The organism is Pseudomonas sp. TWR1-1-3 (assembly GCF_049896805.1).
GTDB lineage: Bacteria > Pseudomonadota > Gammaproteobacteria > Pseudomonadales > Pseudomonadaceae > Aquipseudomonas > Aquipseudomonas bubulae.
On the sequence record NZ_JAFCUZ010000007.1, the window covers coordinates 57672 to 173014 of the forward strand.

General features: G+C 58.5%; 103 protein-coding genes, 4 tRNA genes and 2 pseudogenes (2 of these 109 cut by a window edge). 46 read left to right on the forward strand and 63 right to left on the reverse strand.

From position 1 onward, the window contains the following. Together ACP7BE_RS22065 and ACP7BE_RS22070 are read left to right on the forward strand one after the other, a co-directional pair. Nucleotides 1-670: the 3' portion of a gamma-carboxygeranoyl-CoA hydratase gene (locus ACP7BE_RS22065; RefSeq protein ID WP_095001679.1), read on the forward strand. The gene continues 149 nt to the left of window position 1, outside the view; only the last 670 of its 819 coding nucleotides appear in the window; the start codon falls outside the window, past its left edge; its stop codon occupies nt 668-670. Next, nucleotides 667-2607: an acetyl/propionyl/methylcrotonyl-CoA carboxylase subunit alpha gene (locus tag ACP7BE_RS22070; RefSeq protein WP_153327880.1), complete on the forward strand. Its 1941-nt coding sequence runs from the start codon at nt 667-669 to the stop codon at nt 2605-2607. Before ACP7BE_RS22065 ends, ACP7BE_RS22070 begins: the two co-directional genes overlap by 4 nt. Nucleotides 2608-2667: 60 nt before the next feature. Here ACP7BE_RS22070 and ACP7BE_RS22075 read toward each other — a convergent pair whose 3' ends face one another. Next, a complete protein-coding gene (locus tag ACP7BE_RS22075; protein ID WP_095001681.1) occupies nt 2668-3327 on the reverse strand; it encodes a LexA family protein in 660 nt (219 codons plus the stop codon). Nucleotides 3328-3456: 129 nt separating this feature from the next. On the opposite strand from ACP7BE_RS22075, the gene ACP7BE_RS22080 reads away from it, so the two are divergent. Then, nucleotides 3457-3804, forward strand: coding sequence for a DUF6124 family protein (locus ACP7BE_RS22080; RefSeq protein WP_095001682.1), 348 nt, complete (start codon nt 3457-3459; stop codon nt 3802-3804). A 47-nt stretch (nt 3805-3851) separates the two neighbouring features. Here the strand turns inward: ACP7BE_RS22080 and ACP7BE_RS22085 are convergent, their stop codons facing one another. Further along, on the reverse strand, nt 3852-4904 hold the full coding sequence (locus tag ACP7BE_RS22085; protein WP_095020896.1) for a Glu/Leu/Phe/Val dehydrogenase dimerization domain-containing protein: 1053 nt from the start codon (nt 4902-4904) through the stop codon (nt 3852-3854). Between the two features lie 170 nt (nt 4905-5074). Here ACP7BE_RS22085 and ACP7BE_RS22090 point away from each other — a divergent pair, with 170 nt between their 5' ends. The 3 genes from ACP7BE_RS22090 to ACP7BE_RS22100 all read left to right on the forward strand — a co-directional run bounded on the left by ACP7BE_RS22090 (nt 5075) and on the right by ACP7BE_RS22100 (nt 8713). Then, complete coding sequence (locus ACP7BE_RS22090; RefSeq protein WP_095001684.1) at nt 5075-5542, forward strand: Lrp/AsnC family transcriptional regulator; 468 nt, start codon at nt 5075-5077, stop codon at nt 5540-5542. 535 nt (nt 5543-6077) lie between these two features. Next, complete coding sequence (locus tag ACP7BE_RS22095; protein ID WP_095001685.1) at nt 6078-7229, forward strand: M14 family metallopeptidase; 1152 nt, start codon at nt 6078-6080, stop codon at nt 7227-7229. 173 nt (nt 7230-7402) lie between these two features. Further along, nucleotides 7403-8713, forward strand: a complete 1311-nt coding sequence (locus ACP7BE_RS22100) for a protein kinase (protein ID WP_426107283.1) — start codon at nt 7403-7405, stop codon at nt 8711-8713. Nucleotides 8714-8769: 56 nt separating this feature from the next. Here ACP7BE_RS22100 and ACP7BE_RS22105 read toward each other — a convergent pair whose 3' ends face one another. From ACP7BE_RS22105 to ACP7BE_RS22115, 3 genes are all read right to left on the reverse strand, one after another. Next, nucleotides 8770-9474, reverse strand: coding sequence for a YebC/PmpR family DNA-binding transcriptional regulator (locus tag ACP7BE_RS22105; RefSeq protein WP_016782338.1), 705 nt, complete (start codon nt 9472-9474; stop codon nt 8770-8772). Nucleotides 9475-9581: 107 nt separating this feature from the next. Continuing rightward, nucleotides 9582-10973, reverse strand: coding sequence for an FAD-dependent oxidoreductase (locus tag ACP7BE_RS22110; protein WP_095001687.1), 1392 nt, complete (start codon nt 10971-10973; stop codon nt 9582-9584). A gap of 15 nt (nt 10974-10988) precedes the next feature. Further along, nucleotides 10989-12314 (reverse strand): MFS transporter, encoded by a 1326-nt coding sequence (locus ACP7BE_RS22115; protein WP_307988144.1) that lies wholly within the window; start codon nt 12312-12314, stop codon nt 10989-10991. A gap of 291 nt (nt 12315-12605) precedes the next feature. On the opposite strand from ACP7BE_RS22115, the gene ACP7BE_RS22120 reads away from it, so the two are divergent. Continuing rightward, on the forward strand, nt 12606-13475 hold the full coding sequence (locus ACP7BE_RS22120) for a LysR substrate-binding domain-containing protein (protein WP_095001689.1): 870 nt from the start codon (nt 12606-12608) through the stop codon (nt 13473-13475). A gap of 44 nt (nt 13476-13519) precedes the next feature. On the opposite strand, the gene ACP7BE_RS22125 is transcribed toward ACP7BE_RS22120, so the two are convergent. Then, nucleotides 13520-14377 carry a LysR substrate-binding domain-containing protein gene (locus tag ACP7BE_RS22125; RefSeq protein ID WP_095001690.1) on the reverse strand — a complete coding sequence of 286 codons (858 nt, stop codon included), beginning with the start codon at nt 14375-14377 and terminating at the stop codon, nt 13520-13522. Between the two features lie 113 nt (nt 14378-14490). Between ACP7BE_RS22125 and ACP7BE_RS22130 the strand changes: the two genes are divergently transcribed. Together ACP7BE_RS22130 and phnX are read left to right on the forward strand one after the other, a co-directional pair. Further along, nucleotides 14491-15600 (forward strand): 2-aminoethylphosphonate--pyruvate transaminase, encoded by a 1110-nt coding sequence (locus ACP7BE_RS22130; protein WP_095001691.1) that lies wholly within the window; start codon nt 14491-14493, stop codon nt 15598-15600. A gap of 72 nt (nt 15601-15672) precedes the next feature. After that, nucleotides 15673-16500 (forward strand): phosphonoacetaldehyde hydrolase, encoded by an 828-nt coding sequence (gene phnX / locus ACP7BE_RS22135; protein WP_426107287.1) that lies wholly within the window; start codon nt 15673-15675, stop codon nt 16498-16500. 63 nt (nt 16501-16563) lie between these two features. On the opposite strand, the gene ACP7BE_RS22140 is transcribed toward phnX, so the two are convergent. Then, the gene (locus tag ACP7BE_RS22140) at nt 16564-17112 is read right to left on the reverse strand and encodes an NADPH-dependent FMN reductase (protein WP_095001693.1); all 549 of its coding nucleotides are present in this window, start codon (nt 17110-17112) and stop codon (nt 16564-16566) included. Between the two features lie 196 nt (nt 17113-17308). On the opposite strand from ACP7BE_RS22140, the gene ACP7BE_RS22145 reads away from it, so the two are divergent. Both ACP7BE_RS22145 and ACP7BE_RS22150 read left to right on the forward strand, forming a co-directional pair. Next, nucleotides 17309-17530, forward strand: coding sequence for a hypothetical protein (locus ACP7BE_RS22145; RefSeq protein ID WP_095001694.1), 222 nt, complete (start codon nt 17309-17311; stop codon nt 17528-17530). A 171-nt stretch (nt 17531-17701) separates the two neighbouring features. Beyond that, complete coding sequence (locus ACP7BE_RS22150; protein ID WP_095001695.1) at nt 17702-18613, forward strand: LysR substrate-binding domain-containing protein; 912 nt, start codon at nt 17702-17704, stop codon at nt 18611-18613. 53 nt (nt 18614-18666) lie between these two features. On the opposite strand, the gene ACP7BE_RS22155 is transcribed toward ACP7BE_RS22150, so the two are convergent. From ACP7BE_RS22155 to ACP7BE_RS22170, 4 genes are all read right to left on the reverse strand, one after another. Continuing rightward, nucleotides 18667-19242, reverse strand: a complete 576-nt coding sequence (locus tag ACP7BE_RS22155; protein ID WP_095019315.1) for a GNAT family N-acetyltransferase — start codon at nt 19240-19242, stop codon at nt 18667-18669. A 67-nt stretch (nt 19243-19309) separates the two neighbouring features. After that, nucleotides 19310-20068, reverse strand: coding sequence for a DNA polymerase III subunit epsilon (gene dnaQ / locus ACP7BE_RS22160; protein ID WP_095001697.1), 759 nt, complete (start codon nt 20066-20068; stop codon nt 19310-19312). Then, a complete protein-coding gene (gene rnhA, locus ACP7BE_RS22165; protein WP_095001698.1) occupies nt 20061-20513 on the reverse strand; it encodes a ribonuclease HI in 453 nt (150 codons plus the stop codon). Before rnhA ends, dnaQ begins: the two co-directional genes overlap by 8 nt. 86 nt (nt 20514-20599) lie before the next feature. Then, entirely contained in the window at nt 20600-21358 is a 759-nt protein-coding gene (locus ACP7BE_RS22170) for a methyltransferase domain-containing protein (RefSeq protein WP_426107291.1), read from the reverse strand. 109 nt (nt 21359-21467) lie between these two features. On the opposite strand from ACP7BE_RS22170, the gene gloB reads away from it, so the two are divergent. The 8 genes from gloB to fabI all read left to right on the forward strand — a co-directional run bounded on the left by gloB (nt 21468) and on the right by fabI (nt 32090). Beyond that, complete coding sequence (gloB, locus tag ACP7BE_RS22175; protein ID WP_426107293.1) at nt 21468-22247, forward strand: hydroxyacylglutathione hydrolase; 780 nt, start codon at nt 21468-21470, stop codon at nt 22245-22247. Nucleotides 22248-22344: 97 nt separating this feature from the next. Beyond that, nucleotides 22345-23745 carry a transglycosylase SLT domain-containing protein gene (locus ACP7BE_RS22180; protein ID WP_426107295.1) on the forward strand — a complete coding sequence of 467 codons (1401 nt, stop codon included), beginning with the start codon at nt 22345-22347 and terminating at the stop codon, nt 23743-23745. Nucleotides 23746-23925: 180 nt separating this feature from the next. Further along, the gene (locus ACP7BE_RS22185; RefSeq protein WP_426107373.1) at nt 23926-25731 is read left to right on the forward strand and encodes an extracellular solute-binding protein; all 1806 of its coding nucleotides are present in this window, start codon (nt 23926-23928) and stop codon (nt 25729-25731) included. Beyond that, nucleotides 25728-27569: an extracellular solute-binding protein gene (locus ACP7BE_RS22190; RefSeq protein WP_095001703.1), complete on the forward strand. Its 1842-nt coding sequence runs from the start codon at nt 25728-25730 to the stop codon at nt 27567-27569. The genes ACP7BE_RS22185 and ACP7BE_RS22190 overlap by 4 nt, the downstream gene beginning before the upstream one ends. Next, nucleotides 27570-28643 (forward strand): microcin C ABC transporter permease YejB, encoded by a 1074-nt coding sequence (locus ACP7BE_RS22195; RefSeq protein ID WP_095019319.1) that lies wholly within the window; start codon nt 27570-27572, stop codon nt 28641-28643. Nucleotide 28644: 1 nt separating this feature from the next. Then, a complete protein-coding gene (locus ACP7BE_RS22200) occupies nt 28645-29664 on the forward strand; it encodes an ABC transporter permease (protein WP_095019320.1) in 1020 nt (339 codons plus the stop codon). Between the two features lies 1 nt (nt 29665). Further along, nucleotides 29666-31276, forward strand: coding sequence for an ABC transporter ATP-binding protein (locus ACP7BE_RS22205; protein WP_426107298.1), 1611 nt, complete (start codon nt 29666-29668; stop codon nt 31274-31276). Nucleotides 31277-31295: 19 nt separating this feature from the next. Then, entirely contained in the window at nt 31296-32090 is a 795-nt protein-coding gene (fabI, locus tag ACP7BE_RS22210; RefSeq protein ID WP_016782317.1) for an enoyl-ACP reductase FabI, read from the forward strand. Nucleotides 32091-32330: 240 nt separating this feature from the next. On the opposite strand, the gene ACP7BE_RS22215 is transcribed toward fabI, so the two are convergent. The 10 genes from ACP7BE_RS22215 to ACP7BE_RS22260 all read right to left on the reverse strand — a co-directional run bounded on the left by ACP7BE_RS22215 (nt 32331) and on the right by ACP7BE_RS22260 (nt 41700). After that, nucleotides 32331-34202, reverse strand: a complete 1872-nt coding sequence (locus ACP7BE_RS22215; protein ID WP_095020905.1) for a SurA N-terminal domain-containing protein — start codon at nt 34200-34202, stop codon at nt 32331-32333. Nucleotides 34203-34431: 229 nt separating this feature from the next. After that, nucleotides 34432-34704, reverse strand: coding sequence for an HU family DNA-binding protein (locus ACP7BE_RS22220; protein ID WP_016782315.1), 273 nt, complete (start codon nt 34702-34704; stop codon nt 34432-34434). Nucleotides 34705-34852: 148 nt separating this feature from the next. Continuing rightward, nucleotides 34853-37249, reverse strand: a complete 2397-nt coding sequence (gene lon / locus ACP7BE_RS22225) for an endopeptidase La (RefSeq protein ID WP_095001708.1) — start codon at nt 37247-37249, stop codon at nt 34853-34855. A gap of 162 nt (nt 37250-37411) precedes the next feature. Beyond that, entirely contained in the window at nt 37412-38695 is a 1284-nt protein-coding gene (gene clpX / locus ACP7BE_RS22230) for an ATP-dependent Clp protease ATP-binding subunit ClpX (RefSeq protein ID WP_016782313.1), read from the reverse strand. 106 nt (nt 38696-38801) lie between these two features. Next, complete coding sequence (gene clpP / locus ACP7BE_RS22235) at nt 38802-39443, reverse strand: ATP-dependent Clp endopeptidase proteolytic subunit ClpP (protein ID WP_095001709.1); 642 nt, start codon at nt 39441-39443, stop codon at nt 38802-38804. A 90-nt stretch (nt 39444-39533) separates the two neighbouring features. Continuing rightward, nucleotides 39534-40844 (reverse strand): trigger factor, encoded by a 1311-nt coding sequence (gene tig / locus ACP7BE_RS22240; protein ID WP_029611584.1) that lies wholly within the window; start codon nt 40842-40844, stop codon nt 39534-39536. 359 nt (nt 40845-41203) lie between these two features. Further along, nucleotides 41204-41279 (reverse strand) — tRNA-His (locus ACP7BE_RS22245). Nucleotides 41280-41365: 86 nt separating this feature from the next. Beyond that, nucleotides 41366-41450: transfer RNA gene (locus ACP7BE_RS22250), tRNA-Leu, on the reverse strand. Nucleotides 41451-41506: 56 nt separating this feature from the next. Beyond that, nucleotides 41507-41582 (reverse strand) — tRNA-His (locus tag ACP7BE_RS22255). A gap of 41 nt (nt 41583-41623) precedes the next feature. Continuing rightward, a tRNA-Arg gene (locus tag ACP7BE_RS22260) sits at nt 41624-41700 on the reverse strand. A gap of 280 nt (nt 41701-41980) precedes the next feature. Here ACP7BE_RS22260 and folD point away from each other — a divergent pair. Beyond that, nucleotides 41981-42838, forward strand: coding sequence for a bifunctional methylenetetrahydrofolate dehydrogenase/methenyltetrahydrofolate cyclohydrolase FolD (gene folD / locus ACP7BE_RS22265; RefSeq protein ID WP_088377854.1), 858 nt, complete (start codon nt 41981-41983; stop codon nt 42836-42838). 220 nt (nt 42839-43058) lie between these two features. Here folD and cysS read toward each other — a convergent pair whose 3' ends face one another. Then, nucleotides 43059-44441: a cysteine--tRNA ligase gene (gene cysS / locus ACP7BE_RS22270; protein ID WP_095001710.1), complete on the reverse strand. Its 1383-nt coding sequence runs from the start codon at nt 44439-44441 to the stop codon at nt 43059-43061. Nucleotides 44442-44463: 22 nt separating this feature from the next. Continuing rightward, nucleotides 44464-46161: a glutamine--tRNA ligase/YqeY domain fusion protein gene (locus ACP7BE_RS22275; protein ID WP_095019323.1), complete on the reverse strand. Its 1698-nt coding sequence runs from the start codon at nt 46159-46161 to the stop codon at nt 44464-44466. 277 nt (nt 46162-46438) lie between these two features. Between ACP7BE_RS22275 and ACP7BE_RS22280 the strand changes: the two genes are divergently transcribed. Together ACP7BE_RS22280 and lpxH are read left to right on the forward strand one after the other, a co-directional pair. After that, the gene (locus ACP7BE_RS22280; protein ID WP_095001712.1) at nt 46439-46942 is read left to right on the forward strand and encodes a peptidylprolyl isomerase; all 504 of its coding nucleotides are present in this window, start codon (nt 46439-46441) and stop codon (nt 46940-46942) included. Then, complete coding sequence (lpxH, locus tag ACP7BE_RS22285) at nt 46939-47676, forward strand: UDP-2,3-diacylglucosamine diphosphatase (RefSeq protein WP_426107304.1); 738 nt, start codon at nt 46939-46941, stop codon at nt 47674-47676. The genes ACP7BE_RS22280 and lpxH overlap by 4 nt, the downstream gene beginning before the upstream one ends. Before the next feature lie 121 nt (nt 47677-47797). On the opposite strand, the gene ACP7BE_RS22290 is transcribed toward lpxH, so the two are convergent. The 5 genes from ACP7BE_RS22290 to ACP7BE_RS22310 all read right to left on the reverse strand — a co-directional run bounded on the left by ACP7BE_RS22290 (nt 47798) and on the right by ACP7BE_RS22310 (nt 53421). Further along, nucleotides 47798-49327, reverse strand: coding sequence for a DHA2 family efflux MFS transporter permease subunit (locus ACP7BE_RS22290; protein ID WP_095001714.1), 1530 nt, complete (start codon nt 49325-49327; stop codon nt 47798-47800). A gap of 63 nt (nt 49328-49390) precedes the next feature. Beyond that, complete coding sequence (locus ACP7BE_RS22295; protein WP_426107306.1) at nt 49391-50596, reverse strand: efflux RND transporter periplasmic adaptor subunit; 1206 nt, start codon at nt 50594-50596, stop codon at nt 49391-49393. Between the two features lie 9 nt (nt 50597-50605). Continuing rightward, nucleotides 50606-52081, reverse strand: a complete 1476-nt coding sequence (locus ACP7BE_RS22300) for an efflux transporter outer membrane subunit (protein WP_153327480.1) — start codon at nt 52079-52081, stop codon at nt 50606-50608. Next, a complete protein-coding gene (locus tag ACP7BE_RS22305; protein ID WP_095020911.1) occupies nt 52078-52551 on the reverse strand; it encodes a MarR family winged helix-turn-helix transcriptional regulator in 474 nt (157 codons plus the stop codon). The genes ACP7BE_RS22300 and ACP7BE_RS22305 overlap by 4 nt, the downstream gene beginning before the upstream one ends. A 261-nt stretch (nt 52552-52812) precedes the next feature. Beyond that, the gene (locus ACP7BE_RS22310) at nt 52813-53421 is read right to left on the reverse strand and encodes a tRNA-(ms[2]io[6]A)-hydroxylase (RefSeq protein ID WP_095001718.1); all 609 of its coding nucleotides are present in this window, start codon (nt 53419-53421) and stop codon (nt 52813-52815) included. A 220-nt stretch (nt 53422-53641) separates the two neighbouring features. On the opposite strand from ACP7BE_RS22310, the gene ACP7BE_RS22315 reads away from it, so the two are divergent. Beyond that, nucleotides 53642-54505 (forward strand): universal stress protein, encoded by an 864-nt coding sequence (locus ACP7BE_RS22315; protein ID WP_095001719.1) that lies wholly within the window; start codon nt 53642-53644, stop codon nt 54503-54505. A gap of 4 nt (nt 54506-54509) precedes the next feature. Here the strand turns inward: ACP7BE_RS22315 and ACP7BE_RS22320 are convergent, their stop codons facing one another. Beyond that, entirely contained in the window at nt 54510-54980 is a 471-nt protein-coding gene (locus ACP7BE_RS22320; RefSeq protein ID WP_095001720.1) for a DUF1289 domain-containing protein, read from the reverse strand. Between the two features lie 406 nt (nt 54981-55386). Here ACP7BE_RS22320 and acnB point away from each other — a divergent pair, with 406 nt between their 5' ends. Then, a complete protein-coding gene (gene acnB, locus ACP7BE_RS22325; protein WP_095001721.1) occupies nt 55387-57987 on the forward strand; it encodes a bifunctional aconitate hydratase 2/2-methylisocitrate dehydratase in 2601 nt (866 codons plus the stop codon). Between the two features lie 69 nt (nt 57988-58056). Here the strand turns inward: acnB and ACP7BE_RS22330 are convergent, their stop codons facing one another. Both ACP7BE_RS22330 and ACP7BE_RS22335 read right to left on the reverse strand, forming a co-directional pair. After that, a complete protein-coding gene (locus ACP7BE_RS22330; protein WP_029611582.1) occupies nt 58057-59127 on the reverse strand; it encodes an AI-2E family transporter in 1071 nt (356 codons plus the stop codon). Nucleotides 59128-59214: 87 nt separating this feature from the next. Then, nucleotides 59215-59454 carry a sulfurtransferase TusA family protein gene (locus tag ACP7BE_RS22335; RefSeq protein ID WP_095001723.1) on the reverse strand — a complete coding sequence of 80 codons (240 nt, stop codon included), beginning with the start codon at nt 59452-59454 and terminating at the stop codon, nt 59215-59217. 120 nt (nt 59455-59574) lie between these two features. On the opposite strand from ACP7BE_RS22335, the gene ACP7BE_RS22340 reads away from it, so the two are divergent. Beyond that, nucleotides 59575-61005, forward strand: a complete 1431-nt coding sequence (locus ACP7BE_RS22340) for a M48 family metalloprotease (RefSeq protein WP_095001724.1) — start codon at nt 59575-59577, stop codon at nt 61003-61005. A gap of 39 nt (nt 61006-61044) precedes the next feature. Here the strand turns inward: ACP7BE_RS22340 and nadA are convergent, their stop codons facing one another. The 5 genes from nadA to galB all read right to left on the reverse strand — a co-directional run bounded on the left by nadA (nt 61045) and on the right by galB (nt 65607). Then, entirely contained in the window at nt 61045-62103 is a 1059-nt protein-coding gene (gene nadA, locus ACP7BE_RS22345; protein ID WP_095001725.1) for a quinolinate synthase NadA, read from the reverse strand. A gap of 214 nt (nt 62104-62317) precedes the next feature. Next, complete coding sequence (locus ACP7BE_RS22350) at nt 62318-63004, reverse strand: type 1 glutamine amidotransferase domain-containing protein (protein ID WP_095019328.1); 687 nt, start codon at nt 63002-63004, stop codon at nt 62318-62320. Between the two features lie 76 nt (nt 63005-63080). Next, nucleotides 63081-64157, reverse strand: coding sequence for a 4-oxalomesaconate tautomerase (locus tag ACP7BE_RS22355; RefSeq protein ID WP_095001727.1), 1077 nt, complete (start codon nt 64155-64157; stop codon nt 63081-63083). A 2-nt stretch (nt 64158-64159) separates the two neighbouring features. Beyond that, nucleotides 64160-64876 carry a 4-carboxy-4-hydroxy-2-oxoadipate aldolase/oxaloacetate decarboxylase gene (locus ACP7BE_RS22360; protein ID WP_095020913.1) on the reverse strand — a complete coding sequence of 239 codons (717 nt, stop codon included), beginning with the start codon at nt 64874-64876 and terminating at the stop codon, nt 64160-64162. Then, nucleotides 64873-65607, reverse strand: coding sequence for a 4-oxalmesaconate hydratase (gene galB, locus ACP7BE_RS22365; RefSeq protein WP_095020914.1), 735 nt, complete (start codon nt 65605-65607; stop codon nt 64873-64875). The genes ACP7BE_RS22360 and galB overlap by 4 nt, the downstream gene beginning before the upstream one ends. A 156-nt stretch (nt 65608-65763) precedes the next feature. On the opposite strand from galB, the gene ACP7BE_RS22370 reads away from it, so the two are divergent. Continuing rightward, nucleotides 65764-66978 (forward strand): LysR family transcriptional regulator, encoded by a 1215-nt coding sequence (locus ACP7BE_RS22370; protein WP_095001730.1) that lies wholly within the window; start codon nt 65764-65766, stop codon nt 66976-66978. Here the strand turns inward: ACP7BE_RS22370 and ACP7BE_RS22375 are convergent. From ACP7BE_RS22375 to ACP7BE_RS22445, 15 genes are all read right to left on the reverse strand, one after another. Further along, a complete protein-coding gene (locus ACP7BE_RS22375; RefSeq protein ID WP_095001731.1) occupies nt 66957-68204 on the reverse strand; it encodes an OprD family porin in 1248 nt (415 codons plus the stop codon). The two genes, ACP7BE_RS22370 and ACP7BE_RS22375, sit on opposite strands and share 22 nt — an antisense overlap. A 55-nt stretch (nt 68205-68259) precedes the next feature. Continuing rightward, on the reverse strand, nt 68260-69522 hold the full coding sequence (locus tag ACP7BE_RS22380) for a gallate dioxygenase (protein WP_095019332.1): 1263 nt from the start codon (nt 69520-69522) through the stop codon (nt 68260-68262). A gap of 25 nt (nt 69523-69547) precedes the next feature. Then, nucleotides 69548-70888 (reverse strand): aromatic acid/H+ symport family MFS transporter, encoded by a 1341-nt coding sequence (locus tag ACP7BE_RS22385; RefSeq protein WP_337859509.1) that lies wholly within the window; start codon nt 70886-70888, stop codon nt 69548-69550. Between the two features lie 204 nt (nt 70889-71092). After that, nucleotides 71093-72055, reverse strand: coding sequence for a type II secretion system F family protein (locus ACP7BE_RS22390; RefSeq protein WP_095001733.1), 963 nt, complete (start codon nt 72053-72055; stop codon nt 71093-71095). A 24-nt stretch (nt 72056-72079) separates the two neighbouring features. Further along, nucleotides 72080-73066 carry a type II secretion system F family protein gene (locus ACP7BE_RS22395; protein WP_095001734.1) on the reverse strand — a complete coding sequence of 329 codons (987 nt, stop codon included), beginning with the start codon at nt 73064-73066 and terminating at the stop codon, nt 72080-72082. Next, the gene (locus ACP7BE_RS22400) at nt 73063-74502 is read right to left on the reverse strand and encodes a CpaF family protein (protein WP_095001735.1); all 1440 of its coding nucleotides are present in this window, start codon (nt 74500-74502) and stop codon (nt 73063-73065) included. The genes ACP7BE_RS22395 and ACP7BE_RS22400 overlap by 4 nt, the downstream gene beginning before the upstream one ends. 3 nt (nt 74503-74505) lie before the next feature. Continuing rightward, on the reverse strand, nt 74506-75723 hold the full coding sequence (locus tag ACP7BE_RS22405) for an AAA family ATPase (protein ID WP_095001736.1): 1218 nt from the start codon (nt 75721-75723) through the stop codon (nt 74506-74508). Further along, nucleotides 75717-76220 (reverse strand): TadE/TadG family type IV pilus assembly protein, encoded by a 504-nt coding sequence (locus tag ACP7BE_RS22410; RefSeq protein WP_095001737.1) that lies wholly within the window; start codon nt 76218-76220, stop codon nt 75717-75719. The genes ACP7BE_RS22405 and ACP7BE_RS22410 overlap by 7 nt, the downstream gene beginning before the upstream one ends. Beyond that, the gene (locus tag ACP7BE_RS22415) at nt 76220-76690 is read right to left on the reverse strand and encodes a TadE/TadG family type IV pilus assembly protein (protein ID WP_095001738.1); all 471 of its coding nucleotides are present in this window, start codon (nt 76688-76690) and stop codon (nt 76220-76222) included. Before ACP7BE_RS22415 ends, ACP7BE_RS22410 begins: the two co-directional genes overlap by 1 nt. 8 nt (nt 76691-76698) lie before the next feature. After that, the gene (locus tag ACP7BE_RS22420) at nt 76699-78036 is read right to left on the reverse strand and encodes a TadE/TadG family type IV pilus assembly protein (protein ID WP_095020917.1); all 1338 of its coding nucleotides are present in this window, start codon (nt 78034-78036) and stop codon (nt 76699-76701) included. 43 nt (nt 78037-78079) lie between these two features. Beyond that, nucleotides 78080-78886: a Flp pilus assembly protein CpaB gene (gene cpaB, locus ACP7BE_RS22425; protein ID WP_095001740.1), complete on the reverse strand. Its 807-nt coding sequence runs from the start codon at nt 78884-78886 to the stop codon at nt 78080-78082. Nucleotides 78887-78898: 12 nt separating this feature from the next. Then, the gene (locus ACP7BE_RS22430) at nt 78899-80221 is read right to left on the reverse strand and encodes an AAA family ATPase (RefSeq protein ID WP_095001741.1); all 1323 of its coding nucleotides are present in this window, start codon (nt 80219-80221) and stop codon (nt 78899-78901) included. Between the two features lie 14 nt (nt 80222-80235). Continuing rightward, nucleotides 80236-80754, reverse strand: a complete 519-nt coding sequence (locus ACP7BE_RS22435) for an A24 family peptidase (protein ID WP_095001742.1) — start codon at nt 80752-80754, stop codon at nt 80236-80238. A 28-nt stretch (nt 80755-80782) separates the two neighbouring features. Further along, nucleotides 80783-80974, reverse strand: a complete 192-nt coding sequence (locus tag ACP7BE_RS22440) for a Flp family type IVb pilin (RefSeq protein WP_016782274.1) — start codon at nt 80972-80974, stop codon at nt 80783-80785. A 417-nt stretch (nt 80975-81391) separates the two neighbouring features. Beyond that, complete coding sequence (locus tag ACP7BE_RS22445; RefSeq protein ID WP_095001743.1) at nt 81392-81583, reverse strand: Flp family type IVb pilin; 192 nt, start codon at nt 81581-81583, stop codon at nt 81392-81394. Nucleotides 81584-81824: 241 nt separating this feature from the next. Here ACP7BE_RS22445 and ACP7BE_RS22450 point away from each other — a divergent pair, with 241 nt between their 5' ends. Next, nucleotides 81825-82685: a helix-turn-helix domain-containing protein gene (locus ACP7BE_RS22450; RefSeq protein ID WP_426107318.1), complete on the forward strand. Its 861-nt coding sequence runs from the start codon at nt 81825-81827 to the stop codon at nt 82683-82685. A 5-nt stretch (nt 82686-82690) separates the two neighbouring features. On the opposite strand, the gene ACP7BE_RS22455 is transcribed toward ACP7BE_RS22450, so the two are convergent. From ACP7BE_RS22455 to ACP7BE_RS22470, 4 genes are read right to left on the reverse strand one after another with little or no spacing between them, the layout of a single operon-like run. Next, entirely contained in the window at nt 82691-84442 is a 1752-nt protein-coding gene (locus ACP7BE_RS22455) for a tannase/feruloyl esterase family alpha/beta hydrolase (RefSeq protein WP_426107320.1), read from the reverse strand. Nucleotides 84443-84483: 41 nt separating this feature from the next. Next, nucleotides 84484-85857, reverse strand: coding sequence for an efflux transporter outer membrane subunit (locus ACP7BE_RS22460; RefSeq protein ID WP_426107322.1), 1374 nt, complete (start codon nt 85855-85857; stop codon nt 84484-84486). Beyond that, nucleotides 85854-88988, reverse strand: a complete 3135-nt coding sequence (locus ACP7BE_RS22465; protein WP_426107324.1) for an efflux RND transporter permease subunit — start codon at nt 88986-88988, stop codon at nt 85854-85856. The genes ACP7BE_RS22460 and ACP7BE_RS22465 overlap by 4 nt, the downstream gene beginning before the upstream one ends. Nucleotides 88989-88990: 2 nt before the next feature. After that, entirely contained in the window at nt 88991-90187 is a 1197-nt protein-coding gene (locus ACP7BE_RS22470; RefSeq protein ID WP_095001748.1) for an efflux RND transporter periplasmic adaptor subunit, read from the reverse strand. Between the two features lie 138 nt (nt 90188-90325). Here ACP7BE_RS22470 and ACP7BE_RS22475 point away from each other — a divergent pair, with 138 nt between their 5' ends. After that, a complete protein-coding gene (locus ACP7BE_RS22475) occupies nt 90326-91711 on the forward strand; it encodes an ATP-binding protein (protein WP_426107327.1) in 1386 nt (461 codons plus the stop codon). Nucleotides 91712-91714: 3 nt separating this feature from the next. Continuing rightward, nucleotides 91715-92380, forward strand: a complete 666-nt coding sequence (locus tag ACP7BE_RS22480) for a response regulator (protein WP_095001750.1) — start codon at nt 91715-91717, stop codon at nt 92378-92380. Between the two features lie 32 nt (nt 92381-92412). On the opposite strand, the gene ACP7BE_RS22485 is transcribed toward ACP7BE_RS22480, so the two are convergent. The 3 genes from ACP7BE_RS22485 to ACP7BE_RS22495 all read right to left on the reverse strand — a co-directional run bounded on the left by ACP7BE_RS22485 (nt 92413) and on the right by ACP7BE_RS22495 (nt 95086). Beyond that, nucleotides 92413-92562, reverse strand: coding sequence for a hypothetical protein (locus tag ACP7BE_RS22485; protein ID WP_165484563.1), 150 nt, complete (start codon nt 92560-92562; stop codon nt 92413-92415). A gap of 263 nt (nt 92563-92825) precedes the next feature. Then, nucleotides 92826-94145, reverse strand: a complete 1320-nt coding sequence (locus tag ACP7BE_RS22490; protein WP_095019284.1) for an LLM class flavin-dependent oxidoreductase — start codon at nt 94143-94145, stop codon at nt 92826-92828. Between the two features lie 17 nt (nt 94146-94162). Next, nucleotides 94163-95086, reverse strand: a complete 924-nt coding sequence (locus tag ACP7BE_RS22495; protein ID WP_095019283.1) for an ABC transporter substrate-binding protein — start codon at nt 95084-95086, stop codon at nt 94163-94165. Between the two features lie 313 nt (nt 95087-95399). Between ACP7BE_RS22495 and ACP7BE_RS22500 the strand changes: the two genes are divergently transcribed. The 3 genes from ACP7BE_RS22500 to ACP7BE_RS22510 all read left to right on the forward strand — a co-directional run bounded on the left by ACP7BE_RS22500 (nt 95400) and on the right by ACP7BE_RS22510 (nt 98629). Beyond that, nucleotides 95400-96638 carry an acyl-CoA dehydrogenase family protein gene (locus tag ACP7BE_RS22500; protein WP_095019282.1) on the forward strand — a complete coding sequence of 413 codons (1239 nt, stop codon included), beginning with the start codon at nt 95400-95402 and terminating at the stop codon, nt 96636-96638. Between the two features lie 279 nt (nt 96639-96917). Beyond that, on the forward strand, nt 96918-97937 hold the full coding sequence (locus ACP7BE_RS22505) for an alpha/beta hydrolase (protein ID WP_095026557.1): 1020 nt from the start codon (nt 96918-96920) through the stop codon (nt 97935-97937). 176 nt (nt 97938-98113) lie between these two features. Beyond that, a complete protein-coding gene (locus tag ACP7BE_RS22510; protein WP_426107331.1) occupies nt 98114-98629 on the forward strand; it encodes a cupin domain-containing protein in 516 nt (171 codons plus the stop codon). 14 nt (nt 98630-98643) lie between these two features. Here the strand turns inward: ACP7BE_RS22510 and ACP7BE_RS22515 are convergent, their stop codons facing one another. Then, the gene (locus tag ACP7BE_RS22515) at nt 98644-99465 is read right to left on the reverse strand and encodes an AraC family transcriptional regulator (protein ID WP_095001756.1); all 822 of its coding nucleotides are present in this window, start codon (nt 99463-99465) and stop codon (nt 98644-98646) included. A 65-nt stretch (nt 99466-99530) separates the two neighbouring features. Between ACP7BE_RS22515 and ACP7BE_RS22520 the strand changes: the two genes are divergently transcribed. Then, complete coding sequence (locus tag ACP7BE_RS22520; protein WP_218722836.1) at nt 99531-100766, forward strand: MFS transporter; 1236 nt, start codon at nt 99531-99533, stop codon at nt 100764-100766. A 534-nt stretch (nt 100767-101300) separates the two neighbouring features. Here ACP7BE_RS22520 and ACP7BE_RS22525 read toward each other — a convergent pair. The 3 genes and pseudogenes from ACP7BE_RS22525 to ACP7BE_RS22535 form a co-directional block, all read right to left on the reverse strand. After that, nucleotides 101301-101563 (reverse strand): annotated as a pseudogene (locus tag ACP7BE_RS22525) (filamentous hemagglutinin N-terminal domain-containing protein); the annotation flags it as partial. 30 nt (nt 101564-101593) lie between these two features. Beyond that, nucleotides 101594-103312, reverse strand: coding sequence for a ShlB/FhaC/HecB family hemolysin secretion/activation protein (locus tag ACP7BE_RS22530; protein WP_426107333.1), 1719 nt, complete (start codon nt 103310-103312; stop codon nt 101594-101596). Between the two features lie 557 nt (nt 103313-103869). After that, nucleotides 103870-104760 carry a LysR family transcriptional regulator gene (locus ACP7BE_RS22535; protein WP_095022927.1) on the reverse strand — a complete coding sequence of 297 codons (891 nt, stop codon included), beginning with the start codon at nt 104758-104760 and terminating at the stop codon, nt 103870-103872. 137 nt (nt 104761-104897) lie between these two features. Between ACP7BE_RS22535 and ACP7BE_RS22540 the strand changes: the two genes are divergently transcribed. The 4 genes from ACP7BE_RS22540 (at nt 104898) to ACP7BE_RS22555 (ending at nt 108151) form a co-directional block, all read left to right on the forward strand. Next, complete coding sequence (locus ACP7BE_RS22540) at nt 104898-105638, forward strand: SDR family oxidoreductase (RefSeq protein WP_426107335.1); 741 nt, start codon at nt 104898-104900, stop codon at nt 105636-105638. Between the two features lie 118 nt (nt 105639-105756). Then, the gene (locus tag ACP7BE_RS22545; protein WP_218722833.1) at nt 105757-106653 is read left to right on the forward strand and encodes an SDR family oxidoreductase; all 897 of its coding nucleotides are present in this window, start codon (nt 105757-105759) and stop codon (nt 106651-106653) included. A gap of 125 nt (nt 106654-106778) precedes the next feature. Then, on the forward strand, nt 106779-107390 hold the full coding sequence (locus ACP7BE_RS22550) for a hypothetical protein (protein WP_426107337.1): 612 nt from the start codon (nt 106779-106781) through the stop codon (nt 107388-107390). A 278-nt stretch (nt 107391-107668) separates the two neighbouring features. Continuing rightward, nucleotides 107669-108151, forward strand: coding sequence for a GNAT family N-acetyltransferase (locus ACP7BE_RS22555; RefSeq protein WP_232527639.1), 483 nt, complete (start codon nt 107669-107671; stop codon nt 108149-108151). 154 nt (nt 108152-108305) lie between these two features. On the opposite strand, the gene ACP7BE_RS22560 is transcribed toward ACP7BE_RS22555, so the two are convergent. Continuing rightward, nucleotides 108306-108584: a hypothetical protein gene (locus ACP7BE_RS22560; RefSeq protein ID WP_426107340.1), complete on the reverse strand. Its 279-nt coding sequence runs from the start codon at nt 108582-108584 to the stop codon at nt 108306-108308. A gap of 142 nt (nt 108585-108726) precedes the next feature. On the opposite strand from ACP7BE_RS22560, the gene ACP7BE_RS22565 reads away from it, so the two are divergent. From ACP7BE_RS22565 to ACP7BE_RS22605, 9 genes and pseudogenes are all read left to right on the forward strand, one after another. Further along, a complete protein-coding gene (locus ACP7BE_RS22565; protein WP_153380884.1) occupies nt 108727-109053 on the forward strand; it encodes an acyltransferase family protein in 327 nt (108 codons plus the stop codon). Continuing rightward, a complete protein-coding gene (locus tag ACP7BE_RS22570) occupies nt 109053-109628 on the forward strand; it encodes an SGNH hydrolase domain-containing protein (RefSeq protein WP_426107342.1) in 576 nt (191 codons plus the stop codon). Before ACP7BE_RS22565 ends, ACP7BE_RS22570 begins: the two co-directional genes overlap by 1 nt. Before the next feature lie 81 nt (nt 109629-109709). Beyond that, the gene (locus ACP7BE_RS22575; protein WP_426107344.1) at nt 109710-110249 is read left to right on the forward strand and encodes a PBECR2 nuclease fold domain-containing protein; all 540 of its coding nucleotides are present in this window, start codon (nt 109710-109712) and stop codon (nt 110247-110249) included. A 341-nt stretch (nt 110250-110590) separates the two neighbouring features. Then, nucleotides 110591-111280, forward strand: coding sequence for a methyl-accepting chemotaxis protein (locus ACP7BE_RS22580; protein ID WP_426107346.1), 690 nt, complete (start codon nt 110591-110593; stop codon nt 111278-111280). A 66-nt stretch (nt 111281-111346) separates the two neighbouring features. After that, nucleotides 111347-112057 (forward strand): TIGR03759 family integrating conjugative element protein, encoded by a 711-nt coding sequence (locus ACP7BE_RS22585; RefSeq protein WP_426107376.1) that lies wholly within the window; start codon nt 111347-111349, stop codon nt 112055-112057. Continuing rightward, the gene (locus tag ACP7BE_RS22590) at nt 112042-112599 is read left to right on the forward strand and encodes a lytic transglycosylase domain-containing protein (RefSeq protein ID WP_426107348.1); all 558 of its coding nucleotides are present in this window, start codon (nt 112042-112044) and stop codon (nt 112597-112599) included. The genes ACP7BE_RS22585 and ACP7BE_RS22590 overlap by 16 nt, the downstream gene beginning before the upstream one ends. After that, entirely contained in the window at nt 112596-113102 is a 507-nt protein-coding gene (locus tag ACP7BE_RS22595; protein ID WP_426107350.1) for an integrating conjugative element protein, read from the forward strand. The genes ACP7BE_RS22590 and ACP7BE_RS22595 overlap by 4 nt, the downstream gene beginning before the upstream one ends. Nucleotides 113103-113118: 16 nt before the next feature. Further along, nucleotides 113119-115275, forward strand: coding sequence for a type IV conjugative transfer system coupling protein TraD (gene traD, locus ACP7BE_RS22600; protein ID WP_426107352.1), 2157 nt, complete (start codon nt 113119-113121; stop codon nt 115273-115275). A gap of 5 nt (nt 115276-115280) precedes the next feature. Next, nucleotides 115281-115343 (forward strand): annotated as a pseudogene (locus tag ACP7BE_RS22605) (TIGR03747 family integrating conjugative element membrane protein); it runs 692 nt beyond the window's last position.

Sequence of the window (115343 nt, forward strand, 5' to 3'; positions counted from 1 at the left end):
CCTGCGTTTTCTGGTGCTGCGCGGGCGCGGCAAGCATTTCAGCGCCGGTGCCGATCTGGCCTGGATGCAGCAATCGGCCGAACTGGACTACCACACCAACCTTGACGACGCCCGCCACCTGGCCGAGCTGATGTACAACCTGGCCAAGCTGAAAATGCCCACCCTGGCCGTGGTCCAGGGCGCGGCCTATGGTGGTGCGCTGGGCCTGATCAGTGCCTGCGACATGGCTATCGGCACCGAAGACGCGCAGTTCTGTCTGTCGGAAGTGCGTATCGGCCTGGCACCTGCGGTGATCAGCCCCTTTGTGGTGCAGGCCATAGGTGAGCGCGCTGCCCGCCGCTACGCCTTGACGGCTGAACGCTTCAGCGGCGAACGTGCCCGGGAACTGGGCTTGCTATCGGAGTGCTACCCGCTCGCCGAGCTTGAACAGCACATCGGCCTCTGGATTGACAACCTGCTGCTCAACAGCCCCCAGGCCATGCGCTCATGCAAGGACCTGTTGCGGGAAGTCAGCCACGGAGCACCGACCCTGGCTATTCGCCGTTACTGCGAAAACGCCATAGCTCGCATCCGCGTCAGCCCCGAAGGCCAGGAGGGCTTGCGCGCCTTTCTGCAAAAACGTGCCCCCAGCTGGCAAGCCGATCCATCGACCCTGGAGCCGCGTTCATGAGCGCCCCTATTCTGACATCCGTACTGGTTGCCAACCGTGGCGAAATCGCCTGCCGGGTAATGCGCACAGCCAGGGCCCTGGGCCTCACCACAGTAGCCGTCCACAGCGCGACCGATCGCGATGCGCGGCATTGCCGCGAAGCCGATATCTGCGTAGACCTGGGGGGCAGCAAAGCGGCCGACAGCTACCTGAAAATCGACAAGATCATTGCAGCCGCCAAGGCCAGTGGGGCCCAGGCCATTCATCCCGGTTATGGCTTTTTGTCGGAGAACGCAGGCTTTGCCCGTGCCATTGAAGCTGCCGGGCTGATATTTCTCGGCCCGCCCGCCAGTGCCATTGATGCCATGGGCAGCAAGTCCGCCGCCAAGACCCTGATGGAAGTGGCGGGCGTACCGCTGGTGCCGGGTTACCACGGCGAAGCCCAGGATCTGGAAACCTTTCGCCTCGCCGCAGAACGCATCGGCTATCCGGTGCTGCTCAAAGCCACGGCAGGTGGTGGTGGCAAGGGCATGAAGGTGGTCGAGGACGTCGCCCAGCTGGCAGAGGCGCTGGCCTCGGCACAGCGCGAAGCCCTGTCGTCCTTTGGCGATGCGCGCATGCTGGTGGAAAAGTACGTACTCAAGCCACGACACGTGGAAATCCAGATTTTTGCCGACCAGCACGGCAACTGCCTGTACCTCAATGAGCGCGACTGCTCGATTCAGCGCCGCCACCAGAAAGTCGTAGAGGAAGCGCCAGCACCGGGCCTGAGTGTCGAACAGCGTCAGGCAATGGGCGAGTCCGCCGTGCGTGCGGCCCAGGCCATCGGTTATGTGGGCGCGGGCACTGTAGAGTTCCTGCTGGATGCGCGAGGCGAGTTCTTCTTTATGGAGATGAATACGCGCCTGCAGGTTGAGCACCCGGTCACTGAAGCCATCACCGGCCTCGACCTGGTGGCCTGGCAAATCCGCGTGGCACGGGGTGAAACCCTGCCCATCAGCCAGGCTCAGGTCCCGTTGAACGGCCATGCCATAGAAGTGCGACTGTATGCAGAAGACCCGGGCCATGATTTCCTTCCGCAAACCGGCCGTCTTGAGGTGTATCGCGAGTCGGCCGCTGGCCCGGGCCGTCGCGTGGACAGCGGTGTCAGCGAGGGCGACGAAGTTTCACCGTTCTACGACCCGATGCTGGGCAAGCTGATTGCTTGGGGTGAAGACCGCGAGCAGGCACGTTTGCGCCTGATGGCCATGCTCGATGAATTCGCTATTGGCGGGCTGAAAACCAACCTGAATTTCTTGCGCCGCATTATCGGCCACCCTGCCTTCGCCGCAGCCGAACTCGATACCGGATTTATCCCACGCTACGAGGAAGAATTACTGCCTGCTGCCGAACCTTTGCCTACGGCATTCTGGTCTGCCGCTGCCCAGGCATTCAGCCAAAGCCAACCGCTACGGGTGCGCAACGATGACCCGGCATCGCCCTGGTCGGCAGCCAATGGCTTTCGTAGCGGCCTGCCGGCAAACACCTTGCTGGTTCTGGCCTGCAAGGGTGAACAGCAGGTTATCCACCTCAGTGGCAACACCACCACTTTGCGCGATGAACACTTGCTCATCGAGCAGGACGGTGTACGCCGTCAGCACCTGGCCATCCGTCGGGGCGATGCGCTGTACCTGCGCTGGGACGGTGATCTGCACTGCGTGCGTCTGCACGATCCGATCAGCGCCGTGGACGCCAGTCACACGGCCCAGGGCGGCCTGACTGCACCGATGAACGGCAGCATCGTACGTGTGCTGGTCGAGGTTGGGCAAACCGTCGAGGCCGGTGCTCAGCTGGTGGTACTGGAAGCCATGAAAATGGAACACAGCCTGCGAGCCCCCCATGCAGGCGTGATCAAGGCGCTGTTTTTCCAGGAAGGTGAAATGGTCAGTGAGGGCTCGGCACTGGTCGAGCTGGAATGAGAAAAGGCGGGTACCGTGACCGGTATCCGCCTTTTCACTTGCAGCTTGGACACACCGCTTCTAAAACTTGGCAGTGGCCTGTACCACCACGCCGATAATCCGGCAGTTTTCATCAAACAGGGTTTTCGGGTAGGTCGGATTAAGTGGCTTGAGGTAACGTTGCCCGCTTTCTTCGATCAACTGCCGGAAAGTCGTGGCATCGGATTCCGGCGTAAGAGCGATGACCATTTTGCCTGGCGTGGCCTCGATGTCCGGATCAACCAGAATCATCATCCCCTGCGCAATGCTGACCCCCACCGGGGCAGTCATTGCGTCTCCCGTGACCAGCAGCCAGAACGCAGCGCCCTTGGCGTAGTGATCACTCACTTCAAACAGCGTACCGGGCGGTGCATAACCGGGCAGCAGCTTTTCGCTGACGTGACCCGCCGCTACCCAGTCGCGCACCGGGTAGCGGAATGCCGATGTGATCTCGTAGGTGTATTCGTCAACCCCGGGCTTGTCGCCCGCCTCGTTGCGCTCACGAATCACCAGGGCGACCTCAAGGTGCTCCAGCCCAAGGGCGTGAAGTACGTTGTTCATCGTCGGCAAGTCGGGTTGACGGCGTTTATTGAGCCAATGGCCGACTCCGCCCTGGGAAGCCCCGACGCGTTCGGCTAGTTTTTCTTGCGTGAGTTTCAGCTCGCGCAATTTGGTTCTGACTAAAGCGATCCATTTATCCATCTGCCGAACAATACGGATTGAATTCGACGCAACAATACACGAATTGTATTATTTACTTATAAGATAAAAATACTTAATGTATTAATCTGCTTTAGCTGACTCGATCAACTCCTGAGACGCAGGTAAATCATGACTCCAATAACAAAAATCCCTTTCGAAACCGAGTCCGATGCCGGGCTTGAATCCATCAAGGACAGCATCGCGACCCAGCGTGCCCTCGACTATTATTTGAAACCTCCTGTTTCTCAACACGCTACGGGTAAGAAAATTTTCCAGGTCAGCGATGACGTGAGCCAGGAAGAAGCTCTGGTGCTGGCCTCGGATTACTTGCGCTGCGCAATTGCCAATGCGCAAAGCGCCAGCGAGCATCAGCAGGGCTCTCAACGGGATCTGCTGCTGAGCCTGCTGCTGCTTATGGAGCCATCCCGGCAATTGCTGGACAAGGCTATCGACATGCAACAACTGACTGCCCGCTGAAGTGAAAAGGCGCTGATTGCCTGCTGCGGGCACCAGCGCCCTGGCTATCACGCGTTCAGACGCTCCTGGGCGAGGCTGTCGGCAATGCGCGTGGTGTTCATGTCCTGCGCTTTAGCCCTTAGAAAGATCTGACGCAACGTCTCGCCAATGCCTTCAACGTGCTGGCGAACCTGCTCAGGCGTGCCACCGTTGTACTCGTAAGACACGTCAATAATGCCGCCCGCATTGATTGCGTAATCCGGTGCGTGCAAGCAACCCCGACGCCACAGTTCATCGGCATGGGAAGCCTTGGCCAATTGATTGTTGGCCGCACCGGCAATCACCGGTGCACGCAGTACCTGCAAGGTTTCATCGTTGATGATGGCACCCATGGCACAGGGCGAGAACACGTCGACATCAAGCCCGTAAATATCCAGTGCACTGACCGCATGGGCACCGAGTTCGTCGACAGCACGGCGCACATTGGCCTCCTGGATATCGTGAACCCACAGCTCGGCGCCCGCCTCCTTCAGGTGCCGGGCCAGGTTGTATCCCACCTGACCCAACCCTTGAACGGCCACCCGCAGGCCCGTCAGGTCGTGGCGCCCCAAACGCTGCAACACTGCCTCACGCAGGCCAATAAAGACCCCGAGGGCGGTAGCCGGAGACGGGTCACCACTGCGCGTGCCACCGCCCAGTTGTTCGCGGGTGCCAGCACCCACCACGTGGCGGGTGCGCTGGCCCATGAGGGCCATTTCAGCAACCCCGGTGCCGGAGTCCGCCGCCGTGATGTAGCGTCCGCCCATGCTTTCGACAAAACCGCCCATTGCCTGAAACAGCGCCTCGCTCTTGTCTTTGCGCGGGTCACCAATGATCACCGCCTTGCCGCCACCCAATGGCAACCCGGCCAGCGCCGACTTGTACGTCATGCCACGGGACAGGCGCAGCACATCGTTCAAGGCTTGCTGCTCGTCGGCATAGGGCCACATGCGGCAACCGCCCAGGGCTGGCCCCAGGCGCGTGTTGTGCACCGCAATAATGGCCTTGAGGCCCGTGGCCTTGTCATGACAGAACTGGACGTGTTCGTGGTGATCGAATTCGGGGTGGGTAAAAATCGGCATTGCGTTCTCTCTCTTGTTTTTAGCCAGAATGCGAGCCAGACCTTAAAGTCAGTCTGTGACCCGTGGCAAAAGAGTGAGGGTTTTACCTAGGATTTTTCTTTCTAAATTGCAGGAATTGTTCTGCTAATCTGCATGCATCATTCAAAAACAATAAGAAAACAGATCAATTCATGCAGATAAAGTTAAGCGCCATCGACCGCAAGATCCTTCGCCTGCTTCAGCACAATGCCGACCTGTCTGCCGCCGAGGTGGCGGAACGCGTGGAATTGTCACAGTCACCCTGCTGGCGGCGTATCCACCGCCTGCAAGAGGAAGGGCTGATCGAGCGCAAGGTCGCCCTGCTCAACCCGAAAAAACTCGGCCTCAATGTAGTGGTGTTCGTCAATGTGCGGCTGTCGGGCCACGGCCGTCGCCATCTGACCGAGTTTGAAGAGGCGATTACCGATTACCCCGAAGTGATCGAGTGCTACACCATGGCCGGGGACATGGACTACCTGCTCAAGGTGGTCACCCACGATATCGACAGCTACGAACGTTTTTTGCGCGATCACTTGCTGCAGAAACCACACGTACAGGAAGCCCACTCCAATATCGCCATGAGTGAGGTCAAACGCACCACGGAACTGTTACTCGATTAGGTCTGCAGGCCGCTGGATAGAGCATTGGGCCGGGGAGTGAAAAATTAATTTCGGAAAAGCGCGGGAAATAGCTTGATTTGCAAATGATAATGATTATTATTGCATGCAGCTGGTCGCGAGATCAGTCGATAATTCAAGGGACCTTAGGTCGGTCTTTTGAATTACCTCCTCATCAGGCTAATCACGGTTATTTGACCCGGCTTCTGGCCGGGTCTTTTTTTTGCGGCCAGTTATCTGGCTCTGCGTGCTTCAGGCTAATGAAGTCTGGTGTGCAGCCATTTTCTTGGGTGGCCGTCACGATAGGGTGATGATAGCAAAAGAACATCGAGAAACGGAAGCCTGAAGTCTAGGACTATAGCCGTAATGGCAATCTAGCACTTGAGAATCACTCGCAAAAACTCTACAATTGCGATGCGTCAAGGATGACGCCCCCCTTCGCTATTTCCTTCTTCCTCCCGCCTAAAATTCTGTATTGGCCTATCGCCATAGCACGGTACAGTAACGTCCACAATTATCAGATTTCGGGATTTGGACGATGACCGTGGCGCCCTCTTCACTTCATATCAGCAGCGACTTCGACAGCGGCAATATCCAGGTGCTGGATACCAGCAACCCGTTGCAGGTAAAACTTGCCATCAAGCCGGACACCAAGAGCCCGCATTTTCAGTGGTTCCATTTCAAGGTCGATGGCCTGACACCCGGTCACACCCACCATTTCCAATTGAGCAACGCCAGCCAGTCTTCCTACAATAAAGCGTGGGATGGCTACCAGGCAGTGGCGTCTTACGATCAAGAAAACTGGTTCAGGGTACCGAGCGATTTCGACGGCACATCCCTGAATATTCATTTTGCAGCCGAGCAACCTCAGGCCTGGTTTGCCTACTTCGAACCCTACAGCCGCGCACGTCATGATCAGTTGATCAAAAATGCCCTGCAGTGGTCAGGTTGCGAGCTGCTGGCCACCGGCAAGAGCGTTGAAGGTCGCGACATCCAGTTGTTGCGCAAAGGTAGCGGCGCCAGCCACAAGCGCAAGATCTGGATCATCGCCCAGCAACATCCCGGCGAACATATGGCCGAATGGTTTATGGAAGGCCTGTTGGAGCGTCTGGAGCAAGGCAGCGACCCGCAAATGCGCAAGCTGCTGGACTACGCTGATCTTTACCTGATTCCCAACATGAACCCTGATGGCGCCTTCCACGGGCACCTGCGGACCAATGCCAACGGTCAGGACCTGAACCGCGCCTGGCAAAACACCAGCCCGCAGGTCAGCCCCGAAGTGTTTTTTGCCCTGGAGCAGATGAGCCAGTACGGCGTCGATCTCTTCCTCGACATTCATGGCGACGAAGAAATCCCCTATGTGTTTACCGCAGGCTGCGAAGGTAACCCGGGCTACACCCAGCGCCTGGCAACTCTGGAAGAACGCTTTCGCACGCACCTCAGCGCCCTGACCAAAGATTTCCAGACCACCCACGGCTACACCCGCGACGAACCCGGGCAAGCCAATATGACCCTGGCCTGCAACAGCGTTGGCCAACGCTTCGACTGCCTGTCGCTGACCCTGGAGATGCCGTTCAAGGACAACAACGATGCGCCGGACCCGCAGACCGGCTGGGATGGCAAGCGTTCTAAGCAATTGGCCAAGGACGTGCTGACCACCCTTTCGACGATGGTCAGAGAGCTGCGTTAAAAGCTGCATAAGCAGTACCGGGCCCGACCAAGGGCCCTTTACCGCTGACTGGCCAGAGCCCAGGTGCATCACGTTTTGCGCTCATAACCCGCCGACAAATCCTCGGCCCCAAGCCGATAAATCGCTATCATGCGCGACACTTTTTATCCTGCTTACGAGTCCCGACCCTGCATATGGATACCCTCGCTAAACTGCGCGCTGGCCAACTGGCGGGCCTCAAACGTCTTGATCTGTCGTGCGGGCTGACCGAGTTTCCGGCCGAGATATTCCAGTTGGCCGACACCCTGGAAATCCTCAACCTCAGCGGCAACGCCCTGAGCAGCCTGCCCGCTGACCTGCATCGCCTGACCCGGTTACGCATCCTCTTTTGCTCGGACAATCAATTCACCGAGCTGCCGGTTTGTCTTGGGCAGTGTGCGCAATTGAGCATGATTGGTTTCAAGGCCAACCGGATCGCCAACGTACCCGGTGCGGCACTGCCTCCTTTACTGCGCTGGCTGATCCTGACCGACAATTGCATCGAGCAACTGCCCGAAGAGCTGGGCCAGCGGCCACTGCTGCAAAAGCTGATGCTGGCCGGTAACCGCTTGCAGCAACTGCCCGCCAGTCTGGCCAAGTGCGAGCGCCTGGAGCTGATCCGCCTGGCTGCCAACCAGTTCAGCGAACTGCCCGACACCCTGCTGGCCTTGCCGGGCCTGAGCTGGCTGGCGTATGCCGGCAACCCGCTGCGTGAAGATGCCAGCACCCGGCACCAGACCGACACCACGCCAAATATTGACTGCTCGCAGCTCGAGCTTGAGCAAAAGCTGGGCGAAGGCGCTTCCGGGATCATTTATCAGGCGCAGTGGCGCGCACCGGGGCAATCCCTGCAACCGGTGGCGGTCAAACTGTACAAGGGCAGCATCACCAGTGATGGCTCGCCGCTCAATGAAATGAATGCCTGCATCGCGGCAGGCCAGCATCCAAACCTGATCAAGGTACTGGGCCGCGTCACGGGTCATCCCGACGATCAGGCCGCATTGGTGATGGAACTGATCGACCCGTCCTTTATCAATCTCGCGGCCCTGCCCAGCTTCGACACCTGTAGCCGCGACGTGTATGCCGACAGCACCCGTTTCACCCGCGACAGCGCCTTGCGCATTGCCCGCGGTATTGCCTCGGCGGCCGGCCACCTGCACGCGCAGGGCATCTGCCATGGCGACTTGTACGCACACAATATTTTATTCAATGCCCGGGGTGACTGCCTGCTGGGCGATTTCGGTGCCGCGTGCTTCCATGCCCTGAACGACAGCCCGCAAAGCCGGGCGCTGCAACGCATCGAAGTGCGAGCATTCGGGATTTTGCTGGGCGAGTTGCTGGAGCGGATCGACTCGGGCTTGAGCGATCAACAGCGCATTGAGCTGCAAGGGTTGCAACAGCGCTGTATTCAGCCAGAGGTACTGGCACGGCCGGGATTTGCCGAGGTTATACGGGCATTACAGTAAGTCCCGTAGCAGCTGCCTTCGTTCCTCGGCAGCTGCTACGGGATAGGCTCGATGGCTTACGCCAACGCTACAAACATGTCCTGCACGTCGTCCTGCTCTTCCAGCTTGGCCAGAAACTCTTGTACTTCGGCCATTTGCTCGTCCGTCAAACCGCTTACCGGGTTCTTCGGCTGGTAGCCCAGCTTGGCTGAAACCACGGTAAAACCTTGCTCGGGCAATGCTTTCTGTACAGCGTCGAGGTCAGTCGGCTCGGTGATGAACAAGGTCGTGCCTTCTTCTTCGCCTTCTTCGAAATCCTGGGCACCGGCTTCAATCGCGGCCATTTCAGGGTCTGCGTCCGGGGTATCAGGCTTGGCCTCGATCATGCCGACATGATTGAAGTCCCACGCCACCGAACCCGAAGCGCCCAGTTGGCCCTTGCGGAAGGCCACGCGGATTTCAGCGACGGTACGGTTGATGTTGTCCGTCAGGCACTCAATGATCAGCGGCACCTGGTGGGGAGCGAAACCCTCGTAGGTAACGCGGTGGTATTGCACGGCCTCGGTGCCGATACCGGCGCCCTTGTTGATCGCGCGCTTGATGGTGTCAGCCGGCATCGAGGCTTTTTTGGCCTGCTCATAGACCAGACGCAAGTGCGAGTTCATGTCCGGGTCGGCGCCGTTGCGCGCAGCAACCGTCAATTCCTTGGCCAGCTTGCCAAAAATCTTGCCGCGGCTGTTGGCGGCGTCCGCTTTATGTTTAACCTTCCACTGTGCGCCCATTACTCACTCTCTCAATCTGGTGTGTCGCAGCCTGTCGGCCGTCGAATGGGCGCAAGTTTATACGGCAAGAAGTCGGCAATCGACCAAAAAATCCAATTGATACCTGCTTAACCCTTGTCAGCCTTGCCCGCCGCCGCGGCAAATCTGGCCAGGCGCACATCCAGATGCCGAGGCCGGCGACCATGATCTTCGGCCCGTTCCTTGCGCCGAATGGCGTTGCGCACCATCAGCGACCCCAGGTAACGAATGGGTTCGGGCGGGAAATACCCCAACGGTCCATTGACCAGCGGCGAGCGGGTCCAGTCATTGGCCAGCCCCAACACCAGCGAGGCGAGAATCTGCCCGCCCATATGGCAAGGCCCCACGCCGCTGCCCGAATAACCAAAGCCATAAAACACATTGCCGTGGCTGCTCATCTGACCAAAAAACGGCAAACCGGTGACAGAGCGGTCTGAAGGACCATTCCATGTCGCCTCGATCCCAACCCCGGCAAACGCCGGAAAGAACTGCTCCAGGCTTTTGCCCAGCAGCCCGGCGTAGGGCGACGGCTGATCGAACACAGGCAGCATGCGCCCACCGTAGGCAAAGGTATTGCCACCCTTGCCCAACATGATTCGTCCGTCCGGGGTGTTGTGGTAGTAGTGCACGAATATTCTCGAATCGAGCACGGTGACACCACTGGTCAGGCCGATGTCCTGCAGCAGGTCCGGGCGCGGCTCGGTGATCAGCATGTCGCTGGAGACAATCGCCACACTGCGCTCGAACTGCGGGAATGCCCGGGCCATCCAGGCATTCATCGCGAGCACCACGCGGTCAGCACGAATGCTTCCGCCAGGCGTGCGGATCAGCGCCGGCGCGCCCTCTTCCAGCCCGGTCATTGGCGTGTTTTCGTGGATTTTAACCCCCAACTGCAAGGCCACCCGACGCAAACCACGCACCAGTTTGCCAGGCTGTACGCTGGCAGCAGCGGGAGAAAACCAGCCCTCCAGATGCTGGGCAGAACCGGCCCGGCGCTGCACTTCATCAACCGCCAGCTTGCTGAACGAGTTGATGGCCTGGCGCTCCAGCGCAGCAATCACGCCATCCGTCGATCCGATCTGGGCCTGATTGGTCGCGGTGTATAACGTGCCATCGAGGCGGTAATCAGCCTCCACACCATAGCGCTCACAAAATGCACCGATTGCGTAAATGCTCTGTTCCGAGGCTTTGACCAGCCGCACGGCCTCCTCCACGCCGAACAACCGCTCAAGGGTGAAATACTTGGCCGACCATGACAGCGCACAGCCACCGTTGCGCCCGCTGGCACCTGCGCCGCATATATCGGCTTCAATCAGCACCACATCCAGTTCAGGGCTTTGCTCCTTGAGCATGATCGCCGTCCATAACCCGGTATAACCGCCCCCCACAATGCACACCTGGGCACGGGTTTCACCCGCCAGCGCCTCGCAGGGTGCTTCATTTTCCAGGGCCAGTGCCTGTTCCAGCCAAAAAGGTCGCATGGGTCATTCTCCTGCTCAGGTGCGTAAAGGCTTGATCAGCAATGGATGATTGGGCACAAACGGGCACGCGGCTTTGAGCCCCGCAGGTCGGCTGTTCCAGTGCGGAATCAGCACCAGCGAGGAAAACAGCGCGCAGCAGGCAAATACGATAAACACCGTGACCGTGTCGAAATAACCGGGCAGCAGGCCGCCCAGAATCGCCCCGACCGAGCCGCAGCCATTGACGAACCCCGCCGCCGTGGCTCCGGCCTTGGCGGTGCCAAAATCAATGGCTGCAGCGCCGCTGATCATGGAGTCAGGCCCGTACAGGGTCAGGCCCATGACAAACAGCAAGGCCACCACCAGCACCACGCTGCCGGAATGCAGTGCACCCATGAAAAACGCCAGGGAAACGGTCAGCGCCAACAGGCTCAAAATGCAGGCAGGCATGCGCCGGGCACCGAACAGCTTGTCGGAGGCCAGGCCGATCATGATCGGCCCCAGCAAACCCGCCAACTCAAAGGCCGTAGGAATAATCGCGGCGCCGACCTTGCCCACTTGCGGCATTTGCTCGAACACAATCACCGGCCCCCACAGCAGAATCGCGTAACGCGCCGGCTTGAGCATGAAATACGCCAGACCCAGGGTCAGCACCGTGCGATTGCGAATGATCTCGCGCAGCGGCGCCCAGATGCTGATGCGTTTTTCGGCAGCGATTTCCTCAGCACTCATGTCGGGCTCTGGCTCGACAGCGGGCAGGCCAACATCTTGCGGCGTATTGCGCTGGAAGATAAAGAACAGCACCGCCACCAGCGCCACCACCGCCGCGCTGGAAATAAACGCCGCATGCCAGCTGCCGATCAGCGTATACGCCCACCACCCGGCAAAGGGTGAGGCCACCAGCCCGCCAAAGGCGTAGCACGAACTCCACAGTCCCAGCACCCGACCACGTTGCTGCGCCGGGAAAAAGCTGCCGATGTTTTTGCACAGCCCCGACCAGCCGGTGGATTGCGCCAGACCCTGGATCAGCATGCAGGTGGCAAAGATCGGCAAGGTGGCGTAAGTGCCCATCACCAACGCCGCCAGTGCAGAGATGATCAAGCCGCCCAGCACCACAACCCGCGGGCCGAAGCGATCGGCGAGGATGCCCCAGGTAAATTGCCCTACGGCGTAGGCTGCCAGATAGATGGCATCGAGGTTGGCCATTGCCATCTTGTCCAGATGAAAGCCGGGGTCATCAGCAATCCCCAGTTTGGCCACGGAAAAGGCTTTGCGAGTGAAGTAAAAGGCCGCGTAGGCCAGCCAGGTGATGGCAAAAATCTGCACGCGCCAGCGCTTGATGGTGGCAAAGGAGTTGTTCATGTCGGGTCTGACCTCAGAGGTGGAATGTGCCGGCAGAATCAGAAGAGAACGCCTGTTTTTTTATTGTGTTGAGCACTTCAATACCGCCCTTCAGACAAGAGCCGTATTTGACAGACACACCCTGAACGGCCCGTTTTTTGTTGGAGTTAGGGGCTGCACATCAGTGTGTCGCGACCCACCGTTATCGAGGACATAACGCCGGGCTGAGGTCGATCAAAGCAATTACTGACTAATAGGTAAAATCGATTTATCGTATTTCACTCATAAGCTCAGCTTGTAAGAGGTTTTTCAATGTCAGTTTCCCATGCGCAGTTGAAGGCCTTTCATGCCGTCGCCGTTCACGGCAGTTTCACGCGGGCTGCCGAACGTCTGTTTTTAAGCCAGCCGGCCATCTCCGATCAGGTCAGAAAACTTGAAGAACGCTTCGGGGTGTTGCTGTTCCACCGCAACAAGCGCTCGGTGCGCCTTACCGACCTGGGTGAGCGGTTGCTGAGCATCACCCAACGCCTGTTCGGGGTACAGGCCGAGGCCCAGGAGTTACTGCAGGACTCCCAGGCCCTGCAAACCGGCAGCCTGATCCTGGCGGTGGACGCCCCTGTTCATGTGTTGCCGCAAATCGCCCGCTTTTGCCAGCGCTACCCCGGGATCACGGTAAAAATCGAAACAGGCAACACCGACGAATGTCTGGCGCGGCTGTTCAACTACCAGGCAGACCTGGCCCTGCTGGGGCGCGATGTGAATGATGACCGGCTGCTGAGCGTGCCCTTGCGCAGCGACCCGATGGTGGCGTTTGTAGCACGCACGCACCCTTGGGCAAGCCGCCGTTCGATCTGCCTGGCCGACCTGGATGACACACCGCTGGTATTGCGCGAAGTCGGTTCGGTAACCCGGCAAACCCTGGAAGAAGAAATGAGCCAGGCCGGCCTGCGTATCCGCGCCGCGATCCAGGTAGAGGGTCGTGAAGCGGCGCGTGAAGCAGTGGTGGTCGGGATTGGCGTGGGGGTGGTGTCGGCGGCGGAGTTTGGCTCGGACTCCCGGGTGTGCGCCCTGCCCATCATCGACTGCAAAAGGCGCCTGACCGAAACCCTGGTGTGCCTGCAGGAGCAGAGCTCACGGCGGGTAGTGGCAACGTTTCTGGAGATTGTGCGGGCAGACCTGTAACACACCATTCGTAGCAGCTGCTACGCGTGTTATTCCCGCACAAATCACACCGCCAGCTCCATAAACGCCTTGATCAACCGCAACTCGGCCCGCCGTTCCATGCAGCCGAGCATATGCAGATTGACCAGCCCCGCGCCGTTGATCGGTACCGCACGCACGCGGGGGTCATGACTGACTTCCACCGACGACACAATGCCCACACCCAACTGCGCAGCGACGGCTTCGGTTACCGCCTCCCGGCTGTCCAGTTCCAGTAATACCCGTGGATTGACTCCAGCCTGCTCACAGGCATTGTCGAAAGTGCGACGGGTAATCGAGGTTGGTTCACGCAGCACCATGATCACCTGATCCAGTTGCCCGATCGCGATGCCATCAGGCAAGGCCAGCCACGGGTGGTTGGCGGGAACCAGCGCACAAATCCGCGACTCGTTCAGCGCACGCAAGGCCAGGCCCTTGCGCGGCTCCACTTCGGTCAGCACCGCCACATCGGCATGCTCCGACAGCAACGCCGCCAGGGTTTCCTGAGCGTTGCCCAGGCGCAAATTCACGGTAACCCCCGGATAACGTGCGCGCAGGCTTGCCAGCATCGGCATCACCAGATGCGGACCATCGGCCGCCACCTCAAGTCGCCCGGTGAGCAACTGGCGGTTGGCCTCCAGCATGACCTGCGCTTCATCCACCAAACCGAACATGGCCCGGGTGATGGCCGCCAGCTTGGTGCCTTCTTCAGTCAACTCCACCCGCCGCGCCGTACGCCGCAGCAAGGTGATCTGGTAGTGCTCCTCAAGCGCCTTGATATGCCCGGTCACCGCCGGCTGGCTGATAAACAGGCGGGCCGCAGCCCGGGTAAAACTGCCCTCGCGGGCCACGGCATCAAACGCACGGAGCTGGAATAAATTCATTTATAAGCCTCACTGATGGCAGGCATAACAACAAACAATTTGATTGATATCAACACAAACTGCAATTTATGTCCTGTACCAAGTAGCCATCCCATGCTTGTGAGGAATTCAGAATGAGTACTGCCGCGCCGATCCTGCTGACCCCTGGCCCACTGACCACCTCGGCGCGTACCCGCCAGGCGATGATGGTTGACTGGGGCTCATGGGATGACAGCTTCAACCAGCTGACTGCCAGCCTGTGCCAGCAACTGCTGGCCATTATCAACGGCGCCGACAGCCATCACTGCGTGCCCCTGCAAGGCAGCGGCACCTTTGCCGTCGAAGCCGCCATCGGCACCCTGGTACCCCGGGATGGCAATGTACTGGTGCTGATCAACGGTGCGTACGGCAAACGCCTGGCGAAAATCTGCGAAGTGCTGGACCGTCGCTACAGCACCTTTGAAACCGCTGAAGACGAGCCCACCACGGCGGCAGACGTCGACCGCCTGCTGCATGCAGACCCGAGCATCACCCACGTGGCGTTGATCCACTGCGAAACCAGCACCGGCATCCTTAACCCGCTGCCCGACATTGCCGCAGTGATCGCTCAGCACGGCAAACGCCTGATCATCGATGCCATGAGTTCCTTCGGTGCCCTGCCGATCGATGCCCGGCAAGTCCCTTTTGATGCATTGATCGCTGCCTCCGGCAAATGCCTCGAAGGTGTGCCCGGCATGGGCTTTGTATTCGCCCGCAAAGAAGCCCTGGGCAATGCCGCCGGTAACAGCCATTCACTGGCAATGGACCTGCACGATCAGCACGTTTACATGAGCAAAACCGGACAATGGCGCTTTACCCCGCCGACCCATGTGGTAGCCGCCCTGCACGAGGCACTGCTGCAATACAACGAAGAAGGCGGCTTGCCTGCCCGCCATCAGCGTTACGCCAACAACTGCCAGGCCCTGCTCGACGGCATGGCCAAACTGGGCATTAGCAGTTTTCTGCCCGAGGCTATCCAGGCGCCGATTATCGTCACCTTCCATGCGCCAAAAGACCCCCGCTATCAGTTCAAGGAGTTCTACGAGCGGGTCAAGGCCAAGGGTTTCATCCTGTATCCGGGCAAATTGACCCAGGTTGAGACTTTTCGTGTGGGCTGCATCGGCCACGTCAATCAGGCCGAGATGCAGGCAGCCGTAGACGCCATAGGCCAGGTGCTGCAGGAAATGGAAGTCTTCGATATTTGATGGTGCAGGAACAGGCTAGAACAACCCTATTTACTTCGTGCGGCACAGCCCGCTCTTACAGGATTAACAGACATGAACTACACCAACCCGAGCAAGCTGCAAGCCGCCATCCTCGACTGGGCCGGCACCGTGGTCGATTTCGGCTCGTTCGCCCCAACCCAGATTTTTGTCGAAGCCTTTGCCGAGTTTGACGTGCAGGTGTCCATCGAAGAAGCTCGCGGGCCGATGGGCATGGGCAAGTGGGACCACATTCGTACCCTGTGTGATCAGCCGCAGATAACCGAGCGCTATAAAAAAGTGTTTGGCCGTGCACCGACCGACGATGACGTCACCGCGATTTATGAGCGCTTTATGCCGCTGCAGATCGAAAAGATCGCCGAGCATTCGGCCCTGATTCCCGGCGCACTGGACACCATTGCCCAACTGCGTGAGCAAGGTATCAAGATCGGCTCCTGCTCGGGCTACCCCGCGCAGGTCATGGCCAAAGTGGTTGAACTGGCCGCCACCAATGGCTATGTGGCCGACCACGTCGTGGCCACCGATGAAGTCCCTAACGGTCGCCCCTGGCCGGCCCAGGCACTGGCCAACGTGATCGCGCTGGGCATTGATGATGTGGGTGCCTGCGTCAAGATCGACGACACCGTACCGGGCATTCTTGAAGGTCGCCGCGCCGGCATGTGGACCGTGGCGCTGGTGTGCTCGGGCAACGCCCTGGGCCTGACCTGGGAACAATACAAGACACTGGCCCCGGCAACCCTGGACAGCGAACGCAACCGCATTCACGCCCTGTTCGCCGGATCTCGCCCCCACTATCTGATCGACACCATCAGCGACCTGCCCGCAGTGATTAGCGATATCAACCAGCGCCTGGCCAAGGGCGAGATGCCGCAGAGCAGCTGATAGCTGCAGGTTGATAGCTGCAAGCTGCAAGTTTCTGACTTGCGGCTTGCGACTGCTGTAGTCCTAGCGCTCTACCCACCCGGCAAACTGATCGATAAATTTCTGCAAAAACGGTCGGGTTTTATCCGACAGTTTACCGGATGCATCAAACGCATCACCGGCTCCTCCCAGATAGGCCTCAGGCTGCTGCATGCACGGCACATCGAGAAACACCAGCGACTGGCGCAAGTGATGGTTAGCCCCAAAGCCACCAATGGCCCCAGGCGAAACGCTGATCACCGCGCCCGGCTTGCCACTGAACACACTCTGCCCATAGGGCCGCGAACCGACATCAATGGCGTTTTTCAACACCCCTGGCACCGAGCGGTTGTACTCGGGGGTCACAAACAGGATGGCATCGGCCGGGCGGATCTGATCGCGAAAAACCGTGTATGGCGCAGGTGGCGACGCACCATCAATGTCTTCGTTGTAAAGCGCCAGCTCACCGATTTCGACAATAAACAGTTTCAGGCTTGGCGGAGCCAGCTCTGCCAGAGCCTGAGCCACTTTTCGATTGAGGGAATCCTTCCTCAAACTGCCAACCAACACTGCAACGCTGTAGACCTTGCTCATGGAAAACCCCGAGTCAGTAGCTGTAGGAAGAGTAGTTATAGATGATCGGACGGCTTTCTTGCACCCCAGTTCACCCTATCGGCCTGCAAGCCTGTAAAGTAGGGGGACTATTTTTTTCACATGGTTAAACTTCCCCTGCTGAACAACGGTCTACAGAACCGCAAATTGGGTGTTTATCTCCAGAGGTTCTCTACAAATGGCGGCAGTTCTCGTTGGACAATTTCATGCAAGAGATGCGGAAGGTCGCGTCTATTCCGTGCATGAGTTTGAAGATTCACAAGCAACCGGCGATCAACCCGTAATGACCTACAAACTGGCCATTGGCGATCGTGTCAAAAAGAACGATGACAACAACTTCGAGCTGGTGCAGTCGGGTGTCATCCTGGTTCGCGACCCGTCGCCCGTCGTCGCAGCCTGACCTGCCACTCAGGGCGTACAGGTTGAAGTCAAAGGATGAGAGACGGATCAGGCTTCGCAACGCTGAAACCTCATCTGCCGGGCACTGGTGTCGGGCCTCATGATTACGATCCTTTTTGACGACAACAGACGCCGTCAAAAAGGATCAGTATTTGCGAGACAGGACACCAGTATGCGTCTACGCCACATCGAAGTGATTCAAGCCATCTTGCAAACCGGCAACCTCGGCCATGCTGCCGAATTGCTGCAATTGCCCACGGCCACCCTCAACGCAACGCTGCAGGAAGCCGAACAGCAATTGGGCTTTATGCTGTTTGCCAGTATTCGCGGGAGGCTGCAAGCCACCCGCGACACCCTTGTGCTGCAACCCCTTATCAATCAGCTGTACCAGGCACTTGAGCCTCTGCGCCAGCTGGGCAACGAGCTGCGCCAGCATCAGGAACCGGCCTTGCGCATAGCCTGCAGCGAAACCCTGGCCCAACCGCTGCTGCCTCATTGCATAGGCGCCCTCAGACGGCGCTTTCCCGATACCCCGACAACCTTGAGCAGCCAGCCTTGCGCCGAAATTGTGCGCCGTCTGTTAATGGACGAATGCGATCTGGGCTTGAGCCTGCAGCAATCGGAGCAATCCGGGATCGAATCTCAGCCACTGGTTCAAGGCAAGGTGCAGTTTCTGGCGCCTCATGGCTGGTTGTCACCCAAGCACAAATACATCGCACTGCAAGAGCTGGCGGGACAGGCAATGATCGGCCTGCATCAGCACGACCCGTTGAGCCGCCTGCTCGACAGCAAGCTGCAAGCCTTGCGTCCGGCACCGGTGGTGCAGATTCAGGTGCAGAGTTACCAGATGATGCGCAGCATGGTCGAAGCGGGAGAAGGACTGGCGCTGGTCGACCCGTTCACGGCAGTGGGTGCCAGGGCAAGCGGGCTGGATGTGTGCCCGATCTCACCGGCGATCCCGGTGACGCTCTATGCGCTTACACGCAAAGGCACCCGGCACGGGCTGGCACTGGATGCCTTGCTGGAGATTGTGCGGCAAAAGGCCGAGGCATTGCTGGCGGATCAGGGCTTGGTGGTGCTTTAAAACACGATCCCTGTAGCAGCCGCCGAACGCAGCCTCGCAGAGCTCGACAACTGCTACAGATCCCTGCGCTCAAATATCAAATACCAGAAAATAGCCACTTCACGGGTCTGCGGGTCAATACCGCGATAGCGCAAATCATCGATGCCCCCTACCTGATACCCGCAACGCTCATACAATCGGCAGGCGCCCAGGTTGTTGTTCTGGGTCTCGAGCATGATCCCCGGCAGGTTTTTTTTATGGCTCCAGAACCTCACCACTTCCAGCAATGACCTGGCCACACCGTGGCGACGGGCGCCCGCGATAACGGCCAGTTCATCGACATGGGCAAAGCCGTTCCAGTGGGTGCTTACCACCACATGCCCCACGGGCTGGTTGTCCAGGTACGCCATAAAGATGTCGCTGCCCTTGCCACCGCGGTAGCTGGCGAACTCATCCGGGTCGATGCCGTAGCACTTGCGATAGGGCGTAATCAGCTCCAGCGGCCAGTGCTCGACCTTTTTATACCGGTCGGCACGGGCATAGGCACGAACTTCAAAGCTGAAATCGTTGCACCAGACATAGGGCGCAAAACCCTCGTCGGCCAGGCGTACCGAGACTTGAGGGTCTTGGGGGTTGATAACCAGATGCATGAAAAATCCTTCTTTCCTGTCGTCGACGCTGACAATAAGCGGCAGCGGCAGTCAGGTAGGCGCCAGGTTACTGCAGCGTCTGCCCTTTCGCGTCGAGGAGTTGCGCCCACAACGACGGGCCGCCAGCCGATTTGGCAATGGCTTCAAGTCGAGCCGCATGCTCGGTCAAGTCGCTTTCACTTGCACGAATAATCCGGCCCGGTTGACGGTCCGCCGACAGGCGGCGAATTTCGCTGGCCTGATTGCCCGACCCCTCACCCGAGCCATTACCGTCAGAAGCATTCCCGGCCAACGACAGGCTGGTCTGGCCACCGGTCATGGTCAGGTAAACGTCGGCCAGGATCTCGGAGTCGAGCAAGGCGCCGTGCAGCTCACGGCCCGAGTTGTCGACACCATAGCGTTTGCACAGCGCGTCGAGGCTGTTGCGCTGGCCCGGGTGACGGGCCCGTGCCATGGCCAGGGTATCGAGGATGGTGCAGTGCTGAGTCAGGTCGGCGCGATCGGTCTGGCCGATCAGGGCAAACTCGTTGTTGAGGAAGCCCACGTCAAACGCAGCGTTATGAATAATCAGCTGTGCGCCCTTGATGAATTCGAAAAACTCATCGGCGACTTCAGCAAAACGCGGCTTGCCCACCAGGAATTCATTGGTAATGCCGTGGACGCCAATGGCGCCTTCGTCACTTTCACGGTCGGGTTGCAGATACACGTGAAAATGGCGACCGGTCAAACGGCGCCCCATCAACTCGACGCAACCGATCTCGATCACCCGGTGGCCGTCGGTGACCGGCATACCGGTGGTTTCGGTATCGAGTACAACACTACGCATGCTTGATTCCCCGTACCTGATCGACCCCACGATTGGCCAACTGGTCGGCGCGCTCGTTGCCGGGATGGCCGATGTGACCGCGTACCCACTGCCATTTCACGGTGTGACGACTGACCTGCTCATCGAGCAGCTTCCACAGGTCGGCATTTTTTACCGGCTCCTTGGAGGCGGTTTTCCAGCCGCGTTTTTTCCAGTTGACCATCCACTCGGTGATGCCTTTCATCACATACTGCGAGTCAGTCACCAGCAGCACCTCACACGGACGCTTGAGCTCTTCAAGCCCGCGAATGGCGGCCATCAGTTCCATGCGGTTGTTGGTGGTATTGGCCTCGCCACCCCAGAGCTCTTTCTCGACACCCTGGCAGATCAGCAAGGCACCCCAGCCACCCGGGCCAGGATTGCCCTTGCAGGCACCATCGGTGAACATTTCAACGCTATCAATCATTGCAAACTATCCAGGTAAGGCTGCTTATGGCCTGACCATCAGCAATGGCCAGCACCTGAGCCGGGCAAACCCGGCCCAACATAAATTTAGGAGTCTGTGTGGCGCCGATTGACCTTGGCCATCTGCAAGGGAATCAGCTTGCCCATCGGTTCCCGGCGCATCGGGTTGACAGGGCGCAAGCCCACCACCATTTTGCGAGCAACCAATACATAGAAGCCGCCACCTGCCAATTGCCAGCTACCGGCCTTGCGTTCCCAGCCGGACAAGCGGCTTTGCCACACTTTGGAAGCAAGCGGCGGACGATAGCACCCGAAGCGGCGTTTCTCCAGCGCAAAGCCCAGCAGGTTCAGCCAGTCGGCGACCCGTGAAGGTGAGATACAGCGTGCCTTGCGCAGGGCATCCTTGGCGATGACATGGCGCAAGCCCCAGCTGCTCCAGGGGTTGATCCCGACAATCAGCAGGTGCCCGCCAGGGCGTACGCTGCTGGCCGCTTCGCGCAACAGACCGTGGGGCGACAGACAGAAATCCAGCCCGTGCTGCAGCACCACCACGTCGGCAGCGTGCTCGCACAATGGCCAGGCCTGTTCTTCGCAGATGATTTCAACACCCGGTAATGGCGCGCCCAAGCGTACGTTGCGCTGAACCTGCGGGGCCTTGGGCGGGGTGTCGGCAGCAGGGCCGTAATGCACCAGATAGCCGCCGAAAAAGCGTCCCAGCTCGTCCTCAAGCACCCGTTGCTCATCTTCGAGCAACAACTGCCCATGGGGGCCAGACAGCCACTCACGCGCCGAACTGATCAGTGCCAGCCACTCAGGATCAGCCTGAGCCAATGCTTTATCGGTCATTGCTCCTCCAACTCGCCCTTTATCTGTCGCAAGCCCTGACGACGCGACTCGCAATAAAACGTCAACAGCCCCTAAGATGCGCCATTGTTTCACACTTGGGAATTGCACCATGTTACAGATCGACGCCCTGCCCGCCTTCAACGACAACTACATCTGGTTGTTACAGGACACTACCCAAAAGCGCTGCGCCGTGGTCGACCCGGGTGATGCCGTGCCTGTTCTGGAGTGGCTGGCCAGGCACCCGGACTGGGTCCTCAGCGACATTCTGATCACCCATCACCATTTCGATCATGTAGGCGGTGTCGCGCAACTTCACGCACACACTAACGCGAAGGTCTGGGGGCCGGCGCTTGAGACCATACCGGCCCGACAAGTGGCACTCAACGACGGCGACCGCATCGAGGTACTGGGCCTGGAGTTCCAGATCCTGCTGGTACCCGGCCATACGCTTGGGCATATCGCCTACTATCACCAAGACCCGACGGCGCCCCTGCTGTTCTGTGGCGACACCCTGTTCGCCGCGGGTTGCGGCCGACTGTTCGAAGGCACCCCGGAACAGATGCATCACTCCCTGACTCGCCTGGCCGCGCTGCCCGCCCACACCGGCGTGTACTGCACCCACGAATACACCTTGAGCAACCTGCGCTTCGCCCAGGCCGTGGAACCGAACAACCCGGATATTGCCGCGCGTGTAGCGCAAGTCACGCAGTGGCGGGCTGAAGGTCGTATCAGCTTGCCATCATCTATGGCACTGGAACTACGCACAAATCCCTTTCTGCGAGTCCACGAAACATCTGTTAAAGAAAAAGCTGACGAGTGGAACTCCCGCGACAACGACTCGCCCAGTGCGGTCTTTGCCAGCCTGCGCAGCTGGAAAGACAGGTTCTAAAAACGGCCGCGGTCAGAACAAAAATTCTCAACAGTTGACCGCGCCCCCCCTGCTTTCTAGAATCCCCCGACATTTTTTCCTGACTTTTTTCAAAACAATGTCGTCATTTAAATGTAACTCCATCAATTCAGACGCATTGACGCGCATGGTCAAAGCCATTGCGGTGGCTGTCTGCGCCACGCTCGCGGGCTGCCAGTCCATGGATCATTCGGCGCAGACCACGGAGCGGGCCAGCCTTAAAATCGCCAAACGCATTCCCCAGGATCCACTCTGGCTCAGCCAGAAGCCCAGCCCCCTCCCCCCTCAAGATGTGTGGGAGCGCATGCGCCAGGGTTTCAAGTTGCAGGACGGCCAGAACGTCAACCCCCGAATTGAACAACAGCGCCTGTGGTTTGCGAGCAACCCGTCGTTTCTCGAGAATGCGGGCGAGCGCGGCAGCCTTTATATCCACTACATTGTAGAGCGCCTCGAAGAACGCAATATGCCGCTGGAACTGGCCCTGCTGCCAGCCATTGAAAGCGCCTACAACCCAATGGCGTATTCACATGCAAATGCGGTCGGGCTCTGGCAGTTCATTCCGTCGACAGGCCGCTACTTCAACCTGCGTCAAACCCGTGCCTACGATGGTCGCCGTGACATTACCGCCTCGACGCTGGCAGCCCTGAACTACCTGAACCGTCTGCATGACATGTTCAACGGCGACTGGCTGCTGGCCCTGGCGGCCTACAACGCTGGCGAAGGTACCGTCAGCCGGGCCATCGAGCGCAACGAAAAGCTCGGCCTGCCGACCGACTACTGGAACCTGCCACTGCCGCAGGAAACCAAAGACTACGTGCCAAAACTGCTGGCCCTGTCACAAGTGGTTCTGGCCCCTGAAGCCTACGGCATCAACCTGAACCCGATCGCCAACGAACCCTACTTCGAAATGGTCGAGATCAAACAGTCCATGGACCTGTCCCGCGTGGCAGCCCTGGCCGAAATCGACGAAGACGAAATGTTCCAGCTCAATCCGGCCTACAAACAGCGCGCCACCACCGATGGCCCCCAGCATCTGCTGGTACCTACGGCCAAAGCTCAGCTGTTGACTGCCAGCCTGTCCAATCTCAGCTCCGACCAACTGGTCAGTCTGCGCCCCAACAAGCCGGTATTTGACAAGGTTGCAAGCACATCCCCAGCTCGCCTGAACCGCAAGTACAGGGTCAAGAGCGGCGACAACCTGACCCTGATTGCCAAGGCCAACAAGGTCAATGTCAAAGACTTGCAACACTGGAACAAACTCAGCGGCAACAACCTCAAGGCCGGCCAGGTCCTGGTGATGCAGGACACACGCAAGCCCTCGGGCAAAAAGCCGACCCAATACAAGGTCCAGAAAGGCGACTCGCTGTATATGGTTGCCAAGCGTTTCAACGTTGAAATGCAGCATCTCAAGCGCTGGAATCCAAACAGCGCAAAAGCCCTCAAGCCGGGGCAAATGCTGACCGTTTCCAAACCCCGATAAGCACAGCGCTGACATCCCCGCGGGCAAGCTGATTCCTACACAAAAGTAGGCCGCAGCTTGCCCGTCGTGCTTACCAGCGTGGCCTTTTTCCTACAGATACAAGCTGTTACTGTACGGAAACCTTAAGCCCAATGCCTGGATCGGATCTCTGACTTGACGCGTCCCCTCCTTACGCTATTTATCTGCCTGGCCTTGAGCTTCACCGCCAGCGCAAACCTGAGCGAAAGCCACGGTTATGCGCAGTTCGGCACACTCAAGTACCCCGCCACCTTTACCCATTTCGACTGGGTAAACCCTGACGCCCCCAAGGGCGGCACCTTGAAGGTCATGGCGTTCGGCACGTTCGACACGCTCAACCCCTACACCTTCAAAGGCACCAGCCCGGTTTCGACTCCCAACTTCCTGCAGTACGGGGTCAATGAACTCAACGAAACCCTGATGGCCGGTACGGGCCAATATGCCCCCTCCGGCGATGAGCCAACATCCAGCTATGGTTTGATCGCTCAATCAGTGGAGTACAACGAGGACCGCAGCTGGGTCGTCTTTAACCTGCGACCCGAAGCCCGCTTTCATGATGGGACGCCGATCACTGCCTACGATGTTGCCTTCTCCTACGACCTGTTACTAAAAGAAGGTCATCCGCAGTACCGCACCAATCTTCAGGAAGTCCAGCGGGTCGATATCCTGGGCCCCAAACGAATTCGTTTTGTCTTCAAGCGCTCAGGCAACCCGTTGCTGATTTTGCGCCTGGGCGAACTGCCCGTGTTGCCCCAGCATTACTGGGTAAAGCGCGACTTCAAAGCCACCACCTTCGAGCCACCGCTGGGTAGCGGCCCCTATCGCATTACCCGGGTTACCCCCGGGCGCCAACTGGTCTTTGAGCGCGTCAAGAACTGGTGGGGCGCCAACCTGCCGGTCAACCGCGGCAAATACAACTTCGACCGGGTTGAAGTGGAGTTCTACCGCGACAGCGATGTCGCCTTCGAGGCGTTCAAGGCCCGCGAGTTCGACATTTACATCGAGCACCAGGCCAAGAACTGGGCCAATGGCTATAACTTCCCGGCGGTACGCCGCGGCGATGTCATCAAGGCCGAAATTACCCACCAGATCCCGACACAAACCCAGGGGCTGTTTATGAACAGTCGCCGCGCCACCTTTGCGCAAAACAAAACCCGTGAGGCCCTGGGCCTTATGTTTGATTTTGAATGGACCAACCGCACCCTGTTCAACGGCGCCTACCAGCGCGCCGTGAGCCATTACCCCAACAGCGAATTCTCGGCCAGCGGCATTCCCCAGGGGCATGAGTGGCTGATGCTGTCACCCTGGCGCAGCCAACTACCGCCCGAACTGTTCAGCCAGGCCTTTACCTTGCCGCAAACCGACGGCCGCGGCATCCCCCGCGCAACTCTGCGCCAGGCACTGGCACTGCTGGATGAAAGCGGCTGGAAACTGTCGGGCCAGCGCCTGGTCAATAGTGAAGGCAAACCCCTGCGTTTCGAAATATTACTGGTAAACCCGAACCTTGAGCGCATCCTGCAACCCTATGTGGAGAACCTGGCCAGTATTGGCGTCGATGCCCGGCTGCGCACCGTGGATCGCGCGCAATACAAGCAGCGCCTGGACCAGTTCGATTTTGACATGATCCTGATGACCCTTGACCAGACCCTGAGCCCCGGCCTTGAACAGTGGCAGTACTTCCACTCCAGCCAGGCCAACGTCAAGGGCAGCAAAAACTATGCAGGGGTAGCCAGCCCGGTGGTGGACCAACTGCTCGAGCGCCTGCTGGCCGCACGGACCCGCGACGAGCAATTGTCTGCCGGCCAGGCCCTGGACCGCGTGTTGCTTTGGCAGCACTACATCATTCCCAACTGGTATCTGAACTATCACCGCCTGGCGTACCGCAACCGGTTCGCCTTTGTGACTACGCCGCCCTACACCCTGGGCCTCAGCGCGTGGTGGCTTAAGCCTACGGAGAAAAAACAATGATGCCTTTGCGTACATGGCTAAAGCCCCTTGCCAGCTTGTTGTTTGCCGGTTTTGCCTGCACGGCCATGGCCGCTCCCCAGCATGCCTTGACCCTCTATGACGAGCCGCCGAAATATCCTGCCGACTTCAAGCATGTCGACTACGTCAACCCGCAAGCCCCCAAGGGCGGTACCTTTCGCAAGTCTGCGCTGGGCAGCTTTGACAGCCTCAACCCGTTTATCAATAAAGGCGTGCCAGCCGACGACATTGATCTGACCTTCGATACCCTGGCCCGGCAAACCCTCGACGAGCCTTTTACGTCCTACGGCCTGATTGCCGGGAAAATCGAGAAAGCCCCGGATAACAGCTGGGTGCGGTTTTACCTGCGCCCGGAAGCGAAGTTCAGCGATGGCCATCCGATTCGCGCCGAAGATGTCGTGTTCAGCTTCGATACCCTGATGAAAAGTGGCTCGCCGCTGTACAAGGGTTATTACAGCGATGTCGACCAGGCCATCGCGGAAAACCCGCTGCAAGTGAAATTCACCTTCAAGCACAACAAAAACCGTGAACTGCCGCTAATCCTTGGCCAGCTCCCGGTTCTGCCCAAGCACTGGTGGGAAACCCGCGACTTCAACAAGGGCAACCTGGAAATCCCGCCCGGCAGCGGCCCCTACACCATCGCCGAGATCAAGCCCGGGCGCTCGATCCGCTACGAGCGCAACAAGGACTATTGGGGCAAGGACCTGCCCATCAACAAGGGCCTGTACAATTTTGATGCCATCACGGTCGATTACTTTCGCGACAACAGCGTTGCCTTCGAAGCCCTCAAGGCCGGTCAGTTTGATTACTGGCTGGAGATCAGCGCCAAAAACTGGGCCGGAGCCTACAACTCTCCGGCATTTACTCAGGGCCGCCTGAAAAAAGAAGAAATCCGCAACCACAATCCAACAGGCATGCAGGGATTTGTCTTCAACCTGCGCAGGCCAATGTTCCAGGATGTGCGCGTACGCGAGGCACTAAGCCTGCTGTTCGACTTTGAATGGGCCAACAAGCAACTGTTCAACGGTGCCTATGCGCGCACTGGCAGCTACTTCGAAAACTCGGAAATGGCCGCCAAGGCGCCGCCGACCGAAGCTGAACTGGCCATTCTGGAGCCCTTGCGCGGCCAGATTCCCGAGCAGGCATTCAGCCAGGTGTTCAAACCCAGCGTCACCGACGCCAGCGGCATGATTCGCGAGCAACAGCGCCGCGCCTACCAACTGCTGCAAGACGCCGGCTGGCGCATCGTCGATGACAAGATGGTCGACGCCCAGGGCAAGCCGGTGAAGATCGAATTCCTGCTGGCACAAACCGAATTCGAGCGCATCCTTCTGCCGTTCAAGCGCAACCTCAGCGACCTGGGCATCGATTTGCAGATTCGCCGGGTCGACACCTCCCAATACCTCAACCGCCTGCGCTCAAGGGATTACGACATGATTGTCGGCAGCTTCCCGCAGTCCAGCTCACCCGGCAGCGAGCAGCGCGAGTACTGGGAATCACAAAGTATCGACAAACCCGGCAGCCGAAACTTTATCGGCCTCAAGGACCCGGCCATCGACCAGTTGACCGAGGGCCTGATCAACGCCGAGTCACGGCAAAGCCTGATCAACCATGCCAGGGCGCTGGACCGTGTGTTGCAGTGGGGCTTCTACGTGATCCCCAACTGGCATATCAAAACCTGGCGCGTGGCCTACTCGAACCATATCGGCCATCCCGAAGTTACGCCCAAATACGATATCGGCACGAACACCTGGTGGGCCAAACCTGACGCAAAACCTGCACCCTCTACCAAACCTTCAAGCGCGAGCCAGGAGCCTTAAATGCTGGCTTATATTTTCAGGCGACTGCTGCTGATCATTCCGACACTGTTCGGGATTCTGTTGATTAACTTCATCATTATCCAGGCGGCCCCCGGCGGCCCGGTTGAACAGATGATCGCCAAGCTCGAAGGCTTTGACGGCGCCACCAGCCGCATCGCCGGTGGTGGTTCGGAAGTATCGGTGGCTGGCTCCAACTACCGTGGCGCCCAAGGGCTGGATCCGGAACTGATCAAGGAAATCGAAAAGATGTACGGTTTCGACAAGTCGGCGCCGGAACGCCTGTGGATCATGATTAAAAACTACGCCCGACTGGACTTCGGCGAAAGCTTCTTCCGCGACGCCAAGGTCATCGACCTGATCAAGGAGAAAATGCCGGTCTCCATCTCGCTGGGGTTGTGGAGCACCCTGATCATGTACCTGGTGTCGATCCCCCTGGGGATCGCCAAGGCCACGCGCCACGGCAGCCACTTTGATGTCTGGACCAGTTCACTGATCATCATCGGCTACGCCATCCCGGCCTTTCTGTTTGCCATCCTGCTGATCGTGCTGTTTGCCGGGGGCAGTTACCTGGACTGGTTCCCCCTGCGCGGCCTGACGTCCAACAACTTTGACGAACTCAGCCTGGGCGGCAAGATTCTCGATTACTTCTGGCATCTGGCATTGCCCGTTACGGCACTGGTTATCGGCAACTTCGCCACCATGACCCTGCTGACCAAAAACAGCTTTCTCGACGAGATCAACAAACAGTATGTCGTCACTGCCAAAGCCAAGGGCCTGACCAACCACCGGGTGCTCTATGGCCATGTGTTCCGCAATGCCATGCTGCTGGTTATTGCCGGTTTCCCGTCGGCCTTTATCGGAATTTTCTTTACCGGCTCACTGCTGGTCGAAGTGATTTTCTCCCTCGATGGCCTGGGCCTGATGAGTTTCGAGGCTGCTATCAATCGCGACTACCCGGTTGTCTTCGGCACCCTGTTTATCTTTACGCTGGTCGGGCTGGTGGTGAAGCTGATCGGTGACCTCTCATACACCCTGGTCGATCCGCGTATCGACTTTGAAAGCAGGGAGCATTGAGATGAAGCTATCCCCCCTCAATCGACGCCGTTTTGCCCGTTTCAAAGCCAACAAGCGTGGCTGGTGGTCGCTGTGGATCTTCCTGGTGCTGTTCGGGCTCAGCCTGAACGCCGAGTTCATCGCCAACGACAAACCGCTGGTGATCAATTACGACGGGGAGTGGTATTTCCCGGCGCTCAAGCGCTATCCAGAGACCGACTTCGGTGGAGAGTTCCCCCTCGAAGCCAACTACAAAAGCCCGTATATCCGTGAACTGCTGGCCAAGAAAGATGCCTGGGTTGTGTGGCCACCCATCCCCTACAGCTATCAAAGCATCAACTACGACCTGAAAGTCCCTGCCCCTGCACCGCCCTCCGCCGAGAACTGGCTGGGCACCGACGACCAGGGCCGCGACGTGCTGGCCCGAGTGATTTATGGCTTTCGCATATCGGTGCTGTTCGCCCTGACCCTGACGGTACTGAGCTCCATCATCGGCGTGATCGCCGGGGCCTTGCAGGGCTTTTATGGTGGCTGGGTCGACCTGGCCGGTCAGCGCTTTCTGGAAATATGGTCAGGCTTGCCCGTGTTGTACCTGCTGATCATTCTCGCCAGTTTTGTGCAGCCCAATTTCTGGTGGCTGCTGGGCATCATGCTGCTGTTCTCGTGGATGAGCCTGGTGGACGTCGTGCGCGCCGAATTCCTGCGTGGGCGCAATCTGGAGTATGTGCGCGCAGCCCGCGCCCTGGGCATGCAGGACATGGCCATCATGTACCGCCACATCCTGCCCAACGCCATGGTCTCCACCATGACCTTTATGCCGTTTATCCTCACTGGCGCCATCGGCACCCTCACTGCTCTGGACTTCCTGGGCTTCGGCCTACCCCCGGGCGCGCCGTCGCTGGGCGAACTGGTGGCCCAGGGCAAGTCCAACCTGCAAGCGCCCTGGCTGGGCATCAGTGCATTCGCAGTGCTGGCCATCATGCTCAGCCTGCTGGTGTTTATCGGTGAGTCCGCTCGCGATGCCTTCGACCCGAGGAAATAAGATGACGCAGGACAATCTGATCGAAGTGCGCGACCTCAGCGTCGAGTTTGTAGCGGGTGACACACCGCAGCGGGTGGTGCAAGGCGTCAGTTTTGATATCAGGCGCGGCGAAACCCTGGCCCTGGTGGGCGAAAGCGGTTCGGGCAAATCGGTGACCGCGCACTCGATCCTCAGGTTGCTGCCCTACCCCCTTGCACGCCACCCCAGCGGCAGCATCGCCTACGGCGGCCAGGATTTGCTCAGCGTGGACGAGAAAAAGCTGCGCAACATTCGCGGCAACCGCATTGCGATGATTTTTCAGGAGCCCATGACCTCCCTGAACCCGCTGCACAGCATTGAAAAACAAATCAATGAGGTGCTCGGCATTCACAAGGGGATCACCGGCAAGGCCGCCACCCTGCGCACCCTGGAGCTTCTGGAGCTGGTAGGCATACCCGAGCCTCACAAACGCCTCAAGGCGCTGCCACACGAGCTCTCAGGGGGTCAGAGACAGCGCGTGATGATCGCCATGGCCCTGGCCAATGAACCCGAACTGCTGATTGCCGACGAACCTACCACCGCCCTGGACGTGACCGTTCAGCTTAAAATCCTCGACTTGCTTAAGGATCTGCAAGCCCGCCTGGGCATGTCGTTGTTACTGATCAGTCACGATTTGAACCTTGTACGAAGAATTGCGCATCGCGTATGTGTCATGCAGCGCGGTTCAATCGTCGAACAAGCATCGTGCGAGCAGCTGTTCCGTTCGCCGCAGCATCCTTACACCCGGGAACTGCTCAGCGCAGAGCCCAGCGGAGGCCCGGCCAGCACCATTGCCGGTCCGCCATTGCTGCAAGTCGAGGACCTGAAGGTATGGTTCCCGATCAAGAAAGGCCTGCTGCGCAAGACCGTCGATTACGTGAAAGCGGTGGACGGTATCAATTTCAGCTTGCCCCAGGGGCAGACCCTGGGGATTGTGGGTGAAAGCGGATCGGGCAAATCAACGCTGGGCCTGGCGATTTTGCGTCTGATTGCCAGCAAGGGCCTGATCAGCTTTGAAGGCAAACGGCTAGACTGTCTGTCACAGAAAGAAGTCAGGCCATTGCGACGGGAAATGCAGGTGGTATTCCAGGACCCGTTTGGCAGTCTCAGCCCGCGCATGAGCGTCAGCGAGATTGTCGGTGAAGGGTTGCGCATTCACCGTATGGGCACCGAAGCGGAACAGGAAAGTGCAATTATTGAAGCCTTGCGAGAAGTAGGTCTGGATCCGGAAACCCGGCACCGTTACCCTCACGAGTTTTCAGGCGGACAACGGCAAAGAATCGCCATTGCCCGCGCACTGGTGTTAAAGCCGGAGTTGATATTGCTGGACGAGCCAACCTCTGCGCTGGACCGCACAGTACAACGCCAGGTTGTTGAACTGCTGCGCTCACTGCAAGCCAGGCACAACCTGACGTATTTGTTTATCAGCCATGACCTGGCTGTCGTCAAAGCGCTGAGCCACCAATTGATGGTGGTCAAGCATGGCCAAGTGGTCGAACAGGGTGATGCGCAAAGTATCTTTGCCTCACCGCAACATCCATATACACAACAGCTGCTGGAAGCCGCCTTTTTGGCACCAGTGGCTGTCGATTAACCTGATAGAGGAACAACACATGGGTTTTCTCACCGGTAAGCGCGTACTGATCGTTGGTGTCGCTAGCAAATTGTCCATCGCTTCTGGCATTGCTGCCGCCATGCACCGTGAAGGCGCCGAGCTGGCTTTCACTTATCAGAACGAAAAGCTGAAAGGTCGTGTTGAAGAATTCGCCGCAGGCTGGGGTTCGAACCCTGAGCTGTGCTTCCCTTGCGACGTTGCCAGCGATGAAGAAATCGCCAAGGTCTTCGAAGACCTGAGCAAGAAGTGGGACGGTCTGGACTGCATCGTTCACTCCGTAGGTTTCGCTCCTGGCGACCAGCTGGATGGCGATTTCACCGACGCCACCACCCGTGAAGGCTTCCGCATCGCTCACGACATCAGCGCCTACAGCTTCGTGGCCCTGGCCAAGGCTGGTCGCCCGATGATGAAAGGTCGCAACGGCAGCCTGCTGACCCTGTCCTACCTGGGCGCCGAGCGCACCATGCCTAACTACAACGTGATGGGCATGGCCAAGGCCAGCCTGGAAGCCGGTGTACGTTACCTGGCAGGCAGCCTGGGCCCTGAGGGTACTCGCGTTAACTGCGTATCGGCAGGCCCGATCCGTACCCTGGCAGCGTCGGGCATCAAGAACTTCCGCAAAATGCTGGCGGCCAACGAAGCGCAGACTCCACTGCGTCGCAACGTGACCATCGACGAAGTCGGCAATGCCGGCGCCTTCCTGTGCTCGGATCTGGCATCGGGCATCAGCGGCGAAATCATGTACGTAGACGGTGGCTTCAACACTACCGCCATGGGCAGCCTCGAAGAGTAAACCCTTCGTTACAAGCGCTACTCAAAAACGCCCGGTGCAGAGATTGCATCGGGCGTTTTTTTGCCTCGCGACAATCTCTGGGAGATGATCTGTGAGGGCGGGCTTGCCCGCGAAACAAACGACGCGATACGTCAGACAGAGCGCATGGATGCCATCGCGAGCAAGCCCGCTCCCACAAAAAAACCAGCGCAAAAAAATGGCCGCTCAATGAGCGGCCATTTTTAGCGAAGCAGGCTGAACTTAGTAGCGCTCAACCTTGGCTTCGTTTTCCAACTGCTTGCGGTAGGCAGCAAAGTCTTGCTGGCCAACACGCGAAGCGAGGAAGCGGCGATACGACGCTTTCTCTTCTTCAGTCGGCGCTACTGCATCGTTGACGCCGTTCAAACGCAATACAACCACAGTGCCATCTGCCAGGGTGACACTGCTGAATGTCGGCTTGTCCTTGGCTGCAGGTTTCGGCATGCGGAATACCGCTTGCAGCACGGCAGGATCAATACCTTCCTGACCACGGGCAACCGCTTCCTGGACCTTCCACGCCTGACCATCAACCGGCTGGTTCAACGGCAGTTTGCCATCGCGCAGCTCTTTGATGATTTCTTCGGCACGGGCTTTGGCCGCAGCACTGGCGTGCTCCTTGACCAGTTGCGCACGAATGCTCGAGGCAACAGCCTCCAGCGGCAACTGCTCAGGCTTGCGGTGCTCCTTGACGCGCAACACCACTACGGTCTCAGGGTCCAGCTCCAGGGCTGTACTGTTCGCGCCCTCATCCATCACTTCGGTGCTGAATGCGGCCTGAATCACAGCGCGATTGGCGGTGACACCCTCGCCCCCCTCGCGACCAAATGGCGCAGAGGTATGCACAGTCAGCTTAAGCTCTTGAGCTGGCTGAGCCAGATCGGACGCTTCAAATGCCGAGTCTTCCAATTGCTTGGTTGCATCGACAAACAGGCGTTCAACCTGCTGGGTTTTCAGGTCATGGGTCAGCTTGTCTTTCAGGCTGGCAAAGCTCGGCACTTCAGGTGCTTCAACACCCAGCAGCTTGATCAGGTGATAACCGAAGCTGGTGCGTACCGGCTCCGAAACCTGGTCCTGCTTCAACCCATAAACAGCCGTTTCGAACACAGGATCGTAAACACCAGGGCCTGCGAAGCCCAGGTCACCGCCATTGGCAGCCGAACCCGGATCCTGGGAGAACTCCTTGGCCAGAGCTTCGAAGCTTTCACCTTTGGCCAGACGCTGCTGAATCTCGGCGATCTTGGCTTTGGCCTGCTCGTCGCTGACCTTGTCGTTCACTTCGATCAGGATATGCGCAGCGCGGCGCTGTTCGGCCAGGTTGGCGATTTCCTTTTGATACAACGCTTGAAGCTCATCATCCTTCACGGCTACCTGGTCAAAGAAAGAAGATTTCTTCAACTCGATATAGTCGATCACGACCTGATCAGGGGTCATGAATTCCTTGGCGTGCTCGTCGTAGTAAGCCTTGATTTCGTCATCGCTCAGTTTCACCGCAGCCGGGTCGGCCTTGATGTTCAGCGAAGCGAAATCACGGGTTTGTTTCTCAAGACGGGCGAACGCATTCACCTGTTCGTCGGTCACGAAACCACTGCCCGCCAGACCGGCACGCAGCTGACCAATCAGCATTTCTTCGCCCAGCATGTTACGGAACTGCAAGCGACCGTAACCCAGTTGACGGATCACCTGGTCGAAACGCTCAGGGCTGAATTTGCCGTCTTCCTGAAATTCAGGAGTCAACAGAATGACTTGGTCCAAAGCGGCTTCAGAAAACGAAAACTTCGCGTCTTTGGCGCCTTGCAGCAACAGCTTGCGATCGATCAACCCTTTGAGGGCCGCTTCACGCAGCATTTTTTCATCCAGCAACGACGAGTCGAAATCCTTGCCCAACTGCTGCAGCAGCTGCCGGCGTTGCATATCGACGGCCTGGCTCAGTTCAACCTGGGTGATTTCTTCACCGTTAACCTTGGCAGCATCCTGGCTGGTAGAGGTGGCTTGAAAAATGGCATCGAAACCGGTCAACGCCATTAACGCGACGATGACACCGATGATGGTCTTGGCAATCCAGCCTTGTGAATTGTCCCTGATATTTTGCAGCATGCTTCCCCCAGAAACGGTCTTGCATAATGAGCAACCGTGGAGCGTGGGTAGAGTCCGGATAGAAGAAAGGCGCATCCGAGGATGCGCCTTCTCGTAACTGGCGGAGCGGACCGGGCTCGAACCCGCGACCCCCGGCGTGACACATCGATGTTGCCACCGACTGCACTACCGCTCCGCTGCCAAGCCTGGCGTGCGCCTGACCCGGTTGGGTAAAAGGTGTTACAGAAACTTAGTTAACCGCTTCTTTCAGTGCTTTACCGGCTTTGAAGCCTGGCTTTTTGGCAGCAGGAATTTCCAGCGTTTTACCGGTCTGTGGGTTACGACCAATACGGGCAGGACGATCGGTTACAGAGAAAGTACCAAAACCAACCAGTACCACAGAGTCGCCAGCCTTAAGAGCGCCAGTGACGGATTCGATTACTGCGTCCAGCGCACGGCCAGCTGCAGCTTTCGGGATATCAGCAGATGCAGCGATAGCATCAATCAGTTCCGACTTGTTCACTCTAAGTCCCCTTATATCTGTCTGAGTATGTTTCTAAAGTTTTTTGGTAAAAGCAAAACGACTGCTGAAGCACTTACGGACACTTATAGAGCCGCTTTATAACAAGGGCTCTAAAAAGCGTCAAGAAAGCCCGTCAGGCGAATCCGTATTAATGCGTGCTAATTCTTTCCTTAGAGTCAGATTCTCGTTTGTCGTCCTTGGCAACAATCTCGGGAGCCACATCCGGCAAGGGCTCCGGGGCGTATTGCAGCGCAATTTGCAGGACTTCGTCAATCCATTTAACCGGTTTAATCTGAAGATCCTGTTTGATGTTGTCAGGAATTTCCTTCAGGTCACGAACGTTCTCTTCAGGAATAATTACAGTTTTGATGCCACCACGATGAGCAGCAAGTAATTTTTCCTTCAGGCCACCAATCGCCAACACCTGACCACGAAGGGTAATTTCACCGGTCATGGCAACATCGGCGCGTACCGGAATCAGGGTCAATGCAGAGACCAGGGCAGTACACATTCCCACACCAGCACTAGGGCCATCTTTAGGCGTAGCGCCTTCGGGCATGTGAATGTGAATATCGCGTTTTTCGTGGAAATCCAACGGGATACCCAGGCTCTTGGCGCGGCTGCGCACCACCGTCAATGCAGCGGTGATGGACTCTACCATCACGTCGCCCAGCGAACCGGTCTTGATCAGCTGGCCTTTGCCAGGAACAACGGCCGCTTCGATGGTCAACAACTCGCCACCCACCTGGGTCCAGGCCAGGCCGGTCACTTGACCGATCTGGTCCTGAACTTCAGCCAAACCGTAGCTGAATTTTCTTACGCCCAAAAAGTGCTCAAGTAGCTCCGGCGTGACGGTGACCGCAAAGCGTTTTTCCAGCGCATGCTCTTTGACCGCCTTGCGGCAGATCTTCGCAATCTGGCGCTCAAGGCCCCGCACACCGGCTTCGCGGGTGTAGTAGCGGATCATGTCGCGGATGGCTTCGTTATCAAATGCCAGCTCGCCCTTCTTCAAGCCATTGGCTTCAATTTGTTTCGGGGCCAGGTATTTGACAGCAATGTTGATTTTTTCGTCTTCGGTGTAGCCAGGCAGACGAATGACTTCCATCCGGTCCAGCAAGGCTGGCGGGATGTTCATCGAGTTGGACGTACACAGGAACATCACATCGGACAGGTCGTAATCAACCTCGAGGTAATGGTCGTTGAAATTGTGGTTCTGCTCGGGATCGAGCACTTCAAGCAGTGCAGACGCCGGATCGCCGCGCATGTCACTGCCCATCTTGTCGATTTCATCAAGCAGGAACAGCGGGTTGCGCACACCAACCTTGGTCATCTTTTGAATCAATCTTCCTGGCATCGAACCGATGTACGTACGGCGATGGCCACGAATTTCCGCTTCGTCACGCACGCCACCCAAGGCCATACGCACGAATTTGCGGTTTGTTGCGTGGGCAATGGACTCAGCAAGCGAGGTTTTGCCTACACCCGGTGGACCGACCAGGCAAAGAACCGGGCCACGAATTTTCTTCACACGCTTTTGCACGGCAAGATATTCGAGAATCCGTTCTTTGACTTCGTCCAGACCGTAGTGATCTGCGTCCAGAATGTCTTCAGCACGCTTGAGATCCAGGCGCACCTTGCTCTGAGCCTTCCACGGCACCTGCACCAGCCAGTCGATGTAGGAGCGCACCACGGTGGCTTCTGCGGACATTGGCGACATTTGCTTGAGCTTGTTCAGCTCCGCCTGGGCCTTGGCCATTGCATCTTTCGGCAAACCGGCAGCATCGATGCGTTTTTTCAGCTCTTCGATTTCATTGTGACCTTCGTCACCATCACCCAGCTCTTTCTGAATGGCCTTCATCTGCTCATTCAGGTAGTACTCGCGCTGGCTGCGCTCCATTTGCTTTTTGACGCGGCCACGGATGCGCTTTTCGACTTGCAGCAAGTCGATCTCGGCATCCAGCAGGGCCAGAACGTGCTCGACACGGGCCTGCAGATCGATGATTTCGAGGATTTCCTGCTTCTGCTCGATCTTGAGTGCCATATGGGCAGCCATGGTATCGACCAGACGGCTTGGCTCGTCAATGCTGTTAAGCGATGACAGAACCTCGGCCGGGACTTTTTTGCCCAGTTGCACGTATTGCTCGAACTGCGAAAGCAGGCTGCGCACAAAGACCTCGGACTCGCGATCCGGGGCAGCCACTTCGTCAATCAGGGAGACTTCGGCACTCAGATAACCATCTGCCTGACCAAAATGCTCAACCGCACCGCGTTGCTCACCCTCAACCAGCACTTTGACCGTGCCGTCCGGGAGCTTGAGCAGTTGCAGAACAGTTGCAATGGTACCGACGCGATACAGGGCGTCTTCGCCCGGATCGTCGTCAGCCGGATTCTTTTGAGCCAACAGCAAAATTTGCTTGTCGCCCGTCATCGCAGCCTCAAGGGCCTCGATCGACTTCTCGCGTCCCACGAACAGTGGGATCACCATGTGCGGATACACAACAACATCACGCAACGGCAGGAGAGGCAATTCGATGGTTGTCTTCATGATTTCGCCTCTACGGCGGCCATAAGGCCGTAATCAGATGGATGTAAGCTTGAAGCCAAGATGGGGGCAGTCTTGAAAAAAAACAAGCGTTGAACGACAGGAAAAACAAAGGGGCCCGAAGGCCCCTTCTTTAACACGCAATGTGGAATGCCAGCATTACATTTACGCGTCAGGTGCAACCTTGGCAGTCGCTTCGTTGTTTTCATAGATCAACAACGGCTTGGACTTGCCTTCTATAACGCTTTCGTCGATCACAACTTTACTCACCTCGGATTGCGAGGGGATTTCATACATTGTGTCGAGCAGCACGCCTTCAAGAATCGAACGCAGGCCACGAGCGCCCGTTTTGCGCTCCAGAGCACGCTTGGCCACGGCCTTCAAGGCGTCGGCACGGAACTCAAGATCTACACCTTCCATCTCGAACAGCTTGCCGTACTGCTTGGTCAAGGCGTTCTTCGGTTCGGTGAGGATCTGCATCAAGGCAGCCTCGTCCAGTTCGTCCAGGGTTGCCAGCACAGGCAGACGACCCACGAATTCCGGGATCAGGCCAAACTTGACCAGATCGTCAGGCTCGACTTCACGCAGGGATTCGCCAACCTTCTTGCCCTCTTCCTTGCTGCGCACTTCGGCACTGAAGCCGATGCCGCCGCGAGTCGAGCGCGCCTGTACAACCTTCTCAAGGCCCGAGAACGCACCACCGCAGATAAACAGGATGTTGCGGGTATCAACCTGCAAGAACTCCTGCTGCGGGTGCTTGCGGCCGCCTTGAGGCGGTACGGAAGCCACGGTACCTTCGATCAGCTTGAGCAATGCCTGCTGCACACCTTCACCGGAAACATCACGGGTAATCGAAGGGTTGTCAGACTTGCGCGAAATCTTGTCGATTTCATCGATGTAGACAATGCCCATCTGGGCTTTTTCTACGTCGTAATCGCATTTCTGCAGCAGCTTCTGAATGATGTTTTCAACATCTTCGCCCACGTAACCGGCTTCAGTCAGCGTGGTTGCGTCAGCGATGGTGAAAGGTACATTCAACAGGCGTGCAAGGGTTTCTGCCAGCAGGGTCTTACCCGAACCGGTAGGGCCGATCAGCAGGATGTTGCTCTTGCCGAGTTCGACGTCGTCGTTTTTCTTGTCACGCTGGTTGAGGCGCTTGTAGTGGTTGTACACCGCTACAGCCAAAACCTTTTTGGCACGTTCCTGACCAATGACGTATTGATCAAGGATGCCGCTGATTTCTTTTGGCGATGGTAATTTATGCGCGCTGCTCTCGGCCTGGGCTTCCTGCACCTCCTCACGGATGATGTCATTGCACAGGTCAACGCATTCGTCGCAGATAAAGACCGAGGGGCCGGCAATCAATTTGCGCACTTCATGCTGGCTTTTGCCACAGAAGGAGCAATAGAGCAATTTGCCGTTGTCCTCGCCGTTGCGGGTGTCAGTCATTCGATCGATCCAAATCCGATAGGCTTGCAACACAAGATGAAGGCAACTGCGGGCTTTTTCAAGCCCGCAGGTGGTCGGTTAACCCAACCACCCACATTTGAGCTGCTTAAGCGGGCATTTGACGCTTGCTGAACACAGAGTCGATCAAACCGTATTCGGCTGCACGCTCGGCGCTCATGAAGTTGTCACGCTCGGTGTCGCGCTCGATGGTTTCGAGAGTCTGGCCCGTGTGGTGAGCCAGCAGCGAGTTCAAACGGTGACGGATGTTGAGGATTTCCTTGGCATGAATGTCGATATCCGACGCCTGGCCCTGGAAACCGCCCAGTGGCTGGTGAATCATCATGCGCGAGTTCGGCAGGCAGTGACGCTTGCCCGGTGCGCCACCGGCCAACAGGAAGGCACCCATGCTGCAGGCCTGGCCGATGCAGATGGTCGACACGTCAGGCTTGATGAATTGCATGGTGTCGTAGATCGACATGCCTGCAGTCACCGAACCGCCCGGCGAGTTGATGTACAGGTGGATGTCCTTGTCCGGGTTCTCGGCTTCAAGGAACAGCAGCTGCGCAGCCACCAGGTTGGCCATGTAGTCTTCTACGGGGCCGACCAGGAAGATGATTCGCTCCTTCAGGAGGCGCGAGTAGATGTCGTAAGCGCGTTCGCCACGGGCGGACTGCTCGACAACCATCGGGACCAGGCCGCCAGCGGCGTGGATATCAGAGTTCTGCTGAATATAAGAATTGCGGGACATGTCCGGCAGTCACTCCCAAATAGTCTTGTCTGGATACGCATAAGCCAGCTCGAGGCTGGCTTATGGTTGTGTTTTCTAACGAGTCAGAAATCAGTCGGCTTGTGGAGCTTCCACCGGCTTGACAGCTTCTTCGTAAGAGACCGCTTTATCGGTCACCTTGGCCTTCTGCAGAACAGTATCCACAACTTGCTCTTCCAGCACAACCGAACGAACCTCGTTCAATTGCGCGTCGTTTTTGTAGTACCAGGCTACAACCTGCTCTGGCTCCTGGTAAGCGGAAGCCATTTCCTGAATCATTTCGCGAACGCGATCTTCGTCAGGCTTGAGGTCGAACTGCTTGACCACTTCAGCCACGATCAGACCCAGCACTACACGGCGGTTGGCTTGCTCTTCGAACAGCTCTGCCGGCAGTTGATCAGGCTTGATGTTACCACCGAACTGCTGAACAGCCTGCACGCGCAGACGGTCAACTTCGTTGGCCAGCAGCGACTTCGGCACTTCGATCGGGTTGGCAGCCAGCAGGCCGTCCATTACCTGGTTCTTGACCTTGGACTTGATGGCCTGACGCAGTTCACGCTCCATGTTCTTGCGAACTTCGGCGCGGAAGCCTTCCAGACCGGTTTCCTTGATACCGAACTGGGCGAAGAACTCTTCGTTCAGCTCTGGCAGCTTAGGCTCGGAAACAGTGTTCACGGTTACGGTGAACTCGGCTTCTTTGCCAGCCAGGTCCAGATTCTGGTAGTCAGCAGGGAAAGTCAGTTTCAGAACGCGCTCTTCACCGGCTTTGGCGCCTACCAGGCCTTCTTCAAAGCCAGGAATCATGCGGCCCGAACCCAGCACCAGCTGAGTACCGGTGGCGGAGCCGCCAGCGAATACTTCGCCGTCTACCTTGCCAACGAAATCGATGTTCAGCTGATCATCGTTCTGGGCAGCACGATCAGTCACTTCAAAGCGGGTGTTCTGCTTGCGCAGCACGTCCAGCATCTTGTCCAGGTCGGCATCAGCCACTTCGGCGCTCAGGCGCTCGATAGCAATGGTGTCCAGACCGGTCACTTCGAATTCAGGGAATACTTCGAAAGTAGCAACGTATTCCAGATCTTTGCCTTTTTCGAAAACCTTAGGCTCGATCGAAGGAGCACCAGCCGGGTTCAGCTTCTGCTCAACCACAGCTTCGTAGAACGAAGACTGGACTACATTGCCCAGCGCTTCCTGGCGCGCATCAGCTTCGTAACGCTGACGGATTACGCTCATTGGCACCTTGCCTGGACGGAAGCCCGGGATCTTGGCCTTTTGGGCAGTCTGTTGCAGACGCTTGTTGACTTCAGCCTCAATACGCTCAGCTGGCACGCCAATGGTCATGCGACGCTCAAGAGCGGAAGTATTTTCAACAGAAACTTGCATGGATATTCCTCGTTGCACAGACATTAGCCGGCCGTTTCCGACCCCATAATCAAGGGCAAGCATTCTAGTGGGTCAAACTCAAGAAGTCACCCTACCGCAAACACCCTAAGAAACGGCCGACAGAAATTAAGTAAAAGCAGCCATCCGCCTCGCCTTCTATATAGATAGAAGACTGCACTGATCAATTGGCGATAACGGGCAGCCTTTGGAGCTACCCCGATCTGCGCGCATTGTCACACAAATCACAGAGGACGCTAAGCATGCGGGAAACAAGGCGCCGAACGACACCCCTATATGCGATTCTCAAACCGCAGATACAAAAAAACGCCAGAGGGTTAGTCTGGCGTTTTCTTTTAATATGGGGTGGACGAAGGGGATCGAACCCTCGACAACGGGAGTCACAATCCCGTGCTCTACCAACTGAGCTACGCCCACCATAGTGCGCTTACAACGCTGCCTGCTCCTGGAAGCCGACAGTTACAACCAAAGAAAAAGCCGCTACAAGCGGCTCTATCAAAATTTGGTGCGGACGGAGAGACTCGAACTCTCACACCTTGCGGCGCTGGAACCTAAATCCAGTGTGTCTACCAATTCCACCACATCCGCATTTCAAACTCTTGAAGCAAAGACGCCAGACTTTTAATCTGGCGGCTTTCTAAATATGGGGTGGACGAAGGGGATCGAACCCTCGACAACGGGAGTCACAATCCCGTGCTCTACCAACTGAGCTACGCCCACCATATTGCCTGTACTGCTTTACTTGTGCCAAAGCTGCCTAATGGCGCACCCGGCAGGACTCGAACCTGCGACCATCCGCTTAGAAGGCGGATGCTCTATCCAGCTGAGCTACGGGCGCATTGTTAGCCTGTATTCTTTGACGACTACAAACCAAGTGCTTTCAGTATCACCAAGCTGGACAACAACTTCGCTCTACCTTCTTAACCAGTGCTAGGCTGTGCCCGACAAGTGCGACGAATGTTATAGGTGAGCCCGTAAGTCGTCAACTGTTTTTTAAAAAAAGTTTAGAAATATAAAGGAGTTAGGGCAATAAACAGACCAGGCGCCTTTGCCCTCGCGCCGCGGCATGCGAGAATGCACGTCCTTTTTCCACCCTTTACGATGGTTAATCACGCGTAATGACTGCACAACTAATCGACGGCAAAGCGATCGCCGCCAGCCTGCGCCAGCAGATTGCCAAACGTGTCGCCGAGCGCCACGAGCAAGGCCTGCGCACCCCTGGTCTGGCAGTGATTCTGGTCGGCAGCGATCCTGCTTCCCAGGTTTATGTTTCGCACAAGCGTAAAGACTGCGAAGAGGTAGGCTTTATTTCCCAAGCCTATGACCTGCCCTCCGACACGACCCAACAGGACCTCACCGACCTGATCGACCGTCTCAATGACGACGCGAACATCGACGGCATCCTGCTGCAACTGCCTCTGCCTGCCCATCTGGATGCCTCCAAACTGCTGGAGCGTATCCGTCCGGACAAAGATGTCGACGGTTTCCACCCCTATAACGTCGGTCGTCTGGCCCAACGCATCCCGCTGCTGCGCCCATGCACCCCCAAAGGCATCATGGCCCTGCTGGAAAGCACCGGCCAGGACCTGTACGGAATGGACGCGGTCATTGTCGGCGCCTCCAATATCGTTGGACGCCCGATGGCCATGGAATTGCTGCTGGCTGGCTGCACCGTGACCGTAACCCACCGTTTCACCAAGGACCTGGCCGGCCACGTTGGCCGCGCCGACCTGGTGGTGGTAGCTGCCGGCAAGCCTGGCCTGGTCAAAGGCGAATGGATCAAGGAAGGCGCCATCGTCATCGACGTGGGCATCAACCGCCAGGCTGATGGCAAGCTGGTGGGCGACGTGGTGTACGAGACCGCCCTGCCCCGCGCGGGCTGGATCACCCCGGTACCGGGCGGCGTAGGCCCGATGACTCGTGCCTGCCTGCTGGAAAACACCTTGTACGCAGCCGAAGAATTGCACGGCAACTAGTGCAAAGCGCTGCAAAAAAACGGCACCTTCGGGTGCCGTTTTTATTGGCGCCGCTAAAATCCGGGCAAACAAAAGCCCGCACTTGGCGCAATGCCATGACCTCAATTGTGGGAGCGAGCCTGCTCGCGAAAGCCCACCCGAGACCTTCGCGAGCAGGCTCGCCCCCACAAAATCATCAGCATCACGCCCCGTACGGGCTTTTGTTCACACAACGGGCAATCTAGTCAGCCAAGCGCCAGGTTGTCCCGCCTTTACTGTCTTCCAGCACCACACCCATTGCCGCGAGCTGATCACGGATACGGTCAGACTCCGCCCAGTCCTTGGCAGCGCGGGCAGCCAGACGCGCATCGATCAAGGCCTGCACCTGAGCGGCATCGATCTTGCCTTCAGCACCGGCCTGCAGAAAGTCATCCGCTTCAAGCTGCAACACACCCAGCACATCGGCCAATTGCTTGAGACGTGCCGCCAGACCGGCAGCCGCCTGCAGATCGGTTTCGCGCAACCGGTTGATCTCGCGAACCATCTCGAACAGCACCGCACAGGCTTCCGGCGTACCGAAGTCGTCGTTCATGACCTGGGTAAAGCGCTCAACAAAGGCTTCACCACCGGCCGGAGCAACCTTGGGCAACCCTTTCAGTGCGTTATAGAAGCGATCAAGGGCTGCCTTGGCATCCTTGAGATTGTCTTCCGAATAGTTGATCGAACTACGGTAGTGGCTCGACACCAACAGATAACGCACAACCTCCGGGTGATACTTCGCCAGAACGTCGCGAATGGTGAAGAAGTTGTTCAAGGACTTGGACATCTTCTCGCCATTGATGCGAATCATCCCGCAATGCATCCAGGCATTGGCGTAGGTTTTACCCGTAGCCGCCTCGCTTTGGGCGATTTCGTTCTCATGGTGCGGAAACTCCAGGTCGCTGCCGCCGCCATGAATATCGAAGGTCTCACCCAGACAGCAGGTAGACATCACCGAGCATTCAATGTGCCAGCCCGGACGACCCGGGCCCCACGGCGACTCCCAGCTCGGCTCGCCAGGCTTGACACCTTTCCACAACACGAAGTCCAGCGGATCGTCCTTGGCCTCGTCGACCTCGATGCGCGCGCCGATGCGCAGATCTTCGATCTTTTTGCGCGACAGCTTGCCGTAGCCCATGAACTTGGCAACGCGGTAGTACACGTCACCATTGCCCGGGGCATAGGCGTAACCCTTGTCGATCAGGGTCTGGATCATCGCGTGCATGCCAGGGATATGATCCGTGGCACGAGGCTCCATATCCGGCTTGAGGATATTGAGCCGCGCTTCATCTTCATGCATGGCCGCGATCATGCGCTCGGTCAGCACCTCGAAAGGCTCGCCGTTTTCACGCGCACGATTGATGATCTTGTCTTCAATGTCCGTAATGTTGCGCACGTAGGTCAGGTTGTAGCCGCTGAAACGCAACCAGCGGGTCACCAGATCGAAGGCAATCATGCTGCGACCATGGCCGATGTGGCAGTAGTCGTACACGGTCATGCCGCACACGTACATGCGCACATTGTTGCCGTCCAGCGGCTTGAAAACTTCTTTGCTCTTGGTGAGCGTGTTGTAGATCGTAAGCACGGCTTGTTCCTTCAAAACTTGATCACTGGCCCCACGAATCACGCAGGGTCACGGTACGGTTGAATACCGGGTGACCGGGTTTCGAGTCCTTGATATCTGCGCAGAAGTAGCCTTCGCGCTCGAACTGGAAACGGTCTTCCGGCTGTGCATTGCCCAGCGAGGGTTCAGCACGACAACCGGTCAGTACCTGCAGCGAGTCAGGGTTGATGTTTTCCAGGAAGCCCGCGCCGTCTTCGGCCTTTTCAGGGTTCGGCGAGCGGAACAGACGATCATACAAACGCACTTCGCATTCGACGCTGGCAGCCGCCGGCACCCAGTGCACAACACCCTTGACCTTGCGACCCTCGGGGTTTTTACCCAGGGTCAGCGGGTCGTACGAGCAATGCAGTTCAACGATGTTGCCATCGGCGTCCTTGATCGCTTCGTCGGCACGGATCACATAGCTGCCGCGCAAACGCACTTCGCCCGCAGGCTCAAGACGCTTGTAGCCTTTTGGCGGCTCTTCCATGAAGTCTTCACGGTCGATGTAGATTTCACGGGCAAACGGCAACACCCGCACACCCATGTCTTCCTTAGGGTGGCAAGGCAGCTCGAGGTTTTCGACCTGACCTTCCGGGTAGTTGGTAATAATCACCTTCAATGGACGCAGCACGCACATGGCACGCGGCGCGCTGTGATCAAGGTCGTCACGGATGCTGAATTCCAGCATGCCGAAGTCAACAACACCGTCAGAACGGTTGGTGCCGACCATGTCACAGAAATTACGAATCGATTTAGGCGTGTAACCGCGACGGCGGAAACCCGACAGCGTCGACATGCGCGGGTCATCCCAGCCGTTGACGTGCTTTTCATCGACCAGCTGCTTGAGCTTGCGCTTGCTGGTGATGGTGTAGTTGAGGTTCAGACGGCTGAACTCGTACTGACGCGGGCGCGCCGGTACTGGCAGGCTGTCCAGGAACCATTCGTACAACGGACGATGGCTTTCGAACTCCAGGGTGCAGATCGAATGGGTGATGCCTTCAATGGCATCCGACTGACCGTGAGTGAAGTCATAGTTGGGGTAGATGCACCACTTGTCACCGGTCTGGTGGTGATGGGCATGACGGATGCGGTACATGATCGGGTCGCGCAGGTTCATGTTCGGCGAGGCCATGTCGATCTTGGCGCGCAGCACACGCTTGCCGTCTTCAAACTCACCGGCGGTCATGCGGGCGAACAGATCCAGGTTCTCTTCAACGCTGCGGTCGCGGAACGGGCTGTTCTTGCCGGGCTCGGTCAGGCTGCCGCGGTATTCCTTGGCTTGCTCGGGCGTCAGGTCGCAGACGTAGGCCTTGCCTTCTTTGATCAGGTAAATCGCCCACTCGTGCAGTTGATCGAAGTATTGCGACGCGTAACGCACTTCACCGGCCCACTCGAAGCCCAGCCACTTGACGTCGCTTTCGATGGCGTCGATGTATTCCTGGTCTTCTTTTGCCGGGTTGGTGTCGTCAAAACGCAAATGCGTCACGCCGCCAAACTCTTGAGCCAGCCCAAAGTTCACACAAATGGATTTGGCATGACCGATGTGCAGATAGCCGTTTGGCTCCGGCGGAAAGCGGGTCACGATCTGTGTGTATTTACCCGAGTCTAGGTCCGCCTGAACGATTGGACGCAGGAAGTTAGCCGGGACAGCAGGGCCAGCCTTTGGATTCAGAGTGGGGTCGACAGTGGGCTTGCTCATAGGATCCTTGAACGTAACAGGGTGCGCGGCCTGGGTCGGCCGACTAAATCAAAGCGCCTATCATAGCCGATGCCGCCAAGTCACTGACAGAGCAGGTGCTCAATCAAAGCGATTGAAATGCCGGCTTTTAGTCCCCATATGGGAAAAACACCATCGAAATGCCGTGCGAGCACGCTAAACTCCGCCCGCGGCTGTATCTACCCAGCCAGCCCGGGAGATTGAGGTGTGTTCACCCCGCTCCCCGGCCCGACGAATTCCCTGATAGAGCGATACGACCATGACCCAAGTAAAACTGAGCACCAACCACGGCGACATCGTGATCGAACTGAACGCTGAAAAAGCACCGATCACCGTAGCCAACTTCATCGAATACGTAAAAGCCGGCCACTACGAAAACACCGTTTTCCACCGTGTAATCGGCAACTTCATGATCCAGGGCGGCGGTTTTGAGCCAGGCATGAAAGAAAAGAAAGACAAGCGTCCAAGCATCCAGAACGAAGCCGACAACGGCCTGCCGAACGAGAAGTACACCGTGGCCATGGCTCGCACCATGGAACCGCATTCGGCTTCCGCCCAGTTCTTCATCAACGTGGCTGACAACAGCTTCCTCAACCACAGCGGCAAAACCGCTCAGGGCTGGGGCTACGCCGTATTCGGTAAAGTCGTTGCAGGCCAGGACGTAGTAGACAAGATCAAAGGCGTTGCCACCACGTCCAAAGCCGGCCACCAGGACGTGCCTAAAGATGACGTGATCGTCGAGAAAGCAGAGATCATTGAGTGATACTGCTGATTTCAGATTTGCATCTGGAAGAGGAGCGCCCGGACATTACCCGGGCGTTTCTGGATTTCCTGACCGGGCGTGCGCGCTCGGCTCAGGCGCTCTACATCCTGGGCGACTTTTTCGAAGCCTGGATTGGCGACGATGCCATGACCCCCTATCAGCGCTCGATCTGTGCAGCGCTGCGCACCCTGAGCGAGACCGGCACGCAGATCTTTCTGATGCACGGCAACCGCGACTTTTTACTGGGCCAGGCCTTTTGTAAAGCGGCTGGCTGCACCCTGATCAAAGACCCCAGCGTGGTCGACTTCTATGGCGAACCGGTTTTGTTGATGCACGGCGACAGCCTGTGCACGCGCGACGAAGCCTATATGCGCCTGCGACGCATCCTGCGCAACCCCGTCACTTTGTGGATCCTGCGCCACCTGCCGCTGGGCACGCGGCATAAACTGGCGCGCAAGCTGCGCAGCGAAAGCCGCGCCCAGACCCGCATGAAAGCCAACGACATCGTTGACGTGACCCCCGAGGAAGTACCCCGGATCATGGCGCACTTTGGTGTGCACACCCTGATTCACGGCCACACCCACCGCCCGGCGATACACAAACTGCAGATCGGCGAACAGACCGCCCGGCGCATTGTGCTGGGTGACTGGGACCGCCAGGGCTGGGTACTGCAAGTGGATGAGCAAGGCATGCAGCTGGCGCCGTTTGATTTTGCTCCGCCTGGCGCACAGTAAACTCGTGGGAGCGAGCCTGCTCGCGAAGGTTTCTGCGCAACATCACAGATAAACCGCATGCCGACTTTCGCGAGCAGGCTCGCTCCCACAAGGGGCTTGCAGGGCTCCAGCCCCTCTACCTCTAATGCCCGCTGGTCGCCGGCCCCGCCTTGGCTATAAACGGCGGTTTCGCCAGCCACACCAGCAGAATCAAGCCCATAAACAGCCAACCCATCATGGTGAAGTAATCCACGGTGGAGAACATATAGGCCTGACTGGTCAGAATCTTGTCCATCTGTGCATAGGCGGGCGTGCTGGCACCGCCAAGGCTTTCGAGCGTATGCCGGGTCACAGGGTCATAGGCGCTGATGCTTTCGCTCAAGTAGGCATGATGCTGATCCGCCCGGCGAATCCAGATCCAGGTGGTCAAGGACGCCGCAAAGCTGCCGCCCAGTGTACGCAGGAAGGTCGCTAGCCCCGCGCCATCAGCAATCTGATGCGGCGGCAAATCCGACATCAAAATGGTCAAGGTCGGCATAAAGAACAGGGCCACGCCAATCCCCATAAACAGCTGCACCATCGCGATATGCTGAAAATCCACCTCATTGGTGAACTCGGCACGCATAAAGCAGCTCAGGCCAATAGCCAAAAAGGCCAGCCCGGCCAACAGGCGCAAGTCGAATTTATTCGCGTACTTGCCCACAAAGGGCGACATCAAAACCGGCAAGATCCCGATCGGTGCCACCGCCAGACCGGCCCAGGTAGCGGTATAGCCCATCTGCGTCTGCAGCCATTGCGGCAAAATCAGGTTGATACCAAAGAACCCGGCATAACCCAACACCAGCACAATGGTGCCAATCCGGAAGTTACGGTGAGCAAACAGGCGCAAGTTGACGATCGGATGCTTGTCTGTCATTTCCCAAATGATAAAGGCCGCCAGTGCCACTACCGATAACGCCGTGCCCGAGAGAATGAAACTGGACTCGAACCAGTCCAGATCATTGCCCTTGTCGAGCACGATCTGCAACGCACCCACACCGATGATCAAGGTGATTAGCCCCACGTAATCCATCGGTTGACGGGTAATCACCACCGGGCGCGCCTTGAGTTGCTGACGAACCACCATCACGGCAAAAATACCGATCGGGATATTGATAAAGAAGATCCACGGCCAACTGTAACTGTCGGTGATCCAGCCGCCCAAAATAGGCCCGGCAATCGGTGCAACCACCGTGACCATTGCCAGCAATGCCAATGCCATCCCCCGTTTTGCCGGGGGATACACCGCAATCAGCAAAGTCTGGGTCATGGGATAAAGCGGCCCTGCCACCAGCCCCTGGAGCACGCGAAACCCGACCAGCTCTGGCATCGAGGTGGAAATACCGCACAAAAACGAGGCCAGAACGAACAGCATCGTGGCCCACAGAAATAACTTAACCTCACCAAAACGCCGGCTGAGCCAGCCGGTTAACGGCAAGGCAATCGCGTTACTGACCGCAAATGACGTAATGACCCAGGTACCCTGCTCCGAACTCACTCCAAGATTACCGGAGATGGTGGGCAAGGCGACGTTGGCGATGGTGGTGTCCAGCACCTGCATAAAGGTCGCCAGCGACAGGCCGATCGTGGCCATTACCAGGCTGGGAGGGGAAAATGACGCGTTTGTACTCATCGCAAATCCTTTAAAACCGGGGATGCAGCCCCACCCTTGCGGCGGGGCTCATGGATTGGCGAATCAGCGTTGGGCGGCCATGTCGCCAGTGCCAGCGCTGTTGCTGTCAATCAAACGCGTAATCAGGGCTTCGGCATCGACCAATTGCTGCGCATACACCGTGGTGGAGAACGAAGCTTTTTGCGGCGGCTGCTGAGCCAGTACCGGACCACTTTGGTCACGCAGGTTGACATTCACAGTCGTCGACAAGCCGACCCGCAACGGGTGCTCGGCCAGCTCATCGGCATTGATATGAATACGCACCGGCACACGCTGGACAATCTTGATCCAGTTGCCCGTGGCATTTTGCGCGGGCAACAGAGCAAATGCACTGCCGGTACCGGCACCGATACTGTCGATGGTGCCGCTGTATTTCACGCCGCTGCCGTAGATATCAGACTCAATATCCACCGCCTGCCCGATACGCATCTTGTGCAACTGGGTTTCCTTGAAATTGGCATCGATCCACAGCTGGTTAAGCGGAATGACCGCCATCAACGCCGTGCCCGGCTGAACCCGCTGGCCCAGCTGCACGGTGCGCTTGGCCACATAACCGGTGACCGGCGCAATCAGGGTGGAACGGGCATTGGCCAGGTACGCCTGGCGCAGTTGCGCCGCTGCAGCCTTCACATCCGGGTGGTTGGCCACCGTGGTGTTATCGACCAGCGCCAGGGTGGTGTCGAGTTTTTGCTCGGCATTGCGCAAGGCGCTTTGCGCCGAAGACAGATCATCCCGGGCATGGGACAACTCTTCCTGAGAGATCGCCCCGCCTGCTGCCAGGCTTTTACGGCGGCTGTAGTTGTCCTGGTTTTTCTGCACTTCAACTTTCTGCGCAGCCACCTGGGCTTTCATGCCCTTCACATCACTGAACAGGCCGCGTACCTGGCGCACGGTACGGGCCAGATTGGCTTCAGCGCTCTGCAGGCCGACCTGGGCATCGCTCGGATCGAAGTCAATCAGCACCTGCCCTTCATGCACCAGATCGCCATCATCGGCGCCGATACTCACCACCGTACCGGTGACCAACGGGGTGATTTCAACCACGTTGCCATTTACATAGGCATCGTCGGTGCTTTCATTCCAGCGACCATAGAGCTCTTCCCAGGCCCAGACACCCAGCCCGAGCAGGATGACCAAAATTGCCAGGCCGCTCAGCCAGAGCTTGCGTTTGCGCTGGCTGGCAGCGTCCTGGGGGTGTTGCGTTTCATTCGGTGTTTGCACAGTGGCCATGACGGGTACCTAAATTATTCTGCCAGCGAGGACTTCAGTGGGAGCGGTCTCGGCGGTAGTGCCGGGCTCAAATCCACCACCCAGGGCTTGCATCAGTTGAATCGAAAGGTCGATCTGCTCGGCATTCAGGCCCGCCAGCTGGCGCTGCGCCTGCAACAATTGCTGCTCGATGCTGAGCACATCGAGGTAGTTGCCGACACCCGAGCCGTAGCGCTGCAAGACGGTATCGAACGACTCCTGAGCGATCTGGGTGGCCCGTTGCTGGGCGCTTATCTGCTGGCCCACGGCACTTAACTGCGCCAGGGTGTCACTGACATCGCCCAGGGCGCCGACGAGGATCTTGTTGTATTGCGCCACCGCCAGATCGTAATTGGCGTCCTCTGCGTCCAGCCCGGCACGCAAACGCCCGCCATCAAAGATCGGCAGCGAAATCGCCGGGGCAATATTGAGGAAGCGACTGGCAGAACCGAACAGCGCATCACCCAGCAACGACTGGGTTCCCGCCGCTGCACTCAAATTGAGATTGGGATAAAAACGCGTCCGGGCGGCGGCAATATTCTTGCTCGCTGCCTCTACCCGCCAGCGCGCAGCCACCAGATCGGGGCGACGCCCCAGCAGTTCAGCTGGCAAGCTGCTCGGTAACGCCACGGCGCCCGGGGCGAGGGTTTTCGGGCGAGCGATATCCATCCCGCGGTCCGGCCCCTTGCCCAACAACACCGCCAGCGCGATGCGTGCACTTTTGAGTTGTTTTTCAGCATTGATCAACTGCTCCTGGGAGCTGGCCTCAAGGCTTTCGGTTTGCTGGTACTGGTAATGGCTGTCGATACCGGCTTGCAGGCGGCGCTTGCTCAGGTCCAGCATTTTACCGGTGCGTTCCAGGTCATCCCTGGCCAGGTCGCGCACGATAAAGGCATGTCCCAGGCTGCTATACCCCCGCGCTACATCGGCAGCCAGGGTCAGGCTCGCGGCCTGAGTGTCGACTTCGGCAGCGCGGGCCTGGCCCAACGCCGCTTCCCAGGCCGCACGCTGGCCGCCCCATAGGTCGAAGGTGTAATTAAATGTCAGGCTGGCGTTGCGTAGCGTGTCGTAACGGCCACCCTGGCCGGTCGGATCCTGGGAGCGCGACAGGCGCGAACGCGAAACATCGGCCTCGGCATCCAGGGTCGGCATGCGTGCGGCATCTGCAGCCCCGGCTGCAGCCGTTGCTTGATGGGCGCGGGCACTCGCTATTTGCATATCAGGGCTGTCGCGCAACGCTTGTTCGATCAAGCCATCCAGCTGAGTGTCGCCCAGGCGCTTCCACCAGTCCTTTTCAGGCCATGCCGCCGGGCTGACGGCAATGCCTGCAAGGGTCCTGGCCGCTTCCAGGTTTTTCCCGTCCTGGCTCACGCCCTCGGTGTTCAGCCCGCTGTAGCTGGCACAACCGGCCAGCAGCATCGACGTAAAAACCAGGCTCAGGCCTGTACGCAGTGTCTTGTGGCTCATTTTTCACCTAAACGCATGACAGTGATGGGATCACCCGCTGCCAACAGTATTTTCTTGAGGATCTGTTCCAGGCTTTGCAGTTCTTGCGGGCTGATGGCGCCGGCCAGCTGGTTCATCGCATCGGCACCGACCTTCGGCAGAAGGCCTGCCAGGGCCTTGCCGTCTTCGCTCAGTACCAGCCGCACCTGGCGACGGTCAGCCTCGGAACGCTGGCGCACCAGCAGGTTTTTCTGCTCAAGACGATCGAGCATGCGCGTCATCGAGCCGCTGTCCAGGCACAGATGGCGGCAAAGCTCAGCCGGAGTGTCGACGTCGAACTGGGCCATGATGATCAGCACCTTGAACTGCGCCGCGGTGATGCCGTAAGGCTCCATATGGCGGTCAATGATCTTGTCTTTGAGCATGGCCGTGCGCCCCAGGAGCAAACCCAGGGTGCAGTTTTGAAAGTTATCGGGGTGAAAATGCTTCATCAGGGCACCAGGAAGCTGCCTAGGCAGTAATGTTTCTAAATATTACTGTCTAGGCAGCTAATGTCAAGCCGATTATTAGGTGGCTATCTATCTGGTTTTTCAGCGGGCACGCAAACCGGTGCCTAAGAGAGCAACTATCTAGATGATGGCGGGATTGTTGTGGGAGCGGGCTTGCTCGCGAGGGCATCGCCCTGCCTGCATGACAGACCGCAGCGTCTGCATCGCGAGCAAGCCCGCTCCCACAGTAGATCTACAGAAGACTCAAGAAACTGCCGGCACACCACTATGAAAGCGGAATTCAACATCCGGCGATTCAATCAGCTCCTGCTCCGCCGCCCTCACCCGCTCGATCACCTGGGCGATATCCTTGGCGTCGCCATACTGGTAGGCCAGCTTCAGATAACCCTGGAAATGTCGGGCCTCGCTCTTGAGCAGACCGAAGTAGAACTTGCCGAGCTCTTCGTCCAGATGCGGCACCAGAGCCTCGAAACGCTCGCAGCTGCGGGCCTCGATAAACGCCCCCACCACCAGGGTATCCACCAGTTTGACCGGCTCATGGTTGCGCACCACCTTGCGCAGCGCCGAGGCATAGCGCCCGGCCGATAGCTGGCGCAGCTCGATCTTGCGCTTTTTCATCAGACGCATGACTTGCTCGTGGTGCACCAGCTCTTCACGAGCCAGACGCGACATCATATTGATCAGGTCAACATGGGAGTGATATTTGGCGATCAGGCTCAGCGCCGTGCTGGCGGCCTTGAACTCGCAGTTTTTGTGATCGATCAGCAGGGTTTCCTGATCAGCCAGTGCCGCTGCAATCCAGCCGTCAGGCGTTCGGCAACCCAGGAACTCATGAATTTCAGGAAGATTCACGCGCACACTCCCAGGCATTGGGAATTGCACGGCAGACCGGCAGTGATTTGAACAATTGCTGACATGGGACTCACAAAGACTGAATTGAGGCGAGCCGGTGATTATACGGGCCCCGGCGCGCAGCACCAACGACACAACTTGATATGCATCAACGCAGGTTCAACTGCCGACCAACTATAGTGAATGCACGCCTTTTCTATTACATGTGGAGTCACCGGTCATGCACAGCATTAACAGCCTGTTGGTCGTCATCGAGCCTCACCTGATGGAAAGCCTCGCACTCAAGCGGGCCAAGCACATTGCCAGTCACACCAAGGCGCATCTGCATCTATTGATCTGCGATAAAAAAAATGACCACTCAGCCCTGCTGAGCGTGCTTGAAAGCAGCCTCAAAAGCGAAGCCTACAGTGTGAGCAGCGAGCAGGCCTGGCACGAAAGCCAGCACGCCACCATTATCAAAGTGCAGCAGGCGCACAACTGCGGGCTGGTGATCAAACAGCATGTGCCCGACAACCCGCTAAAAAAAGTCCTGCTGACCCCTGAGGACTGGAAACTGCTGCGCTATTGCCCTAGCCCGGTGCTGCTGGCCAAAACAGCACAAAGCTGGGAGCACGGCGTGATACTGGCAGCCGTCGACGTGGGCAATAACGACCCGGAGCATATGGCCCTGCATACCAGCATTGTCGACCACGGCTTTCGCATCGCCAGCATGGCCCATGCCGAACTGCATGTGGTCAGCGCCCACCCGGCGCCAATGCTCGCAACAGTCGACGCGGTCTACCCGCTGGATACCGAGCTGGAACAGACCTACCGCGCAGAATGTAAAGTCTTCCAGCAACAATGCGAAATTGACGACAGCCGCCTGCATATTGAAGAAGGCCCGGCGGACGTGATCATTCCGCGGGTAGCCAAAAACCTGGACGCCGTGGTCACTGTGATGGGCACCGTCGCCCGTACCGGTTTTTCCGGGGCCCTGATCGGCAATACCGCCGAAGTGGTGATCGACAAGCTGGAAAGCGACATTCTGGTGCTCAAGCCCGATGACATCGTCGAACATCTGGAGCAACTGGCGAGCAAGCTCTGAGCGCTTACTCGCCAAACGCATCCTTCAGAAAGCCCGGGGCGATATAGCGCTGATAATGCGCTTCGGACAGGAGGAAAAATTCCCGATCAATGGCATCGCGCAGATCGGTCAGCGGCCAGCCGCGAAACTCCGGCAACAGCACCATGCCGTACAGCTCCAGCTGGTTGATCACCCGCGCCCCGCGGGCAATCAGCTGGTAGGCCCAGCAATACTCGGACTGGGCAGGCACAAAGCGGATTTTGCGCGCCACCAGCTGGTCACGCAGCGTGGCCCGGTCGAACACTTCGACCTTACCGGCCATCACCTGCACCAAAAGCTGCTCGAGCCGACGCCACACGGCACGCTTTTCTTCCTCGTTGTAACCGTTCCAGTTGATCACTTCATGATGGAAACGCTTGCAACCACGGCACACAAGGTCGCCGTAAACCGTTGAGCAAAGGCCTATGCAGGGGGTCTTGATGGTTTGATTGGACATGGCGAAATAGAGCACTGCAGAACGAAACAGGTGGCCATGTTAGCCCTTTGTCTAACGCAGATCACCCCTCAACCTTCAGGGCCTAACTTACCTTTAACAAGTTTTTACCGTAGAATCGGCCTGCCTTTTAAGGCGCCAATGTCCGTTAGAAGCTGTTTTCAAAGCGTCACGAGCACAGTTGATCCCGAAGAACGGTGTTGGTGAGGGGTGTTTGCACTGCAGATACCCCCACCGACATTCATCATCTCCCCCGTTCGGAAGGCGTAAAACTTTGAAAACAGCTTCTGTTGGGAATCCTTGAAACTCTGGCCAAGCGGCTCATAAAGCCGCGCAGCGCATGAGTGCTCGGCATTCCTGGATGAGCGTCCCGGACACCCATTTGGGACCAATGATGAGGGTAATAACTGTGCTTGAAGCCTACCGCAAACATATCGAAGAGCGCGCAGCACTGGGTATCGTTCCCCAGCCGCTTAACGCCGAACAAACCGCAGGCCTGGTTGAGCTGCTGAAAAACCCGCCTGCCGGCGAAGAAGAATTCCTCGTAGACCTGATCACCAACCGCATTCCGCCGGGTGTTGACGAAGCTGCTTACGTAAAAGCCGGCTTCCTGGCCGCGATTGCCAAAGGCGAAGCGACCTCTCCGCTGATCAGCAAAAAACGCGCTGTTGAACTGCTTGGCACCATGCAGGGCGGCTACAACATCGTGACCCTGGTTGACCTGCTGGACGACGCGGAGCTGGCTCCGGTTGCCGCCGAGCAACTCAAGCACACCCTGCTGATGTTTGACGCCTTCCACGACGTTGCAGAAAAAGCCAAGAACGGCAATGCCCACGCCAAAGCCGTGGTGCAGTCCTGGGCTGACGGCGAGTGGTTCAAGAACCGCCCTACCCTGGCTGACAAAATCAGCCTGCGCGTGTTCAAGGTAACCGGCGAAACCAACACCGACGACCTGTCGCCGGCACCGGACGCCTGGTCGCGCCCTGACATCCCGCTGCACGCCCTGGCCATGCTGAAAATGGCCCGTGACGGTATCGTGCCGGACGTGCAAGGCTCCATCGGCCCGATGAAGCAAATCGAAGAAATGCGCGGCCAGGGCTTCCCTATCGCTTACGTCGGTGACGTAGTCGGTACCGGTTCGTCGCGCAAGTCGGCAACCAACTCCGTACTGTGGTTCTTCGGCGACGACGTTCCTTATGTACCGAACAAGCGTGCCGGCGGTTTCTGCTTCGGCAGCAAAATCGCTCCGATCTTCTACAACACCATGGAAGATGCTGGCGCACTGCCAATCGAATTTGATGTTTCCAACATCAACATGGGCGACGTGATCGACCTGTACCCGCACGCAGGCAAAGTCTGCAAGCACGGTACTGACGAAGTCATCACCACTTTCGAACTGAAAACCCCGGTTCTGTTGGACGAAGTACGCGCTGGCGGCCGTATTCCGCTGATCATCGGCCGCGGCCTCACCGAGAAGGCTCGCGCCGAGCTGGGTCTGGGCCCTACCGACCTGTTCAAGAAGCCTGAAGCACCGGTTGAAAGCACCAAGGGTTTCACCCTGGCGCAGAAAATGGTCGGCAAGGCTTGCGGCGTGACTGGCGTTCGTCCAGGCACTTACTGCGAACCGAAGATGACCACCGTAGGTTCTCAGGACACCACCGGTCCTATGACCCGTGACGAACTGAAGGACCTGGCGTGCCTGGGCTTCTCCGCTGATCTGGTGATGCAGTCGTTCTGCCACACCGCGGCTTATCCAAAGCCGATCGACGTGACCACCCACCACACCCTGCCTGACTTCATCATGACCCGCGGCGGTGTTTCCCTGCGTCCGGGCGACGGCATCATCCACAGCTGGCTGAACCGCATGCTGCTGCCGGATACCGTCGGTACCGGTGGTGACTCGCACACCCGTTTCCCGATGGGCATTTCGTTCCCGGCCGGTTCGGGCCTGGTGGCGTTCGCCGCAGCTACTGGCGTAATGCCATTGGATATGCCGGAATCGGTTCTGGTTCGCTTCAAGGGCGAAATGCAACCGGGCATCACCCTGCGTGACCTGGTTCACGCCATTCCTTACGTCGCTATCCAGAAAGGCCTGCTGACGGTAGAGAAGAAAGGCAAGATCAACGAATTCTCGGGTCGTATCCTGGAAATCGAAGGTCTGGACAACCTGAGCATCGAGCAAGCCTTCGAACTGTCCGACGCTTCGGCAGAACGTTCGGCAGCCGGTTGCACCATCAAGTTGTCCAAAGAGTCGATCACCGAATACCTGAATTCCAACATCACCCTGCTGCGCTGGATGATCGGTGAAGGTTACGGCGACGCACGCACCCTCGAGCGTCGTGCTCAAGCGATGGAAGCCTGGGTAGCCAACCCTGAGCTGATGGAAGCCGATGCTGACGCCGAATACGCGCACATTATCGAAATCGATCTGGCTGACATCAAAGAGCCTGTGCTCTGCGCGCCAAACGACCCGGATGACGCCCGTCTGCTGTCCAGCGTTGCTGGCGAGAAAATCGACGAAGTGTTTATCGGTTCGTGCATGACCAACATCGGCCACTTCCGCGCTGCGGGCAAGTTGCTGGACAAGGTCAAAGGCCAGCTGCCAACCCGTCTGTGGCTGTCGCCGCCGACCAAGATGGACGCTCACCAACTGACCGAAGAAGGCTACTACGGTATCTACGGCAAAGCTGGCGCGCGCATGGAAATGCCGGGCTGCTCGCTGTGCATGGGTAACCAGGCACGTGTAGAGCCGAACTCGACTGTTGTGTCGACTTCGACCCGTAACTTCCCGAACCGTCTGGGTGACGGCGCGAACGTTTACCTGGCTTCGGCCGAGTTGGCGTCGGTGGCCTCGATCCTGGGTCGCCTGCCTTCCGTTGAGGAATACATGGCCTACGCGGCAGAGATCAACACCATGGCTGCGGACGTGTACCGCTACCTGAGCTTTGATCAGATCGCCGAATTCCGTGAAGCGGCAGCCAATGCCAATATCCCGGTTATTCAAGCGTAAGCTGATGCAGTAACGAAAAAGCCCCGACTCTTACGAGCCGGGGCTTTTTCATCTCTGGCGTTCAGTGATTTACAACAGCGGTGATACGACTTGCTGCTCGCGCGGCCAGGCATCGAGCACGGCCTTGAACAAGGTCGCCAGCGGGATCGCAAAGAATATCCCCCAGAACCCCCATAAACCGCCAAACAACAGCACCGCACAAATGATCGCCACCGGGTGCAGGCTCACCGCCTCGGAGAACAGCAGCGGTACCAGCACATTGCCGTCCAGGGTCTGAATGATCCCGTAGACCGCCATCAGGTAGATAAACTGATCGCTCCAGCCCCACTGGAACAGCGCAATCAGCAGCACCGGCACCGTCACCACCACCGCCCCGACATAGGGCACCACTACCGAAACCCCCACTAGCAGCGCCAGCAAGGCCGCATAGTTGAGGCCCATGGTGACAAAGGCGATATAGGTCACGCCGCCACAAATGATGATCTCGATCACCTTGCCGCGAATGTAATTAGCAATCTGGCGGTTCATTTCTTCGGCCACGCGGGTAATCAATGCCCGTTCACGGGGCAAATAACCCCGCACCCAACGGCCAATCACCGCGCGGTCCTTGAGGAAGAAAAACACCAGGATCGGTACCAGCACCAGATAAATCATGATGTTGACCAGCAGCGGCAAACTGGACAGCGAAAAGGTCAGTGCCAGTTGCCCGAACTTGCCGATTTCACCCCGTGCAACTTCGATGGCCTGTAACACCTGCTCATCCGATACGAGGTGAGGGTAGCGCTCAGGCAGCAACAGCAACAACGATTGCCACTTGGCAAGCATGCCCGGCAGTTCGTTGAACAGGGTGATCAACTGATGCCAGAGCAAAGGCACTACCACCACCAGAAACACCAGCAACAGCCCCATAAACAGCGCAAACACCAGCCCGACTGCCGCCGCGGCCGGCACCCGCATGCGTTCCAGTGCAACCACCAGGCCCTGCATTAAATACGCCAGCACCATGCCCGCCAGCACCGGCGCCAGCATGCCGCCCAATGTCAGTACGGCGGTGAAAGCCAACACCAGCAACACCGCCAGCACCACCGCTTCTTCATCAGAGAAATAGCGCTGCACCCAACCACGTAAAACCTTGAACATCGATATTCCTTAAAAGAAAGTGCAGCGCTTCTGCGGGAGCGATTCATTCGCGAGCAGGCTCGCTCCCACAGCGAGGTCAAGCAAGGGTCAGGCCTTGCGTAACCAGTAGCGATAAGTGCCAGCATCTACTTCTTCACGCAGCAACTCATGGCCTGCCAGGCGCGCGAAGGTACGAATGTCCCGTTGTGAGCCGGCATCGGTGGCAATCACCTTGAGGGTCTGGCCACTGCCCATTTTGTTGAGCGCCATCTTGGCCTTGAGCAGTGGCAGCGGGCAATTGAGCCCGGCAGCATCCAGTTCGGCATCATGGGCCAGCACATCAGTCATTGCATACGTCTCCACAGAGGGCTTTTTTTATGCGGGCTAGAATACCCCAAGCAACCCCGCCACTGGTCGCCAGCCAAGTGTCCAGCTACAGTAAGCGCTTTACCGACCAGAGCCTTGTGCATGACTTTTCTGCGCCCTACCCTGTTGACGCTCGCTTGCCTGCTCGCATCACCGAGTTTCGCCGACGATTTACCGTCTCTGGGTGACGCCAGTTCGTCCATTGTCTCGCCACAGCAAGAGTACCAACTGGGCCGCGCCTGGCTGGGCATGTTGCGCGGCCAGGTGTCACAACTCAACGACCCGCAGCTCAAGGACTACGTCGAGACCAGTGTCTACAAACTGGTCGAAACCAGCCAGGTGCAGGACCGCCGCCTGGAATTCATCCTGATCAACAGCCCGCAGCTCAACGCCTTCGCCGCACCCGGCGGCATCATCGGGGTTAACGGCGGCCTGTTCCTCAATGCCCAGACCGAAGGTGAATATGCCTCGGTAATGGCCCACGAACTGGCCCACTTGTCCCAACGCCACTTTGCCCGTGGCGTGGAAGCCCAGCAGCGCATGCAACTGCCGATGATGGCAGCGCTGCTCGCCGGGATCATCGTTGCAGCCTCTGGCGCAGGAGATGCCGGCATCGCTGCGATTGCCGGCACCCAGGCTGCGGCCCTGCAAGAGCAGCGACGCTTCTCGCGCCAGAATGAGCAGGAAGCTGACCGCATCGGCATTCTTAACCTGGAGAAAGCCGGTTACGACCCGCGCTCCATGCCCACCATGTTTGAGCGCCTGATGCGCCAGTACCGTTTTGATGGCAGGCCGCCGGAATTTTTGCTGACTCACCCGGTCACCGAGTCGCGTATCGCCGATACCCGCAACCGCGCGGAACAGGCCCGGCCAGGCGGCACTGAAGACAGCCTGCGCTATCAGTTGATCCGCGCCCGGGTGCAACTCAATTACGAAGAAACCCCGGGGCTGGCGGCCAAACGCTTTCGCCAGCAACTGGATGAAAACCCGAAAAATAACGTAGCCCGTTATGGCCTGGCGATTGCCTATATAAAAGGCAGCCAGTTCAACGAAGCCCGCGAGACCCTCAAGCCACTGCTGGAAAAGGCGCCCAACGACATCACCTATAACCTGGCACAGATCGAGCTGGACATGGACAGCAACCGCCTGAGCGAAGCCCAGCAACGTATCGACCGGATGCGCACCCTGTACCCGGGCAATTACCCGCTCAATCAGGCCCGGGTTGATTTGCTGCTCAAGCAGAATAATCCCAAGGAAGCCGACAAGGCCCTTGAGGCGCTGCTCAAGAGCCGCCCCGACGACCCGGATGTCTGGTATTCGGTTGCCGAGACCCGAGGTTTGTCAGGCAATATCATCGGCCTGCACCAGGCCCGTGCGGAGTACTTCGCATTGGTGGGGGATTACCGCCAGGCCATCCAGCAGCTGGATTTCGCCCAGAAGCTGACCAACAACTTTCAGCTGTCGGCACGCCTGGATGCGCGCAAGCGGGAGTTGATGGATCAGGAACGGGCGCTCAAGGAAATGATGAACTGAGCCTGACTGGCTCAGTTCCTGTGGGAGCGGGTTTGCTAATCAGGCATTCCCCGCCAGCTTCAACCGCGCCGCCTGGGTGAAATCCAGCATACGTTTGAGCGGGCGAATGGCATGGGGCACCAGTGCCGGGTCGACAAAGATTTCGTTGCTGCCCTGCTGCAAGCATTCCAGCGTGCGCTCCAGGGTATTCATCGCCATCCACGGACAGTGCGCGCAACTGCGGCACGCCGCACCGTTACCCGCGGTCGGGGCTTCGATAAACACCTTGTCCGGGCACAACTGCTGCATCTTGTAGAAAATGCCGCGATCGGTGGCCACGATAAAGGTCTTGTTGGGCAGGTTCTGCGCCGCAGCAATCAACTGACTGGTAGAGCCCACGGCATCGGCCAGATCGATCACCGACTCTGGCGACTCCGGGTGCACCAGAATCGCTGCATCCGGGTACAGCGCCTTCATGTCTTCCAGCTGCTTGGACTTGAACTCTTCGTGAACGATGCAGGCACCGTCCCACAGCAGCATGTCGGCACCGGTCTGGCGCTGGATATAACGGCCCAGATGCTTGTCCGGCCCCCAGATAATGGTTTCGCCGTTATCCATCAGGCTTTCGACGATTTCCAGCGCGCAGCTTGACGTCACCACCCAGTCCGCCCGGGCCTTGACCGCCGCCGACGTGTTGGCATACACCACCACCGTGCGCTCGGGGTGCTTGTCGCAAAACGCGGAGAACTCTTCCACCGGGCAGCCCAGGTCCAGCGAGCAGGTGGCCTCCAGCGTCGGCATCAGCACGCGTTTTTCAGGGGTGAGGATTTTTGCGGTTTCGCCCATAAAGCGCACACCGGCCACCAGAATGGTCTTGGCCGGGTGAGCCGCGCCAAAGCGGGCCATCTCCAGGGAGTCAGAGACACAGCCCCCAGTTTCTTCGGCCAGGGCCTGAATCACCGGATCACAATAAAAGTGCGCCACCAGCACCGCGTCGCGGGCTTTAAGTTCAGCCGCGATTTGCGCCCGCAGGCTGAGGGCTTGAGCCTCAGTCAACGGCTTGGGCTGCTTGGCATCAAGGTGGGCTTGAACCAGAAGTCGTTCAGAAATTTGCGTCATGTTCGCAAGACCTGCAAGCGCTGTTGCGCGAAAGTCGAGTGTACCACCAGCTCCGGGCCGGCAAGCCCCGCTGGGAGAATGTATGTATCAGGCACGGACAAGCACTGAAGCGCGACAAGGCTACAGAATATCCTTGGGATTCAAAAGTTTAATGTGGGTATCAGGCAGGTAGATGCAGGCTGAGGGGCCTGCATCGGCTTTAGAACGGAGGATTTTACTGAATCGCCGCCAGTACCAGCTCGGCCACCGGCCCGCCCGATGCCGGGTTTTGCCCGGTAATCAGCCGTCCGTCTGCGATGGCAAACGGTGCCCATGGGGTACCGGCCTTTTGATACAAGGCACCGCGCTTCACCAGCTCGGTTTCGGTCAGGTACGGCACATGCTGGCTTAATCCGGCCAGGTCTTCCTCTTCATTGGAAAAACCAGTGACTTTCTTGCCCTTGACCAGCAGTTCACCATTACTCAGCTTGATATTCAGTAAACCCACAGCGCCATGACACACCGACGAAACCACCCCGCCGTGCTCATAGATATGACGGCTGAGCGCTTGCAGTTTCTCGTTGTCAGGAAAATCCCAGATCACACCATGGCCGCCCGCGTAATAAATGGCGATATAGTCATCCGGGTTGACCTGATCCGGCGTCAGTGTTGCCCCAAGCCGGTTCATAAACGCCTTGTTGTGGTACCACTGCCAGTCAATCGGCGACGCCATGTCGGCGGCAAGGCTGTGGGGGTCGATCGGCGTGTACCCACCTTGCGGGCTGACGTAGTCGACGGCATAGCCTGCGGCCTCGACCTTGTGCACAAAATGCACGGCCTCGCCCAGCCATAAGCCTGTGGCGCGATCAAGGTTCGGGTATTTCTCGACGCTGGTCAGTACCACCAAAATCTTCTTGCTCATGGTCAACCTCCTGTTTGTGCGGACACCGGCAAACCGGTGGGAACAAGAGCATAGACCACGCCAGCGCGCATTTGTCCTAGCCTGCCCAGACCGCCGCCGGCACACACACCACCCCGTCAAACAGCAACCGCGCCGTGCGCATCAGCCCGCACCCAGCCAACTGGCCGTGGTGCAAACGCAGCTCCACCGTGAACTCTCCTGTCGGGTGTTCTACCGAAAGTTGCCGCACATCCCCCTTCCCTACCCGGGCCAATCCTGCCGCCACACTCCCCTCGATCAAACACGCGGCAGCCACGCTGACCGCCCCGAATACGCCAATACTGGTATGGCAGCGATGCGGAATGAATGTACGTGTACACAACGCCCCCCCCGCCTGTGCAGGTGCCACCAGGCACATTTTCGGCACATTACGCTGGCGCACATCACCCAGGTTCATGGCCAGACCGGCCTGCATGCGGATCGACTCAAGCCGTGCTCTGAGCGCAACGTCCGCATCCAGCTGTGCCGGGCTTTCATAGCCACTGCATCCCAGTTCCTGGGCCCGCAGCAACACTACCGGCATGCCATTGTCAATGCAGGTCACTGCAACTCCGTCCAGCACATCAACAGCGTTACCCGTTGGCAATAGCGCACCGCAGCTGGCCCCGGCGATGTCTTCGAACTCGACGACCAGGGGCGCGGCAAATCCCGGCACACCATCGATTCGCGCATCACCGCTGTAGCAGACACGGCCGGAAGATGTGGGCACATGGGCAATCGCGATCTGCCCGCTGTTCTGCATATATATCCGTACCGGGGTCACATCCCCCGCCACTGGCACCAGCCCCCGCTCAAGGGCAAACGGCCCGACGCCGGACAGGATATTGCCGCAGTTCTGGCCGTAGTCGACTCGCGGCTCATCCACCAGCACTTGCGCAAACAGATAGTCCACATCAGCGTCCGGCCGGGCAGACGGCTGGATAATTGCAACCTTGCTGGTCAGCGAGTCGGCACCACCGATGCCGTCAATCTGCCGGCTGTCCGGCGAACCCATGACTGCCAGCAGCACGAGATCACGCAACAGCGGGTCTGCGGGCAAGTCGCTGGCCAGAAAATACGCGCCCTTTGAGGTGCCACCGCGCATCAACAGGCAAGGAATGCGGGTCTGGGTCATGCTCAGCCCCCGAGTTCTTCAATGCTGTCGACGTAACGCAGGCCTTTCTCGGCCAGCCGCCCGCGCATGTTATAGATATCAAGCCCCAGCTCGCCCTTGGCCAGGCGCAGGGCTTTGTGGTCTTCCAGATCAGCCCGCTCGCGGCTGGCCTCGACCACCTTCGCCACCTCGACGCGGCGCACAATCACTACCCCGTCGTCATCCGCCACCACCACATCCCCAGGGTTGACCAGTTGCCCGGCGCAGATGATCGGCAGGTTCACCGAGCCCAATGTTTCCTTGATCGTGCCCTGGGCACTGATGGCCCGCGACCACACCGGGAAGCCCATGCCACGCAAGGTATGGGTGTCGCGAACTCCCGCATCGATAATCAGTGCACGCACACCACGGGCCTTGAGCGAGGTGGCCAGCAGATCGCCAAAATAACCGTCGGTACAAGGTGAAGTCGGTGCCACCACCAGAATGTCGCCGGGTTGGCATTGCTCCACGGCAACATGGAACATCCAGTTATCCCCTGGCGCTACCAGCACTGTCACTGCCGTGCCGCTGATCACCGTACCGCGCTGGATCGGTGTGATGCGAGGGGCCAACAGGCCTTTGCGGCCCTGGGCCTCATGGATCGTGGCCACCCCGTAGCGTCCCAGTTCGTTGACCAGCGCCGCGTCGGCACGGGGGATATTGCGCACGACCAGACCGGTTTTACCCATCAGTTCGCTCATGCCAGGTTCTCCGTCACACGCGGGAAGATGCTCTGGTAACCCTCGGCATACTCGATATTGCGCCCCGAGGCGATACCCACGTTGCGCTTGGCCTGCACCCCGCGCTGCAAAGCAACACGGGTGTAGTACTCCCACAGATGTTCCTGACCGGCCATGCATTGAATGGCCGCGTATTTTTTGTCCCACACATCGGTGATATCCAGCAGCACATCCGGGCGCCACTCGCACTGTTCCGGCTGATGCGGCTCGAAGCTGTACACCGGTGGTGCCCCGATGATTCTCTCGCCCGGCCGGTAACCTTCGGCCTGAGCAATGATGCGTGCCTCCTGGGTCAGGTTCATGGCCAGCGGATGATCGTAGTTGTACGGGTCCTTGATCGAATGGCTGAGCACAAACTCCGGCTGCACGCGGCGAAACACATCAGCCAGGCGAAACAGCGTGTCCTTGTCGGCGCGCATCGGGTAGTCGCCGATATCGAAGAATTCGACGCTGGCGCCCAAAATATCCGCGGCCTGCTGCGCTTCCTCGCGGCGCGCCTGCTTGACCCGCTTTTCACTCATCTCGCCTTTGCGCCACAACCTGGCGGATTCACCGCGCTCGCCATACGACAGGCAAACAATGTGCACCGCATAACCCTGTTGCGCATGCAAGGCGATGGAACCGCCGGCGCGCCAGACAAAATCGGCCGAGTGGGCACTGACAACCAGTGCGGTTTTGGGTGATGCATTCATGTGCGGGCTCCTTCAACAGTTGGCCAAAGGATCGCACCCACCTGCCGCCCCGGAGTAATGCATAAGCTTGTTACAGGTATGCGTTTTATTTATTGCCAGCTCATCTTCCAGGCAGGCATAGTCCCACCGTACTGCCCAATCAAAGAGCCTGCCCCCATGCAGCCGAGTGAGCTACCCAGCCTGATGCACGTGCGCGCCTTTGTCCGGGTGGCCGACTACGGCAGTGTGTCCAAAGCCTCTGAAGCCCTGTTCCGGGCACAGTCGGTCGTGACTCGCTCGATTTCCGAACTGGAGGCTCGCCTCGGCGTGCTGTTGTTTGAGCGCCATGCCAACGGCATGCGCCTGACCGATTACGGCACCCGCCTGCTGCCTCGCGCCCGCCGCGTGCTGGCCGAACTGGACAGCGTCCCGCAGCTGCTCAACGGTGCAGACAAAGCCCAGAACGAGCCGCTGTACCTGTTTCAGGCCCGACGCCTGCAAGTCTTTGTCAAACTGTGCGAAACCCACCATATGCAGACCGTCGCCAGCCTGCTCGGGCTGAGCCAGCCGGCCATAAGCTCGACCCTCAAGGTGCTCGAAAGCGGTTGCGGCCAAACCCTCTTCGAACGTACGCCACGGGGCCTGCTGCCCACCCGCGCCAGCCTCGACATCCTGTTCCCGGTGCGCCGCGCCCTCAATGAACTGCGCCATATCGACACCGATATCAGCGCCCTGCAGGGAGCGCTGCAGGGCGTGGTTCAGGTGGGTGCCCTGCCCTTGGGCCGCACCCGCATCCTGCCCGAGGCCATCGTGCGCCTGATGCGCGAACACCCCGGCATCCAGGTGATCACCAACGAAAGTCCGTTCGATCTGCTGGCCACCGAGTTGCGCGCGGGCGATGTCGATTTTATTTTCGGCGCCTTGCGCTCGACAGCGTACGCCAGCGACCTGTCGGGCGAGGCCTTGCTGACGGAGGAGATGGTGGTGCTGGCGCGACGCGGTCATCCGCTGTATTCGAAAAGTGCCTTGCAGGCCGAACTGGCTGATGCGCAATGGGTACTGCCACGGGCCGGCTCGCCGGCGCGACATATGCTCGACGACTGTTTTACGGCATTTGGCATTGCGCCGCCGCGCCCGGCGGTCGAGAGCGGCGACATGGCTATCATCCGCGGCCTGCTGCTGCGCTCGGACATGCTCGCGGCGGTGTCCGCACACCAACTGGAGCCTGAAATCGCCAGTGGCGAGCTGTGCATCCTGCCGCTGGAACTGCGCCATACCTCCCGCGCCATCGGCCTGACCTCACGCACCGCCAGCCTGCACTCACCGGTGGCGCAGGCGTTGATGGACGTGATCCGTGAAATAACCCGAAGTCAGAGAATATTCAACGGATAGCTGACAATCAGACGGTTTTCATCAAACTCGCTGGTGCTGTAGTCGCGGCGTATCGTCGAGTTGCGGATGCGCAGGTTGAGGTCTTTGAACGTGCCACTCTGCAGGGTGTAGGCCAGCTCGGTTTCACGCCCCCATTCCTTGCCATCTGTGATGGTGCCGGTATGCACGTTACTGCCACTGAGATAGCGGTTCATCAACGTCAGGCCGGGCACCCCAAGCGCCGCAAAGTTGTAGTCGTGGCGCAACTGCCAGGACTTCTCCCGGGCACTGTCGTAGCTGGAGTTGTACGTGTCATTGGCCAGGGTTCCGCCGCTGGTGCCATTGACCCGCATCCAGCCGTCATCACCGCTGACCTTTTGCAGGCCCACATAGAACGTGTTGCCACCATAACGGGCCGAAAGCAGCGCCGACACCGTGCGGTTATCCAGGTTGCCGGCTTTGGCACTGCCCTCTTCGGTACCCCGGAAGTAACCCAGGTTGGCCCCCAGCGTCCAGTCGCCCAGCGGCTGGCTGTGGGTCACTTGCAGGTATTGCTGCTGGTAGATGTCCTTGAGCTCGGCATTCCACAAGCCGACCATCGTGCGTTTTTCGTTGAAGGTGTATTCGCCGCCGACAAAGTTGAAGCGATCGGATGTAACCGTCGCTTTGCCCTGCATAAACATGTCGTCCATGCTCGAGTCGTTGCGCGGGCTGTTTTTGCGGAATTGGCCGCCGTACAGTGTCAGGCCATCAAAGTCCTGCGAGGTTACCTGAGCGCCTTCAAAGGTTTGTGGCAGTGAGCGACCATCATCGGAACGCAGGATCGGCAGCACCGGCATCCACTCCCCCACTTTGAGCACGGTCTTGCCGATTTTCATTTTCCCGGCCACCGCCAGACGCCCGAAATCGTCAGCCGGGCGCCCGTCACTGCCCACCGGCAACAATTGGGTGCCACCACTGCCCTTGCCGCCATCGAGCTTGATCGAATACAGGCCCAGCGCATCCACCCCGAAGCCGACAGTGCCTTGGGTAAAACCCGACTTGGCGTCCAGAATAAAGTTCTGGGTCCATTCCTGAGCCAACCCTTGGGCATTGCCCGGGTTGGTAAAATTGCGGTTGATAAAGAAATTGCGCAGGTTCAGGTTGACGCTGGCATCGTCGACAAAGCCGGCCGCCTGGCCTGGTAAAGGCAACGCACAGGCAAGCGCCAACGCGCAGAAATTGCGTGAGTTGAGGGTGACAGTCATTGTTATTGTTTTCCGTTTGTATTGGTTAATCGCCCCCTTTGCGGGGGCAACACGATCAGCGCGAAGCTTTGCCCGCCACTGAATAGAGCACTTGCTGATTGCGGGTCTGGATAAAGTCTTCCAGGCTTTCGCCGCGCATGGCGGCATATACCTGCAGATTGGGAATACCCAATACCGCCGCGAGTTTTTCCAGCACAAAGAAAATCACTCCGTAGTGGATCAACCCGCGCCAGTCGCGACGACGCAACAGGTCACGTTCTTCTTCGCTGAGCCCGGACTCGGCAAACATCGCCTCAGGCCCGGCCAAAAAGCGCTGGCGCCATTCGGGCTCGATCATGCGGTGCAAAAACTTGTTCAGGCGATAGCCCTTGGCACTGCGGGCCAGGGTGAAGGGGTAAGTGCCTGGCAACTTCTCGATCCCTGCCAGTTGGTGCTGCATATGTGCCCGATGACGGGCATTGACCTCGGCCGGCACCGGGCGATCCTGGTTCTCCAGCAACAGGGTGGCAATCCCGGTCATGGACGGTAGGTAGTAATCCTGATGCAGGTTTTTCACCACAGCCGACAACGCACCGCGCATGATCAGCCAGGTAATGACCTCTGCCCCCTCCAGGCCGCCAAGGGTGGCAAACTCGGCCAGGGTCATTTCAGTCAAACGCACCGGATCATTGACCAGCAGGTCGACAAACTGCGCATCCCACTCCGGGTTGTTGAAGCCGCAACGCTCCCCATGCACCTGGTGGGAAACCCCGCCGGTGGCGACGATGGCGACCTTCAAATCCTCTGGATAACTTTCGATGGCGCGGCGCAGCGCCAGCCCCAGCTTGTAGCAGCGCAACGCACTGGGAATGGGGAACTGCAACACGCCGACCTGTAGCGGCACGATTTGCACCGGCCAGTGCGGCTCGTGGGGCAGCAGCGCCGACATGGGCGAAAAGAAACCGTGATCCAGCGGTTTGTCACGGAAAAAACTCATGTCGAATTCATCGGCCATCAGGCTTTCGCCGATATGCCGGGACAGGGCCGCATGCCCGCCGACTCCCGGTAACGCGCGCGGATTTCCGCCTTCGTCGGCTACTTCGTAACGCTCATCCACCCCCAGAGAAAACGCACCGTAGTGGTCGAAAAAAAACGACGTCACATGGTCATTGAAAATGTAGAACAGCACGTCCGGCTGCTGCTCTTTCAGCCACACCTTGATGGGTTCAAAACCATCAAATATTGGTGCCCAGGCGGCCTCGTTCTGTTTGTCGTGATCAACGGCGAAGCCGATGGTCGGGGTGTGTGATACAGCGAGGCCACCTATGATGCGAGCCATGACGAATTCCTTGAATAATAAGAGTTTATTGCGCCAGCACCGCACGGCTGACAGCCCGTTGCCGTGCCCGGCCATTGCCCATGATTGCCAACGCAGCGATAAAGGCCGGCACCGCCAGCATCGCGAACAGTAACGGTAAGTCCAGCCCCAGGCTGAGCACCGCACCGCCGATCAGCGAGCCGAAAATCGCGCCAAAACGGCCAATGCCCAACATCCAGCTCACGCCGGTAGCGCGGCAGTCGGTCGGGTAGTAGCCCGGCGCAAAAGCGTTAAGACCGGTTTGCGCTCCGCTCATGCAAAAGCCTGCGGCAATCACGCCCACGGCCAGCAGGCTGGACTCCAGGCTGAATGCCCCCAGCAGCAGGATAAAGACACCGCCCAGGGCATAGGAGGTGGCGATCACGGCATTGGGATTGCGTCGGTCCATTGCCCAGCCCACCACGATGGCACCCACCGTGCCGCCGATCTGGAACAGCCCGGTGATGGTGGCGGCACGCTCGATGGACAAACCACCGTCACGCAGCAGGGTCGGCATCCAGCCCATGGTCAGGTAGATCACCAACAGGCCCATGAAATAGGTCAACCACAGGGCCAGCGTGCCGAAGCGGTACTGCCTGGTGAACAGCATGCGCACTGGCGCTTTGTGCTGCACCTGGGGTTCGGACATGACAAACCGGGTGGCGGCAGTGAAAGTGCCGCCCAGCTTGTTCAGCACCTTGGCAATCTGGCTGGCCGAGGCATTATGGGCCGCCAGAAAACGTGCGGATTCGGGTAGCAGCAACCACAGGAACGGCAACAGCAGCAGCGGCATGATTCCGCCAAACAGCAGCACCGACTGCCAGCCATGGCTCGGGATCAACCAGGCTGCGACAAAGCCGCCGAGTCCGGAGCCCATATTGAAACCGGTGAACATGATGGTGATAAACAGCGAGCGGTTGCGTTCCGGTAAGTATTCAGCCAGCAGTGTGGTGGTATTGGGCAACGCCGCACCCAGCGCCACCCCGGTCAGCAGGCGCAGGGCTGCCAGCTCATAGGGATTACGGGCAAAAGCGCAGGCCAGGCTCAGCACGCTAAACCCGGTTACGGCAAACAGCATGATTTTCTTGCGCCCCAGGCGGTCGGCGTATGGCCCCGCAGTCAGGGCGCCAATGGCCAGCCCGACCATTCCCGCGCTCATCACCGGGCCGAAAGCAGCGCGTGACAGGCCCCATTCCTGGATCAGTGACGGTGCGACAAAGCCCATCACCGCCACATCGAAACCATCGAACAACACAACGAAAAAGCACAGTGCAAGAATCAACCACTGGTATTTGGCGACGGGCCTGTCATCGATCCAGGCCTTGATATCGACCGTTTCGTGAGTCATGTTTTCCACCTTATTATTTTTGTAGAAATTGCGACTGGCACTGGCATAAGCGCAGGCCAAAAAAAGTCATGCCCAACAGTCGAACTGTTGGGCATGACTCTAAGGCCGCCGATGCCTGCCCCGCCTCTGGGAAATCCTTAAGCGGGTATCGATTTTTCTTATCAGGTGTTCCACACGTTCGTGCGTACCGCCTTGCTTTTCTACTTAAATCTTGCCGAACACCTTGAACACACTGATGATCGCAGGCCCGATGGCCACCAGGAAAAAGCTCGGCCACAGGCAGAAGATCAGTGGAAACACCAGCTTGGTACCGACTTTGGCGGCCTTTTCTTCAGCCAGCTGGGTGCGCCGATCGCGAAACTCTTCAGCATAAATCCGCAGGGTCGTCCCCACACTGGTACCAAAGCGAATGCTTTGTGCCAGCAAGCTCACCAGCCCGCGAATATCTTCCAGCCCGGTACGCTCGGCCAGGTGCTTGAGCGCCTCAGTACTGGGCACCCCGGCACGCACCTCGGCGTTGACCAGCGCCAGTTCCATGGCCAGGTCAGGCTGGCTGACGGCCATTTCCTCGGCCACCCGTTCAATAGCCTGGGGCAAGGCCAGGCCCGATTCCACACACACCACCATCAGGTCGAGGGCATCCGGGAAGGCAATGAGCAACCGCGACATGCGCGACTTCTTGCGTGAGCTGACATAGATCGCCGGTATCAACCAGCCCACCCCGAGCGCTACTGCCAGGATGCCGCCCCCCAGCAGCAGCGACATGTTGGGAATAAACGGCAATGCCAGAAGCGCAATACCCATCAGCAGCAGTGGCAGCAGCAGACGAATCGCCCAGTACACCTGCACCGCAGACGGCGAGCGATAACCGGCATGGATCAGCAGGGTCCGGGTGGCCGATGCCCCCCGGGTCTCACCGGAGCTGAAACGCTGCCCGACCTGCTCCAGCATCATTTGCAGATTGCTCGGCGGCGCCCGGTGGTCGACACCATGCCCGCGCTTGATCAACATCAAGCGCCGCTGTACCGGGCTTTGCAGGCCCTTGACCAGCACCGCCAGGGTGACCACCACCAACACCACACTCAGGCCGATAAGCCCGGCAAACAGCATGCGGGTCAGTTGCTCGTTACCCACCATCCGGTTGATCAGTTCGAGTAAATAGTTCATGTCACCCTCCAGGGCGAGCCGTGTTCAAACCTGAATCCGGATGATTTTGCGAATCCAGAAAATCCCGATGATCATGGCCACAAAAGCCCCCATGATCAGCTTCTGGCCCATGGGCTCCTTGAAAAGCAGGGGCATATAAGTCGGGCTGGAAATCAGGATGGCCAACGCCAGCACAAAGGGCATCGACACCAGAATCCAGCCGGACATCCGCCCTTCAGCCGAGAGCGTCTTGACCTTGCGATGGAAGCGAAAGCGCCCGCGGATCAGGCTGCTCAAGCGGGTCAACACCTCGGTCAGGTTGCCGCCGGTTTCGCGGTGGATCAGCACCGTGGTCACCAGCATCATCACCGTCATGCTGGGCACCCGTTCCAGCAGGCCGAGCATGGCCCGGCGCACATCATTGCCATAGTTGATATCGGCAAAGGCCAGGCCGAACTCGTAAGCCACCGGCCCGTGATGCTCTTCGGCAACCAGTTGCAGGGTTTCGTTAAACGGATGCCCGGCGCGCAAAGCCCGGCACATGGCATCCAGCGCATCGGGCAAACCCTCTTCAAACTGGGCAAAACGCTTGATGCGATCGTGGGAAATCTTCCAGATGGGTAGCCAGAAGCAGACAAACGCCGCCGGCAACGCCACCCACCACAGCTGCAACAACGACCACAGCACCAGCCCCACCGCCGTAGCCAGCACCAGCCCCAGCAGCAACACGCGGTAGGCCCTGTATTCATGGCCGGCCTGCTCGATCATCTGCGCCAGGGTTTCCATCATCGGCAACTGCTCAAGGCGGGCCTCAAGGGGTGGCAGACGCCGCAGGTATTTCTGGCGCAGGATCGACTGCATATTGGGCAGGTTACTCGCCCGCTCCAGCAGGTTCAGGCGCCCGCGAATGCGCTTGCGCACCTGGTTGGCCTCACCGAACACCGGAATGGTCAAACCCTGACTGAGCAGGAACATGGCAGTGAACACCATGCCCAGGAACGCCAGGATAAATTCGCCAGGAACCTGATTCATGACTGCCCCTCCATCCATTCCGGCCGGAACAGGCTGAGCGGCAGCTCAATACCCCGTTTGGCCAGCACATCACGAAATGCCGGCACCATGCCGGTTGAGCGGAACTCGCCCAGCACTTCCCCTTTTTCGCCCATGCCGCTGCGTACAAAGGCGAAGATCTCGGTCATGGTAATGATGTCGCCTTCCATGCCGTTGATTTCCTGCACGCTGACCAGGCGCCGGGTACCATCCTCCTGACGCTCCAGCTGGATGACCACGCCGATGGCCGAGGCAATTTGCTGACGCATGGCCTTGATCGGAAAGGTGGCGCCGCTCATCGACACCATGTTTTCGATCCGCCCCAGCGCGTCGCGGGCCGTATTGGCGTGAATAGTGGTCAGCGACCCGTCGTGGCCGGTGTTCATGGCCGTCAACATATCCAGCGCCTCGGCGCCACGCACCTCACCGATCACGATCCGGTCAGGGCGCATACGCAGGCTGTTGCGCACCAGTTCACGCTGACCCACCTCGCCACGCCCCTCGATATTCGAGGGCCGGGTTTCCAGGCGCACCACATGGGGCTGCTGCAATTGCAGCTCGGCGGAGTCTTCAATGGTGACGATGCGCTCGTTGTGCGGGATAAAGCTGGAGAGCACATTGAGCATGGTGGTCTTGCCGCTGCCGGTGCCGCCGGAGATCAGCACATTGAGCCGCCCGCGCACGATGGCCTTGAGCATCAGGGCAATGGCCGGGGTCAGGGTGCCCATCTGCACCAGGCTCTGGGTATTGAGCAGGTCTACGGCGAAGCGGCGGATCGACATGCTCGGCCCGTCGATGGCCAGCGGCGGGATGATCGCGTTGACCCGCGAGCCGTCCTTGAGCCGTGCATCCACCAGGGGCGAGGACTCATCGATACGCCGCCCGAGGCTGGAGACAATACGGTCGATGATATTGAGCAGATGATGATCGTCGCGAAAGCGCACATCGGTTCTCTGCAATTTACCGAAGCGCTCGACGTACACCGAGTCAAAACCATTGACCAGAATGTCCGATACGCTGCTGTCACCCAGCAGCGGCTCCAGCGGCCCGAGGCCCAGCACCTCGTCGGTAATCTGCTTGATGATCAACTGACGGCTGCTGGCACTGACCGGTGCCGAGTATTCATCCAGCAGGCGCTGACTGATCTCGCGAATCTGGCGCCCTGCATCGGCCAGCTCCAGGGTGTCGAGCAAGGACAGGTCCATGACCTTGAGCAACTGCTGGTAAATCTTCTCCCGCCACTCGGCCTCCATGGAGCTGAGCTTGGTGCGGGTTTCATACACCACATCCGGCACGCTGGCTTCCCAGGCCATCAATACACTGGTGCAATCGGCGCCCTCGACAGGCAGTGCCACCACTTCTGCGGAGGCCAGCTTGCCGGCTTGCTGACGCAGACGATTACGAAAGTCGCTGAGCATGGCTTATCCTCCGAACAGACGGCTGAAAGTACGTTTGAGCAAACCTGCTTCAGTGGCCTCGATGCCGATCAGGCTCTGGCTCAGCTCACGCAGGCTCAAGGTGATGCTGGCACGGGGAGCATGCAGCTCCAGGGGCACCCCGGTATTCTGGCTTTCACTGACCACCGCATAGTCATTGGGCAACTTTTGCAGTTCCGCGCAGCGCAAGGCTTCGCTGATGTCCTTGGGTTTAAAGGGCGACGCCTTGTCAAAGCGGTTAAGCACCACATGCAGACGATTGCCCTGCACGCCCAGGTCGTCGCGCAGAATGCGCACCAGGCGGTTGGCGTCCTGCAGATGGCTCAAGCTTTGCTGCAGCACGATATAGACCCGGTCCGACTGTTCCAGGGTGATGCCGGTGAGGTGATCAATATGCCGCGGCAAATCCACCACGACCCAGTCATAGGTGCTGCGCGCCAGTTTCAGCAAACTGTCCAGTTGCTCCAGACGAATTTCCTGCGACAGGCACAGCTCATCGGTGCGGCCGCCCAGCACATGCAGACTGGGGCTGAAATGACTGCAGAAACCCCGCAGCGCCACGCTGTCCAGGGTATCGATCTGTTGCAGCACATCGGTATGGCTGTGGGTGGGCAACACATCCAGACTGTGAGCCAGGCTGCCGAATTGCAGGTCCAGATCCAGCAGCAGGGTTCTGCCGCCCTGCACACTTAATTGATGAGCCAGATTGCAAGCCAGCATCGAGGCACCCGAACCGCCCTTGGCATTCATCACCGACACCAGTTTGCCCTTGCTCCCATACTCGCTGTGCTGCTCCAGCTGCATGCGCTCCAGCGCCGACTGCAAGTCCTCGGCCGACACTGGCTCCGGCAAAAAGTCACGGGCCCCGGCCTGCATGGCCATACGCATGCCTTCATGCTCATCCAGCGACCCGCACACCAGCAGTGGCGGACGCTCCTTGAGCGGATGCTGCAACAACGCCGCCAGTTCCTCGCGCCATAAATGACTGACGCGCAACAGCAGAAAATCAGGCTGCTGTTCCAGGCCGTAGAGCGGGTCAGTGTGGCCATTGCTCACCAGCCGCGTACTCACCTGCAAGTGGGCTATGCCCTGGCTCAAGGCCTTGAGATGATTCAAGGCCGCGGCATCACGACCGCTGATCAACAGGCGCATTCCCTGGCGGTCTGATGACGTAGCCGCCGTCACTTCTCGGACACTTAACATGGCGTAATCCCCGGTGTAACCGCCGGATCAGGCTGGCGACCAAGACTCTCACGAGGCACGGTCGACCTGAACGTGGGCAGAATGAAGACCCCCCTGAAGCCGGGGATCAACAGATTGAAACTGAAGTTGGTCACCTGCAGTTGCACATAACGAATGGCGGCAAAACCGCCGGCCCCCACCAGATCATTGGGGCTGGAGACCACTGCACCGTTGGCGTCCAGATAGATCAGGTTCAGATTGGCACTGGTCAGGCTGGCGATCAGGCTGCTTGGCCCGGCATTGCCCGCCGTGTTGAACATGGCACGACGCAGGATGACCGGGTCCTGGATATTGCACACCGCTGCCAGCCGCGCGCCGCGACGCACCGACTCGCTCAGCACATTGACGGTGAAGTACAGCCGGCCCATTTCCAGTGCGCCAAACAGCAGGGTGAAGAGCACCAGAGCGGTGATGGCGAACTCGACGATATACACGCCACCCATGCGTTTGCGGTTCATCACAAGGCCCTCATTACGACCGTTGAAGTCAACAGCAGGCCCAGTGGCACGCTGCTGCCATACAGCGCAGGAATGGCGCTGCCGAGCGCCGGGACAAAGGTGTAGGCAATGCTGACCCGTACATGGTTGGTGCCCACCGCACTCACCGTGACATCACCGGTGGTCAGGCCTGGTGCCGCCGCCGGGTAACCGTTGGGGTTGGCCGGCAGGCCATAAACGGCAACGTTCTTGGTCTTGGTGACCAGCGCCGCGTTCAGGTCCAGCGTGCCCAGGGTGGCGTTCCACGCCTGGCTGGCCACATAACGCCCGGCATCACGGCTGGCCTGCTGCAGGCTGTTGTACTGGAACAGCATGCGGCCGAACTCGGCGAAGGCCAGCATCAGCAACACCAGCAGCGGCAGGGTCAGCGCCAGTTCGACCATCGCCAGGCCCCGCTGGGCGCGGGACGACCTGAATCCACAGCGTCTCATGAGACCTCCTAGGAGTCGGTGCTCGGCGTCTGGTTGTTGTCGATATAGGTTTTGTACAGCTGGATCACCTGTGGCCCGGCGTTGGCCGCAGGGTTGGGACCCGGTACGTTGTCGCCTTCGCACACGCTGACGAACTGGCCGAAGATTTGCGCTTCATTACCCTGCTGAGCGGCTGGCTGCATCACGAAATAGCAGCCAAAGCCCAGCACCGGAATCGCCGAGGCTCCGTCGTTCTTGCCCGAGCAATCGCCGATCACGATTTTCAGGATCCGTCGTTCAAATACACCATTGCCCTGGCAACCGGCGCCGCCGCCCACACAAGCTGCCTCGTCCTGCTTCCAGTTGTTGTAGTCGTACAGGGCACCGCTGCTGGTGGACAGGTTGCCGCTGCTGGACGTGACCGTATTGCCGTCATACAGAATCGGCGCAGGCGAGCCGGCAGAGGTAAACGACTGGGGGTTGACGGTTACCACCAGGTCCGGCGGATAGTCAGAAGCGCTGAGGCCACCCTTGTATTCGTTAAAGCGCGTATTGAGGCCCTGGGAGGCCGGGCCCACGGTGTTGCCCGGCTTGGTCTGGGCGGTTGCACCGACGATATTGCACTGGTCGATCCCGCCCGCCAGCGCTTCCCTGACCGTCTTGCCGCCCGAACCGAAATCCAGCAGCTGAAAATTGCCCGGACCGATGGGCGAATTGTTGTTGGCGGCAGTTTTCAGTACCTGCAGATCACCGAACGTGAAACCCCAGAACATCCCCGCAGCCGGATTGTTCTGCGCAGGGTTGCCGCACACCAGCAGCGGCGTCAGATCACAGGGGCCGCTGCTCGGGCTGGGCCCGGCAGTGGCCACCGCCGCGACGGCCTTGCCGGTGGCGTTACCGTTGTCCAGCGCCTGGAATACGCCCCAGAAAAAACTGCTCAGGGGATAGTTGTTCACCGTGACCCGAACAAAGGTCGCATTGGTCGGCCCCGGGAAAGAAAACGGCCCGTAGACACTGGTGGCCAGTTCCACCGAGGCAAAGCCTGACGGGTTGGCCGTGATGGCCCTGCCCAATTCCTCGTTGCCCGTCGCATTGGCATTGAGGCTCAGGGTATTGAGGGCCGCTGTTTGCGTCAGGCTGGCCGAGCCGGTCGCCCCCACTACCATGCTGAGCGTCTTGGCCCCGCTCAACGCCGCCGCATCCACGGCGTTTTGCAACCGGGTCTTGTTCAGCAGCATATGGCTGCCGTCCAGGGCCAGGGCGCCCATCAACAGGAGCGAAGCCATGGCAATCACCACCAGGACCAGCATGGCGCCGCGCTGTTGCCGGGGAAACGCGGTGTGGGGCTGTTGGATACGCGCGTTCATGATGGTTCACCTTGATAGTCTTGCGCGGCCGCTGCCCGGCCCTCTACATCGCTTTTTCAACCGTGGCCGCGACACCGCGGATGACAATCACGCCACCGTCATTGGCCGGTGCACGACGGCGAGCCACCGGCTTGGCCATCACGGTCGGCAGTACCGGCGCCGCCATGGCAACGGGCTCAGCCGCAATGGGTGTCTTGTTGTTATCCAGAGGGTTGCGCAAGGCCAGTTGCACCTTGCCAGCGCTCATGCCCTTGACCAGCACTTCGGCCTGGGCGGGGGTCATCTCCAGGGTTACCGCACGCACCACCACCGGTTGGGTCTTGTCAGTGCTGGCGGTCTGGTCAACAGCCAGTACCCGCAGGTCCTGGAGAATGGTCTTGGACTCGGCATTACCTTCGCTACCAACCTGCCGGGTTGCCAGCACGTCGACCCGATTACCCGGCAGCAGGAAGCCGCCGACGCCAACCACGTCATCCACCCGCACCGAGATGGCCCGTTTGCTGGGTTCGATCAGCGAGGCCAGGGTGCTGCCACCCATATGCTCGGCCAACCGTGCCCCCCGCAGAATGTCGCCGCGCAGCAGGGAGAAGGTGGCGATCTTGCCGACCACTTTTTCAGGGGTGTCGAAGGCGTCTTCGGGGGCTGCATCCCTGGGCATGCGCACCACCGTCACTTGCTGGGGCTCAATCATCTGCCCGAAAGCGATTTCCACCGTGGCAATCACCACGTTTTGCTGGTTATCGTCAGGGCTGGTGTTCAGCCGTGCCGTGAGCCAGTTATTGGCCATCCATGTAGCCCCCAGCCCGAGGATCACGGACAGGACAATCAAAGTCAGCGTGCGCGAGTTCATGACGGTAACTCCTTAGCCAAGAAAATCGAGTTGGACGAAATAGTTGCGCCACGCCCACTCAAGCTCCTGAGTAGTCAGTGGCCCCGCCCCCTCCAGATAACGCTGGCGATCGCACGCCATATTCAACAGATCCCGGGGATGACATGGCACCAGGGGCATGTTTTCGGCGCCATACAGGTCGTGCAGCACGAAACTGAGCAACAGCGGGTCATAGGGGATACCCAGGCGCTGCGTCTCTTGAATCCAGATGCGTTCGTATTCGCCAGGCTTGAGGTAGCCAAATTGCAGCTTGTAGCCAATGCGCCGCAAAAATGCTTCGTCAGCCAGCTCCAGCGGATTGAGGTTGGTGGAGAACACCAGGATCAGGTCAAACGGCAGTTCGCAGTGGCGCCCGCCCCCCAGGTTGAGGAAGTCTCGCCTCTCTTCCATGGGCACAATCCAGCGGTTCAACAACTCGCCCGGGGTCATGCGCTGACGCCCCAGATCGTCGATGATCAGCAGGCCGTTACTGGCCTTGAGTTGCAACGGTGCCTGGTACTGACGGGCATAAGGGTCATAACGAACATCCAGTTGTTCCATCGTCAACTCACCACCGGTGATCACGATCGGCCGTTCGCAGCACAGCAAGCGGCGGTCTATGCCCTCGTTGAGCATCAAGCCGTTTTGATGTTCGTCATCGCCCAGGCGCTTGTGTACCTGAGGGTCAAAGATCTCGATCACCGATTCATTGATGGCGATGGCATGAGGCACCCAGATCGCTTCGGCAAACAAGCGGATCAGCCGACTGCTGACATAGGTCTTGCCGGTACCCGCAGGCCCGTAAATCATGATGGCGCGCCCGGAATTCAAGGCAACACCCAGTTGATCGAGCATGCTTTGCGCCAGCACCATCGAACCGAAACAGTGGTGCATGTCATGGGCGCTGATACGCCCGTGGTGAATGGTCTGCAACTTCAGCAGCGAGCGGTAGGCACTCACCGGGTAAGGCGCTGCACCTATGTAGCCACTGCGGGCCAGGGCATCGCGGGCACTGTTGCGGCCGCGCTCGGTCAAGCCGTAGCGCATGGCCTGCCCCCCTGCCTGGCCCAGTACTTCGACGCGACGGTCCTTGCGCAGGAACGTGAGGATTTCTTCCATTACCGCACCGGTAAGCGCCAGTCGCGCCACCAGCTGCACCATGTCCAGCACACCCGCATCGTATAAATGCTTGCACACCAGATCACCGAGAAAATTGTCTGCCAATCCGGTTTCAAGGATGGTCCGTGGTTGTGGAGCCAGTAGTTGTACCGCTTCGCGCTCATCGAGAGAAACACGGTTGCTGCTGATGGCGTACATGGTGTTCTCCTGAACTAGTGGCCCAAGGTCAGCCAAAAGACGCTGGCCAAGGTGCCGAGCAAAACGGCGACCGAATAAGGGAAAGGTTTGCCGGCCACTTCAGCAGCGTGGGGGGGGAAGTAGGCGCGTGCCCTGAGCATCAACCAGTAGCGGCCCAGGGTTTGCAGGGCCTGGCCCTGCACCAGGACGATCAATAACCCGCATACCCCACCTGCAATCAGGCTGAAAAACGCAGCCCAGAGGGCGTCATGGGGGGTTAAAAATGCGCCGGCCATGGCCATTAACTTGACGTCCCCGGCGGCCATCCCGCCAACGGCGTACATGGGCAGGAAAATTCCGAAACCGATCAGCATGCCCAGCAGTGAATGCCCCAACCCGATAAAGCCTGCGGCCCAGGTCTGGCCGACCAGGCCCAGTACCAGCCCCAGCAAAACAAGAAGGTTGGGAATGCGGTGACTGCGAAGATCGCTCACCACCGCAACTCCCAGCAGCCCTAAAAGCAATACGACAGGAGCAATCAGTAACTCGCTCATGGCTGCACCCTCAACAGGAGACATCGTGTTAGCAGACAGTGCCCTTGACAGCACATCCCAGACTGGTGATTGCTGTTTTCACATTGCCGCCCAGGGTGATAAACGCGGCGACAGCGCCCAGTGTTATCAGCCCGCCTGCCACTGCATATTCCACAATGGTCAGGCCATCTTCGTCGTTGATAAACTTCACTACGGAAGTCTTGATTGATTGCAGGCTCATTTCGTCCACCTCACTCAATGTTTGATATCAAGAAGCAGGGCTATTTGCGCTGCTTGATTGGATCTTAGCCAGAGGGTTATTTGAGGGTTAGGAGATTTTTGCTGACTGCTAGGACTTTATTGACATTACCCAGAAACAGTTAAACCCCACCTATTCAAGAGCAGGTAACTGCCACTAACAGACTCTTTATATGCAATCCGTACTACAACTAATCAGGCACAAAAAAACCGGCTTCAGGGTGCTGGGCTAGAGGGGACGTATAGCGCAACAGACTAAGCCGGGGGTTTCATAGCAGGATTTAATCTTCACAACCTCACAGCAACAGCGATACTTATGTACGGGTTGGTATCATTGGCGCTGCAAACCGGCAGCCAGCAACTGCAAAGGAGCCATGCCCCAGTGATCATTGCCCGTGCATCAGCAGGTAGTACCCTTGACCGCACACCCCAGGCTGGTAATGGCGTCCTTGACGTTGCCACCCAGGGTGACGAATGCCGCAACCGCCCCCAGGGTTATCAAGCCACCGGCCACGGCGTATTCAACAATGGTCAGGCCGTTCTCATCCTTAATAAAGGCCTGGACGGAAGTTTTAATGGTTTGCAAGTTCATTTTGTTCACCTCACTCGAGTGGCTTGCCCAAAGCGATTACTAAATGCACCGCCTGATTGAAGGCTAGCCATCGGTGGAAGGAGCGGTTAGGAGTTTATTGTCGAACAGCAGGATTTTTTTGCACTAATTAGATAGGCAAACACCCTGATCGGATCCAATTAAAAACCAACTTGAAAGTGCGCGTACATATTGATTCGACCTATCAACCCGACAGCGCTCTGCACAAGAAAGGATTAGGTGAATGAAATCTGAAGCTGTCAAACAACCTCATCTCCTATGGTTCGACCTTACCCGCAATCAATCCACTGAAGCCCTCATGCTGCCCTTTCGTTCCGCCTGCCACTGCCTGCTGGACACCCCCCGGGCCTGGGCCAACAAACACCGCGAACCGGTGCCAGACATGATCTGCATGCATTTTGACTGCCCCGACCTGGCGGGGCTCAGCCTGTTGCAGGAAATCAAACTCAAGTCGCCCTCTATCCCGATCACCATGTTTACCGTGCAGCACTCCGAAGAGCTTGCGATCTGGGCCATGCGTTCGCGAGTCTGGGAATACGTGGTGCTGCCCTTGAGTGCGGCCGAGATCAACCGTTACCTCAACGCCCTTGAGCAACTGTGTACATTGAGAAGCGCCCCCGGGAACAACAAGGCATTGCCGATCGAACATGGTCCTGCTCTGCCCGACAGCATCCGCCTGACCACCGACCATCAAAAGCACAACGCACTGCACAATGTGCTGCAGTACATCGATCAGCATTACTGCGAAAGCATTGACCAGAAAGACCTGGCCAAGCGCTGCGGGATGACTACCTTTCGCTTTAGCCGCCTGTTCAAGGAAGTCTACGGGCTGGGCTTTATGGACTACATACTGGGCAAGCGCATGGACAGCGCCAAGGACCTGCTCGACAACAGCCAGATGCCCATTACCAGTATCGGCTATGAAGTCGGCTTCAAGGACCCCTCCTACTTCGCCCGCGCATTCAAGCAATACGCGGGCAGTACGCCCAGCGAGTATCGCCAGGCGCGACGCAGTGATGTGCCATTATCGGATGAAATCCTCACCCAGGTCATCCAGAGCCTGGCGCGCAGTGCCGAGGGCTGAAGACCTCAGCGTTGCAGCGGTGCATAGGGCGTGAAAAAGTCCGAGCCCAGCCACTGCGGGGTTTTTTCATCTACCGCGTTTGGGCTGCGCACATAACTGTCGGCCGATTTAACATCGCCCTTGCCGTCATACACCGCCACATCCGGGTACGGAAACACCAGGCGTCTACGCCCGTCGTTGGCAGGGTCCTGGGCGACAGACCGGGGCGCCATCATTGACGGTTTTTGGTCCGCAGCAGCCCGGCCCGGCAGATTGGTCGGTGCGCCAAACTCGCTGGCAGCGGCCTGTTTGCTGCTGGCCTGCAAGGTCACAATGGCAGCGGGGGCCTGACCCTTTTCGACCCATGACATCATGGGTGTCAGCAGGTCCAGCAGGCTCGGGCCTTCACCGCCACCACAGTGGTAAACCCCTGGCAGCAGATAAAGCCGCTCGAAGGACTCGGCCTTCGACTTGCCCATCTGCACCTGCACCGCCTGGTGGTAGGCGATGGTGTTCAGTGGCGAGATATGCTGATCGGCCCAACCGTGCCACAGGATCAGCTTGCCGCCGCGGTCTGCGAATGCCGACAGATCCGGGTTGGTGGCGTCATACAGTGGGTGCAGGGCGCGCAATTGATCCAGGGTGCTGCGATCAAACTTCACGTCCGCCAGGCTGTAATCTGCTCCCGGATTGCGCTCGAAGGCCAGATTGCGCAAGACATCCAGGGCCATCTTTTCACTGTTGATCGGCTGATCGACGCTGTCCGGCACAAACACCCCGGCCCAGGCCAGTTCGGAACCCGGCTGTGGCCCGGCAATGGTCAGGCGTTCACCGGTAGCCGGGTCACGCGGGCCGTCATAAAGGCTTCGGGCCGCATCCACCTCCCTGGCGCTCAGACAGTCCGATGTGTCCGTCGCAGAGGCCTTGCACTGCACGGTTGCTGGATCAAAGCGGCAGGCTCGCGGGTCGCTGATCAGACCATCGACCTGCCCGTCCAGCGCGTCGCACTGCTGCAGCACAGCCTGGTGCAGGATCGGCAGGCGCGAGGCGACAAGAATCGCCTTGCCCTCCCCGTCCTGATTGGCGCGGGCCTGCCAGGCATGATAAATCGAATTCTGCACCAGAAAATTCAATGCTGGCGCCCCGGCAATGATGCCGTTGAAATCGTCGGGATAGCGCTGGGCTTCGATCAGGGCTTCGCGCCCGCCATCGGAGCAGCCGGTAAAATAAGCGTACGCAGGTTGCTGGCCGTAATAGGCGCCAATCAGTTGCTTGGCGGCCAGTGCCGTCAGGTGGACGCCGCGATGGGCGAAATCAGCACGTTTTTGTGCATCGTTGCCCCAACTGTTGTCCATGCCCTCGTGACCCATATCGGTAGCTGCCAGCACAAAGCCGCCGCTGTTCAGGGGGGCACAGCCTTCGGCCGCGCCCACCTGCAATGAAATCCGCCCGCACAGGCCGCCGCAACCCACTTGCAGATAACGCTGAGTCCAGGTGTGGGTTGGCAGCATGACCTTGAAACCGATGCTCGGCGCCAGCGTGCCTTGCACTTCACAGGCGGTAACCCCATTGCTGGTGGTTTCGCTGGCCGACACCACCTGGCTGCCCTTGCCGCCGATTGCCTGCAGATCAACACGGGTCAGGGCCGCGCAGCTGATGGCGGGTTTGACCACGGGCAGCGCGGCGATGGGCGTTTCGGCCTGGGCCAGGTTCGGTAGTTGCAGGAGAAGCACTGTGCTGCCGAGAAATAGCCGGCGCAGGGTTTGGAGGGCGATCATGACAGCTCCTTTTCAATGAAAAATCCGGGGTAAACCTGCGCTCAGTTCCAGCCACCGCCCAGCACTTTGTATAACGTCACGCGGTTGCTTTGTTCGGCCAGTCGCAGGGTGATCAGGTCTTGTTCGGCGCTGTACAGCGAACGCTGGGAAACCAGTGCTTCAAGAAAGCTTTGCGAACCACTGCGGTACAGTGCATCCGACAGCTCGTAGCTTTTGCGGCTGGCCTCGGTCAGCGCTTGCTGGGCGCTCAGGCGCTGGTCCAGGGTGCTGCGCACCGCCAGTGCATCGGCCACTTCCTTGAACGCAGTCTGCAAAGTCAGCTGGTAGGTCTGCGCCTGTATCTCGCGTTCCACTTTGGCTGAGTCCAGCGTAGCCCGATTACTGCCGGCGTCGAAGATCGGCAGGCTGATACTCGGCGCAAAGCTCCACGCGCCGCTGCCGGCCTTGAACAGGCTCGACAGGCTGGTGCTGGCTGACCCGGCACCGGCGGTCAGGGTGATGCTGGGGAAGAACGCCGCCCGCGCCGCGCCAATGTCGATGTTGGCGGACATCAAGCTATGTTCAGCGGCCAGTACGTCCGGGCGACGCTGCAACAAGGTGGACGGCAACTCGGCTGGCACTTGCACCAGCATCGCCGCCGATTCCAGGCTGTCGCCCGGCAGCAGGCTGGCCGGGATGTCGCTGCCCACCAGCAGACGCAACGCATTCTGATCTTGCAGCACCTGACTGGCGTATTCGGCCACATCGACCCGCGCCGATTCCACGGTGGTTTGCGCCTCAGAGACTGCCAGCCCCGATGAACCACCCAAACCATGGCTGCGCTGGGTCAGTTCGTAGGTGGACTGCTGGCTGGTCAGCGTCTCTTGTGCCAATTTCAGGCGCTCGTTGTCCGCCGCCAACGTCAGCCACGCGGTGCCCACTTCGGCGACCATGCTGATCTGAGTGCTGCGGCGGGTTTCGGTCAGCGCCAGATAGGATTGCAAGGCTTCGTCCTGAAGGTTTTTGACCCGCCCGAACACGTCCACTTCGTAGCTGCTCAACCCCAGTTCGGCACTGTAGCTGTGGCTGGTGCTGCTGTTGGCCCGACTGGAACTGCCACCGACGCTGGCGTCGATCCCCGGAAACGAGGCGGCACGCTGAATGCGGTATTGCGCCTGCGCTTTTTCGATATTCAGGCTGGCCACCCGCAGGTCGCGGTTATTGGCCAAGGCCAGGGTCTGCAACTGCGCCAGACGCGGATCGGTGAAAAACTGCTGCCATTGAATGTCCGCCGCCACCTGCCCTTTGGGCGTGCTGGCACCCGCCAGCCATTGCTCGGCCACCGGGGCTTGCGGACGCTCGTACTCAGGCGCCAGATTGATGCAGCCGCCCAGCAGTGCGAAAACGGCCAGCAGCGGCCAACGAAAGCGACTCATGCTTCACCTGTACGGTCAGTGGTGGGGGTCGACACGCGGCTGAAACGGCGGCGAATCAACACGAAGAACAGCGGCACAAAGAAGATTCCCAGCACCGTGGCGCTGAACATGCCGCCCAGCACGCCGGTGCCGATGGCTTGACGCCCGGCCGAACCTGCACCGGAACTCATGGCCAGCGGCAACACGCCAAACATAAAGGCCAGCGAGGTCATCAAAATCGGCCGCAGGCGCTGCCGTACCGCGATCAGCGTGGCGTCGATCAAACTGTTGCCCTGCTCTTGCAGGTGCTTGGCGAACTCGACGATCAGAATGGCGTTTTTCGCCGCCAGCCCCACGGTGGTCAACAGCCCCACCTGGAAGTACACGTCATTGCTCAAGCCGCTGAAGCGGGTGGCGAGCACCGCGCCCACCACGCCCAATGGCACCACCAGCATCACCGAAAACGGCACCGACCAGCTCTCGTACAACGCCGCCAGGCACAGGAACACAAACAGCACCGAAATCGCATACAGCAACGGCGCTTGCGAGCCAGACAGACGCAGTTGATAGGACTGCCCCGTCCATTCGTAGCTGATGCCTTCAGGCAGTTGCTTGATGATCGACTCCACAGCGTCCATCGCCACCCCGGAACTCACTCCCGGTGCCGGATCACCCACCACTTCCAGCGACGAACTGCCGTTGTAGCGCTCCAGCAGCGGCGAACCCGAGGTCCATGAGCTGCTGGCGAACGAGGAGAACGGCACCATTTCGTCATTGCTGTTGCGCACAAACCAATGATCAAGGTCGTCAGCCTGCATCCGCGACGACGCCTGCCCCTGCACATAGACCTTTTTCACCCGGCCCTGATTGAGGAAGTCATTGACGTAACTGCCGCCCAACGCCGTGGATAACGTGGTGTTGATGTCGCTGGTGGTCAGGCTCAGCGCCCCGGCCTTGCGGTCATCAATCGTCACCTTGAGCTGCGGCGTGTCGTCCAGACCGTTGCTGCGCACGCCTTGCAGGCGCGGGTCTTGCTTGGCCAGCTCGATCAATTGTTCACGCGCCGCCACCAGCGCTTCATGACCCAGCCCGGCGACGTCCTTGAGTTGCAAATCAAACCCCGAGCTTTGCCCCAATCCGCGCACGGCTGGCGGCTGCATGACAAACACATCGGCATCGCCGATGCTCGACAGCGCCTGCGTGGCGCGCTGGGCGATCGACGCTGAATCCTGCCCGGCGCCGGTGCGCTCGCTCCAGTCCTTGAGACGGATAAACGCCCGCGCCGAGTTCTGGCTATTGCCACCCATGCCCATGCCGGAAATGCTGATCATGGCCTCGACTTCCGGCTGTTGCAGGATGTAGCTCTCGAACTGTTTGAGCACCGCCTGGGTGCGGTCATCGGTGGCGCCTACCGGCAATTGCATCTGCGCCATGAGGATGCCCTGATCTTCATCGGGCAGGAACGAGGTGGGCAGTTTGGTGTAACCCACCGCCATCGCGGCAACCACCAACACGTACACCATCAGGCTGCGGCCACTGCGCTGCAAAATCTTGCCGACTACCCGTTGATACGCCTGGGCGCCGCGTTCAAAGGTGCGATTGAACCAGCCGAAGAAGCCGGTCTGCGGGCCGTGCCCGTTTGGGTCAACCGGCTTGAGCAAGGTCGCACACAGGGCAGGTGTCAGGGTCATGGCCACCAGCACCGAGAGCACCATCGCCGACACAATCGTCACCGAAAACTGGCGGTAGATAATCCCGGTTGAACCGCTGAAAAACGCCATGGGGATAAACACCGCGCTCAGCACCAGGGCGATGCCGATCAAGGCGCTGGTGATTTCATCCATCGACTGGCGCGTTGCCTCCAGCGGCGACAGGCCCTTCTCGCTCATCACCCGCTCGACGTTTTCCACCACCACAATGGCGTCATCCACTAGCAAGCCAATGGCCAATACCATGGCAAACATGGTCAGGGTGTTGATCGAGTAACCAAACATCGCCAGCACGCCAAAGGTGCCCAGCAGCACCACCGGCACGGTGATGGCGGGGATCAGCGTGGCGCGAAAATTCTGCAGGAACAGGAACATGATCAGCACCACCAGCACGATGGCCTCGCCCAGGGACTTGACCACTTCTTCGATGGACAGGCTGACAAACGGCGTGGTGTCGTAGGCGATCACGTTTTTGAGCTGCATTTCGCTCGGGTAGTACGGTTCCAGTTCGGCGAGCTTGGCCTTGACCGCCTCACCGACTTCCAGCGCATTGGCGCCGGTGGCCAGTTGCACGCCCATGGCGGCGGACGGTTTGCCATTAAGGGCCGAGTTGACGTCATAGCTGTCACTGCCCAGCTCCACCGTGGCCACTTCGCCGAGCAACACCACGGCACCGGCGCTGTTGGACTTGACCACCACATTGCGAAATTCTTCGGCGGTTTGCAGCTTGCTGCGCGCGGTGATGGTGGCATTGAGTTGCTGGCTGGCCACGGCGGGCAAGGCGCCCAACTGCCCGGCCGACACTTCGGTGTTTTGCGCCTCCAGGGCGGTGGTCACGTCAGAAGGCATAAGGGAATATTTTTGCAGCAGCGCCGGGTCCAGCCAGATGCGCATGGCGTAGCCCGAGCCCATGGCTTTGACTTCACCGACGCCGTCGATGCGGCTGATGGAGTCGAGCAAGGTGCTGGAGATGTAATCGCCAATCTGCGTGCCGGTTACGCTCGGGTTATCCGAGGCCAGCGCGGCAATCATCAAGAAATCCGAGCCGCCCTTGGTCACGGTCAGGCCTTCGCTCTGCACCGAGCTGGGCAGGCGCGATTCCACTTGCTGGAGCTTGTTTTGCACCTGCATCTGCGCCACGTCGGGATCCGTGCCGGCCTCAAAGGTGAGGTTGATACTGGCGCTGCCCGCCGAACTGCTGGAGGCCGACATATAGGTCAGCTTGTCGATACCGGTCATTTGCTGCTCGATCACCTGGGTCACCGAGTCCTCCACCGTCTTGGCCGATGCGCCGGTGTAGGTGGCGGCAATTTTCACGGTGGGCGGTGCAATGTCCGGGTACTGTTCAAGGGGCAATTGGGTGATCGACAGCGCGCCCGCGAGCATGATCACGATGGCGATCACCCAGGCAAAAATCGGCCGATCAATAAAGAAACGCGCCATGTTCAACCCTCCCGGGCAATTGCAGTGGGTGCCGCACGGGTCGGCAGCGAACGGGTTTCGCTGTTTTGCGCCAGCACCTCGTTGCCCACCCGGACTTTCTGCCCGCCCTCGACAATCACCTGATCACCGGCATTCAAACCGGCAGTGACCCACCATTGATTGCCCACGGCACGGTCAATGGTCAGCACGCGCTGTTCGACCTTGCCCTCGACCACCACCAGCACCGAGGTCACGCCGCTGGCGCTGCGGGTGACGGCTTTTTGCGGGATCAAAATCGCCCTGTCGTCGGTGGCCTGATCGAGCACGGCGCGTACATACATACCCGGCAATAACAGGTGATCGGGGTTGGGGAAGACAGCGCGCAGGGTCACGGTGCCGGTGCCTTCAGTGACGGTGACGCCGCTGAACTTGAGGCTGCCGGCGTGATTGTAGGTGCTGCCGTCATCGAGTTTGAGCAACACCGGGGTTTCGCCCTGGCCATTGTTTTGCAGGGTGCCGCTGGCCAGGTCGCGTTTCAGGCGCAGTAACTCGCTGGTCGACTGGGTGACGTCGACATAGATCGGGTCCAGTTGCTGCACGGTGGTCAGCGCGGTGTCCTGGCTGGCCACCACCAAGGCGCCGGGGGTCACGGTGGAGGTTTCGATGCGGCCACTGAGCGGCGAACTGATGCGCGTGTAAGCCAGATTGATGCGCGCGGTTTCGACGTCGGCCAAGGCCACTTGCAGGTCGGCCTCGGCCGTTTGCAGGCTGACCTGCGCGTCTTCATTATCTTGCTGGCTGATGGCGTCTATTTTCGCCAGTTGCGCGTCGCGCCGGGCCGTGGCCTGAGCCGATTTGACGGTGGCGCGGGCCTTGGCGGCGGTGGCCTGCATCTGGGCAAAGGCGGCCTTGTATGGCGCCGCATCAATTTGATACAGCGCCTCGCCGGCCTTGACCTCGGCCCCTTCGACGAACAGGCGCTGCTGCACAATGCCGCTGACCTGAGGACGGATCTGCGCAACCATAAATGCCTGGGTGCGACCGGCCAGCTCGGTGGTCAATGCCTGACGCTGCGGTTGCACAGTGAGCACCGAAACCTTGGGTTTTTCGGCAACGGGCGCGGAGTCACCGGCCGAGCATCCGCTCAACACAACGAGAACCAGCAAAGACACAATAACAGCGGCAGTTACCAGGGATTTGGTAAACAGTTTGATCGACATGGCGGCCTCTACAAGACAGTTGGCTGATGTCATGGTGCGAGGCAAATGTGCAGGAAAATTGAAGATTGCCCGCAAGCCTTGAATCTTCCCCGGCGCAGGGCCTAAATGAGCAGGCCATTTCGCCAGTAAGCCGAGCCGATGAAACTGAGTATCTCCACCAAGCTGTTTATCGCCGTCCTGGCCAGCGTGCTGTTCGTGATTCTGAGCATGGGCCTGGCCACGAGCTGGAGTTTCACCCGGGGCTTTCTCGGCTACCTCAATGAACAGGCGCTGGAGCGCATGGAATCCGTGCAGCCGCGTATGGTTAGCGCCTGGCAGCGCGAAGGCAGTTGGGATTTTTTGCGACACAATCCAGAGCGCTGGTTTCAACTTATGCGGCCAGACGCAGGGGATGAACCCAAACGCGGCGACCTTAAAAACCCGTTGCCCTCGGACCTGACCGGCGCGCTGTTTCGCATTGCCCTGCTCGACCAGGATAAAAAGCGCGTCACCGGCTACCCCTCCATCGGCGACGATGCTCTGCTGCGGCCAATTGAAGTCAATGGCAAAACCGTCGGCTGGCTGGCCGTGACCCCGTTCCAGAGCGTGACCGAGGCCGGTGGCGAGCGTTTCCAGCAATACCAGTTGCAAACCAGTCTGGGCATGGGCGTGCTCTCGCTGCTGCTGGCCATGCTGATTGCCTGGTGGATCGCCCGCACCCTGCTCGACCCGGTCAAGCGCGTGGCTGCGGCCACCCACAAACTGGCCACCGGGGAATACAGCAACCGGGTAGCCGTATCGTCCAATGACGAAGTCGGCCAGCTGGCCCGCGACTTCAATCAACTGGCCTACACCCTTGAGCGCAACGAAAAAATGCGCCGCGAATTTATGGCCGATGTCTCCCACGAACTGCGCACGCCGTTGTCGATCCTGCGCGGCGAACTGGAGGCCATCGAGGACGGTGTACGCACCCTCGACCACAGTTCGATGAAGTCACTGCAAGGCGAAGTCGGCATGCTCAGCAAACTGGTGGACGACCTGTATGAGCTGTCACTGGCCGATGTCGGTGCCCTGACCTACCGCAAAAGCCAATGCGACCTCAACGACCTGCTGCAGACCTCGGTGGCCATGTATCAGGAACGCTGCAATGCGGCCGGCCTGCGGGTTGAGCTGCGCCTGCCATCCTGCGCCCTGCTGCTGGAAGCCGATGCCAAGCGCCTGCAACAGCTATTCGGCAACCTGCTGGAAAACGCCGTGCGCTACACCGATGCCGGCGGCATGCTGCTGATCAGCGCCTCCATTGAAGATGAGCACATACTGGTCAGCTTTATGGACTCCGGCCCCGGAGTCGACCCGCAGCAACTGCCGCGGCTGTTCGAGCGCTTCTACCGCGGCGAAGCCTCGCGCAATCGCGCCAGTGGTGGCGCCGGCCTGGGACTGGTGATCTGTCACAGCATCGTACTGGCCCATGGCGGCAGCCTCACGGCCGACCACTCACCCCTGGGCGGCCTCTGGCTCAGCCTGCGCTTGCCACGCAAGGTGTAAAGCATGGACACCATTCTGATCGTTGAAGATGAGCCTAAACTGGCCGCATTGATGCATGACTACCTGACCCTCGCCGGTTACGCCGTGCATTGCCTGGACAACGGCCTGGACGTGGTGCCGTGGGTACGCAGCCATGCGCCACGGCTAATCCTGCTGGACCTGATGCTGCCCGGTCGCGACGGCCTGGAAATCTGCAAGGAGCTGCGGGATTTCAGCGCAATCCCGGTCATCATGATCACCGCTCGCGTAGAAGAAGTGGACCGCCTGCTGGGGCTGGATCTGGGCGCTGACGACTATATCTGCAAGCCGTTCAGCCCGCGTGAAGTGGTGGCCCGGGTCAAGGCCATCCTGCGCCGCAGCCCGCAGTTCGAGCAGGTGGCCCGGGCCCGCCTGCAGATCGACGAAGCGCAGTATCGCGCCTCGTTCGATGGCGTGGCGCTGGACCTGACCCCGGTTGAACTGCGCCTGCTCAACACCTTCGCCCGCGCCCCGGGGCGGGTATTTTCCCGTGACCAGTTGCTGGACAAACTCTACTCCGACCATCGCGTGGTCACTGACCGCACGGTGGACAGCCATATCCGCAACCTGCGGCGCAAACTGGCCCAGGCCAGCCCCGGGCAAGACCCGATCCAGTCGTTGTATGGCGTGGGCTACAAGCTGGAGTTGTAATGCCAGCGCCCACAATAAAGCGACTCACCCGATCAGCGCTGACCACCGTGCTGACCACCACCACCATGACCGCCACCACCGCCACCGCCACCGCCGCCTGGCGGCATAAACATCCAGCAGCCTGACAAGGCCGATACCGCCACCGCTACAACCATCGCTTTAACAACAGACTTCAATTTCATGACCGAACGCTCATTTTCAACAGGGACAAAACGCCGCCCTTATACCAGTGCGAGCAAGGCTCGAAGCCAAGATTTACCCAACTTTACAGTCCTTGCACAACTGCCAAGCACCTGTAGCCGCTGTCGAGCGGAGCGAGGCTGCGACGAGCATCGGGTGATTGTCAGCTACCCATTGAATATTCTGTAAAGGAACCGGCCTCAGGGGCTATCGAGCAATCCGTCATTGGCGAGGGGTTCAGGATTGCCCCCCTCGCACTCCGGTTTCAATTGAAACTTTTCAACCCCAGATGCCCACGCAAGGTCGGGTGTTCATAGGCGCTGCGCAGGTAACCGCGGCGTTGCAGGATCGGCACCACCGATTCGGTGAACTCGGTGAAAGTGCCGGGCAGGTAGGCAGGCGACACCACATAACCGTCGCAGGCACCCAACTCCAGCCAGTCGATCAATTGCTGCGCCACGCTCTCTGCGGTCCCCGCCAATTGCGGCACGCGGATACTGGCGGCCATGATCGCGCCGTATTCGCCCAGAGTAATGTCACGCTCCAGACGCAACTTTTGCGCGATCACGTCGGGGGTGGCCGAGTGCCGGGCGATATCCAGCAGGCGGGTGTCCAGCGGGAATTGGGTAAAGTCGAAATTGGACTGGGTCGACAGGGTGATAACCCCCAGTTCAGGGTTGGCCAATGCATTGTGCTCATCGCGCTTTTTGATCGCTTCAGCTTCAGTGCCGCCAATAAATGGCATGACCGCCGTGAGGATTTTGCAGTCATCCGGGTTGCGGCCAATGGCGCGCATTTGCTGGTGGATATCCTGGCGGAATTCGAGCATGCGCTCTACCCGGCTGTTGATGCTGAAAATTACTTCAGCCCAGCGTGAACCAAACTGGCGACCCCGCCCCGAGGCTCCGGCCTGGATCAGCACCGGCTGGCCCTGTGGCACTCGCGGAATATTGAGCGGGCCTTCGCAGTCGAAGTAGGTGCCGCTGTGCTTGAAGGCATCGATCTTGCTCGGGTCGGCGAGGATGCCGCGCACCTTGTCCAGCACCAGCGCATCCGGCTGCCAGCTGTTCCACAGTTTGAGCACCAGTTCGACAAACTCATCGGCGCGGGCGTAGCGCTGATCGTGGGCCAGGTGCTGGGCATGGCCGAACAGGCGCGCTTCGCTGTCGTTCATCGAGGTCACGATATTCCAGGCGCTGCGACCTCTGGAGATATGGTCCAGGGAGGCGATGGCCCGCGCCACATGGGGCGGTTGGTAGTAGGTGGTAGAGCGTGTCAGCCCCAGGCCAATATGCTTGGTGTGACCGGCCAGCAAGCTGAGAATCGGTAGCGGATCGAGCCGCGCCGCATCCTGCGCACCCAACTCGAAGGAACGCGCCCGGGATTGCCCGGCCTGATCGCCGACCGCCAGGCGATCAGCGAAAAACAACAGGTCAAAACAACCCTCTTCCAGGGTCTTGGCTATTTCGATGTAGTAGTCGGGGTCGAGAAAGTGGCTATGGGTTTGCGGGTGACGCCACACCGCGTGGCTATGTACCACGGGGCCCGAAAGCATAAACCCCGCCAGTGCCATTTGCTTGGCCATAAGGTTTTCCTTGGTTGTCAGAGTGCGCGGTCAAACATGGGAGTGACGTCGTACGGCTTTTTCAGCAGTTTGGCGTCGTATAGAAAGTCAGAAGTGGCCTGGGCTTCGCTGACAATGGTGGGCGAGATCGGCAACACGGTAATGGCGTCACGCTTGAACCAGGCCTTGGCGATTTCCGGGGAGGACTGGTTGGCCTTGGACCAGGCGGCAGCGTATTCATCAACATGGCTTTGGCTCCACTCCCGGGCGCGGGTCAGGCGCGCAACAAAGTCCTTGATGATCTCGCCCTTTTGCGCCAGCACCGGCTCATAGGCAACCACATAAGTCGGTGCACTCATCAGCCCCTTGGCGTTGCGGATCAGGGTGCTGCCTTCTTTTTCCTGCAGCGACACATAGGGTTCCCACGTGCCGAAGGCATCAATGTCGCCCTGGCTCAAGGCCATGCTGGCTTCCGCCGGCAACAGGAACTTGTAGTTCACGCTGTCACGTGGCACGCCCGCTTCGTCCAGGGCCTTGAACATCATCTGCTGGCTCCAGGAGCCGTTCCAGATCGCCACGGTTTTGCCTTTGAGATCCGCCACCGAATGGATGCCCGGGCGGGCCACAATGCCGACACCGTTAAGGCTGGTCTGGGTGCTGGCCACGACTTTGACCGGGGCACCGTTGGCCGCCAGGCTGATCACCGGGGTATCGCCCACCACGCCAATATCCAGGGCGCCGCTGGCGACGGCCGAGGCTACCGGCGAACCGGTATTGAAGCGCTTGAAATCGATGGTATAGGGCAAATCTTTAAGCTCACCCGAGAGTTCGAGAACAATGCGGTTGGAGAAGAACTGATCGCCCACCACCAGGGTCTGCGGGGTAGCGGCGCAGGCGGGAGTGCCATGCAGCACCAAAGAGGCCAGACCCAACAGGCCGAGCAATTTTTGACGTGTTGTCATTAAGGATTCCTACAGAGTTAACAGCTGAATCAACCATCTGTAGGCATGCAGTCTGGCTTTGAGAAAAGAGGCTTTTTGAGTCGCCAAGCGTGGCGTTTTTAGAAGCTAGCGCAATAAAGACATAAGCAACCAATACTTTTAAGGCATATCCATAGAACCCTGTCCGGGTATTTGGTTAGCTGTTTTTGGTATTAAGCATTTGACCAATCTAGTATTAGGGTGGCTTCACCAGACCACTGGGCCTAACCGTATTTACTTCACTCATTTCAGCGCCAGCGCGCCTTTGAGCGCAGGCCCGGCAAGGTCAGACTGCATGCCTAATCCACAACTTGATATCTGGGGCAGCGCCCCAAGCGCCCGTTACGAACAACTGGCCGCTCCCTTTCGCCCGCTGCTTGCAGAGATTGGCGCGCAAGCCGCCGAAGCTGACGGCTCGCGCAGCCACCTGGGCAAGGTTATCCAGCAACTGAACGCCCTGGGCTTGCCGCGCTGGCGTCTGCCGACCAGCTATGGCGGTCAGGACGCCACGCTGGTTGAGTTGCTCGCCCTGTTGACCGAATTGTCCGCAGCCGACTCCAACATCACCCAGGCCTTGCGCGGGCATTTTGGGTTCTGCGAAGAAGTGCTGGTCTCGAAAAATCTCGACTGGCAGGCCCGCTGGCTGGACACACTCAGCCAGGGCGTTTTACTGTCGCCGGGCAGTACCGAGGTGGGCACCCAGACCCGTGGCGAATTCGAAACCCGCATCCACCGGGCTGAAGACGGCTCGCTGCGTATCAGCGGGAAAAAGTTCTACACCACCGGCGCCCTTTACAGTGACCTGATCAACACCATCGGCACCGGTGACGATGGCACGTTGTACAGCGTAGTGGTCGATCTCAAGGCCCCCGGCGTACAAATCATTGATGACTGGAACGGCTTTGGTCAGCGCCTGACGGCCAGCGGCACCTGCATTTTCGACAACGTGCGGGTGAACGATGAACCCCGTGCCACCGACCAGCGTTTTGCCTATGGCCAATCGTTCTTCCAGATCTACCACCTGAGCACCCTGGCCGGTATTGCCCGCCGCGCCGCCTTGAGTGGTGCCGACGAACTGCACAGCCGCTCCAGAACCTTCTCTACGGGCAATGCCGACAGCGCCGCGCAGGACGTGCAATTGCTGCAAGTGATTGGCGAGGTGGCCAGCCAGGCCTATGCGGCACAGGCCATTGCCCGGTACGCGGCGCAGCGCCTGGAAAGCACCGCGCAATACACCATTGCCAGTGAGCAGCCGCTGACCCATGAAGACCCGCAGGTGGCACTGGCCGAACTGGAAGTGTGCCTGGCGGTCAACCCCGTGGTAGACGCCACCCTGGCCGCGACTACGGCGCTGTTCGATGCCCTGGGCGCCAGTGCCACCGCCAGCAACAAGGCGCTGGACCGCCTGTGGCGCAACGCCCGCACCCTGGCCAACCACAACCCCCGGGTCTACAAGTCACGCATTGTCGGCAACTACCTGGTCAACGGCCTGGTGCCCCCTTCGCAGTGGCGGGTGGGGGTGGCCAAGGGCTGATTATTGCGCAGGCGCGGTTTTCAGCTCATTGCCACCCTTAACGGTAATGAGTTGGCCTGCGCTCGCCAGATAAAACCCGGGCAACTTGTAAACGCTCATCAAACAACTGTCGTGCAAAACAAATACAGAATGAGCCGCTGGTTTTTCCGACTACAAATCCTCTAACAGTCTGGAAGTTGACGCTTTCAGCCAGCTTGAGCATAACTTCGTCGCCCATTTAGGCAATTGCGATGTACACCCGTACGTGTACGCTCAACCCACTGCGATGAAGATAAAAACATGAGCACTCTTGTTAAAATCCTGGCGGGGTCAATCCTCGCTGTATCTATAGGTAGCGCGTTCGCAGCAACTGACACCGGTATTGAACACAACACCCGGAACTTCCTTAATGCATTGAATTCCAGTGGCGGCACGCCCATCGAGAAGCTCTCGCCTGAAAATGCGCGTGCGGTGCTGGCGAGTGCCCAGTCGGGGGTAGAGCTGACCCTGCCCAAAGCCGATATCAGCCAAAAGACCATTTCCGTCGAGGGTCAGGATATCAACCTGACCATCGTGCGCCCGGCAGGCGTGAAAGGCATCTTGCCCGTGTTCATGTACTTCCACGGTGGCGGCTGGGTGCTGGGAGACTACCCGACCCACGAGCGCCTGATACGCGACCTGGTCGCGGGTTCCGGGGCAGTGGCGGTGTATGTTGACTACACCCCCTCCCCCGAAGCCAGGTACCCGACAGCCATCAACCAGGCCTACGCGGCAACCCAGTGGGTGGCCGAGCACGGCAGCGAAATCAATGTAGACGGCAAACGCCTGGCCGTTGCAGGCAACAGCGTGGGCGGCAATATGGCCGCTGTGGTCAGCCTGATGGCCAAAGACAAAGGCACACCGGCGATCAAATACCAGGTGCTGCTATGGCCAGTGACTGATGCCAACTTTGATACCGGATCCTACAAGCAATTTGCCGAGGGCCACTTTCTCACCCGCAACATGATGAAGTGGTTCTGGGACAACTACACCACCGACCCCAAGCAACGTGCCGACCTCTACGCCTCGCCACTTCGCGCATCGGTGGATCAGTTGAAGGGGTTGCCACCTGCACTGGTACAAACCGCCAGTGCCGATGTACTGCGTGACGAAGGCGAAGCCTACGCCCGCAAGCTGGATCAGGCAGGAGTACCGGTCACTGCGGTTCGCTATAACGGCATGATTCACGACTTTGGTCTTTTGAACGTGGTCAGCCAGGTGCCTGCAGTACGCTCTGCCATGTTGCAAGCCTCGCAAGAACTCAAGGCACATTTGCAGTAACGCTGAATGCTGGCAATGGCATGAGCGGGCAACCAACCCCATCAGCGCTCACCAAAAGTCCGTCTCGATCAGCCGGGCTTTTATAACCCATAAACAAATTGTTAATTGTCCAGAGCCGCTCCCCCGCAGAACATGGCTGCCTGTCACGTCAATTCAGCACAAGGGAACCCTGCTCCATGCATAAGCACACTCGCGCACCGCAGCGCACTGCAATCCACCGCCTGGGCCTGCGCACGGCAGCGGCTGTCGCCATTACCCTGGCTGGCCTGAGCGGTGCCCAGGCCGCCACCTCCACTACCGACACCATCAAGGCCTACAAATTGTGTACGGGTGCGGACAACGCCTCCCATGTTCTGCAAGGCCGTATCGACCAGAACATGCGCAACGACGTGACCGCCATCCATTTCAAGCAAAGCCCGGCGCATGCTTCCTATGACTGGCACAACGACCCGGAGCCGCAGTACGTCATCACGTTGTCGGGCACGCTGGCATTCGCGACCCGCAATGGCGAGAAATTCACCCTGCATCCGGGCGAAGTGCTGATCGCCGAAGACAACACCGGTACGGGGCATCGCTGGAGCATGGTCGATGACCAGCCCTGGCGCCGCGGCTACGTGGTGCTTAAACCCTCAGCCAAGGACTCGTTTATCCCCGACGACCCGGATGCTGCCAAGGTGTGTAGCGGTTCGTAGCAGCGAGCGAAAGGCTATTTGAAAAAATGGCTGGGGGTTTTGCCGAACTGCTTTTTGAACATGTTGGTGAACGCACTCGGACTTTCATACCCCAGTGAAAACGCCACATCGATAATCTTCTCCCCCACCGCCATGCGCTCAACCGCCAGCAGCAAACGCGCCTGCTGGCGCCACTGGCCGAAGGTCATGCCGGTCTCCTTGCGAAACAGGCGCTGGATGGTTTTTTCGTCGAGGCCCAGATGGGTACTCCAGTCAGCCAGCGTCGAACTGTCGGCGGGATTTTTTTGCAACCTGAGGCAAATATCGTTGATGCGATGATCGGCTGGCCGGGGCAGATGCAAGGGTAATGCGGGCAGTAGAGCCAACTCGTCCAGAATCAGCTGCATCACCCGACCTTCGCGGGTGTGCGCGGTATATGGCAGCTTCAGGCCCACGGCAACCTTGATCAACTCGCTCAACAGCGGCGAGATGCTCACGGCCCTTATCTCGGCAGGCAGGTCCACAAGTGCATCGGGTCGCACAAACACACTGCGCATTTTCAGCGGCCCCACACAGCGGATCGAATGAACCCTGCCGCTGGGCATCCACACCCCCCGATTGGAGGGAACGGTCCACTGGCTCGACTCGCTGTAAACCACCATGACACCTGCAATGGCATACAGCAGTTGATGCTTCTCATGAGTATGGGCCGGGATGATCCAGTCCTGGGGATAATCGGTCGCGCTGCCGATCACCGTCCAGTTGCTCCGATCGATCTCCAGCAAAAAATCATTGAGTGGTTTGATCGCGACGCCCCTTTTGCGATGGTTTGCTCCCTTATACAGCGAGACAGGCATGCAGGCGAATTCTAGGATAGCGTCGAGCATTGAGCTCGCACCCCTATCGCCCCGGAAGATTTGCCATGTCTACAACAACCGCATCCCCGGCCTCTGCGTCTGCGTCTGCGTCTGCGTCAGCCTCAGTTGCCCAACAAGCGAGCCCGCTGGTCATGAAGGTGATCGGCGCCTGCGCGCTGGCACATTTGATCAACGACCTGATCCAGGCCGTGCTTCCCTCGATCTATCCCATGCTCAAGGCCAACTATGGGCTCAGCTTTACCCAGGTGGGGCTGATTACCTTGACCTTCCAGCTGACAGCCTCCCTGCTGCAACCCTGGGTGGGTTATCACACCGATCGCCACCCCAAACCCTGGCTGCTGCCGGCGGGCATGGTGTGCACCTTGATCGGCATCCTGCTGCTGGCCTTTGCCGCCAGCTTTGCGTCGATCCTGGTGGCCTCCGCCCTTGTCGGCATCGGCTCATCGACCTTCCACCCCGAGGCCTCCCGTGTGGCGCGACTGGCGTCAGGCGGGCGCTATGGCCTGGCCCAGTCAACCTTCCAGGTCGGCGGCAACGCCGGTAGCGCATTCGGCCCGCTGCTGGCTGCGGCCATCGTGATCCCTTATGGCCAGGGGCATGTCGCCTGGTTTGGCCTGTTTGCCGCCTTCGCCATCTTCGTGCTGTACGGCTTGAGCCGCTGGTATCGCAACCACCTGGCCCTGTTCAAGCTTAAACAGGGCAGCCAGGCGAGCCACGGCCTGTCCAAGGGACGAGTAACGTTTGCACTGGTGGTGCTCGCAATGCTGGTGTTCTCCAAATACTTCTACATGACCAGCTTTACCAGTTATTTCACGTTCTACCTTATCGAGAAATTTCACCTGTCAGTGGCCAGCTCTCAACTTTACCTGTTCTTGTTCCTCGGCTCAGTGGCAGCAGGTACCTTCTTTGGTGGCCCGATTGGCGACAGGATCGGGCGCAAAAAAGTCATCTGGTTCTCGATCCTGGGGGCAGCCCCTTTTACACTGGCCTTGCCTTATGTGGACCTGTTCTGGACAGGCGTATTGAGCATGGTTATTGGATTTATTCTGGCGTCGGCGTTCTCTGCCATCGTCGTCTATGCCCAGGAACTGGTACCCGGTAACGTCGGCATGATTGCCGGTGTGTTCTTCGGCTTGATGTTCGGTTTTGGCGGGATTGGCGCCGCGTTGCTGGGGCATCTGGCGGACATCCAGGGCATCGAGTATGTGTATGGACTCTGTTCCTACCTGCCGCTGCTGGGGGTATTGACCATCTTGCTGCCGAATACCAAAGGGGTTTAAGGGAGGGCCGCGCTGGGAAATCACTACCAGCCTGACGCAACGCATGCAATTAATGGGAGTCACGCAAGAGCTCGGGTTGGGCTCTTGGTGTTCCCGGAGTTAACTCTCAAAGGCTAAGAACCTGCCCCAAGCCTCAACGAACTCAGTAGCCGGTTGGACACCATCAAACCCTTGCCCTCGGGCCAACTCCAGTTGCGCCTGAGCTATTTCATCACCCGTAGCGTCCTTGCTTTACATATCTGCTGCGAGGGTAGTGGCTGCTTGTCCATACTCAACCAAACCAGGCGGCAGATGGTTCAAGAAGTTGTATTGCGTCAGGTTCTGCGCAATCCATTTGCCTTTCTCAAGCTTGCTGGCGTCCACATCATGTTGAGCGGCAGCCGCCAGCACACCAACGATCTGCGAACTCATGGTCAGCAGTTTTTCATCACCATTGACCAAGTCATTCAAGTGACCAACCAGCGCTTCGTTGACACCGCCCGCCAAAGCCCCGGTTTTGAAGTCTCCCCCCATGGTTTCAGCCAGCAAGCCTCCGACCATGGGTTTACCGGTCGTCAACGTGACATTCGGGGTGTTGATAAAACCGCAGCCATTACAGGTAATACCGTACGGGTTGGCCACGATCACCCTGGCCGACTGACGACAATGTTTTCGGCCTGCACAAGCAAAGGTTGCCAGAACATCGTGTTGGCCAAAATAAGGGCCAGGCCACGTTTGGGTACTCCCAAAAAGGATTCCCAGGGCTGAAGGGTTGCTGAAGGCTGGCGGGCCAAAAAGGCTAAATGTCGATCATCCATGTCTGTTTCTCAATACAACACAGCGTTGAATTAAAGAAAGAAATCCATACGGAAGTAGATCGGCGCTTCACGCTCGGTGAGCACATCCGGTCGCTCCAGGGAATGAGCCAGGGTCACACTGGCGCTGAGGTTGCGGCCCCGGGCAAACAACTCCAGCGAATTGCTGGAGACCCGGCCATGTACCTCGCGGTTGTAACGCCCGTGGCGAATCACGCCCTGGTCGTAGCCAAGGCTGGTGCCGTAATCGGTAAATACCGGGCGCAGCCAGCCCCACGTCACCGGACGCCACCAGCGCAGGTCATTGCGCCAGTAACCTCCGCTGTCGCCGGACAGTTGCTGGTCCTTGTATCCCCGTACCGAGGCTGTACCGCCCAGGCTTAAGCGTTGTGGACTAAACAGCACATCCTCACTGCGTTGGCCGGTGGCCATACTGGTAAAGCTGAAGGACTCACCCCACAGCTTGAAAGGTTGTAAATAGCTGATGGTCGCGGTGTATTTGCGGTAGCGGGCCTCTGGCATGCCCCGCTCGGGGCTGTGCTCCCCCTGGGCATCGAAGGCGCCGATACCGTTTTGCATACCGACATCGAGGTTGACGAAGGAACTCGCGATACGTCGACCGTGGTTGATGCCAACCTGGAATTCGCTAAGACGGTGGCTGCTGTTGCGCAGTCGTGAATCGCTTAAGTGGTTATTGGAACGCATATGCGCCAGACCGGTGTTGAGGGAGGTTTTACTCATCGCGTCGCGATGGACCACCCGCTCGGCACGCAGTTGATGGTTTGCACTGTCCCCGGTTTGTTTGAAATCAAACGTATTGGCCTGGCCAACCGAGCGATAATCGCTTTGGCTGTAGGTATAAGCGAAGTTCCACCAGCCCCACGGCAGGTTGTAGTAGAAGCTCGCATTTTTCGACGTTTTCCGGTGGTCGCTGATTGCATCGTGGCCCCCACGCAGCACCAATTGATCGGCCAGACCCAGCGGGCTGTCCCACTCAAACCCCGTGCCCCACTGCTGTTCACCGGTACTTTTCTGACCGTCGTTAGTACGCGACAAGCCGACACGCCAGGGCTTTTGCGGCGCGTTTTTGACCACTACCGCACTCCCCCCCACCTCACTGCCCGGTGCCAGTTCCATTTGTGCCTGGTTGGATGGCAAGCGGTTGAGCTGATCAATCGCCTGCTCGATTTCCCGCAAATCCAGCTGATTACCAGGCTGACCGGGAAAGCTCATGGCCAATTCGCGGCTGGATAGCTTGCTGTTGTCGTCGCCCTTGAAACTTTCAAGCTTGCCTTCAACCACCAGGACTTGCAGATGCCCTTGGGAAAGGTCCTGCTGCGGCAAGTAAGCACGACTGGTCACCAAACCCCTGTCGATATATCGGTTGGTGATGACCTTGAGTAGTTCATTGAGCTGGGACACGCCCAGACACTGGCCGATATAGGACTGGAACACCGATTCGCGCTCACTGGCGGACAGGCTGTCGGCGCCCTTGAGCTCGATTTCTTCTATAGGGAAACAGCGACTGTCGGCTGGCTGAGCTCGAGCCGTAGGAGAAATCTGTTTGCCGGGAAGCTCCTGAAGCTCCTCAAGCCGGCGCCGTTGCTCTTCGAGCAGACGTTCTTGACGATCGCGAATCAGATCCTGATCACCCGGCGTCGGTCCCGATTCAGCCACAGCGGAACTCACCCCGGCCAAACCAACCAGCAGAGACGAAAAGTAAAACCTTACAGCGAGGTGACATGCCGACATGTTTGCTCCATCCGTGGTTCGCAAACCTTGCTGTGTGAGCCAAAGCCTTTTGACAGGGGCAACTCGTAGGCAAATGCCTAGGAGCGCCCGTGGATGGCGTAAGTTTTAAGTCTCTCAGAGGGAAATGATTTAGGACGTTTCCTATACCAACGACGAAACCTCTCGCCAGGGAACTAGATTTTTCGAAGCAGGTAGATCTGGTAGTTGAGGGGATCCGCTTGCCCCCATGCGCAAAGCCAAATTATCAGAGCGCCCAAGAGCAATGCGTTGGCCTTATCGATAAGTGCCGATCCGTGGTTTATATCAACGGCCAACGGGGTGAGCAGATTAAAAATCCGCCGCTCTTTGAATATTTACTGCCGATCGCATACCGATAAACCACTCACGGACAGCATGATTAAAATCAGTCGCCTAATCATCTGCCGGGTAAAAAAGAGACTGCCCCGCCTGACCTCTGTACTTGGTGAGTGCTAAAAATGGGGGGATTACCCACCCTTCTGAACGAACGTTGGTCGCTGATCCTGAAATAAGCACTCAGACGCGCCGTCACAATGCCCTCACGATGCATCGGCGAATATCTCGCTCAACCAGTCGACAAATACCCGAACCCGTGGCGACATGTGCCGGTTCTGCGGGTAAAGCACAGAAACCGGCATCGGTGGCGGTGGCGTTTCAGCGAGAATTTTCTGCACCAGGCCTTGGGATATTTGCGTTTTCATCCGGTAATGCGGGCACTGGATGATGCCGAGCCCGGCAATTGCCGACGCCGCATAAATTTCTGCACCAAACACCGACAACGCCCCGTCAATGACCACTTCCTTGACTTGGCCATCGACCATGAACTCAAACGGAAACTGCCTGGCGGTGGTGCGCGAGACGTAATTCACGGCGCGGTGATGGCCCAGGTCGTCGAGGCTTTTCGGTACACCGTATTGGCGCAGATACCCCGGACTTGCACAGGTGATCTGTTCAAGGTTGGCCACACGCTTGCCAATCAATGCCGAATCGCCAAGGGTTCCGGCACGCAGGACACAGTCCACACCTTCGGTAATCAGGTCGACAAAGCGATCGGCCTCGCTGATGGACAACTCTATCTCCGGATACCGGGCCATAAACTGCGGCAACGCCGGGATAACGAAGTGTTTGGCCAAAGTGCCATGCAAATCTACGCGCAACTGGCCTTTGGGGGCCACGCCGCGAAATGCCAGCTCGGCCTCCTCCAGTTCCGCCAATAACTGCACACAACGCTGGTAGTACGCCTCGCCATCAAGCGTAGGGCGCACTTTTCGCGTACTGCGTTCCAGCAGACGCGTACCAAGCCAGGCCTCGAATTGATTCAGGGTATGGGTCAGCGTCGCCCGCGGCAGGTTCAAGTCATCGGCAGCTTTCGTGAAGCTGCTGCGCTCATAAATTCGCACAAAGGCTTTCATCGCCTTGACTTGATCCACGCTGAACGCCCTCTTTTTGATTGTTGGTATTTATTGAACAGTTAAGCCAACTTTCATGCATTTAACACCAAGAGTAAACATGTGAAATTAGCCTCGTCCCCAGCAAACACCCCCCACTGACACAAGGAATGACAGCCATGACGACTCACAATTTGAAAGTTGCCATTATCACTGGCGCCTCCCGCGGCATCGGCGCTGTTATTGCCAAACAACTGGCCACCGAAGGTTTCGCAGTCGCAATCAATTATGCCAACAGCGCCAACGAAGCCACGGCTCTGGTTGCCCAATTGCGTCAGGCCGGACACCAGGCCATCGCGATAAAGGCAGATGTTGCCAGTGCCGAAGATGTACGCCGCCTGTTTGATGAAACCGAAGCGCAACTGGGTAAAGTCGACGTGCTGGTCAACAATGCGGGCATCCTCAAAGTCATGCCGCTGGCGCAACACAGCGACGAGCTGTTCGATCAGAATTTCAATATCCACGCCCGCGGCACCTTCAACACGCTGCGTGAAGCCGCTACCCGCCTGAACAATGGCGGCCGGATCATCAACTTTTCCAGCAGTACCGTCGGCATGAACCTGCCGGGTTACGCCGTGTACATCGCCAGCAAAGCAGCGGTGGAATCCCTGACCCAAGTGTTCGCCAAGGAAATGCGCGGTCGCAACATCACCGTCAACGCCGTGGCACCTGGCCCGGTCGCCACCGATCTGTTCTTGCATGGCAAGAGCGAAGAGCAAATCCAGACCTTCGCCAAAATGCCTCCGCTGGAGCGCCTGGCTCAGCCAGAAGATATCTCTCGCGTGGTGTCCTTCCTCATCGGCCCTGATTCGGCCTGGGTGAACGGACAAATCCTGCGCGTCAACGGCGGCCTCGTCTGAACCGTCCTGCTTGAGACTCAGGGCAGGTGAACATGCTGCCAGCAATCGCAGCGGATGTTCACATTGCTCAGCGCAGTGACGGCAGGTTTTATCTGCTGATTTTGGAGAGGTCTTTATCTTGAAATCCGTCATTCTGATTACCGGTGCCTCCAGCGGGTTTGGCGCGCTCACCGCACGCGCCCTGGCCGACGCTGGCCATACCGTCTACGCCAGCATGCGTGAAACCCTGGGCCGCAACGCAGCGCAAGTACTCGAAGCACAGCGCTACGCGGACGAACACCGGGTTGACTTGCGCAGCGTTGAACTGGACGTCGCCTCAACCGAGTCGGTCCAGGCGGGCGTCGCGAAAATCATCGGCGATTGCGGCCAACTGGACGTGATCATCCACAATGCCGGGCACATGTCCTTTGGCCCCGCCGAAGCCTTTACGCCCGAGCAGTTCGCCCAGCTCTACGACATCAACGTATTGAGCACTCAACGCGTTAACCGAGCGGCCTTGCCGCAACTGCGCAAACAGGGACGGGGGCTGGTGCTGTGGGTTTCCTCCAGCAGTGCGCGCGGTGGCACCCCGCCGTATTTGGCTCCGTACTTTGCGGCCAAGGCGGCCATGGACTCGCTGGCAGTGTCCTACGCCAGCGAACTGACGCGTTGGGGGGTGGAGACGTCAATCATCGTGCCGGGTGCGTTCACCAAGGGCACCAACCACTTCACCCATTCCGGTTCCCCTGCAGACCAGGTTCGAGCCGCCGAATACAACGAAGGCCCTTACTCCGGTGTGCCGGATCAGGCACTCAAAGGTCTGGCAGCCCTGGAACCGGCTGACGCGGATGTCGGTGAAGTGGCCAAAGCCATCGTCGAAATCGTCGGAATGCCATTGGGTACCCGTCCATTTCGGTGTCATATCGATCCATCCCAGGACGGTGCCCAGGTCGTCAATGCCATGGCCGACCGGGTACGCGCTGAAATGCTTCGCCGCATAGGCCTGGAAGACCTGCTCAAGGTCGCTGCTCGCTGAGTCTGCCCTCGCGGCCCGAGGGGTACTTCGGCGACTAAGTGGAATACACACACTCCAGGTTTTACGCAAAGGCCAAAGCCCCCCGGCGACCTCCCACAAGACCGCCAATCACATAGGGCATGACTATGATGAACATCAACTTGAGCCACGGTACGGCTACCCTGCGCAGGCGCTTTCGAAATGCGGGCCTGAGCGTTTTGACCACTATGGGGTTTGCAGCGTGCGGCGATCATCGTACGCCCGATGCCATGCAGGAAATGACCATGAAACCTTCAATCACGTATCTACATTTACTACGCCACACGCCGTTTTTCACGTCGTTGACGACCGAACAACTGCGGTGGGTCATCGACCACTCAAACGAATGGGAAACCGAAGCCGGAGCGGTCATCGCCAAGAAGGACCAGGGTGGAGCATCGGCACCGGACACTTGGATCCTGCTCGATGGTGGATGGCAGGTTCATTACAACGGCCATACCTTCGCAAGCGGGCATGGTGATGCGGGCAAATGGTTCAATATGGGCGAAACACAAGGTGCGGACTGTGCGCTGATCACGACCGGGCACAGCTACATCATGCGCATTACCGAGGCCGACATGAACACAATGCTGGAACAAGGTTTTACGTTCGGGCCTCATCTTGAAGCCGGGCGAAGGTACTACCAGTCGATATTCACTACGAAGCAAGGGCTGAACTGCCCCTGTGAAGTTGGGGATTTTGCAGCTGGTTTGGATTGAGGCTATGACTGAGGACGATGCTGGCAATCGAAGCTGCGGGTTGGCCCCACTCTTGAATGACCTGGGCTTTGAAAGATCTGGAATACGAACGTCATTTTGGCTGCATTAAATACCCGCTTAAAAGGCTAAAACTGCTGCCCACTTAAATCAAAGTGCACACCATGTCACAGCTTTGGGAGCTGGGTAGATGACGTGGATAGACGCACACGTTAAATTGAGTGTTGACGTATATTTTTACACCTTATATTCAGACTGATATATAAATCCGAACCAGTCATTTGAGCGTAGATCTTTTGAAGACTCCCCCCTTTATTTCGCTTGAATCCCCTGATCAACCGGAAGTGATTGCCCTCATTGAGGAGCTTGATGCTTACCAAGCCCCGCTTTACCCCGCAGAAAGTCATCACGGCATAAACATCGAAGCTCTTTCTTCGAAAAATGTGCTGTTCGCTGTTGGGCGTTCCAGTAACGGAGAGGCCGTGGCATGTGGAGCCTTGGTGGTGCACCCGACGCACGGCGAGCTGAAGCGGATGTTTACAAAACCAACATTCCGGGGACAAGGGCTGGCCAGTCGGCTTCTTACAACCCTAGAAAACGAAGCTCGAAAGGAGGGCTGCTTTCATTTAATGCTTGAAACCGGCTATCGACAACTGGAAGCAATTTCATTTTATGAGCGCAACGGATATCAGCGTCGAGGGCCATTCGGCGGGTATGAATATGATCCCAATAGTATATTTTTGGAAAAGCATCTCGAATCATAGCGTCCATATGCAGCTGTGCTGGCCGGACAGATATTGCTATAAGCGCAGCATTGAATTACTGCGGTGAAACCCTCAGCAATCATCGCCTGGGTTCGCGGAGGTGTCTTTACACACTTTGTGCCGAAAGCAGGCTCTCAAGCTATTTTTATTATCTTCAACATGCACCTGGCGGCCCATCGGCCCTGGCGAACCAAACCACGGACAGACCGAGCAGCGCCAGTATCAGCCGTGTTGGGGAAAAAGAGCTCGGCCCCGCCTGTTCCAGCAACAAGCCACCAGCAATGCCACCTCCGGCCACTGCCAGATTGAAGATGGCGACCAGCATCGACTGCGCTACATCGGCCCCGTCACCGGCGGTATCGGCAATGGCCGTCTGTAGTAACGAGGGAGCGCCACCAAACGTCAGCCCCAAGGTCGCAACGCTGAGGAGCACAAGAACCAAACTACAGATTTTACTTAAAGTATTAACTGTTACATATATATACGAGCCTACCTCTTTGAAATAGGTTATTCCCTATAGTACCCCGCGCAATGCGGTGCTCTCGCACTACTGACCTATTTCATGGATTACACAAATGCAGTTCCGAAAGAATATAAATTCGCTGCGAGCGCTCGCGGTCATTTCCGTTGTGTTGTTTCACTTCAAAATCGGAGGGTTCGGCGGGGGCTTTGCTGGAGTCGACATCTTCTTTGTTATCTCCGGTTTTCTGATGACCGGAATCATCGTCAACGGCCTCCACAATCAAAACTTCTCACTCTTGGGCTTTTACGCCTCCAGGGCACGGCGAATCATTCCGGCTTTGCTGACTCTGTGTGCAGCGTTGCTGATCTTCGGGTTTGTCTATTTTCCCCTCGATGACTACCGCGAGTTGATCAGGGCCATCAAGAGCAGCTTGTTGTAATGCATGACAAAGATCTGGAGAGCAAATGCCAAGGATTCAACAACGAAAAGTTTCTGGCATTGAAAAACTCACACCAGGGTGTACCCGTCGTTTTGTTCAGTAGAGCAGCCATGTACACCGATACGAGGAGAGGCAACAGTTACCGCGTGTACTTCCCGGGTAAGGAGCACCTCACGGGGCAGTCATTTGCCGATACATACGCCGCTGAGTACACCAAGGTTGTGTGTGCCATCGCAGAAAATCGTCCGGTGTATATCGTCAAACCGATCCCGGAAATGCCGTTCAACATCTACAAAGGCTTGAACCTGCATAAACGCATTTTCCAGTACTCATCGGACATCACCGTTTCACTGCAGGACTATGAGAGACGTAATCGCGTAGCCAACCACGCCATTGAAGTCGCGGCAAAGCAGTGCAATGCCAAGGTTATTGACCCAACCCCATACCTTTGCCCAAACGGACAATGCATGGGTTCAAGGGGCGGTGTGCCGCTGTACTACGACGACAACCACCTGGTGGATGCTGGTAACGAGCAATTGAAAGGGTTGTTCAATGGAATCATTGAACAGATTTAACGCCCCCAATTCCATGGTTGCCTTACTGGTGGACAGCAACTCGCCTGGACGTTTCCGAGCATGCTTTTTTGGACATGGTAGATGCCCCCCATAAAAGAAATAAAAGGCCAGCCAACGTGGATTGATTACCGGCTCCCTGATTTGAGAACCCTTGAGCGTGAGCTGCGATCATCTGCGGTAGATGAGGTGGCGGCAGCAGATAGCCATGAAGCAGCCATAGAGCTGGTCGCTCAATATTTGGGTTTTGTTAACCCGGCCATTTTGTCCCTCACCATTGAGACACCCATGGGGTTAGTAACCGTCGACCGAAAAAGCTTCTATCACATAGTAGAAAAGCGTGCCGATGCTCGCGAACGCTATGTGAAAATGGCCATGGACACGCTTACTGGGCCTTTTGAGGTTTGGAAGGTCGAATACGATGATGGCTCGTACCGCTTGGCCTTTATAGGAGCCTACGAAGCAAAGCGCCAGATGCTGGTCATTGTCGCTGTACGAGACGGGCTTTTGTTCTGGAATTTCATGCAAACGGATGCCAAATCACTGAACAAGCATCGACATGGCGAGCTGCAGCACCAGCGCTATAAGCCTTTAATCACGGACAAAGAAAAAGGGCAGTCCTGAGAACTGCCCTTTAGGGAGTGTGCTTGATATTCATATACACACCCTCAAGCAGGGGTGTGGAGGTCTCACCCTACGCTGATGTGCCAGCCATCGACGGGGTTCCTACGCCAGTTATAGCCGCTGGAGGCAACTGGTTTCGCGCTCCAAAACATTATTTATGATCCATCAAAAAAGATCAACCGCCTGCTCAGCATTAAGACCGCTGGCCTATAAGCCAAGGTGATATTGCTCGGTTGATGACCTCCACGACCTTTAAAACAACGGCGTGCGAAAAACCTATTTCCTGCTGCGCTCCACAAGCCGGATTGACAGGATGCCCTCGTTCACACGCGAGGCCGCCCATGAAACTTCCACGTCCCACCCGCACCACATTGATCTTCAGCCTCTGCCTGATCGCCCTGGCCAGTGTATTGGCCTACGAGAATCACCAGCTCTCCCTTGTGAGCAATGACTTGGCATCCACCGCTGACAAGGACTCGCTGAACGCGCTGCTCACACGACTGGCCAAGGTTGATGAGCGGCTGGACGCCGTTGACGGCAGGCACCTGGTTACCAACGACGACTTCCGCTCGGGCCAACAGGCGCTTTCCAATCGCATAGATGCCGTTCAGGCGTATGCCAAGCAAGCGACTGAAACCACCCATGACCTTTCCCTGCGCGTAACAGCTGCCGAGGAACAGGTAATGGTGCTCAAGGCCAATATCGAGATGATCGATATCCGGCTGCAGGAATTAAGCAAGCCACTAACTACAGAACCACCAGTGGTTGCCCCTCCCCCAAAACCGGTTATTCGCAAGAAACCTCAACCTGCGCCCCAACCTCCTCCGTTCACCGTAATCGGTATCGAATATCGAGGTGGCGAGCGCTTTCTGTCCGTGGCGCCACCCGGTAGTACGCAACTGAGCCAGATCAACCTGATCCGGCCCGGCGACGGGGTCACGGGGACTTCCTGGAAGCTCAAATCAATGGATGGCCGATTTGCCCACTTCGAAGTGGCTGGCCTGTCGAGAACTCTTACTGTTGAGCCATAGGAGGTCGCCGTGGCTGACTCAAATATCCTCTGCAAACCGTCACGTTTAGCCGCGCTCGGGTTAGCTATAGCAGGCCTGGTGGCTGTCGCACCGCCCTGTCTCAATGCAGCAAGCAGCACTTCAAAATCTCAGGAAAGCCTTGAAGCAATCAGCTCAAACCGTGACAGCAGCCAGATTGAGCTGGCTAGCGAGTGGGGGCTAACCCTTGAGGACTGGAGTCGTTATCAGGCAGTAATGAAAGGTCCACGGGGCATCTACTCTCCCGGGCTGGATCCGCTGACTACCCTGGGTATTGAAGCAACGTCGGCAGAGGATCGTCGTCGTTACGCCGAGTTGCAGGTCAAAGCCGAGCGCCAGCGGGTCGAGAAGGAGTTGGCCTACCAACAGGCCTATGACCAGGCCTTTAAGCGGTTGTACCCGGACGAGAAGATTATTCAGCTGTCAGCCAGCCCGGCCTCCCCCATGATCAGTTCCCCACGAGCGCTTAAAAGCGACGGTCGCTTGGCCATCTTTGTGCAGGACAACTGCATGGCCTGTGTCACGCGGATCCAAAACCTCCAAGCGCAAAATCAGCCTTTCGACTTGTACTTCGTTGGCAGCCAGGGCAATGACGAAATGATCCGTCGCTGGGCAGTCCTGGCCAGGATAGAACCGACCCGTGTCCTGAGCCGCGCTATCACACTGAATCACGACGCCGGGCGCTGGCAAGGGCTGGGTCTCGGCGGCGAGCTTCCAGCCGTGGTGCGCGAGGTCGATGGTCAATGGCAACGTCAATAATTCGGGTAGTGCTGCTCAGTAGCCTTCTGCTGGGTTCTCCCAATACCTACAGCGCAGAGATACCCCCTCCGGCGTACCAACTGATAGCACTGCCGGCAGGGGTTCCGTCAGAGGTGCTGTACTCGGTCGCCCTGCAGGAAAGTGGCACCCGACTGCGCGGCCAACTCGTGCCCTGGCCCTGGACATTGAATGTTGCAGGCGCCGGTTATCGCTTTACGACCCGTAGTGATGCCTGCAGCGCATTGCTGCAGGCCATTCAAACCGCAGGCCCTCACCGGGTCGACGTGGGCCTCGGCCAGACCAATATCGGCGCCAATGGCCACCGCTACAGCTCTCCATGCGAGGGACTGGATCCGTATAAAAATTTGTCGGTCACTGCTCAGATCCTGGCCGAGCACAAGGCCAAAGGCGGCGACTGGATCACGGCCGCCGGGCGCTATCACCGCCCGGCCGGGGGCAAGCCCGCTGCTCGTTATCGACTGGCCTTTGCCAAACACCTGAGCCGCGTCACCGGCATCAATCTAATGGCGAACACTCCATGAATCGACTCTGTTATCCGTTTCTACTCCTGCCCTGCCTGAGCCTGGCGCAGGCTGTACACGCCAGCTCGCTGATTGTGGTCGAGGACAGGGGCGGCGTGTCTGCCCTGCCCTATTATCAGGACCTCAACCCTGAACCAACCGCCCAATCGATATCTGCTTTGAACATTGGTGTTCGTGGCTCCGGGGCATTTCCTGTGCGCTCGACGCAACTGACACCAGGCCAAGAAAAGAGCCGAGTGATCAACGCACCCGGCCTGCAGCCGCTATTTCTGGTGGGAGACGATGAACTGTCCAAAACCTGGCTCTCACAGCGTCGCGAGCAACTGCAACAACTGCAGGCCGTAGGGATCGTGATCAATGTGGCCAGCGCCGAGCGCTTTGCCGAGGTTCAACGCTGGGCCGGAACACTGCAGATAGTGCCCGCACCGGCTGATGATCTGGCGCAGCGTCTAGGCATTCGCCACTACCCTCTATTGATCACCGCCACCACGCTCCAGCAGTAAGGCGCTGACTCAAATCATGACCAGCACCTACACCATCGAATCGTTACTGCGACCCGCAGTCGAGCTGTACACAGTCCTGGTGTGTGTCGCCGCAGCCTTGCTATGCGTTTTCGCGCCCTGGGCCTTTGCCCTGACTCCGTTGTTCGGGGCAGTCGCTGCTACAGGTTTTATAGCCCTTGGCTTTGTGCGCCTGCGACAGGCATGGGTGGTGTTACGTTACCGCCGCAATATCCGCCGCCTGCCCCACTACACCATGACCAGCAAGGATATTCCGGTCAGCAACGAGCGTCTGTTTATCGGCAAAGGCTTTCGCTGGACGCAAAAACATACCCAGCGCCTGATGGACACCTATCTGCCCAAATACGCCGAGTATGTTGAGCCAACTTCGATTTACAGGTCGGCACGCCGCCTGGAAGAGCGGCTGGAGTTCGCGCCTTTTCCGCTCAAGATGCTCAGCAAAGTCACAACCTGGAATATCGCTTTGAACCCGGCCCGGCCACTCCCTCCCGTAGGTGGATTGCCGCGTTTGCATGGCATAGAACCGCACGAGGGCGACGTCAGCTTGCCGCTGGGAGAACGGGTTGGCCACTCACTGGTACTGGGCACAACGCGGGTGGGCAAGACTCGTCTTGCCGAGCTGTTTATCACTCAGGACATACGTCGAACCCGGCGTCACCGAACTCAGCATCTTGATCGCGAGGTCGTGATCGTCTTCGACCCCAAGGGTGATGCCGACCTGTTAAAGCGCATGTACCTTGAATGCAAACGCGCAGGCCGACTCGATGAGTTCTACGTCTTTCATCTGGGCTGGCCTGACTACTCGGCCCGCTACAACGCGGTGGGTCGTTTTGGTCGGATCTCAGAAGTGGCCACGCGCATTGCCGGTCAACTGTCGGGGGAAGGCAACTCCGCTGCGTTTCGCGAGTTCGCCTGGCGTTTCGTCAATATCATCGCCCGTGCCCTGGTAGCACTCGGCCGTCGTCCCAACTACGAACAGATCCTCAAGCATGTGATCAATATCGATGCCTTGTTCATAGAGTACGCACAAAGCTACTTCGCGCAACATGATCCCAAAGCCTGGCAAACCATCGTCGAGGTCGAGGGCAAGATCGATCGCAAAAACCTCAGCTTCGCCATGAAAGATCGCCCGCTGCGTGTGGTCGCTCTGGATATGTACCTGACCCAAAAACGCATCTCTGACCCGGTCATGGATGGACTGCGCTCGGCAGTGCGCTACGACAAAACCTACTTCGACAAGATCGTCGCCAGTCTGCTGCCACTGCTGGAAAAACTCACCACCGGCCGTATCGCAGAGCTGCTGTCACCCGACTATATGGACCTTGAAGACCCACGCCCGATCTTCGACTGGATGCAGGTCATCCGTAAACGAGCGGTTGTGTATGTGGGACTGGATGCCCTGTCGGATACCGAAGTGGCCGCCGCCGTGGGCAACTCTATGTTCAGCGACCTGGTGTCAGTCGCCGGGCATATCTACAAATTCGGCATCGATGACGGCCTGCCCGGCGCCAGCAGCGGCAAGGTCGCAATCAATGTGCATGCCGATGAATTCAACGAACTGATGGGCGACGAATTTATCCCGATGATCAACAAGGGCGGTGGTGCCGGCATGCAAGTCACCGCCTATACCCAGACCATGAGCGATATCGAAGCCAAAATCGGCAGTCGGGCCAAGGCAGGCCAGGTGATCGGCAACTTCAACAACCTCTTTATGTTACGTGTTCGCGAAACCGCCACTGCCGAACTGCTGACCAACCAATTACCCAAGGTCCAGGTGTTCACCAGCACAACCGCCAGCAGCGCCAATGATGCGATCAATGGCAACGCCGCCTTCACTTCCAACACCCACGACCAGATCCAGAGCGTCAGCGTGCCAATGATCGAGCCCGCCCATGTGGTAAGCCTGCCCAAGGGGCAATGCTTTGCCCTGATCGAGGGCGGCAATCTGTGGAAAATTCGTATGCCATTACCGGCGAGCGACCCGGACGAAGTCATGCCCAAGGACCTGCAGGCCCTGGCCGAAGGAATGCGCAAAGGCTCAGTGGACAGTAGCGACTGGTGGCAGGCTCCCGGTTATCAAACGTTGAGCGAGTCATTACCGGAAGATCTGGTGGATGACTTTCGCCAGATGGCCAATGAAGGTCATAAGGTTTAAACCTGATGGCCGACATCGCAGAAAAAGCCCAACAGCAGCAGGAAGGGCAAAAAACCTTTCTCGGCATT

Bases quoted from the DNA above. Each gene is read 5' to 3' on its own strand.
- ACP7BE_RS22085 (WP_095020896.1), bottom strand. From the start codon at position 4,904: ATGCCGATTTTTACCCACCCCGAATTCGATCACCACGAACACGTCCAG.
- cpaB (WP_095001740.1), bottom strand. From the start codon at position 78,886: ATGAACTCGCGCACGCTGACTTTGATTGTCCTGTCCGTGATCCTCGGG.
- ACP7BE_RS22295 (WP_426107306.1), bottom strand. From the start codon at position 50,596: ATGGCCACTGTGCAAACACCGAATGAAACGCAACACCCCCAGGACGCT.
- ACP7BE_RS22595 (WP_426107350.1), top strand. From the start codon at position 112,596: ATGAATCGACTCTGTTATCCGTTTCTACTCCTGCCCTGCCTGAGCCTG.
- tig (WP_029611584.1), bottom strand. From the start codon at position 40,844: ATGCAAGTTTCTGTTGAAAATACTTCCGCTCTTGAGCGTCGCATGACC.
- ACP7BE_RS22380 (WP_095019332.1), bottom strand. From the start codon at position 69,522: ATGGCTCGCATCATAGGTGGCCTCGCTGTATCACACACCCCGACCATC.
- folD (WP_088377854.1), top strand. From the start codon at position 41,981: ATGACTGCACAACTAATCGACGGCAAAGCGATCGCCGCCAGCCTGCGC.
- ACP7BE_RS22335 (WP_095001723.1), bottom strand. From the start codon at position 59,454: ATGACTGATGTGCTGGCCCATGATGCCGAACTGGATGCTGCCGGGCTC.
- ACP7BE_RS22205 (WP_426107298.1), top strand. From the start codon at position 29,666: ATGACGCAGGACAATCTGATCGAAGTGCGCGACCTCAGCGTCGAGTTT.
- ACP7BE_RS22320 (WP_095001720.1), bottom strand. From the start codon at position 54,980: ATGTCCAATCAAACCATCAAGACCCCCTGCATAGGCCTTTGCTCAACG.
- ACP7BE_RS22570 (WP_426107342.1), top strand. From the start codon at position 109,053: ATGCATGACAAAGATCTGGAGAGCAAATGCCAAGGATTCAACAACGAA.
- ACP7BE_RS22075 (WP_095001681.1), bottom strand. From the start codon at position 3,327: ATGGATAAATGGATCGCTTTAGTCAGAACCAAATTGCGCGAGCTGAAA.
- fabI (WP_016782317.1), top strand. From the start codon at position 31,296: ATGGGTTTTCTCACCGGTAAGCGCGTACTGATCGTTGGTGTCGCTAGC.
- ACP7BE_RS22550 (WP_426107337.1), top strand. From the start codon at position 106,779: ATGATGAACATCAACTTGAGCCACGGTACGGCTACCCTGCGCAGGCGC.
- ACP7BE_RS22070 (WP_153327880.1), top strand. From the start codon at position 667: ATGAGCGCCCCTATTCTGACATCCGTACTGGTTGCCAACCGTGGCGAA.
- ACP7BE_RS22330 (WP_029611582.1), bottom strand. From the start codon at position 59,127: ATGTTCAAGGTTTTACGTGGTTGGGTGCAGCGCTATTTCTCTGATGAA.
- ACP7BE_RS22315 (WP_095001719.1), top strand. From the start codon at position 53,642: ATGCACAGCATTAACAGCCTGTTGGTCGTCATCGAGCCTCACCTGATG.
- ACP7BE_RS22505 (WP_095026557.1), top strand. From the start codon at position 96,918: ATGAGCACTCTTGTTAAAATCCTGGCGGGGTCAATCCTCGCTGTATCT.
- ACP7BE_RS22590 (WP_426107348.1), top strand. From the start codon at position 112,042: ATGGCAACGTCAATAATTCGGGTAGTGCTGCTCAGTAGCCTTCTGCTG.
- ACP7BE_RS22300 (WP_153327480.1), bottom strand. From the start codon at position 52,081: ATGAGCCACAAGACACTGCGTACAGGCCTGAGCCTGGTTTTTACGTCG.
- phnX (WP_426107287.1), top strand. From the start codon at position 15,673: ATGAACTACACCAACCCGAGCAAGCTGCAAGCCGCCATCCTCGACTGG.
- ACP7BE_RS22495 (WP_095019283.1), bottom strand. From the start codon at position 95,086: ATGACAACACGTCAAAAATTGCTCGGCCTGTTGGGTCTGGCCTCTTTG.
- ACP7BE_RS22565 (WP_153380884.1), top strand. From the start codon at position 108,727: ATGCAGTTCCGAAAGAATATAAATTCGCTGCGAGCGCTCGCGGTCATT.
- ACP7BE_RS22500 (WP_095019282.1), top strand. From the start codon at position 95,400: ATGCCTAATCCACAACTTGATATCTGGGGCAGCGCCCCAAGCGCCCGT.
- ACP7BE_RS22415 (WP_095001738.1), bottom strand. From the start codon at position 76,690: ATGAGACGCTGTGGATTCAGGTCGTCCCGCGCCCAGCGGGGCCTGGCG.
- ACP7BE_RS22390 (WP_095001733.1), bottom strand. From the start codon at position 72,055: ATGAACTATTTACTCGAACTGATCAACCGGATGGTGGGTAACGAGCAA.
- ACP7BE_RS22180 (WP_426107295.1), top strand. From the start codon at position 22,345: ATGTCGTCATTTAAATGTAACTCCATCAATTCAGACGCATTGACGCGC.
- ACP7BE_RS22520 (WP_218722836.1), top strand. From the start codon at position 99,531: ATGTCTACAACAACCGCATCCCCGGCCTCTGCGTCTGCGTCTGCGTCT.
- ACP7BE_RS22215 (WP_095020905.1), bottom strand. From the start codon at position 34,202: ATGCTGCAAAATATCAGGGACAATTCACAAGGCTGGATTGCCAAGACC.
- ACP7BE_RS22455 (WP_426107320.1), bottom strand. From the start codon at position 84,442: ATGATCGCCCTCCAAACCCTGCGCCGGCTATTTCTCGGCAGCACAGTG.
- ACP7BE_RS22110 (WP_095001687.1), bottom strand. From the start codon at position 10,973: ATGCGACCTTTTTGGCTGGAACAGGCACTGGCCCTGGAAAATGAAGCA.
- rnhA (WP_095001698.1), bottom strand. From the start codon at position 20,513: ATGATTGATAGCGTTGAAATGTTCACCGATGGTGCCTGCAAGGGCAAT.
- gloB (WP_426107293.1), top strand. From the start codon at position 21,468: ATGTTACAGATCGACGCCCTGCCCGCCTTCAACGACAACTACATCTGG.
- ACP7BE_RS22145 (WP_095001694.1), top strand. From the start codon at position 17,309: ATGGCGGCAGTTCTCGTTGGACAATTTCATGCAAGAGATGCGGAAGGT.
- ACP7BE_RS22290 (WP_095001714.1), bottom strand. From the start codon at position 49,327: ATGAGTACAAACGCGTCATTTTCCCCTCCCAGCCTGGTAATGGCCACG.
- ACP7BE_RS22540 (WP_426107335.1), top strand. From the start codon at position 104,898: ATGACGACTCACAATTTGAAAGTTGCCATTATCACTGGCGCCTCCCGC.
- ACP7BE_RS22530 (WP_426107333.1), bottom strand. From the start codon at position 103,312: ATGTCGGCATGTCACCTCGCTGTAAGGTTTTACTTTTCGTCTCTGCTG.
- ACP7BE_RS22580 (WP_426107346.1), top strand. From the start codon at position 110,591: ATGAAACTTCCACGTCCCACCCGCACCACATTGATCTTCAGCCTCTGC.
- ACP7BE_RS22190 (WP_095001703.1), top strand. From the start codon at position 25,728: ATGATGCCTTTGCGTACATGGCTAAAGCCCCTTGCCAGCTTGTTGTTT.
- ACP7BE_RS22360 (WP_095020913.1), bottom strand. From the start codon at position 64,876: ATGAGCGAACTGATGGGTAAAACCGGTCTGGTCGTGCGCAATATCCCC.
- ACP7BE_RS22105 (WP_016782338.1), bottom strand. From the start codon at position 9,474: ATGGGCGCACAGTGGAAGGTTAAACATAAAGCGGACGCCGCCAACAGC.
- dnaQ (WP_095001697.1), bottom strand. From the start codon at position 20,068: ATGCGTAGTGTTGTACTCGATACCGAAACCACCGGTATGCCGGTCACC.
- ACP7BE_RS22420 (WP_095020917.1), bottom strand. From the start codon at position 78,036: ATGAACGCGCGTATCCAACAGCCCCACACCGCGTTTCCCCGGCAACAG.
- ACP7BE_RS22090 (WP_095001684.1), top strand. From the start codon at position 5,075: ATGCAGATAAAGTTAAGCGCCATCGACCGCAAGATCCTTCGCCTGCTT.
- ACP7BE_RS22140 (WP_095001693.1), bottom strand. From the start codon at position 17,112: ATGAGCAAGGTCTACAGCGTTGCAGTGTTGGTTGGCAGTTTGAGGAAG.
- ACP7BE_RS22120 (WP_095001689.1), top strand. From the start codon at position 12,606: ATGTCAGTTTCCCATGCGCAGTTGAAGGCCTTTCATGCCGTCGCCGTT.
- ACP7BE_RS22440 (WP_016782274.1), bottom strand. From the start codon at position 80,974: ATGAGCCTGCAATCAATCAAGACTTCCGTAGTGAAGTTTATCAACGAC.
- ACP7BE_RS22430 (WP_095001741.1), bottom strand. From the start codon at position 80,221: ATGTACGCCATCAGCAGCAACCGTGTTTCTCTCGATGAGCGCGAAGCG.
- ACP7BE_RS22100 (WP_426107283.1), top strand. From the start codon at position 7,403: ATGGATACCCTCGCTAAACTGCGCGCTGGCCAACTGGCGGGCCTCAAA.
- galB (WP_095020914.1), bottom strand. From the start codon at position 65,607: ATGAATGCATCACCCAAAACCGCACTGGTTGTCAGTGCCCACTCGGCC.
- ACP7BE_RS22475 (WP_426107327.1), top strand. From the start codon at position 90,326: ATGAAACTGAGTATCTCCACCAAGCTGTTTATCGCCGTCCTGGCCAGC.
- ACP7BE_RS22405 (WP_095001736.1), bottom strand. From the start codon at position 75,723: ATGTTAAGTGTCCGAGAAGTGACGGCGGCTACGTCATCAGACCGCCAG.
- ACP7BE_RS22095 (WP_095001685.1), top strand. From the start codon at position 6,078: ATGACCGTGGCGCCCTCTTCACTTCATATCAGCAGCGACTTCGACAGC.
- ACP7BE_RS22400 (WP_095001735.1), bottom strand. From the start codon at position 74,502: ATGCTCAGCGACTTTCGTAATCGTCTGCGTCAGCAAGCCGGCAAGCTG.
- ACP7BE_RS22385 (WP_337859509.1), bottom strand. From the start codon at position 70,888: ATGACTCACGAAACGGTCGATATCAAGGCCTGGATCGATGACAGGCCC.
- ACP7BE_RS22340 (WP_095001724.1), top strand. From the start codon at position 59,575: ATGACTTTTCTGCGCCCTACCCTGTTGACGCTCGCTTGCCTGCTCGCA.
- traD (WP_426107352.1), top strand. From the start codon at position 113,119: ATGACCAGCACCTACACCATCGAATCGTTACTGCGACCCGCAGTCGAG.
- ACP7BE_RS22410 (WP_095001737.1), bottom strand. From the start codon at position 76,220: ATGAACCGCAAACGCATGGGTGGCGTGTATATCGTCGAGTTCGCCATC.
- ACP7BE_RS22515 (WP_095001756.1), bottom strand. From the start codon at position 99,465: ATGCCTGTCTCGCTGTATAAGGGAGCAAACCATCGCAAAAGGGGCGTC.
- clpP (WP_095001709.1), bottom strand. From the start codon at position 39,443: ATGTCCCGCAATTCTTATATTCAGCAGAACTCTGATATCCACGCCGCT.
- ACP7BE_RS22370 (WP_095001730.1), top strand. From the start codon at position 65,764: ATGCAGCCGAGTGAGCTACCCAGCCTGATGCACGTGCGCGCCTTTGTC.
- ACP7BE_RS22470 (WP_095001748.1), bottom strand. From the start codon at position 90,187: ATGTCGATCAAACTGTTTACCAAATCCCTGGTAACTGCCGCTGTTATT.
- ACP7BE_RS22115 (WP_307988144.1), bottom strand. From the start codon at position 12,314: ATGAACAACTCCTTTGCCACCATCAAGCGCTGGCGCGTGCAGATTTTT.
- ACP7BE_RS22350 (WP_095019328.1), bottom strand. From the start codon at position 63,004: ATGAGCAAGAAGATTTTGGTGGTACTGACCAGCGTCGAGAAATACCCG.
- ACP7BE_RS22450 (WP_426107318.1), top strand. From the start codon at position 81,825: ATGAAATCTGAAGCTGTCAAACAACCTCATCTCCTATGGTTCGACCTT.
- ACP7BE_RS22460 (WP_426107322.1), bottom strand. From the start codon at position 85,857: ATGAGTCGCTTTCGTTGGCCGCTGCTGGCCGTTTTCGCACTGCTGGGC.
- ACP7BE_RS22130 (WP_095001691.1), top strand. From the start codon at position 14,491: ATGAGTACTGCCGCGCCGATCCTGCTGACCCCTGGCCCACTGACCACC.
- nadA (WP_095001725.1), bottom strand. From the start codon at position 62,103: ATGACGCAAATTTCTGAACGACTTCTGGTTCAAGCCCACCTTGATGCC.
- ACP7BE_RS22575 (WP_426107344.1), top strand. From the start codon at position 109,710: ATGCCCCCCATAAAAGAAATAAAAGGCCAGCCAACGTGGATTGATTAC.
- ACP7BE_RS22305 (WP_095020911.1), bottom strand. From the start codon at position 52,551: ATGAAGCATTTTCACCCCGATAACTTTCAAAACTGCACCCTGGGTTTG.
- ACP7BE_RS22355 (WP_095001727.1), bottom strand. From the start codon at position 64,157: ATGACCCAGACCCGCATTCCTTGCCTGTTGATGCGCGGTGGCACCTCA.
- ACP7BE_RS22465 (WP_426107324.1), bottom strand. From the start codon at position 88,988: ATGGCGCGTTTCTTTATTGATCGGCCGATTTTTGCCTGGGTGATCGCC.
- clpX (WP_016782313.1), bottom strand. From the start codon at position 38,695: ATGACTGACACCCGCAACGGCGAGGACAACGGCAAATTGCTCTATTGC.
- ACP7BE_RS22200 (WP_095019320.1), top strand. From the start codon at position 28,645: ATGAAGCTATCCCCCCTCAATCGACGCCGTTTTGCCCGTTTCAAAGCC.
- ACP7BE_RS22375 (WP_095001731.1), bottom strand. From the start codon at position 68,204: ATGACTGTCACCCTCAACTCACGCAATTTCTGCGCGTTGGCGCTTGCC.
- ACP7BE_RS22490 (WP_095019284.1), bottom strand. From the start codon at position 94,145: ATGGCCAAGCAAATGGCACTGGCGGGGTTTATGCTTTCGGGCCCCGTG.
- ACP7BE_RS22510 (WP_426107331.1), top strand. From the start codon at position 98,114: ATGCATAAGCACACTCGCGCACCGCAGCGCACTGCAATCCACCGCCTG.
- ACP7BE_RS22150 (WP_095001695.1), top strand. From the start codon at position 17,702: ATGCGTCTACGCCACATCGAAGTGATTCAAGCCATCTTGCAAACCGGC.
- ACP7BE_RS22280 (WP_095001712.1), top strand. From the start codon at position 46,439: ATGACCCAAGTAAAACTGAGCACCAACCACGGCGACATCGTGATCGAA.
- ACP7BE_RS22445 (WP_095001743.1), bottom strand. From the start codon at position 81,583: ATGAACTTGCAAACCATTAAAACTTCCGTCCAGGCCTTTATTAAGGAT.
- lon (WP_095001708.1), bottom strand. From the start codon at position 37,249: ATGAAGACAACCATCGAATTGCCTCTCCTGCCGTTGCGTGATGTTGTT.
- ACP7BE_RS22125 (WP_095001690.1), bottom strand. From the start codon at position 14,377: ATGAATTTATTCCAGCTCCGTGCGTTTGATGCCGTGGCCCGCGAGGGC.
- ACP7BE_RS22485 (WP_165484563.1), bottom strand. From the start codon at position 92,562: ATGAAATTGAAGTCTGTTGTTAAAGCGATGGTTGTAGCGGTGGCGGTA.
- ACP7BE_RS22155 (WP_095019315.1), bottom strand. From the start codon at position 19,242: ATGCATCTGGTTATCAACCCCCAAGACCCTCAAGTCTCGGTACGCCTG.
- ACP7BE_RS22195 (WP_095019319.1), top strand. From the start codon at position 27,570: ATGCTGGCTTATATTTTCAGGCGACTGCTGCTGATCATTCCGACACTG.
- ACP7BE_RS22395 (WP_095001734.1), bottom strand. From the start codon at position 73,066: ATGAATCAGGTTCCTGGCGAATTTATCCTGGCGTTCCTGGGCATGGTG.
- ACP7BE_RS22080 (WP_095001682.1), top strand. From the start codon at position 3,457: ATGACTCCAATAACAAAAATCCCTTTCGAAACCGAGTCCGATGCCGGG.
- ACP7BE_RS22435 (WP_095001742.1), bottom strand. From the start codon at position 80,754: ATGAGCGAGTTACTGATTGCTCCTGTCGTATTGCTTTTAGGGCTGCTG.
- ACP7BE_RS22480 (WP_095001750.1), top strand. From the start codon at position 91,715: ATGGACACCATTCTGATCGTTGAAGATGAGCCTAAACTGGCCGCATTG.
- ACP7BE_RS22170 (WP_426107291.1), bottom strand. From the start codon at position 21,358: ATGACCGATAAAGCATTGGCTCAGGCTGATCCTGAGTGGCTGGCACTG.
- ACP7BE_RS22275 (WP_095019323.1), bottom strand. From the start codon at position 46,161: ATGAGCAAGCCCACTGTCGACCCCACTCTGAATCCAAAGGCTGGCCCT.